Here is a 114,490-nt window from a genome sequence, read left to right as displayed (position 1 = left end):
TCGTCGTCGACCTGCTCAATGCCGAGCCGGCCCGTACCGAGGCCGACGCCGCCCTGGTCTGCGACATGTCGTACTACGCCCCCGGCCGGCCGGCCGTCTACACCGCGCTCCGCGGCTTGTGCTACGCCGAGATCTCGGTTCGCACGCTCGGGCGGGATCTGCACTCCGGCACCTACGGCGGGGTGGCGCCGAACGCCATCGAGACGCTGGTCCGGATCCTGGCGGAGCTCAAGGCCGCCGACGGCGAGATCCAGATCCCCAAGCTCTACAAGTCGGTCGAGCCGCCGGCCAAGTCAGAGCTCAAATCCTGGAAGAAACTGCCCTTCGACAAGGAGGCGTTTCTGCGGGACGAGGTCAGCGGTCGAGCGCTGACCGGTTTGAAGACGCACTCGATCTTCGAGCGGGTCTGGGCGCTGCCGACGTTCGAGATCCACGGCATCCGAGGCGGATTCGTCGGTGAGGGTGCCAAGACGGTGATCCCGGCCCAAGCCACGGCCAAGGTGAGTCTCCGGCTGGTGCCGGATCAGCGACACGAGAAGGTGGGCCATCAGCTGGAACGCGCGGTGGCGGCCCTGGCTCCCCGATGGGCCGACGTGAAGGTCACCTTGCTGCACGGGGGCGACCCGGTGCAGGTCGACGTCGACCACCCGGCGTTCGACCTGCTGGACCAGGCGTTCGAAGCCGTCACCGGCCAGCGCGCGGTGCGGATCCGTGCTGGGGGATCGATCCCCATCATCCCCGAGCTCGGCCGCACCGGTGCCCCGGTCCTGCTGACCGGCATCGGACTCCCGGACGATGGGCTGCACTCGCCCAACGAGAAGCTGGACCTGCAGCAGCTGTGGAGCGGGATCGAGATCTTCGGGCGGTTCTTCGAGCTGTTTGCGGAGCAGGGCGGCGCTGCTGCGCAGCCGCGGGCGAGTGAGGAGGAGGCGGTCGAGGCGGTGGGAGCGGACTGAGGCGGTGGGAGCGGGCTAGAGATCGTCCTCCGGGGAGACCCGCTTGACCGGGCCCGAATACCGGGCCTCGGTCCGGGCATGCAGCTCATCCACCCCGATCAGGGCCCGTACGGACGCGATGATGCCCGCGACCACGTCATCGGCCCAGTAGGGATCGGGCCGCTCGCCCGCCGGCAGCTTGGAGGCACAGCTCTCCAGGTAGCGGATGGCGGTGGTGATCCACTCGCTTTGGGCCGTGTCGACGGTGGACCACGACCCGGTGGACCGGAGCTCGAGCTCCTCCAGTGCCTTGAGGTGCGGCTCCAGCCCGCCGGTGACCTGGGACGAGCGGAGCCGGTCGGCCACCAGGGTGAGCACGGTTCGCCGCTCGGTCTCCTGCGGCTCAGGCAACGGGGCGAGATAATGGCGCTGGTCGGCCACCATCTCCGCCAGCCGGATGCAGACCGCGCGGATGGCCGGCATGAGCGCGCCCGGAGCTTCCCTGGACCAGCTGCCCGCCGCCCTCAGGATCTCGCCGATGCGCTGGTCCGCCTGCGCTTCGGGCGACGGATGTCGGGGCGATTCTACCATGCTAGACAGGAAAACTGGATTGCTCGGCAAAAACAAGAGTGGGCCGGGGAGAGCGGCACCGCGCTACCGCGGACCCCGGCGCATGCGGGCGGGGTCCGGTCTCCCGTAGCGCTCCTCCTGCCACGGATCGCCCCGCATGTGATACCCGTTCTCCTCCCAGAAGCCGGGGACGTCCTCCTCCAGGCACTCGATCCCGCGAACCCACTTGGCGCTCTTCCAGAAGTAGAGATGGGGTACCAGAAGCCGCACCGGACCCCCGTGCTCCGGGTTCAACGGCTCGCCGTCATGGGAGAGCGCCAGCAGGTTCTCGGGGCGGTCCAGGTCGCTCAGGGGCAGGTTGGTGGTAAATTTCTGCTCTGCGTGCACCAGGGCATACCGGGCCTGGGGCTTGACCCCGGCTCGCTGCAGGAGGAGCTGCACCGGCACGCCCTCGAAGACGTTGTCGTAGCGGCTCCAGCGAGTGACGCAATGGATGTCGCACGCCGTCTGCCGCCGGGGCAGCGCCTGGAGCTCGTCCCAGGTGATCGCAAACGGCCGCTCGACGGCGCCACTCAGCGTGAAGCGCCAGTGCGCCAGGTCCACCTTCGGCACGATGCCGGCGTGGAGCACGGGCCATTTCCGAGTGATGATCTGACCCGGCGGCAGGCGCGTTCGGTCCGGCGCACGGGTGTCGATGAGATCGGTCATGGGTGGCTCGGGCTGAGCACCCGCGCCCCGGGAACGGGCTGCAGCTCGAATATCGCCGCAAACGCTTTCACGACCGCCTGGCGCGCCTCCCCATCCAGCGCCTGATCGGTCCGCCCGAGCTCCTGCGCTACGCTGGTCATGACCACGTCGCGGATGCCACACGGCACGATCATCTCGAACGGCTCGAGCCGGGTGGTGACGTTGAGCGCGAAGCCGTGCAGCGTAACCCACTGCTTCACGTGCACTCCGATGCTCACGATCTTGCGGCCCCGGGTCCACACGCCGGTGAGTCCCGGGTTGCGCCCGGCGGGCACGCCGAGCTGGTCGAGGGCCGTGATCAGGACGTCCTCCAGCCGCCGGAGATACCAGTGCAGGTCCTCCCGGTGGCGTGTGAGGTCGAGGATCGGGTACCCCACCAGCTGCCCCGGCCCGTGGAAGGTCACGTCTCCCCCACGCTCCACCTCCGCCACCGCGATGCCCCTGCGCTCCAGCTCCTCTACCGGCAGCGGAAGACTCGCCGGGCGGGTCGATCGGCCCAGCGTCACCACGGGCTCGTGCTCGACCAGCAGCAGAACGTCCTGCGCCAGCTCTCCCGCCAGCCGTTGCCGGCGGAGCTCGCGCTGCAGCTCCAGAACCTCGGCGTAAGGCCGCCGGCCCAGCTCATGAACCACGAGTGGCCCCATCAGGAGTTTCCACTCCCCGCCGTCGGAGTCATCCGCAGCAACAGCACCGCTCCTGCCAGCGCGCCGGCGCCGACACCGAGCAGGGCGCGTTGTCCCAGAAAGTAGTGGAGGGGTGCCGCCAGCACCGACGTGACGAAGGTGGCGAACGCGCATACCAGCGCGAGTCCGCCCCGGCGGTAATAGGAGTCGATCGGGGTCAAGCACGCCCAGGCGGTTGCGGCGCTGGCGAGGAGCGCCAGCAGAGTGCCCCCGAGCAGCAGGAGCAGCGGAGGACCTCCTGTAACCGGCTCCCCGGTGACCGGCCCTCCAGTGGGACCCGCCGCCACGAGGGCCCCTACGCCCCAGAGCACGAACATCACCAGGCCCGTGCCCAGCAGGACGGCCACGGCCATGCCCCGGAATGCCACCAGCACCAGGTCGCGAGACCCGCTCACCGGCTCGCCGGCGAAGTTGGTCACCACGTTCAGATGTGCACTACCCGGCCCATCGAGTCGAGCGCCGCCTCCGCGATGGCTTCGGAGAGCGTCGGGTGGGCGTGGATCGCCAAGTCGACCTCTTCCACCGTATACTCGTTCTCCCGCGCCACCGTGAGCTCGTGGATCAGCTCCGAGGCGTGGCTCCCCACGATGTGCGCTCCGAGAATCTCGCCGTACTTCTTGTCCCGGATGATCTTCACGAACCCTTCGGTCTCGCCGGCGGCGCGCGCGCGCCCGTTGGCGCTGAAGGGGAAGCGCCCCACCTGGTACTCCAGCTTCCGCTCCTTGGCCTGGTCCTCGGTGAGCCCGATGCTCGCCACCTCGGGATGGCAGTAGGTGACGCTGGGAACGTTGTCGTAGCGGATCGGGTGCGGATGCTGCCCGGCAATCCGCTCCGCCACGATCACCCCCTCACGGCTCCCCTTGTGCGCCAGCATCGGCGGGCCGGCGACGTCCCCGATGCAGTAGATCCCGGGCGCCGTGGTCTCCAGCGTCTCGCGGTTGACCTTGACGAAGCCGGCCTCGGTCAGCTGCACGCCGGCCTCCTTGAAGCCCATCCCCTCGGTGTTCACCGCACGCCCGGCCGCCATCAGGACCTTCTCGACCTCGACGCTCTCGGTCTTGCCTCCGGTCTCGACCTGGAGCACGGCCTTGTCCTTGGCCACCGTGGCCTTGGTGACCTTGGCTCCGGCGTACACGGTGATGCCCCGCTTCCGAAAGCTCTTGGCAAGCGCATCCGACGACTCGGCATCTTCCAGGGGCAGCATCCGGGGAAGTGCCTCGATCAGGGTCACCTTGGTGCCGAAGGCGTGGAAGATGTCGGCGAACTCGGTGCCGACCGCGCCGGCGCCGACCACCGCCAGGCTCGCCGGGGCCTTTTCCAGGAAGAGCGCCTCGTCGGAGCTGATGACGGTCGTCTTGTCCAGCTCGAGGCCAATCTGAGGAATCCCCTTGACCCGCGACCCGGTGGCGATGATGACCGCTTTCCGCGCCTGATATTCCTCCGAGCCCACCCGGACGGTGCGGTCCTTTCCCAGAGTGCCGCTGCCCCTCACGACGGTGATCTTGTGCTTCTTCATCAGGAACTCGACGCCCTTGGAGTTCTGGTCGGAGACCTTGCGGGAGCGCCGCATCGCCACGGCGTAGTCGGCCTTGACTCCGCTCACCTCGACCCCCAGCTCCTTGGCATCGTGCGCTACCAGGTTGGCCACGTAGGCGCTCTGCAGCAGCGCCTTGGTCGGAATGCAGCCGATGTTGACGCAGACACCGCCGAGCTTGTCCCGCTCGACCACCGCGGTGGCCAGGCCGAGCTGCGCCGCGCGGATGGCACACACATAGCCCGCGGGCCCGCCGCCGATGATGATCACGTCGAACTGGGTCGCCACGCTCTCTTACCTCTGATTGGGGGTCGGCTCACCACACCAACGCCAGGGGATTCTCCAGCATCGTCTTCAAGGTCTTGAGGAACTGGGCGCCGGTCGCGCCGTCGATGACCCGGTGGTCGCACGACATGGTGAGCCGCATCCGTCGCCGGATCGCCATCTGACCTTCGTGCGCCACCGGCTTCTCCACGATCCGGCCGATCGCCACGATGCCCGCCTCGGGCGGGTTGATGACCGCGGTGAACTCGTCGATATCGAGCATACCGAGGTTGGAAACGGAGAATGTTCCACCGGTGTACTCCTCCGGCGTGAGCCGCCGCTCCCGCGCCCGGGCGGCCAGATCCTGGGACTCCGCCGCGATCTCCCGCAGCGACTTGAGGTCGGTGTGGCGGATGACCGGTGTGATCAGGCCCTCCTCGATGGCCACCGCCATGCTCACGTGCACCTCGTTCCAGTAGCGAATCCGGTCGTCCTGCCACCAGGCGTTGCAGGCCGGGTGCTGCCGCAGCGCGGTGGCCACTGCCTTGAGGATGATGTCGTTGAACGACACCTTGGGCCCTTCCCCCAGTGCCTTGAGCGCCTCGCGCGCATCCCAGGCACGCTCCATGTCCACCTCGGTCGTGAGGTAGAAGGTAGGGATCGGACCGATCGACTGGACCAGCCGTTTGGCGATCGTCTTCCGGATCTGGCTCAGCGGGACGTCGGTGTACGGTGGCCCGCCCGGCGCAGGCATCACCGGGCGTGGCGAAGGCGCGGCGGCTCGAGCAGCCGGAGCGGGCGCTGGCGCAACCGCCGCGCGCTGCGCAGAGGCACCCTCCAGGTCACGGACTACGACCCGTCCCTCCGGCCCCGATCCCCGAATGGCGCCGAGCTCGATGCCCCGCTCCGCGGCAAGCCTCCGTGCGAGGGGCGACGCCTTGACCCTTCCAGTGACCTCGCGAGCGGGTGCGGCCGCGGCCGCCTGCGCCGGCGGCGCCGGCGGCGTCGAGACCGGTCGGTTTCTGTCCGGCGTCGGCTGGGTGGCCTGGGCCTCCTCCTCTTTCGGAGGCGCGGCTCCGTTCTCGACCGCTTCGCCCGCCTCCCCGATCAGCGCCACGAGCTGGGAGACCGGCACCGTGGCTCCGGCTGCCACCACCTGCTTGAGCAGGGTGCCGCCGGCCCGGGCCACCAGCTCCATCACCGCCTTGTCGGTCTCCACCTCGGCCAGTACGTCGCCGACGGCCACCGGCTCGCCTTCGCCCTTCTTCCACTCGACGAGGCGCCCTTCCTCCATGGTGGGGGAGAGCGCCTCCATGACGACCTTGGTAGCCATGCGTCAGTCGCGATAGAGCACCGAGTCGACCGCGGCGATCACCCGGGCGGGATCGACCTTGGCGGCCTTCTCGAGCTGCTTGTTGTAGGGCATCGGGACGTCGGCGCCGGTGACCCGGAGGACCGGAGCGTCCAGTTCGTCGAACGCCTCCCGCTGGATGGTGTCGGCCACCTGGGCGCCGACGCCGGCGAAAGGCCATCCCTCCTCCGCCACCACGCAGCGATGGGTCCGGACCACCGAGCCGAGGACGGCCTCCTGGTCGAGGGGGCGGATGGTGCGGAGGTCGATCACCTCGGCGTCCACGCCGTCGGCGGCGAGCTGCTCGGCCGCCTTGAGGGCCACGGCCACCGTCTTCGAGTGGCAGACGATCGTCACGTCCTTACCGGGCCGCTTCACGTCGGCCTTCCCCAGCGGAATGACGTGCTCGCCCTCGGGCACCTCACCCTTCAGGTTGTAGAGCATCTCGCCCTCGATGAAGACGACCGGATCGTCGTCCCGGATGGCGCTTTTGAGCAGTCCTTTGGCATCGGCCGGCGTGGCGGGCATGACCACCTTGAGGCCGGGGATGTGGGCGTACCAGCTCTCGAACGCCTGCGAGTGCTGCGCGCCGAGCTGGAGGGCCGATCCGCCGGGTCCACGGAACACCGCCGGCACACCGATCTGGCCGCCCGACATGTAGCGCATCTTGGCCGCCGAATTGACCAGCTGGTCGATGGCCAGCAGCGCGAAGTTCCAGGTCATGAACTCGATCACCGGCCGGAGGCCCACCATCGCGGCCCCCACACCAACGCCGGCGAAGCCCAGCTCGGTGATCGGCGTGTCCACCACCCGCATGGGCCCGAACTCGTCCAGCAGGCCGCGGCTCACCTTGTAGGCACCCTGGTAGACGCCCACCTCTTCACCCATCAGGAAGACGTCGGGGTCCCGCTGCATCTCCTCGCGGAGCGCCTGGTTGAGGGCGTCGCGGTAGGTGAGTGTGGGCATCAGGCGGGTCGGGAAGGCCCGGCCGGATCGGCGGGAGAGGAGCCGGCGTACACGTGGGTGTAGAGCTCTTCCGGTGCCGGGTCGGGTGCCTGCTCGGCGAACTGGTAGGCGTCCTCCACCTCGTCTACGACCTCCTTGTTGAGCGCCTTGAGCCCGGGCTCGTCCAACAGGCCCTCCGCGATGAGGCGCTGGGACCAGACGGCGATCGGGTCGCGCTTCCGCTGGTCTTCGACCTCCTCCCGCGTGCGATAGTGGCCGTGGATCGGATCGGACATCGAGTGGCCCATGAACCGGTAGGTCCGGACCTCCAGCAGGGTAGGGTGCTTGTCGTTCCGGGCGCGCTGGACCGCGCGATCCATGGCAGCGTGCATCACCAGCACGTCCTGTCCGTCCACCACCTCGTTGGCCATGTCGTAGGAGCAGGCCCGCTCGGAGATGTCGTAGATGGCGCTGGCCCGCTCCAGCGCGGTGCCCATCCCGTAGCGATTGTTCTCGCAGATGTAGACGGCGGGCAGCTTCCACAGCGCGGCCATGTTGAGCGCCTCGTGAAAGGCGCCGTTATTGACCGCAGCCTCGCCGAAGTAGCAGACGGCGACCTGGTTGGTGTTGCGGTACTTAGCGGCGAAGGCCATGCCGGTGCTGAGCGGGATGTGACCGCCTACGATCGCGTGGCCGCCCAGAAAACCGAGCGAGGCATCGAACAGGTGCATCGAGCCGCCCTTGCCCGCCGAGCAGCCCGCCGCCTTGCCGAAGAGCTCGGCCATGACCGCCCGCGTCGGGATGCCGCGGGCCAGGGCGTGTCCGTGCTCCCGGTAGGAGCAGGTGATGTAGTCGTCCGGCCCCAGCGTGGCCAGGCTCCCGACGGCCACCGCCTCCTGCCCGATGTACAGATGGCAGAAGCCGCCGATCTTGCCCAGGCTATAAGCCTCACCGGCCTTCTCCTCGAAGCGGCGGATCAGGATCATCTGCCTGAGCCAGCCGCGATACTCGTCGGCGCGGGCCGGATCGATGCCTCGGCGTTTGGCTCGGGTGCGCGCCACGGTGGATTCCGCCATCAGTCGACTCGCCGGGAGACGGCGGCCTTGGCCTGGTCCCATGCGTGATACGACGACCGGGTGAGCGGGCTCGCCTCCACGTGGGAGAACCCCATCCGGCGGCCGAGCTCACGCAACTCGGCAAACTCGTCGGGGGTGTAGTAGCGGGCCACCGGGAGGTGTCCGTCCGACGGGCGGAGATACTGCCCCAGGGTCAGGATGTTGACGTCGCTCCGTCTCAAGTCGCGCATCGCCACCAGGATCTCGTCCCACTCCTCGCCCATGCCCAGGATCATGCCCGACTTGGTGAGCCCGTCCGGGTCCATCGCCCTGGCGTTGGCCAGGAGCCGGAGGGCACGATCGTAGCGCCCGCCTGGACGCGCCAGCCGGTAGAGTCGCTCGGCCGTCTCGAGGTTGTGGTTGAGGATGTCGGGCCGGGCGTCCATGACCAGCCGGAGCGCGCGCTCGGAGCCCTTGAAGTCGGGAATGAGGACCTCGACCGAGGTGTCCGGGAGGCGTTGGCGGATGGCCGTGATGCACCCGGCGAAGGCCTCGGCCCCACCGTTGGGCAGATCGTCCCGGTCCACCGAGGTGATCACGACGTGCTCGAGCCCCATCCGCTCGACTGCCTCGGCCAGGCGCACCGGCTCCAACGGGTCGTAGGCCAACGGGGTGCCGTGGGCCACCGCACAGTAGGCGCAGTTGCGGGTGCACACGTCGCCCAGGATCATGAAGGTGGCGGCCTTGTGCTCCCAGCACTCCCCGATGTTGGGGCAGCGCGCCTCCTCGCAGACCGTGTGCAGCCCCAGCTCGCGCATGGTGCTCTTGATATGCGCGTAGCTGGGCCCGCCGGGAGCCCGCACCTTGAGCCAGGCAGGCTTCCGCGCCGGTACGCCGTGCGCCCGCGGGTCAGCGGCGGGCGAGCGCGTCAGTTGTACGAGTGGGACCGCCACCGCGATGCTCCCGAGGCATATGATTCGAGTTCATGCATCGGGAAAGCTAGTCGCCTCCGGAAGGCGAAGCCACCGCCGCTCAGGACTTCCCGCAAGCGTCGAGGATGGCTTTCGCGCTCTCCTTCACGCCGGCGGACGCCCGCTGCTCCTCCTCGGTGGGGCCGCGCTGGGTCTCGAACTCCGCGAAGCTCCGGCCGACGATGCTGAGCGAGGTCTTGCCATCCGCAGTAGGTGCGGCCTGGACCTCCAGCCGGTCGATGTTCCGGCGATACTGCGGGTCGGCCCGGTGGACGCTGTTGTCGATCTTGCGCGCGGTGACCCGGAAGTTGTCCTGGTCGAACGAGGTCTGCTGGTAGTGGATGGGGCGGAGTTGGTCGCGCACGCAGGCGATGGCGTCGGCCGGGCTTGCCGATGGCGACGCCGTCATCGTGGTGGCAAATGCGGCGCCGCAGGCGCTCAGCAGGAAGAGCATACCGAGGATCGGGTGCGAGCGCATCGTGGCGGGTCTCCGCAGGGGTGAGGGTTGAAGGCAATCTAACAGCGCCGATGAACGGGCGCGGCGGATGACAGGGCTGTGGGGGAGAAAAGAGAGCGGCCGTCCCTCGCGGAACGGCCGCTCCAGTGCAACGACGGTTGAATTTAGAAGAACAGCATCATGCCGAGCGAGCCCTGATCCCCCTTGGAGGTCTTCACGCCATCGCCGTAGCCGTCGATGTGGCCGTACTCGGCGACCCACCGCAGCGACTTGCTCCAGTGGTAGGTGATCTGGCCGACGATGGCCCGACGCTTCAGGATCTCCGAGTCGGTGCCGTCAGCAGCCTTGTCGGCGTCGGTCCGCTTCAGGTGGTTCTCGCCGAAACTGCCGCCGATCCCGACCTTGCTGTTGGGCGAGTTATAGACGATCTGGCCGATGTAACCGAACGAATTCCGGCCGTCGCCCGCAACGTCCACCCCGTCGCTATTGGCGCGAGAGGTGCCGGCGAACGCGTCACCCATGAAGAGCGAGCCCATGCCCTTGGCGAAGAAGCCGGAGCCGGTGATCGCGAAGCCGGAGACGTCGATCGTGAGGCCGGCGCCGCCACCCGCAGAGCTGAGGCTCTCGGTGGGACCAGTGGCACCCGACTTGGCCGTTTGCGCGGCTCCATTCAGGAAGAACTTGACGTTGCTGTTCTCGCCGAACTTGGAGTTGTAGGTGAACTCCGCCTCGACCCGGGGCAGCTCGATGGTCTCATACGGGGCGGAGGCGATGCCCTCGAAGAGGCCGATGCTGATCGAGGTCGGCCGACCGCTGGGTGAGCTGTAGGTCAACTGGGGACGGAAGTCGGTGTACAGGTATCCGTAGCCGATCCGGCCCAGGGCGGTGCCGCGGCCACCACCGCTCACGCCCACGCCGAGCAGCGTCATGTCGGTGAGGATGTTGCCGCGCTGGTACAGGCCCAGCTCCTTACCGATGAGCAGCGAGCCCCAGGTGCCGCCGGCGGTCAGGTACACCTGGCGCATGTCGATCTGCGCGCCAGCCGCCTGATTGCCGAAGAAGCTGGCGTAATGGCCACCGGTCTCTATCTGCGGCGCGAAGCCGAAGTGCACGCCGAGATCGAGGTTCTCCTCCTTGCCCTTCGCGTCGAGCACCGCGAAGGCGGGGAGCAGGCCGGTGCCGAAGCTGAAGTCCTTTCCGGTCGTGGTCCCAGCCGCATTCTTGCTGGTCTGGTAAATCATGAACGCGTTCACGTTGCCGGCGAAGGTGAAGCTCCAGCCGTTGCTCATTTGCATCGTGAGCTGGGCTTCGGCGGCATTCGCCGCCCCCAACGCCAGGCCCAAGCACAACAGTGCGACTCGCTTCATAGGTGCTTCTCCCTCAGAGTAAGGATGACCGCCAACGACAGCCAAACTTCGGGACAAATACCTGCACCAGCATTCGGACCGCGCGTTCAGGGCGCGGAATCAGTCGTCTGACGAGTGAGCGATGCGTTCACCTCCCAGAATGCGTACCACAGGGGGAGCACCCGATGGTTCTCCCACCAGTAGTAGTCGTTGAGCCGGCTCCGGTAGACATTGGCGCCGAACGGCAAACGGAAGCGGCCTTGGCGCCGCAGGTCCCGGATGGTTCGGTCGAGCCCCGCGGAATCCGCGGACACTGCCGCCGCCTGACCCAAGGCGGAGCCGGCGAGGAACCCCTCCGTGTAGGCGACCTGGGCCGCCGGTGCCAGCCGCCGCCAATCCTCTCCGTTCCTGGCGATCCAGTGGCCATCCGGCTCCGGCCGGGGCCACGCGTGTCCCGCGACGAACCCGCCGGCCGCCAGAGCCACCCACAACCAGCGTGTCACCATGCCATCCACACGAATCGGCCGGCAGGGCCCGACAAGAGCCCTACCGGCCGGAATCGCTGCCTACTTCTTCATCGCTTTGGCCGGGAGGCCGAAGACCATCAGAGCGTCACCCAGCGGATAGCTGATCTGGAAGTTGCCGCCGCAGGCCACCGCGATGAACTGCTCGCCCGCCTGCGTGAAGCTCATGGGGGCGGAGTTGCAGCCTGCGCCGGCATTGAACTGCCACAGCATCTTGCCGGTCTTGGAATCGTAGGCGTTGAAGTTCCCGTTGCCTTCACCGGTGAAGGTGAGTCCGCCGGCCGTGGCCAGCGAGCCGCCCATCATCGGCTGGGGGACTTTGTTCTGCCAGACGACCTTGCCGGTCTTGAGGTCCACGGCCGAGAAGAGCCCGTACTGCTCCTCGCCCGGGATGGCAACGAAGGCGGAGCCGAGCCAGAGGCGGCCCTTTTCCCACGGAGCGGTGTGCACGATGTAGTTCATCGGCTGGTGCAGCGCGGCCACATACGCATAGCCCAGGGTCGGATTGATCGAGACCGGTGACCACTCCGAGCCGCCATTGGCGCCCGGCAGCATCCGGGCGCCCTTCTCCGTCGGCAGGGCGAACATGTTCTCCTGCGGGACGAAGTTCTGGCTCTTGCGGATGAGCTTGCCGCTGGACGCATCGAGGACGTACACCCAGCCGGTCTTGCCCGCATGGATCACGGCCTTGGTGCCACCGATGGTGACCACGGCCGGTGGCGACGTGGCGTCGAGGTCCCAGACGTCGTGCGGGACCGTCTGGTAGTACCACTTGGTCTTCCCGGACGTTGCATCGATGGCGACGATGCAGTCGGTGTAGAGATTGTCACCCGGCCGCACGCTGCCATCCAGATCGGGCGACGGGTTGCCGACCGACAGGAAGATCGTATTCAGGTCCTTGTCGTACGCCGGCGTGGTCCAGACGCCGCCGCCGCCGGTCTTCCAGGCGTCGGCGAACTTGGAGCTATCGCCCTTCTCCTTCGCGACGTCGCGGTGGAGATCGGCATCCTCGGCCTTCGGGGCCCACGTGCCGAACCAGCCATTGGGGGCCTTGTCGTCGAACGTCGGATCGCCATTGGGGGCCGGGATCGAGTACCAGCGCCACACCTGCTCGCCGGACATGGCGTTGTAGGCCGTGACGTAGCCGCGGATGCCGTATTCGCCGCCGGAGACGCCGACGATGACATTGTCCCCGATGATGAGGGGGGCGTGGGTGATGCTGTATCCAAAGGCGGGATCGCCGACTTCCTTGTCCCACAGCACCTTGCCGTCCTTCGCGTCGAGCGCTACCAGGTGGCCGTCGAGGGTGCCCATGTAGAGGTGCGCCCCGCCGTGCATGCCGAACCCACGATTATTGGGGCCGCAACAGAAGATCGTGGTGCCCAGCTTGTGCTCGTAGCGCCAGACTTCCTTCTTGGTGGTCAGATCGTAGGCGATCGCCGTGTTGTACGGAGTGGTCACGTACATCATGCCCTTGCTGACGATCGGGGTATTCTCGAACGATCCCAGCTTCGTCACTCCGGTCTGGAAGATCATTCGGGGAACCAGCTTGGACACGTTGCTGGTGTTGATCGTCTTCAGGGTCGAGTATCGCTGGTTCCAGTCGTTGCCGCCGTAGGTGGTCCAGTCTCCGCTGCCCTGGGCGGCGGCGGGACCGGCGAGGGCGAGGAGCACCGGGGCCACCAACCAACGCGAGCCGATTGTCATGAACACTCTCCTCGAGCGAGTACGAGTGGGCGGAGCGCGAAGCGATCCGCAGCGGCCCGGTAGAGATACCGAGGGGCCTGCCCGGTCGCCCGAACCCTGGCTGGTGCCGGACTTCGGGCCATGCATAACTTTGCGGTGTGTCCGCCGATCCGAGCTATCCCGCGCGCCTGCCCGCATCGGGCCCGCGCACCTGGGTACAGCAGCGATGTGATCGTTGCGGCCGGCAAGCCGCGGAGGCAACGCCCAGGGGGCGTGTCGGTTCGGCAGCGCTAAGTGATGGACGGGTTACAATCTGCGAGGTCCGATCCTGCCGTCAAGACCCCAAGTTCGCTACAGTGGCCCATTTCCACCGCGTTTCACGACTCCAAGCCCATGATGTGCAAAGAGTTGCGCTCAGCGAAAGAGGGCTGCTGCCTTGAGCAGCGTGTTCCAGACCCCCCAGAGTAACGGGACCCCGACCAGCAGCCATGCCACCGCCACCAGCCCCCATTGTCCCGCCGGCAGCTGAGGGGAAGGGTCAATCTCGGCCATGAATTCCTCCCGGGACTACGAGGGCATCGGCCCGGTCCTGGACCGCAATAATATTCGGGGGTAACAGATTTTATGCAATCGTCAGGCTGTCCCGCGTGCCAGGCCCCGGTCCCGGGCCAGCTCCTCGTCCGTCATGTAGTACCGGGCCGCCACCGGTCGAACGGCCAGATTGCAGAAGAAGCCCACCACCAGCAGCCCGGCCATGAGGTACATGGTGAAGTTGTAGGCCTCGGATGCGGGCACTCCGCGACCGATGCGATACTCCCGGATGTAGTTCACCAGCACCGGGCCCGCCACGCCGGCCGCCGACCAGGCCGTCAAGAGCCGCCCATGGATCGCACCGACGTACTGGGTGCCGAAGATGTCCGAGAGATACGCCGGGATGGTCGCGAACCCGCCGCCGTACATGGTCAGGATCACCGCTGCGCAAGCGACGAACAGCTCCACGCTCCCGATGCGGCCTGCATAGGGTAGCGTCACGTAGAGCAGCGGCCCCAGGGTGAAGAAGATCGCGTAGGTCGCCTTCCGGCCGATATGGTCGGACAGTGAGGACCAGCCGAACCGTCCGCCCATGTTGAACAGGCTGAGCAGCCCCACGAATCCGGCCGCCGCGCTCGCCTTTACCGCCCCCTTGAACATCTCCTGGATCATCGGAGAAGCCTGCTCCAGGATCCCGATACCGGCGGTCACGTTGAGGAAGAGGACCGCCCAGAGGAAGTAGAACGGGGTGGTGCGGATCGCCTGGTCCACGTGGACGTGGTGTTGGGTGATCAGGCGCTGCGCGTCCGGGGCAGGCGGCTCCCACCCGGCCGGCTTCCACCCGACCGGGGGAACCCGGAAGAGAAACGCCCCGGCCAGCATCGCTACGAGATACAGCGTTCCGATGGTGACGAAGGTCTCGGCCACCCCGACTGAGGTGGCTGACTTGTATCGGTCGAGCAGGATCTGCGAGAGCGGGCTCGCGATCATCGCCCCGCCGCCGAACCCCATGATCGCCATGCCGGTGGCCATTCCCCGCCGGTCTGGAAACCACTTGATCAGGGTCGAGACGGGGGTGATGTACCCCAGGCCCAGCCCGCAGCCGCCCAGCACGCCATATCCGAGGTAGAGCAGCCAGATCTGGTGGGTCCGGACGCCCACCGCGGAGATCATGAATCCCAGGCTCCAGCAAAGGGCGGCCACTACGCCGCTCTTGCGGGGGCCGGCATGCTCCAGCCAGCGGCCGAACACCGCGGCCGACAGCCCCAGGAACACGATGGCGATGGTGAAGATCCAGGCGAGCTCGCTCTGCTTCCAGTCCCCCGGGGCAGGCTGGCTCACGCCCAGCACCTTGGTGAGCGGCAGCTTGAAGACGCTGAAGGCGTACGCCTGCCCGATGCTCAGGTGAATGGCCAACGCGGCGGGCGGCACCAGCCATCGATTGAAGCCCGGTTTCGCGACGATCCGTTCCCGCGCCAGTAATCCAGCCATCGCCAGCCTCCTCCATTAGATTCCGGCCGAACTTCGCCAGCCGCGAGCGGAGAGCAGCGGCATCAAGGTACCGTGCGCCAGATCGGGGGGCTAGAGTGACGGGCATGAGCGGCATCCCACGAGTTGGCGCGTTGCTCGCGGCCGCCGCCCTGGCTGCGATCGGGTGCCTGCCGGCGGACGCAGCCGCCCAGGCACCCTCGTCCGAGGCGGTCTGGCTCACCGCCGACAGCGCTACCCGGACCGCCCGGCTCACGCTCCAGGTGACCGCTCCCGCGGGTGCGCCGTCCGCCCTGATCAACGGCCACCGCGCCGGCGAGGTGCAGATCGTCGTGCCGCTCAACTGGACCGTGCAGTGGGACTGGCAGTCGGCGGATTCCACCGCGCCGCACAGCCTGGTGGTCATGGGCGAGCGGGAGAAGCTCCCTACCGAAGGCGGTCGCGCGGCCTTCACCAACGCCATGACCCGGATGGTCACTGCGGGGCTCCGCCCCGGCCAGTCGGACCAGACCACGTTCACCGCCGATCAGGCCGGGTGGTACTGGCTCCTCTGCGGAGTGCCCGGCCACGCCATCCAGGGTGAGTATCTCGGCCTGCGAGTCGACCCCGACGCCCGGACGGCGAGCCTTAAGTCGAAGAGCTGACCCGCCGCCCGGTCAGCGTTCGGACAGCAGCCGTTCGATCTCCCGCTCGAACTCCCGCACCACCCGCCCGTGCTGCGCGCCCGTGCTGGGGCCGTAGAACCCGGCGTGCACCCGCCGCACCTTGCCGTCGCGTCCCAGGAATACTGTCGTAGGGAATGAGGTGAATCCCTGAAGCTGCGGTAGGGTGGCCGCGGCCGCGTCGGTATCGTTGATGCCCGCCAGGAGCAGCGGATACTCGATCCCGAACTTGTCCCGGAAGCGTCGGACCTGTGCCGCGTCGGTGGCCGTGTCGCCAGTCACCTCGTAGGCCAGCCCCACCATCTCCAGGCCTCGCCGGTGGTATCGGCGATAGAGCCGCACCAGGTCGGGTGCCGCGTCGTGGCAGGTGGGGCACCAGGTCCCGAACACATCGATCAGCAGGACCTTGCCCCGGAAGCGTGGATCCCGCTCGGTGACCAGCCGTCCGGCAAGATCGGGAAAGGCGAAGTGAAACGGCCGGCTGGTATCTGCCCTGGTGATCTCCGTCGCCGCCTTGAGGTGAGTGGTCCGGCTGCTCCGGACGGCGATCCATGGAGTCTGGGCGCGGAGGCCTGCATGGAACACTCCGCGCAGCGTGTCGCCCCGGAGCCGGCCGGTGAGGAGGTAGACGAACGAGCCGTCGAAGTGCGCCAGGGCGAAGCTGTCTCCCCTCACGCTGCCCGCGAAGTGCCCGTAGTCGCCGGTGCTGGAGAGCACCGTGCCCTCGAAGCCGGCTGGTCCGTTGCGGAACTCGAAAATGCGTGGGCTGGGGCCCCAGTCCTGGAGAAAGCTCGCGTCCCAGCGCCCGAGCAGCGCGGGCGGGGCGGGCGCGGAGGGCCAGCGACCGCGGGAGGCGTGAAACGGGATCACCCGAGGGCCCCGGTTCCCGACGTTGCGATAGCTCCCCACCAGTGAATCGCCGCGCACTGCCGCCGTGATCGATGCCGCATAGTCCGCGATGGAGAACTCGATGCTGTCGCCTCGCACGCGGACCTCGGAGATCGACTGGCAGACACGGCCGTTGCACAGCCGTCCTCGCCGTTCGCTTCCGCTCGTTTCCACTTCGAGCCCGAACCGGAGCTGCCCGCCGGCAAGGTCGAGTGCCGCGCGCCACGATTCCGCCGGCTTCGTTTCACTGCCGTAGCGCTCGCCGGCCGCCACTGGAGCTGAGATGGTGTTGCCGCGCCACGGCGCGGGGCAGGGGTAGACCGAGCTGTAGGCGCAGAACGGATTGCCCGCGCGGTTCAGGTCCAGCCGGTAGCGATCGCCTCCCGCGGGGAGGAGACGGACGAAGCGACCGGCGGGATAGGTTCCCCGTCCGTTGGTCCCGTCCCTGAAGTAGATCAGGAGCTCGGGCTCACCCCCGGTGTCGCTGGGAAATCGCCGCACCAGAAGCTTCACCCTCGCGCCACCCACCTGGATCTCGACCGTTCCCGCCTCCTGGGCCTTCAGCTCCACGCCATCGGGCGCGAGCAGCCGCAGACCTTCGGGGTGCTCCGGCGGGATCAGCCGGGTGTCGAGCGCGAGGCCGGGATCGTACGAGTAGTACTCCGGCGCGTGGGCGTTCTGGCGAGCACCGAACACGGCCAGCGTAGCCCGGTCCGGCGGCCCCTGAACTCTCACCGCATAGGGTCCGAGGGCCGTGAGGCGTCCGGGCAAGAGCTTCCGCCGGCCATCCGGACCATCCAGCGTCACGGTACCGGATGCCTGCGTCACCCGAGCCTCCGCTAATCCAGTCAAGGGAACGTCAGCGTCGCCGGGACCCAGCCGAAGTCCCGCCCCGACCGGCTGCACCGCTATCACCGCGAAGGGAGATGTGGCCGCCGTCGTGAGCCAGGCAGCATACTCTCTCCGTTCACGGGCGAGGTCTGGCGGGAGCTGGGCGGAGAGGGGGAGGGCCAGCGCGATCAGGAGCGCCAGCCCGGTCACCGGGCCCGCGCTCGGTGGCAGGAAGCTCCGGGTTTGGCGCACGTCGCGGCTCGTCGATAGGATCAGGACTTCTGCTGCAGCGGTCCCACGAGCAGGATGGGCGAGGTCGGCTGGGACGACCCGGACTCGGGCTCGACGGTGATCGCCGCCGCGCTCAGCGTACCGCCGGTGGGGACCGGGATCCGCTCCACCTTGGCCTTGCCGCTCGATTCGGGCTGGAAGGTGATCGAGGGCACCGGCTTGCCGTCCTTGACGAACCAGAGCTGATAGGCCCGGCCTGGCGGCACACTCCTGAGCTGGAATCCGTGCAGGATGGCTACGTTGTGCCGCTGGTCCCAGAAGAGCTGGATCAGCGGCTCCGGATCGCCGCTGGAGGTGAGCTGGAAGAGCTTCACCCCGGGCTCGAGGATCGCATTGAGCGTGGCATCGCGCGCCCGGAGCAGACGCTCGCGCTCGCTCAAGGTCTGCTCTCGCGCCGCAAGCTCGGTCCGCAGCGCATCCACCCGTCCGCGGAGCGAGATCAACCCCGCACCCAGGCCAGCCGCGGCGATGAGGCTCGCCGCGAGAGCGCCCCAGAGCAGCGGGGCCGGCCGGCCGGGGGTCGCGGCCGGCCGGCGGGCAGCCAACGTGGTCGTCTTCTGCTCGCTGACCCGCGCGAGGACCCGGCTCCCCAGATCGGGTGCCGGGCGGGCCTCCGCTTCGGAAAGCGCCAGCAGCGCGCCGATCTCGCGGTACTCGGCGACCTCGCGTTGCGCCTCCGGCGAGGTGGCGAGGTAGGCCTCGAACCGCTGCGCCTCCTCGGCGGAGAGCGCGCCGAGGGCGTAGGCGGGTGCCAGGTCCAGCAGGGCGTCCTGGTCGGGGCGGCTCATGTGCCACGCTCGAAATAAAAGGGCCGCAGGGACTCGCGCAGCTTCTGCATGGCGAGGCGCACTCGCGTCTTGATGGTGCCCAGCGGCTCCTGGAGCCGTTCGGCGATTTCCGACTGCGAGAGGCCTTCGAAGTAGGCCAGCTCGATGGCCTGGCGCTGCGGCGGCGAGAGCGACTCCAGCGCCTCCCTCACCTTGGCCCGACGCTCGGCATGGTCGACCACGCCGGCGGGGTCAGAATGCCACGCGCCCATCGCGGGGGAGAGGCCGGTTCGATCGGCCGCGGCGGAGGCGGTGAGGCGGTCGCGGCGTGATCGGGCGCGTACGGTATCCAGCGCCCGGCTCCGGGCGATCATGGTGAGCCAGCCCGCCACCGATCCCCGCTCCGACGCGAAGCGCGGGGCCTCGCGCCAGGCCTGCGCGAAGGCCTCGATCACGACCTCCTCGGCGTCCGCCCGTTGCCCCACGATGCGGTACGCCACCGCGTAGAGCACGCCGCCGTAGCGTTCGTAGAGCGTCGCGATGGCCCGCTCGTCGCCGCCGGCCACCTGGACGATCAGATCGCCGTCGGCCGACGCGGGCGATGCGGCTGCCTGGCTAAACATGGTCCATCGGGCGAGGAAGCTCCTCAGGCGAGCGGGTCTGTCCGGAACGACGACAGAGAGTCTACACGCCACCGTAGAGCGTCCACAAGAAGCCCCGGCCTCAGTCAAGCGGCTTCGCCGCCTCGCCCCGGGTGAAGAGCAGTGTCCTGGTGCGGCCGCTCCAGCTGACCCGTACGATGTTGACCTGGTCCTCGAACCGCTCGGTGAGCAGCCTGCTGCCCACCGACCCGCCGTCGAGCCCCGCCGGGGCCGCCGCAGTGAGGCGGAGCAGCATGACGTCTCCGGTCTGCTCGGAGCCCTCCCAGCGGAGCGGCAGACGCCTTCCTGTTCCGTCGGTGACGGTCAGGCCGGCCGTCACGTATCGAGCCATCGCCGAATCACCGACGGGCGTACCGGGTGGTCTGCCGACGGCCGTGGTGAGGTCGTCCAGGAACACCCGAACCCGGATGGTCGCCGAGGCGCTGATGGCCTGGTACACGATCTCGGTGACCGCCGTGTGCATCGGGTGACGCGCGGGTGTCGGCAGCAGCCACAGCGCCGTACCCAGGAGCAGTGCCGGCGTACTCATCCGGTTACCACGGTCGGCGAGCGACGGCCATCTGCGCCGCCACCAAGACGACGACGGTCGAGACTGCCACGACCCGCAGCCGGTGCGACGAGGGCCTGTCGCCGGGCAGGCGGAGCCGGGCGATGACTCCGTCGAGTCCGGCGAGCCCGAGGCCCGCGATGGCCAGCACGATGAGTTGGCCCAACTCGATCCCGGCGTTGAACCCGAACAGGGGAATGGCGATCGAGCCGGTGAACAGGCTGCGCAGGTAGTTGGCGAACCCGGCCCCGTGCACCAGCCCGAAGCCCCCCGCGAAGACCGGGCGGTATCGGCCTCGGAGCGGCGCCTGGGCCCGGTGCCGCACCAAAATGTTCTCGACTCCCGTGGCCACGATGGTGAGCGGGATGAGAAACTCGATCAGCGGGGTTGGCAGCCGCAGTGCGCCCGTCACCGCCAGCGCCAGCGTGATGGAGTGACCCAGGGTGAAGGCCGTGATCACCCAGAGGCTGTCCCGCCAGTCGCGGCCGCGATAGATGGCGGCCAGGGCCAGCAGGAAGAGGATGTGGTCCAGCGCCGCCGGATCGGTGATGTGGCGGAAGCCGAGATGGACGAAGACGAAGAGCTCGGACATCGGTTCTCCTAGTGCGCGCGCAGCGAGTCGAGCACCGCCCGAGCCTCGACCGGCTGGTAGGGATGCCAGTAGGGATTGGTCTGGAGCGCTCTCTCCAGGTAGCTCCTGGCTGTTTCGTCGTGACCCAAGGCGCGCTCGATCATCCCGGCATGGAAGAACAGCATCGCGTCCCGGCTCCCGAGCGCCAGCGCGCGCTCGATCGCGGGCGCCGCCTCGGCGTCGCGTCCGGAGTGGTGGAGCGCCCAGGCGACGAGGTCGTATCCGTAGATGTCGCGCCGGGTCTCGAGCTCGGCCGATACCTTGGCGAGCACGTGGGGCACATCCCGCTGGTGGTCGAGCAGGAAGAGACTCCAGGCCCGGTGGAACGGCCCGGGCTGATGCAGCACCGCGACTTCCATCGTGTGGTAGTACTCGCCTGCCTTCGCGCTGTCACCGCGGGCGGCATACGCATCGCCGATCACGCCTAGGGTGGCCGGGTCGAGCGCCTGCCCGATGGCGTCTTCCCCATACCGGATGGCCGATTCCCAGCGGTGCCGCACCGCTTCCAGCCGGGCCATGGTGCCGAGCAGGCGGTAGTCCCCAGGCGAGACCTCGAGTCCCACCCGGAGCTCGTCCTCCGCCTCGCCCAGATGACCGTTCCGAAGGGCCAGATCGCCCAGCCTGAGGTGCAGCCACGCGAGCTGCTCTCGCGGCAGGCCGTGTCGCCGTTCGGCCTCGTCGCGCGCCGTCCGGAGCAGCCGGCGCGCCTCCTCAGGCCGGCCGTGCAGCTCCTCCCACCGGGCAAGCCGGGGCGCGACGCTCAGGTCGGTGCGATACGTCGCCAGAGTACCAAACATCCGACCCGCGTCATCGTAATGGCCGAGCTCCAGCTCGGTCTCGGCAAGCAACCCGCGCGCGCCGACCGACGTGGAGTCCAGCTCCACGAGGCGGCGGGCCGCGCCGAGCGCCTCGACGAACCGATGCTGGGACAGGAGACTGCTGGCGAGCACTCCGATCGCGGCGCCGTTCCGGCTGGTGCGAAGGCGGAGCGAGTGCCGGGCATTCGCCTCCGCGCGCACCAGATCCTCATTGTCGGCGGACTCGCGTGCTCTCTGGAGATAGAGTCCCCCGAGCTGAGCGAAATCCCGGGCGCTGAACCGGTCGCGCTCCACCCGCCTCTGGTAGAACGCGATGTCCATGTCTCGGATCGAGGCCGGGGAGGGTGACGCCGCCCGAGTCGCTCGCGATGAATTGCCCGAATGCGCCACGGAGGCTCCGCCCGCCACCAGTCCAAGAACCGCCAGGGCACCTCCGACGCCTTGCAGCAGCTTGCTCATGCTGATTCTCTCTCCTCGTCAACGCGGGTCTCCGGCCGCCAGGTGCGGCGGCCGGAGCGTCGCGCGGTGTCAGTTGGGCGGCGCGAGATAGGGGAAGCTGGTGGTGACTGCGGGCGAGTCGAAGGCGAGATTGTCGGTGGTGAGCTGCGGCGTGGCGTGGGCCGCATCGCCCAAGGCCGAGCCGAACACCGCGGTGAGCGCCAGATCCACCACATCGTCCTGCAGCTTGCGGCCACCCCAACCGGCCGAGAGCGTGGTGGAGAGCCAGGTGGCCGTGGATGGATCCTTACTGGTATCCACGATCAACATGTCCGGAATCAGCGCCGGAGCGATGGCGTTGATGTATGCTGGATCGCGTCCGGCCACGGTGGTCAGGAAGTCGACGACTTCGGGCGCCACCAGGGTGCCATCTTCGTCGGGACCGATGGTGCCGTGGGTGGCATGGCTGCGCTTCGACAGGAGCACCTCGCTCACCAGCGGGTTGCCGAGGCGTTGGACCTGGTTGAACATGCGCGGTGTGGCCGGCCCGGTATTGCCGTCGTCGCTGCAACCGGCGGCGGCCAGGGTCAATGCCGCGGCAGCCGCGGCGAGCGCCAGACGACGCACGCGGAGGCCGAAAGTGCTGAGCTGCATGGTTCCGTCCCTTTCCATTCGGGTCGCGTGGGTGATCACTGACTGATGGTGCCCCAGATGCCGAGCCTGCCAGGGGTGCCGTTCTCCAGCATCGAGCTCGGCAGCTCGATCACGATCGAGTTGACGTTGAATCCGTCCAGATAATCCACGCCGGGGTTCCGGAAGTAGAACGGAGCCTGGCCGTTGGGCTCGAGGGCGCAGGGCTTGGCGAAATCACCCTCCACCGGCCGGCGGTCCGGGAGAATGCAGAAGAACGCCTCGAGATCGAGGAAGAACGGGTCATCGCGCGGGCCGGCGAAGACCTGAATGCCGCCGGCGTCGCCGAGGGTGCTGCCGAGTGCGCCGGTGACGACCGGAGTCGCGTCGGCAATCTGGTTCTCCATGGCGCCTTGCACGGGCGGAGTCATCGGGCCGCGCACCTCGACTTTCTGGTCGGCTCCTTCCCCGGTGAAGGACACCTGGATGACCTTGTCCTCCTTCGCGTCCCCGTTGTTATCGATCTTGAATTGGTAGAGCAGATTGTGATCGAACGAAGCTTCGGTCGGGTCGGTCGCCTGCGCCGGGGTGAGAAACGCCCGGGTATCCATCGCCAGGACGATCCGCCCCTCCGACCCACCGGGGAACGCGTAGACATCGGTCATGTCGGACTTCGCGTTGAGCTCGGTAAACGGAGTGTCCTGGTGATCGGACGCCATCACGAGTGCCGTCGTGCCGGCGGCGCCGGCGAGCGCCACGAGACTCGCGACGAGCGCCCGACGGCGTGTGGTCGGTCTCCATTGCATGGCCATGCTTCTCCTTAGCCGGGGGATGCAACACGGGCAGGTCGACGCCTGTCCCAGTGACCCGGTGTACGCGGGGGCTGGCCGATTGGATCTATGCGGAGCACCGGCGGGCGAGACACATCCAGTGGCAGGCGGGACGGCGTAGATGGGGACAGGGGGGAGAGGGGCGAGGATCCGGTCGCCGGCCGTCGGGCTCACGAGGGTGCAGGTTCGTTCTACTGCTCTACTGACCTCTGGAGAACGGTGGTCGGCGACTCCTCTTCTTCACCGGTTCTTCACCAGTTCCAGAATCGGGCGGGTGAGAAAGGGCTCAGGTCCTCCACCGCCTGCTCGCCCGCCAGGAGTTGGCGGATGATGAGACCGGTGATTCCGGCGAGCAGGATGCCGTTCCGGCCGTGGCCGGTGCTATACCAGAGCCCGGAGAGGCGCGGCTCCGCTCCGATGATCGGCAGTCCATCGGGCGTCATTGGCCGGAGCCCGGCCCACGTCCGACTTACCTCTGCACGATCCAGCCCGGGATAGAGCGCGGTCACGCCGGCGAACAAGTGGTCCAGGCCAGTGGGAGTGACCTCCGGACGGAATCCGACGTACTCCATGGTCGACCCAGCGATCGCCTCGCTCCCGCGCGTCAGCAGGTAGGTCCCGTGACCATAGATGATCGCGCGGCGGGTGGCCCGCGGCCAGGGAAACGCGGCCATCTGTCCCCGCACCGGAGCCACCGAGAGCGGGCGGGGCAGGCCGGAGATGCCGCCGGACCAGGCGCCCGCCGCGATCACTACGTTGGCTGCGGCATATCGCTCGGCTCTTCCCGTCACGCCGACCACACGATCCCCATGCTGCGCCAGGGCGATGGCCTCGTCCTGGACGATCCGGGCGCCGTGCTGCTCCGCGTCGGCCAACAGAGCCTGCACCAGCTTCACCGGCTCGAGCGCGCCCTCCCTCGGCGCCCAGAGGGCACCCGAGGTGGGTCCCAGCCACTGCCATCGGACACGGACCTCGTCCGCATCGAGCCAGTCGGAGAGGTGTCCCCGCTGGCGCTGTGACGCTACCTTCGATTTGAGCTCGCCGGCCTCGGTCTCGGTGGCGGCCGCCCAGGCGATGCCTTCCTGCCAGAGTCCGATGTCGACACCGGTTGTCTCCTGGAGCGCCGCGGCGAGGCTGGGGTACAGGTCACGACCGGCGAGGCCTAAGGGGAGCAGGGGGTCATCCTCGCCCGTCTCGATCTGCGGCGCGAGCATTCCGGCCGCGGCGTGCCAGGCCTGGCCCCGCTCGCCGCCGGGGTCGAGCAGGAGAACACGGCCGCCGGCCAGGGCCAGCTCCCGGGCGCAGGCCGCGCCGATCGGCCCGGCACCGACCACGATAACATCGGAGGTCGCAGTCACTTATATTCCTATGAATCTTTTTGGAACGTCCGGGCGTAAGGCGCTCTGACCCGCTACCTGAGGAACTTAGTATGATCCGGAAACTGCTTGGGTTCGCGATCTTCGCCGTACTCGCGATCTTTTTGCTGAAGGTGTTCTTCGGCCTCCTGGGGGCGATTCTCTGGTTCGCCTTCGTCGGGTTCCTGATCTACCTCATCCTCAAGATCGTCGCCCCGGACACGGCGGCTCGGGTCCGGGAGATGATCGTGGGGCATCCCTCGATTTGAGTCTGCGGGGTACCGGCGGCAGGTCCAGCGCGACGGGTGCATTCGGCGAGAGCCCGGGTGCACCCGTCGCGTCTGCTGCATGCTGACATCCCGAAGAGCGTCGGCGAGCAATAATTCACTTCACCCCCCCTCCAGCGCCTCCAACACCCCCCAGACGAACATCGGCACCAGGAGCTCGTGGTGGCCGGTGAGCAGGTAGCCCACGCCACCTTCTCGGGTCGGACGCTGCACCACGTTGAGCCGGGGGCGGTAGTGCCGCTGCATGTCGAAGTCCGCCGCCAGGAAATGAGTCGGCCGGCCGCTCTCCAGATTCCTCGCGATGGTCAACGCCTTGAGGAACACCTCGGGCAGCAGGACGGCGCTTCCCCAGTTGAGCACCGCGCCACCCCGATCCAGCGCAGGCAGTGACGCGGCCAGCCGCCGGAAATCCCGGTGGCTGGTGGCCCCCAGGGACGCGCCGTCGGCCGAGGGGTGCTGATGGATGATCTCGGCCCCGATGGCGGTGTGCACCGTGACGGGCACGTCGTAGCGCCGCGCAGCCAGCAGGACGGAGTGGTCCCCGCCAGGCAGAGTGGCTCGCCCGGCGAGCGCTGCCGCCAAACCCTCGCCCATGCCCTGACCGTCCTCTGCCGCGGCCGCCACGGCCGCATTCATCTCGGCGCCGGTCTCCTCGGCCATCCCGAAGCTCCCGTCCGAGAGTCCGCTCTCCACGTCCTCGCTGGTTCCGCCGTAGGCCGCGAGCTCGAAGTCGTGGATGGCAGCGGCGCCGTTCATGGCCAGGTGAGTCACCACCCCCCGGGCCAGCAGGGAATTGATGAGCGGTCCGAGTCCCACCTTGATGACGTGCCCCCCGATCAGGAGTACGACCCCGCGGTCGGCCCGCGCGGCCGAGGCCACGCCGTCGATCACGGCCCGGAGGTCTTTGGCGGCGAGGATGTCGGGCAGGCTGGAGAGGAAAGCCGCGAACGAGCGGTCGCGATCGGGTGGGCTGGCGAGAAGCGAGGCGTCGACCTTGTTCCGGCGGCCCGCGACCGGCACCGTGCTCACCCGGCTGAGGTCAGCCTCGCGATAGGGCACTACTTCCCCGCGGCGGCGGTGGGCATCGGCGGCAGAACCATGTCCTTGAGCCGCAGGGTAATGGTCCCGAACGGGAACTTGCTGCGGATCTGCACCGGCAGGCGGCGCGCGTCGTCCGTCAGCCAGATCCGGGTATCGGAGCGCTTGGAGAACATTCCTTTGGTGTCGATGACCGGATGCAGCACCAGGCAGTCGACCTCCTTGCCGCCGGGCAGCTCCATCTTCTCCCGCTTCACCACCTCAATCGTGACCGGATTCTTCTCTTTCCTGAAGTACCGTTGGAAGACGTACTTCTTTCCCACCTCCAGCGGCGTGATCCGCACGAAATAGAAGAAGGCCGTATCGTCCAGCGGATCTGGCGGGCTCGGCTGAGCCTGATCGCGGCCCCGCTCGCGGAAGAAGCCGGAGTCGGGATAGATCTCGAAGTACCGATGGATGGGCTTGTCGTTCTCCACGAAGTCCTGCACGAAGCGCCGGGAGTTGAAGTCCTGAGTGCCGACCCAGGACTCGAGCACATCGTCCAGGGAATAGAAGACGGTCCTGCCCTGCAGGCGGAACCGAAAGCGGAAGGCCTCCGCACCTCGAATCGAATCGAGCGCCGCCACCTGGAGCGTGCCCGAGCCCAGGGTCAGGAGCCCGAGCTTGGCGCTGTAGGTCAGGGTCTCGCCAACAGCGAACGGGTACGACGGGGCTGGCCGGACCGGGTGCGCATCCTGCTGCAGTGCCAAGGCGAGCATCAGGCTTCGGATCACGAGACCACCTCCGCCTGGGGCTCCTGCCGCCGGTTCGACGGCTCCGGGGCGGACGGCGCCACGGGCGTATCCCGCAGCGCGCGCCGGCAGCTCCAGATGGCCGCGACCGTTTCCCACGGATGCACTCGTGTCGGCCGGCTCCGGAGATCGTGCCGCTCGACCGAGGTCACGGCCTCGATCCGTCTGGCGTACCGTGCCGCGCGCCAGTAGAGCTCGGCGTTGGCCGTCCAGCCGTCCGTCACCAGGAGGCGTCCCGCCTGGCTGCGAATCGCGTTCCGCAGCGTTACCAGCCGGAAGATGGCGAAGCCCGAGACCAGATCGGTTACCCCAGGCACCGAGACGACGCCCCGGAGCAGCGCTGGCGCGTAGCGCCGGAGCCAATGCTGGCTCCGTGCCGGCTCGCCCTCGAGCTTGGCCTGGGCCACGACCAGGTCGGCACCGCTCTCGATCCGCCGAACCAGGTCCGGAATCGTCTGGGTGTTGTGGGCGAAGTCGGCATGCATGAGGATCGCGGCATCCCGCTTGGGCCGATCGGTCAGCTCGACTGCTCTCCGCAGCAGCGCTTCTACGGACGCGGCGTAGCCCAGCCGCTCCGGCTGGCGGATCACGCTGAGCGGGAGGACGCGGGTGTACGGCTCGAGGACCTCGGCCGTCTGATCGCTCGATCCATCGTCCAGAACGAGGAGCTGATATTCGCGTGGGAAGCTGGCGAACACCTGCCGCACCTTCCAGAGCAGAAGCCCCACGGTCGGGGCTTCATTGTAACTCGGTATGCAAACGTAAATCATGAGCCGTCAAGGAAATGGGGCACAGGAACGATACACCGAAGCCATGCCGTCTGCCATGCGCGCCGCGGTGAAACGGTGCACGACCTGGCGGGCTCGTGCGACGCACGCGGCCCGGCACGCGGAGTCCTTCACCAGACACTCGACTGCTGCCGCCAGAGCCTCCGCGTCTCCCGCGGGCACCAGCAGGCCGGCCCCTTCGCCTACCATCTCCGGGAGACCGCCCGCGGAGGTGGATGCAACCGGGATGCCAAGGGCCATGGCATCGAGCACCGAGGTGCCCAGGCCTTCTTCCCGAGAGCTCATGACGAAGAGATCGGCGTCGGCGATGAGTGCTGCAGGTTCCTTCAGGTGGCCGAGGAAGTGCACCCGGTCCACCAGGCCAAGCTCGGAGCGCACGCGCTCGAGCTCCCGTCGCAGCGGTCCGCTGCCCGCGATGATCCAATGGAGATCCGGCAGACGACCGGCCAGCCGGTGAGCGGCCCGGAGCAGCGTGACGTGATCCTTTTCACCGCTCAATGTCGCCACGTTCACGGCAACCGTCGCAGTATCGGGCAGTCCGAGGAACCGCCGCACGCCGAGCGGGGTCACGCCAGCCAGGTCCTCGAGGGCGACTCCCGAGGGCACGATGCTCACCCGGCCGGGATCGATTCCATCGGCAGCGAGCGTGTCAGCCACTGCACGTGAGATCGCGACCACTCGGTCGGCCCGTCGCCACAGGCCAGTGCGCCGCAGGCGGAACACTACCCGCCGAGTCACCACCAGCGGCTGATGGGTCAGTACCGCGCAGATGCCCGCGACCGTGAGCGCGTGGGCGTCGTGCGCGTGGAGAATCACGGGCCGGTGCCGGACCTCGGCCAGCACGGCGGGAAACGCGCGTGGGTCGACTCCGGAGATCCATCGCACCTCCCGCACCCGAATGCCGGCGTCCGCCACCCTGCGGGCGAGCTCGGAGCCGGCGGTGGTGATCACGACTTGCTCCCTCACGCCGGCCCGCGCGAGCTCGCGTGCGAGCAGCCACACCTGCCGTTGTCCGCCCCGCCACTCACGCCCCGAGGCGACGTGCACCAGCCGGCTGATCACGTCCCCGGCGCGGCCTCCACCTGGGGATTGTCCCGCCGGTGCGGCGCCGCGCCCTCCAGGGCGACATCGGCCAGCAACGCCCGGAGCTCACCGAGGCTGAACGGTTTGTGCAGGTAGGGCCGGTCGAGGCTCTCCAGGAACGCGAGGGTGTCGCCCCGGACGGTGTCACCGGTGCTGAAGACCAGGCGGGACGCCAGGGCCGGCTGGCGGCGCACCAGCGCCTCGTAGAACTCTCGGCCATCAACCCGCGGCATCCGGAGATCGGAGATCACCAGGTCGAACTCCTCAGACGCCGTGATGTTCAGAGCCTCCTCGCCGTCCCGGGCCACCACCGGGATGTGGCCCCACGCTTCCAGCGTGGCGCGCATATAGTGGAGGATGTGAGGCTCGTCGTCGACAACCAGCACGCGAAGCCGTTTCGTTGGGGTACCGGTCCCTGCCGCGGGTGCCGGAGCCGGAGGCCGGGTGGCCAGAGGAAGCTGCACGGTGAAGGTGGAGCCTCTTCCCTCTTCGGTGGAGAGCATGATGCGGCCGCCGTGCTCCCGGACGATGCCGTGGCTGATGGAAAGCCCAAGCCCGGTGCCCTCGCCCTCGGGCTTGGTGGTGAAGAACGGCTCGAAGACCTGGGTCGCCAGAGCTTCGGGCATCCCGGGGCCGTCATCGATCACGTCGATGGCGACGCCGTCCAGCCAGCGCCGGGCTCGGACCACGATGGTGCCCAGGCGCCCGGTCGATGCGATGGCCTGGGCGGCGTTGAGAATAAGATTGAAAAAGACCTGCTGGATCTGGTTGGGCTCGATGTCGGGCATCGGGAGATCCGGCTCGATCTCCATTCGGGCCTCGACCCGATGCGCCATGAGTTGGTTACGCAGCAGCACGAAGGTGGCCTCGAGCAGAGGCTGAAGCGCGGTCGGCCGCCGCTGGTGCTCCTGCTTGCGGGCGAAGCTCAGCAGGTTCTTCACTATTCCGGAGGCGCGCTCGGCCTCTTCCTGGATGACGGTGAGCGGCTCGCGCAGCGCCGGCGGAACGTTGGGGACCTCACGCAGGAAATCGGCGAAGCCGACCACCGAGGCCAGGGGATTGTTCAGGTCATGGGCGATGCCGGCAATGAGCTGTCCGATGGCGGACATTTTTTCCGATTGGATCAACTGGTCTTGCAACCGCCGGCGATCGGTCTGATCGTCGAAGAGGAGCACGAGGGTGGATCGATCCCCGCTGCTAATCGGCACCGCGGTAACGGCATACGTCCGATCCCCGGTGCGCAGGTCCACCTCCCGGCCCGCTCCTTGCTGCTCCAGGGCCCGCTGGAGGTCGGCAGTCCACTCCGGCGGAGCGAAGGCCTGCCAAGGCCGGCCGATCAGGCTCGCCGGAGGGACGTTCACCAGATCAGCGAAGGCTCGGTTGGCTCGGCGGATCCGTCCGCCGCGGTCCACGATGCAGAGTGCGGGCGGGATGGCGTCCACCACCTCCTGCCAGGAGCGCCGCCCCTCGTCCTGCAGGTCGACTAGTCGGGCGCTCTCGATCGCGACACTCGCCAGGGCCACCAGTCCTTCCAGCAGCGGCAGCGCGTCCGGACCGTACCGGCCGCGCTCACCACAGAGGGCCACGGCACCGGTGACCCGTCCCTTGGCGGTGAACGGCGCGATGAGCCAGCCGCCGAGACTGTCGGGCTGCCGGGGCAGGACCCCCCGCTCGACCAGCGAGTCGAGACCGTCGGGCAGCGCCAGCGCACCCTGCCTTTCCACCAGCTCGAGAATGGGCCGGCGATCGGGACGGCCGCCGGGCCAGGTCTGCCAGAAGTCCTTGCCTTCGGGCTCCCGCGGGAGCAGGGAGATGGCGATCTCCTTGGGCGCGAGCGTCTCGCGGATGTGGCGAACCAGCAGATCGATCACCGAGGCACGGCGGAGCGTCCCGGCCAGCTCCTGACCGAACGCGGTCACTCGACGCAGTAGCGCCAGGTCGTCGCGGGATTCAGTGGAAGGCGTGATATTTGTCAGAGGAGGATTGGACATGATTCGCGCGAATACCCGAGGCCGCCTGACCGCGGCGGACCTGCAGCTGGTGATCCTGCTACTGAGCCGCGGCTCGGCGCATCGGAGGGTCTACCTCGAACGGCGGCTGGCCACCGAAGGCCCCGACCCGCTGCTCGACGCCCCCGACCTGCTGGAGCGGCTCCTGACGGTGCGGACGATGCTGGTGCCATCGGAGGCGCTCTTCTTCTATGTGCTCACCCGGCAGGCGCTCCGCGGCGCCGGCATCGACGACCGAGATCTCGCCGACTATCTGGCCGCGATGCTGCTCGACTTCGGGCAACGCGACCGGGCCTGGCGAATCGATTGGAACGACGACCAGAGCCACCGCTACCTGGTGGACATCCTGGCGGATCTGGAGGCGAGTGCCGGCGACCGCCGCTTCCGAGTGATGGCCCACCTGGGCAATCATGCCCTCTGGCTTGCCGGCCTCTTTCCCGATTACATCGCCGCGCGGCACCTGCGCAAGGGCGGACCGGACGTCACCTACTATGATGCTCTCGGCCGGCGCGGGTTCGGCATGGCGTCGGATCACGAGCTCGCCGGCGAGTACGGGCTGACGGCGGTCTTCCGTATGGCGGCCGAGCGGTTTCCCTCGGTGCGTGGGGCCCTCAACGGGGTGAGCGATCGGCTGCTGTTTCCCCATCACCGGCCTGCCGACCGGATCCTTCGCGAGCTGGGCTCGCACTAGCGCTTTCCCGCGCCCACCCTCACGGCGCCAGCGCCTCTCGCTCGCCCGCCGCCGCCACCAGCGCCTTGAACAGGCCGCGCTCCGGCGCCCGTCCATCGGCATGCATCTCCTCCGGATGCCATTGTACCGCGAGCAGCCAGGGCGAGGAGCCCGGCGACTCGACCGCTTCGATGACTCCATCCTCGGTTAGCCCGGAGACCACCAGTCCCGCCGCCAGGTCGCGAATGGCCTGATGATGAAAGGAGTTCACGCTCAACCGCGTGGCACCGAGGGCGGCGGCGACCCGGCTGCCCGCCTCGAGCACGACCACGTGAGAGCGGGCGGTGCGCTCGGTGGAAGCGTTGTGGTCGACCGCGCCAGGACGTTCTGATGGGAGGTCCTGGTAGAGCGTGCCGCCGAGACCCACGTTCACCAGCTGGATTCCCCGGCAGATGCCCAGAACGGGCAGCTCCCGTTGCCGAGCGGCGGCGAACGCCGCCAGCTCGAAGAGATCGCGCTCGCGACTCGGCGGATAGAGCTGGGGAGAACGGTCGGCGCCGTACCAGGCCGGATCGATATCCTCGCCCCCGCTCAGGACCAGCCCGTCCAGTCCGTCCAAGGCACGCGCGGCATAGGAGGGCTCGAGCACCGGGGAGAGGATGATCGGGACCCCACCAGCCGCAATGACCGATCGGACGTATGCCGCGTTGACGCCGGTCCGCTCCGCTCCATCCCAGAGCCGGAGCACGCCCGTGACGCCGATGCGGGGCGCGCTCACTGGCGAACCGAATCGGGGAAGAACGGGCAGCGGGGATTCTCGATCTTGGCCGGATCGAGCTGGATACCGATGAGCGGGAGGGAAGCGTTGCCGATGCTCACGTTCCCGATGGTGGGTGCTCCTTCCACCGGGGTTCCCTCATAGAGCATTACACCTCGGGCGGTCTCCTGCTGATCCAGCACCAGGACCCCGTAGCCGGGCTTCACTCCTTTGGGCAACGCCCCCTCTACTCCGATCAGCAGCATGGAGTCGGAGCGGCCCACCACGGAGGAGTAGGCCGGGCCGGCAACGACCCGGGTGACCAGGCGCTCCGGCAAGCGGCGCGGCGCGGTGCTCAGGGTCTGATGGGGCACGCTGAACTGGGTGAGCAAGGCGGTCGGCCCCGCGAGCGAGGCGAGACCGCAGGCTGCGCCGCCAGAGGCCGGTCGTTCGCACGCCCCGAGGAGAGCCAGCAGGGAGAGAAGCAGGGTCGTTCGCATCGCACCCAAGATAACCCCGGGGGCTGGCCCCGGGTCATCCCGAACGGTGCGCGAGCCTGTGAGTGCGATCACATCGTCCTCAGGACTCGCGGTCTATCCATCCACACCGCGACCCGTGTGAGGGGTCGAGGAGGAGGACCGATGGACCGAATTCGATTCCGCGACCGCACCGACGCCGGGCGCCGCCTCGCCGCCGCACTCTCCTCCTATGCCGGGCGCCCGAATCTCCTGGTGCTCGCGCTGCCTCGCGGCGGCGTGCCGATCGGCTATGAAGTCGCCCGCGCCCTGCCCGCACCGCTCGACGTGATTCTGGTTCGGAAGCTGGGCGTGCCGGGACACGAGGAGCTGGCCATGGGGGCGATCGCCTCGGGCGGCGTGCGCATCGTCAGCCAGGACGTCGTCGCATCGCTGGGGATCCCGGACCGGGTGATCGCCGCCGCGGCGGCCAACGAGGAGCACGAGCTGGCGCGCCGCGAGCAAGCCTACCGGGACCAGCTGCCCTCGCCGCCGATCCGCGGACGCACCGTCCTGCTGGTGGACGACGGCCTGGCGACCGGCTCCACGATGCGCGCGGCCGCGGCCGCCGTGCAAAGCCAGCGACCGGAGCGCGTGGTGGTGGCCGTCCCGGTGGCGCCCGCGGAGACCTGCACGACACTCCGCGCCGAAGTGGACGAGGTGGTCTGCCTCTTTTCGCCCAGCCCGTTCATTTCGGTCGGCACGTTCTACGCAGACTTCTCCCAGATCAGCGACGACGGGGTGCGCGCGCTGCTGGAGCGGGCGGCCACCGAGCGCACGAGGTGAGAGCTCCTATGGTTTTGGATCGCGAATCCGCCCGTGAAAGCCGCCCTCCCCCGGGCGAGCCGCCGGAGACCTATCCCACGGCCGGCTGAGGAGGGCCGGACTGGCCGAGTCCGGCGAGCGCGTGCAAGAGGTTCCGCCGCGCGGTCTCCTCGTAGCGGATGCGGAACGGCACGGTCTGGTACAAGGGCTGGCGCTCCACGAATCCGCGGAGGACTCGCGCCCGAGCGGCCCGATACTCCGGCTCGGGAACCCAGCCATACTCTGTGCGAATGGCGCGCTCGAACCGCTCGAATTCGGCGGCCTCCCGACCCAGGATCGACAGGTCGACGTCGCAGAGGAGTCGGCCGGCGGAGTCGCTGGTCGGCTCCAGATGGCGGGTGAGCAGCACCAGTGCCGAGACCCGCTGGACCAGGTGCGCTTCCACTCCCGCTCCACCGAGCGCCCGTGCCGCCCATTCGGCGCTTCGCGCCTCGTTCTCCGAGCTGCGCGGGTCATACACCGCGTCGTGAAACCAGAGGGCCGCCTCCACCAGATCGCGCTCGGCCACGGGCTCGGGGAACTGGTCGAGCTGGTCCAGACAGTCGGTCAGGTGCGCCGTCGTGTGATAGGCCCGGGCGGGCTCGCGGTAGGCGGCATCGAGAGCCGCGTAGATCTCGGCGCCGTCTCCGTCCGCTCCCAGCCGGTGCCAGAGGTCCGCGAACCTGGACCTCATTGAGCCGAGTGACGGTGCATCGCTCACCCGGTGAGAAACCAGTTCGCCATGGCGCCTCGAGCGGCGCGCTGGCGGGCAACTCTCGCCAACGCCGGCAAGAGGATCCGCCGCACGCTGGCGCGGCCCAACAGCCGAGCCACCCGGTCGTGCCGGCGCTTGACGGCAAGCCAGCGCCGAATCTTCGGAGCCGGATAGCGCGGCTCCAGGATCGTGCGGGCCACCTCCTCTCCGCTCACCAGCGCCCCGTAGATTCCCTCGGCGGTCAGCGAGGACGGGATTCCCGCGGCATCGCCGACGAGATGCACGCCGTTCGCGAAGTGCAGTCCCCGAAACTGCACCTCGAGGGTGGCCGCTTCCAACGGGATCCCATCCCGGGAAACGCCCAGCGCCGCCAGTCGCGCGTCGAGGTAGCGGCAGAGGGCGGGCGGCCGCACAAGCCGCTTGGCCGCGACCGCGCCGATCGACGTGTAGCCGGCATGGGGAAAGACCCAGAAGTAGCCGTTCATCAGCTGGTCAGGGTCGCACTCGACCCGCAACGGCTCCAGGCGAGGCCCGGGAATGTTGTACTCGGCCGCGAAGTATTCTCTGGGAGAGGGAAGCCCGAGCGTTCGGCGGACCGACGAGTCGGCACCGTCCGCCCCAATCAGATGCCGCCAGCGGAGCCGCCGGCTGCCTGACAGGAGGCTTCGGTCGGCGAGATCGATGGACCGTGCCGCCGTGCCGGCACATACCTCGGCCCCGGCGGCGCGGGTCCAGCGGAGCATCCACTGCCCCAGCTGGCTGCGCGGAATGGTGTGAATCACACACCGGTCCGGGTCGAGGGTCTCCGACGGTCCGCCCGTGAAGGCGATGTGCCCGACGGTGCGGTGGGACGTCCCCGGCGGGAGCCCGAGCCGCTCGAGCTCCCGGAACGCCTTGAGCGTGAGGCCGCCCGCGCAGGTCTTGGGCCCGATCTCCGGCTGCTTCTCCAGTACCAGGACTTCGCGTCCGGCCTCGGCGAGCACCTGTGCCGCGCGAAGGCCGGCGGGTCCGGCCCCGATGATCAGATGCTCGACCGTTTCCACAGATTGGACTCCCGGATCCGGTCCGCCGCCTGGGCGCGGGCCTCGGCCGAAGGGTTGCGCACCAGCCCCCAGGATCGGAGCAGCGTACGAGCCCGGCGATAGACGTCCGAAACGATATGGCCGGCGGGCAGGGCGGTGGTACGAGGGAGGAGGAAGAAGTGCAGGTGACGCACCCGTTCGCCGTAGGATGCCACGTACACCCGCTCAGGCCGGACCACCTGCTCGATGGCGCCAACCGCCGACCGGAGCACCGGGCCCATAGCGCGAGCTTCGGCCTCGGTCAGCTGGGACAAAGATTCGCAATGCCGGCGGAGCTTGACGATGAGCTCTCCGGGATCGGTGTAGGCGCCGGTGTGATGCGCCACGGTCCACAGGCCGTCGTCGTAGATCACGCCGCCGGGCGAGGCAATCCGTCCGGCGACCTCTTCGCAGACGCTGCAGGGTGGGTCGGTCATGTCACCAGTCCTCGGAGAGGCGGGTCCAACGGTAGCCTAGCCACGACCTGGCCACGCGGGAAGACCGGGAGACGTCCGCCCGCCAAACTCGCTTGACGGCCTCCGCCGCCGGTCCTACCATTCGATCTCTCTATGAGCATCGGCCGCCTCCCGGCGACCGGCCGCCTCCCCCGAGGTATCACTCCATGACAGGTGCTCGCCGGACGTGTTCGACGGGCTGAAGGCGCGACTGGACCAGCTGCTGCGCGAGCGCGAGCGCACCGATCCCCAGGCCTACGCCGCGCGGCTGCGCGAGGCGCTGCTCGAGGCCAAGCTGGGCGTCGGGACCATGCGCGATGCGCTGGCCGCGAGCGAGCGCGAGCTCGCGGCGGAGCGGCAGCAGCTGGAGAACGCCGAGCGCCGCGGCCGTCTGGCTGCTGCCGTGCCCGATCCGGAGACGGTAGCGGTCGCCGAGCGCTTCGCCGCCCGCCACCGGGAGCGCGTGGCGGTGGTCGAGCGCAGGATCGCGGTCCAGCGGGAGGAGCTCGCGCTGGCGGAGCGCGAGGTGACGGAGATGACGACGCAGGCCCGTTCCGCCGGGGGCACCGCGGCTTCCGAGTCGGTGGCTGCCGCGTGGCGCGATCTCGAATCGGCGGGCGCCGCCCGGCCCGACGAGCAGGAGCAGCAGCACGCCGATGCCGAGCGGCAGCGGCGGAACCAGGCGATCGAGGCCCAGCTCGCCTATCTCAAACGCAAGCTGGGCAAGGATCGGTGAGCGTGATTCCCCCACAGCACAACGGATCGGAGCAGCTCAGGTGACCACTGCCGCCGCTCGGCCAAGCGAGCCCGTGACCCTGCCGCGTGATACCCGCTTCTTCGGCCATCCGCGGGGACTCTCCACGCTGTTCCTCACCGAACTGTGGGAGCGCTTCAGCTACTACGGGATGCGGGCGCTGCTCATCCTCTTCATGACGGCGCCGATCGCCGCCGGAGGCCTCCAGTTCGACGCGGCCAAGGCCGGGGTGATCTACGGCTCCTATACCGCGCTGGTCTACATGATGACTCTGCCCGGCGGGTGGCTGGCGGACCGATTTCTGGGCCAGCGCCGGGCCACCCTCTATGGCGGTGTCATCATCATGCTGGGGCACATCAGCCTGGCCATTCCGTCGATCGCCACCTTCTATCTCGGACTGGGGCTGGTGATCATCGGCACTGGTCTGCTCAAGGCCAATGTGGCCACCATGGTCGGCCAGATCTACGCTCCGGATGACGAGCGCCGCGACGCCGGATTCTCGATCTTCTACATGGGAATCAACCTCGGCGCCCTGACGGCGCCGCTGCTCTGCGGCTGGCTGGCGCAGAGCGAACAGTTCCGGGGAATTCTCTCGTCGGCGGGGATCTCGCCCGAGCTCTCCTGGCACTTCGGCTTCGGGATGGCCGCCGTCGGGATGTTCCTCGGCATCGTGCAGTACCTGGGCGGCTGGAAGCACCTGGGGACCGCCGGGATGGAGCCCGTCGCGCCGGCGAACGAGACCGAGCGCGCCCGCCAGCGACGCCAGCTGCAGCTGGGGATCGTGGCGGTGCTCGCGGCAGCCGGGCTGCTGGTGGGGCTTTCGCTCTCGGGCATCCTGCGGATCACGGCTCAGGGCCTGGGAAACGCCTTCGGCCTCCTGCTGCTGCTGATCACGGTAGGGTTCTTCCTCTGGCTGTTCCTTTCGGCCCAGTGGACGCCGGCCGAGCGGAAGCGGTTGACCGTAGTGCTGGTGCTGTTCCTCGGCGCCACGGTTTTCTGGTCGGTGTTCGAGCAGCAGGGCTCGTCGCTCAACCTGTTCGCGCAGCGCAATACCGACACCAGAATCATGGGACATCCGTTCCCCCCGAGCTGGTTCCAGTCGGTGGAATCGGTGTTCCTGGTGCTGCTGGCGCCGGTCTTCGCATGGGTGTGGATCCGGATGGGCAAGCGCGACCCGTCCAGCCCGACCAAATTCGCCATCGGTCTGTTCTTCGTCGCGGCGGGATTCGGCGTCATGTTCCTCGCCGCTCGGCTGGCTCAGAACGGCGTCCGGGTGAGCCCGCTCTGGCTGGTTGCCACGTTCTTCCTGCACGCCATCGGTGAGCTCCTGCTCAGCCCGGTCGGCATGAGCGCGATCAGCAAGCTGGCGCCGGCGCGGATCGTCGGGCTCACCATGGGGGTCTGGTATCTCGCGCTGTCGGTAGGCAGCTACCTGGGGGGGCGGGTGGCGAGCCTCTACGAAACGTTTACGCTGCCCCAGCTGTTCGGGACGGTGGGCCTGTACGCGTTGACGGCCGCGGTACTGATGGCGTTCATGATCAGGCCGATCCGACGGATGCTGGAGCGCTGACGGCGTAGACCAGCACCTCGCCGATATCGTCGTCCTCGTCGGCGGCCACCGGCCGCATCCCGACGTTCTCTGCCACCCGGAGGGCAGGCGTATTCCACACCGGCGCCAGCGCGCGCACCAGCTTGACCTCCGGATGGTGGAACGCCCAGCCGATCATCGCCCGGACGGCCTCGGTGGCGTAGCCGAGACCCTCGAAGGCCGGGTACATCGCGTAGCCGATCAGCACCGACCCATTCGCCTCCGGCCTGCCTCCGAAGGCCACCGAGCCGATCGCCCGCCTGGTGGCGCGCTCGGCGATGACCCAGTTCCACCACGGGGCCTCGTCCGGTTGGGCCCGCAACCGGTCCCGGACCACCGGAAGCGCCTCGGCCATGTACGGTGGGGGGGCGACGGGACGGGGGAAAGTGGCGCCGGTCAGCTCGCGCAGGCGCGCGGCATCACCCTGCAGAAGCGCTTCGATCGCCTCGAGGCCCAGGGGCGAGAGCTCCAGGCGCTCGGTGCGCACTGACATGTCGACCATCTGCCTATCCTCCCCCCGGCAACCCATGCGACGGATCTGCCGAAGCTATGTTCGCGGCCAGCTTCGTACCAGATAGGGATACCGCGCCGCCGCGGCTCCGCAAGAGCATCCGACCGGCAGGATCACCCGAGCGCCAGTACCTCGTCTCCCGCGATGACGAACGCCCGGTCCCCTGGTGCCGGCGACAGCAGGGAGAGGCCGGTGAAGCTCCCGAATGCCGGGAGAATCGCGACTTCAGGGCCCAACAGAAAGCAGGGAAGCCGCTCCACCTGCAGCGCGGGCCCGGCCAGCGCCAGGCCCGGATGCAGGTGTCCGGCGAGCGTGTACCCTTCGTTCGAGGTCGCCGGCTGGTGCCGAAGCACAAACGGCGGCACGAACGCCGGCGCGTTGAGGCAGTTGATCCGGAGGTCGTCGGGCGGATCGCCGGCGTGGCGGTCGTGGTTGCCCCGGATCAGCAGCATCTCGACCTCGCATCCCCGCCGCCACTCCCGGAGCTCGGCGAGCGTGCGGGTCGCGATCCGGCCTGCCCGGGCGTGAAACAGGTCGCCCAGCACGATCAGCCGCTCGGCCCCGGTGCGGACCAGTGCCGAGTCGAGACGGGTGAGATCGTCGTGGGTGGAGCCTTCCGGCACCGGGATGCCGGCCGCGCGAAAGGTCGCGGCCTTGCCCCAATGTAGATCCGCGGCGACCAGGGTTCGGGTGCGAGGCCAGAAGAGCGCCCGCTCCGGCAACAGCGCGACCTCTTCGCCCGCGAGCCGGAGACAGACTTCGCTCATGCTCCGCTCCGGAATCCGCGGCGGCTGCCCCGCGCGAAGTGGACTCTCTCGGCCGCGCGCTCCAGCGGAGCCATCATCCGGCGGATTCGGTCGGGCAGCTTCTCCGAGCTCACCTGCTCCCGCGCTCGGTCCACCAGCAGCGGGAACGCGAGTGGCGTGGGGCGCTCCACGTCGACCACGGTGACTCGACCGCTCCCGATCCGATCCAGCGCCCGGGCCAGCCGGCTCTGCTCCAGCTGGCGCTCGAGGACCTCGCGATGCGCCTGGAAGAGCAGCAGGTTTTCTGGGTCGTATCGCGCGAACACGTCATAGAGCAGCTCGCTCGACGCCTGCACCTGCTTCACACTCTTGCTGACTCCGGGGTACCCTTGGAAAATGAGGCCCGCGATTCGGGCGATCTCGCGGAATTGCCGCCGCGCGAGCTCCGCGGCGTTGAGGCTCGCCGGAATGTCATGCAGCAGGTGTGAGCTGGAGAGGAGGCCGGCCTCCAGGGCCTCATCGAGCGGCGCCCGCTCGGCCGACAGCAGCTCGAGCCCGTAGTCGTTGGCCGCGAGAGTGAAGGAGATGGGGCCGAGCTGAGCGATCCGGTAGGCGAAGAGCGCGGCAAGCCCTTCGTGCACCAGCCGGCCCTCGACTGGATAGAAGAAAAGATGGTGACCCTCGCGGGTGCGTACCCGCTCGACCAGCAGCTCGTCGGGCGCAGGCAGGCGCGACCAGCTGGCCTGCAGCTCGAGGATGGGGCGCACTGCTTCCATCTCGGCGCCGCGGTAGATCCCCCTCCGGGCCTGGTCCAGCTTGTCGCGAACCGCGGCGGCCAGCTCGGGCGAGATCGGCATGCGGGCGCCGGACCAATGGGGGACGCCGGAGCTCGACCGGCTGGTCTTCCGGACGTACGCCACCATCCCGCGCACCCGCACGAACTCAAGCACGCGGCCGGCAAAGGTGAACCGATCCCCCGGGCGGAGTCGGGCGATGAACGACTCCTCTACGGTGCCCAGCGCTCGGCCTCGTAGGTACTGGACCTTCATCGCGCTCTCGCTCACGATGGTCCCGATGGACAGCCGGTGCCGCAAGGCTACCGCGCGGCTCTCGACCACCAGGCGGCCCTCGCGCTCGACCACCTTGCTGTACTCCGGATAGGCGCCGAGCGCCTGGCCGCCGCGGGAGATGAAGTCGAGCACCCAGGCCCACTCCGGCCGGGTCAGGTCACGATAGGAGCGGGTGGTGCGCACTTCGTGGTACAGCTCATCCGGCAGGAAGCCGCCGCCCAACGCCACCGTCACCGCGTGCTGGGCAAGCAAGTCGAGCGGGCGTTCCACCGGCCGGCGTGCCTCGATCGAGCCGGCGTCGAGCGCGTCCCGAGCCGCCGCCACGTCGACCAGCTCGAGGGCGTTGGTCGGGACGCAGGTGAGCCGGCTGACCGAGCCTGGCTGATGGCCGCTCCGTCCGGCCCGTTGAATCAGCCGGCCGACCGCCTTGGGGCTCCCGACCTGCAGCACCCGGTCGACGGGAGTGAAATCCACGCCGAGGTCCAGCGTGGAGGTACACACGACGCAACGGAGCCGGCCGTCCCGGAGGCCATCCTCCACCCACTCGCGGGTGTCGCGGTCCAGCGAGCCGTGGTGCAGCGCCATGACGCCGGCCCAGTCGGGACGCTCGGCCAGCAGCGCCTGATACCAGAGCTCCGCAGTGGCGCGAGTGTTGGTGAACACCAGCGAGGTTTCCCCCTCCTCGATCGCGCGCACCACGTCGGGCAGCAGGCGAAGGCCAATCTGACCCGACCAGGGGAACCGCTCCATCGCCTCGGGGATCAGCGCATCGACCAGCAGCGCCTTGGGCACGAGCCCGGGGATGATCCGTCCCTGCCTCGGCGCGCCCTCGGCGTCGACGCCCAGGAGCGTGTCGCGCGCGACCTCCAGGTTACCCAGCGTGGCGGAGAGCCCCAGAGTGCGGAGTTCCGGTCGAAACTGCCGCAGCCGGGCGAGGTCGAGCTCGGTCTGAACTCCGCGCTTGGAGGCCATCAGCTCGTGCCACTCGTCGACCACCACGAGCTCCAGGTGGTCGAAGAGCTGGGCCGCGTCCTCCCGGGTAAGCAGGAGCGACAGGCTCTCGGGCGTGGTGATGAGCGCTGTCGGCAGCCGCTGCTGCTGGCGTGTGCGAATTCTCGCGGGGGTGTCGCCGGTGCGGGTCTCGACCGTCCAGGGAAGACCGAGGTCTTCGACCGGTGCGCGGAGCGCGGCCTCAGTATCGACCGCGAGTGCCCGGAGCGGCGTGATCCAGAGCACTCGGAGGGGCGGAGCGGCCGGCTTCCGCCGGCCAGGCGCGGGGTAGTCCCGCAGCCACTCCATCACGGACCCGAGCCATGCCGCGTAGGTCTTGCCGGTGCCGGTCGCAGCGTGCACCAGGCCGCTCTCACCATTGAGGTAGGCTTGCCAGACAGTCTCCTGAAAGGGGAACGGCGTCCAGTCGTGCAGGTCGAACCACTCGCGGACGCACTCGAGCGGCTCTCGCCCGCCGCATTCGACGGGACAAGCCCGTGGCCGTGGCGCGGGGGCGGCGGGAGGCGTCAATGCACGCTCCGCCCGGCGCCGTGCGGCACGGGCCCGCCGCAGATCGACCGCCAGCGCGGAGCCGCCGCCTCTATTGGATGTCACGCGGGGAAATGGCGTGAAGGTAGCGGCGCACCGAGTAGCGGACGGCCTGCTTCCCCGCGCTCAGGATGTTGCGCCCGAACCAGGCGCCATAGATCTGCTCGAACTCGAACGGCTCGACCGCGTCCCCGATGCGGCGCACCGCCGCCGCGTTCAGCGGGATGTAATTCGGGTAGCTGTACATGAAGCTCACAGTGCGGCGGTCCTGGGCCACCATGATGATGTCGCCGGTGAGCAGCGCACCCTCACCGTCCGCGCCCTGGGCCCAATGGAGGACCGTGCCGCCGGCGAAATGACCGCCGCAGTGGATCAAGGTGACCCCGGGCGCGAGCTCCCGCGCCGGACCATCCCAGAAGACGACGGGCCGCTCCGGCCGGACCACCCACGGCGCATCCGCAGCGTGCAAGTAGATGGGGATGTCGCCCAGCGCGCGACTCCACTCGATCATCGAGGAGTAGTAGTGCGGGTGGGAGATGGCGATGGCGCGGACCCCGCCGAGCGTCTGAATCGCGGCGACGCTGGCGTCGTCCACCAGGCTGATGCAGTCCCACAGCACCCCGCCTTCCGCTGTCCGCAGGTGGAGCGCCCGTTGGCCGATGGCGAAGGCCGGCTCGGTGCCGATCCCTACCAGTCCCGGGCCTTCGACTTCGACCTTGTTTCGGTGATCCCGTCGGAGCTCGTCGAGGGTAGTCCAGAGCTGGCCCTTCCAGCCGACGTACTGCCGCTCCTCGGTGCAGATGACGCACTGCTCGGGCGGAAGCGGCGAGTCGGGGTACTGGGTACCGCAGGTGGAGCAGATGAAATTCGCCATGGGAGAAGAGTAATGCGCAGTCGCTTGGCGATTGTCCGGCCCCAGCGCTGACCGACGCTCGCGACCGTTCGCGCCTCAGGCCATCCGCGCCGCCAGTTGGCCCACCGTCGCCACCGCTCTCCCCAGCGCCTCGGGCGAGGCGCTCGCGTAGCTCATCCGAAGGAACGATCCCGTCGCCTCCGCCGGGAACCAGTGTCGGCCCGGGCTCACCAGGATTCTGGCAGCGGCGGCTCGGCGGGCGAGCTCCACGTCGTCCACTTTATCCGGCAGCCGAACCCACATGTGGATTCCTCCGGCCGGCACCAGCGCCAGGCTGGCCTCCCCGAAATGCTGGCGGACCCCGGCGGCCATTCGATCCCGGCGCTCGGCCAACGCCGCCCGAAGCGCCCGCAGGTGACGGGGCCACGCCGGGGAAGTCACCACCTCGAGGGCGGCTTCCTGAATGGGACCGGGCACGAAGAAATCACTGATGGCGCGGCTTGCGCCGAGCCGGGTGAGCGCGGCGCCGCGGGCGCAGATGGCACCGATCCGGAGCCCGGGTGCTGCCGATTTGGTGAGCGATCGAAGATAGACGCAGTGCCCGTGGGGATCGTTCCTGATCAGCGGCCGAGGTGGGTTGGGCTCCAGGCTCAAATCGCGGCACCAGTCGTCCTCGATCAGGAGCGCGCCGGCCGACGCAACCACGTCCAGCACCTGCCGACGCCGCTCCACCGAGAGCGACGCGCCGGTGGGATTCGCGAACGTGGGCTGGGCATAGAAGAGCCGGGCGCCCGTACGGGCGAAGGCTCGTGCGAGGAGGTCGGGGATGACCCCGTCGCGATCGGTCGGGACGGGCACGAGCTCGAGCCCCGCGGCCCGGGCCGACACCATGGCGCCCAGGTAGGTCGGTGATTCGACCAGCACGGGCGCTCCGGGATTGGCGAGCGCGCCGAAGGCGGTCGTGATCGCGGCCTGTGACCCGGGACAGATCAGGACCTCGCGCGGGGTGATCGGGTCGCCAATCTGTTGGGCGAACCAGGCCCGGAGCGGCTCGATGCCTTCGAGCGGCATCCGGCCCCAGACGCCGGGCCGGCGGGCGGCGCGGGCCATCGCGGTGGCCACGAGCGACAGCGCCTGCAGATCCTCCGAGGGATAGCCGCCGGCCAGGTTGACCGATCCCGCACTCGGCGGAGTCAGGATCGCTTCGATGGCGTCGACTGCGACGCGGGCCGGACCGAGGGCCAGCGCCTGCCACCCGAAGTCCACGGCCGCCGGTGCCACAGAACGCTCGGCGATGAAGGTCCCATGGCCAGGCCGCGCGTCGATGAGTCCCTCGTTGACCAGCGTGGCGACCGCGTGGCGCACGGTGACCGGGCTGACCTGGTGCCGGGCCATCAGCGTCCGGACCGAGGGCAGCCGCTTGCCCGGCTCCAGCCGGGCGATGTCGCGCCGGAGCAGTTGCACCAACCGGGACATACTGCTACTCTGTTTCATGAGAGCCAACGATAGCGCTACTGCGGCGGTTAGGAAAGCGCTTCCCCATCCGGTGCCGCTCCGGGACCTCCTGCTGGACGCCGCACAGCGCGGCATCCGCTACCGCGAATCGCTCGAGACCCGCCCGGTCGCGCCGAGCCCGGCCGCGCTCGCCGGGCTCGACCGCCTGCGACACCCACTCCCGGCCACCGGCACCGATCCCCGGCAGGTGCTGGCGCTGCTCGACGAGGTGGCCTCGCCGGCCACGATCGCCACGGCCGGTGGCCGATACTTCGGCTTCGTGAACGGCAGCTCGTTGCCGGTCACGATCGCCTCCAACTGGCTCGCCACGGCGTGGGACCAGAACTGCGCCCTCCACAGCATGTCGCCCGCCACCGCGGTCATCGAAGAGATCGCGCTGCAATGGACGGTGGAGCTGCTCCGCCTCCCGCCCGAGTGCGGGGGCGCCCTCGTCACCGGCGCCACCATGGCGAACTTCACGGCTCTCGCCGCCGCACGGCACGCCATCTTGCGCCGGGCCGGATGGGACGCCGACAACGATGGCCTGTTCGGCGCGCCTCCGATCACGGCGGTGGTCGGCGGTGAGGTGCACTCCACGGTTGTTCGGGTGCTCGGCCTCCTGGGCCTCGGCCGGAATCGCGTCGTCCGGCTCCCGGTCGACGGCCAGGGCCGGATCCGGCCCGGGGCCTTCCCCCCGCTCGATAGTCCCGCGATCGTCTGCATCCAGGCGGGCAACGTCAACACCGGGGCGTTCGATCCGGCACGGGAGATCTGCGCCTGGGCCCATGAGGCGGGCGCCTGGGTGCACGTCGACGGTGCGTTTGGGCTCTGGGCCCGGGCGGTGCCGTCGCTCGATCGCCTGGTCGACGGCCTCGACCATGCCGATTCCTGGGCCACCGACGGTCACAAGTGGCTCAACGTTCCCTACGACTGCGGCATCGCGCTGGTGCGAGACCAGTCGTCGCTCCGCGCGGCCATGGCGATGAGCGCGGCCTATCTTCCGCCCTCGGGCATTCGCGATCCGATGCACTACTCCCCAGACGGCTCCCGGCGGGCCCGCGGCGTCGACGTGTGGGCCGCGTATCAGCAGCTCGGCCGCCAGGGCGTGGCCGACCTGGTGGAGCGGTGCTGCCGGCACGCCGCCCGAATCGCCCAGCTGCTGCGTGAGGCCGGTCAGGAGGTGCTGAACGAGGTGGAGCTGAATCAGGTGCTGGTGGCCTTCGGCGACGAAGCCGAGACCCGGCGGGTCATCGCCCGGCTGCAGAGCGACGGCGTCTGCTGGTGTGGCGGCACCCGATGGCAGGGGCGGGAAGCGATGCGCATCAGCGTGTCGTCGTGGGCTACCACCGACGCCGACGTCGAACAGTCGGTTGCGGCGATCCTGCGAGCCGCCGGCTGATGGGCGCGCGACTGTTGGCACCGATGCAGCTTCGCGTGCCGGAGCCGGGATTTCGCATCGTGCCGGCCGCCGAGCTGCGGGGGCTCATTGGTCCGGAAGCGCTGGCCGATTGGGCTGGGTTCGCCAGGAGCTGGAACGAGCTGGACGTCGATCATTTCATGGCGGATGGCGGTCGCTATCGCCGGCGGCGGTTCGGCTGCTTCTCGGTCACGGCCTCGACCATCGTCCGCAAGCCGCACCAGCCCCACTATCAGGAGCGGGCCTACAATTCGTTGAACGGCGGCATCGAGCGGTGGTTCGAGCCGGTCACCGACCTGATTGCTGCGCATCCGATCACCCAGCGGATCCTGGCGATCTGCCGCAGCGCGTTCGCCGCCTCGACCCAGGGCCCGGTGCCCGACCGCTGGCACGTCGAGATGCACCAGTTCCGGATCGAGCCCGACGGGGCGCACGAAGGGAAGCCGACGCCCGAGGGAATGCATCGCGACGGCGTCGACTGGGTGCTGGTGACGCTGGTGGCGCGCCGCAACGTCGCCGGCGGTGTCACCGCGATCGGCGACGAGCAGCAACGGCCGCTCGGCACGTTCGAGCTGCGGGAGCCGCTCGACGCGGTGCTCCTCGATGACCGGCGGGTCTGGCATGGGGTCACCCCGCTGAAGGTGAGCATCGCCGGGCAGCCCGCCTACCGAGACGCCCTGGTGGTCACGTTCCGCGCGGAGCCCCCGGCCACGCCGTAAGCCAGACTACTGTCCGCCGCCCGGCCCCAGCAGCGCCCGCACCGTTTCGATCGTGTCCGCCTGCTCCGGCCGCTTGTCGTCACGCCAGCGAGCCATCCGGGGAAACCGGACCGCGACGCCCGACTTGTGCCGGCTGGAGCGCTGAATGCCCTCGAACGCGAGCTCGAACACCAGCTCGGGCTTGACCGTACGCACGGGGCCGAATTTCTCCAGCGTATTCCGCCGGACGAAGGCGTCCACCCGGCGGATCTCCTCGTCGCTGAGCCCGGTGTAGGCTTTGGCGAACGGCACCAGCCGGTCTCCATCCCAGATGCCGAAGGTGTAGTCGGTGAAGAGGCCGGCCCGCCGGCCGCTCCCCGGCTGGGCGTAGATCAGCACGGCGTCCACGCTGAGCGCCTCGACCTTCCATTTCCACCAATCGCCCCGGCGGCGGCCGACGCCGTAGGCGCTCTCCAGGCGCTTGAGCATCAACCCCTCCGCTCCCACCTCCCGGGCGCGTCTCCGCGCCCCCGCCAACTCGGCCCAGGTCTCCGCCGGGATGACTGGTGACAACATCAGTCGCCCCGCGGAGGGAATGTGCTCCAGGAGCCTGGCGAGACGGCGGCGGCGCTCCCGAAACCCAAGCGCCCGGAGATCCTCGCCCGACTCCTCCAGCAGGTCGTAGGCGACCAGTGCCACCGGCACCTCCGCCAGAATCTTGGCGCCGAGCGTGGTCCGCCCGATCCGGCGCTGCAGCTGTGCGAAGGGGAGCGGCCCGCCCTCTGCCCAGGGGAGGAGCTCGCCGTCGAGCACCGTCCCGTCCGGCAGCAGCGCGGCCGCTTGCTCCACCTCGGGAAAGCGGCCGCTCAGAAGCTCCTCGCCCCGGGACCAAAGGAATGTGCGGCCCGTGCGGCGGACGAGCTGGGCACGGATGCCGTCCCATTTCCACTCCGCCATCCATTCCGCGGGATCACCCAGGAGGGCCGGATCGTCCTCCAGTGGGTACGCGAGATAGAAGGGATAGGGCCGGCTCACGTCGGCGTCGCGGGTGTCGGTGGCCACCAGCCGCTGGAAGAACTCTGGGGTCGGATGCCATGCTCCCATCAGCCGGTGGGCGATCACGCCCTCTTCCACCCCGCTCACCTCCGCCAGGGCTCGGACCACCAGCCCCGAAGACACCCCCACGCGGAAGCTGCCGGTGATCAGCTTGTTCCACACGTAGCGCTCCCAGCGGTCGAGCTCTCGCCAGGCCCGCAGCATCATCTCGCGCTGCACCGATTCGTCCTGATCGCGCAGCGTCATCAACCGCTCCTCGACCCACCATGCGAGCGGCTGGTCGGCGGAGCTCTCCCGATCGGGCAGCAGCAGGGTCACGGTCTCCGCCAGATCGCCCACGGCGTGGTAGCTCTCCTCGAAGAGCCAGTCGGGAATTCCCGCCTCTGCCGCGGCCCAGGTCCGGAGGCGGGGAGACCCGACCAGCCGCTTGGGGCGGCGGCCGATCAGAAAATGGATCGCCCAGGCCGCGTCGCCCGGCGGCGAGCTACGAAAGAACTCGGCGAGCGCCGCCACCTTGCCGCTGGTCGCGCTGGTCTCGTCGAGCGCCGTGTAGAGCCGGGCGAAGGCTTTCATGGGTACTCCGGCGAGGCCACGGCCGCGTCGGCGTCGCGCTCCTCGTCGTCCCGTTCGCCTTCGAAGCGAGTCTGGACCAGGTGAGCTTCGAGGCCCCGCTCACGCAGCCAGCGGACCACCACGCTGGAGTAACCGTGGGTGACCCAGATCCGCGAGGCGCCGGTCGCGTCGATCGCGGCCATTAGACCGGGCCAATCCACGTGGTCGGACAAGGCGAATCCGCGATCGAGCGCGCCCCGCCGGCGGGCGCCGCGAACCAGCATCCAGCCCGAGGCAAAGCCCGTCGCCTGGTTTCCGAATCGCCGGGTCCAAGGAGAGCCGTCAGCGGACGGTGGGGCGAGCACGAGCGCCTGGCTCCAATCGGCGCCGCGCTCCACCGTGGCCGCGTGGGTAGTGAGAGGAAGCTGGACCCCGGCGGCCAAGTACGCCTGGGTCATCCGCTCGACCGCTCCATGGGTGAAGATCGGCCCCAGCGACGGATCGAGACCGGCGAGCAGCCGCTGCGCCTTCCCCAGCGCGTACGCGAAGAGCAGCGTGGCCTTGCCCGCGCGCTGGTTGGCGCGCCACCAGGCGTTGATCTCGGCGAATACCTCCTGCTGCGGCGGCCAGCGGTAGATTGGCAGGCCGAAGGTCGACTCGGTGACGAAGGTGTGGCAGCGCACCGGCTCGAACGCGGCGCAGGTCGGGTCGGGGTCGATCTTGTAGTCTCCCGAGACGACCCAGACCTCGCCCTGGTATTCCATCCGGACCTGGGCCGATCCGAGAATGTGCCCCGCGGGATGCAGCGACACGCGGACGCCATTGATCACGATGGCTTCGCCGTAGGCGAGTGCGCGGATCCGAGCATCCCGGTCGAGCCGGGCGCGGAGCGGCGGCAGGCCGGAGGTGGTGGTCAGATAGGAGCCACATCCCCAGGCCACGTGGTCGCCGTGCGCGTGCGTCACCACGGCGCGAGGCACCGCGCCCCACGGGTCGACGTGAAAGTCGCCGGCCTCGCAATAGAGGCCGTGATCGGTCAGGCGGAGCAGCGTGGCCACGTCAGTCGGGCTCGATCGTACCGCAGGCGATCCGGTCGCCCGAGCCGTCGCTCGGTTCACTGGATTGATCACCCGCCTCGGCGTGCACCACGATCGCGGTGCCCTCCGGTCGCAGCAGCGAGGACGGGCCCGGCCGGAGGAGCGCCGGGTCGAGCGGAAAGGTGGTGTCCGCCGAGCCGTCCGCCTGGACCAGGAGGTCGGGCAGATCGCGCAGGCGGGGGCCGGCAGAGCTGAAATCAGGTGGTGCGCACTGGCCGGTCGCGTGGACCTGGAGCCCGTGAAGTCCGGGCGCGAGACCGCCGACGCTGAGGCCCACACTGGTGCCGGTGTCCGTGGCCGTGAAGATCGCGAGGCCTACCTGTTTACCGCTCGAATCGGTGAGCTTCGCAGTGGCGGTCGGCTTGGGCAGGGGTCGTCCGCCCGGGCCGGGCGGCCGGCCGGCGCAGGCGGTGAGCCCGCAGACCGAGAGAAGGAGTGAGCCGAGCAGTGTGGCGCGGCCGGGCTCGATCCAAGCGTTGCGCATCCGAGGACTGTGGCGGCTCAACGCGTGCGGCGCTGGTACGTTCCCATGAGACTGACGTCGCCCAGGATGTGGCCGGACATCGCCTCCTCCAGATCCGCCCGGCTCGCACCCGGAGCGAGATTGAGCAGCGCATCGAGCGCATAGAGCCGGAAGAAGTAGCGGTGGGGGTTGCCCGGCGGAGGACAGGGGCCGTTGTATCCAAGGTGGCTGCTGTCGTTGGTGCCCTGACGTGCGCCCGAAGGGAGCTGAGGCAGCGCGGGCACGCCCTCCTCCAGCTCGACCGCGTCCGCCGGCAGGTTGAAGATCACCCAGTGGACCCAGATGCCCCGGGGCGCGTCGGGATCTTCGCAGAGGAGCGCCAGGCTCCGGGTCTCCCCGGGCGCGCCGCTCCACGCGAGGGTGGGTGAGCGGTCATCCCCGTCGCAGGTGAAGGCAGCCGGGATCGGCTGCCCCTGGCGGAATGCCGGACTGCTCAGTTCCATGTCATCCTCCCGCGTGAATCCACAGACGCACGGCCATGGCGACGAGGAACACGGCGAAGAGCCGCTGCAAGGTGATCACCGGCAGCACCTCGGCGATCCGGGCGCCGACGCCGGCGCCGAGAAAGAGCCCCAGAGCAATGAGCAGCGAGGCAGAGACGTTCACCTGACCGTTCTGATAGTAGGTGTAGGCGCCGAGGAGCCCGACCGGCAGCAGCAGCGATGCGAGAGAGGTGCCCAGCGCGGTCTTCGTCGAAAAGTTGGTCAGGGTCACGAGGGTGGGCACGATGAGCAGGCCCCCGCCGATTCCGAACAGTCCCGAAAGCACGCCCGCGGCAAGTCCGATCGCCAGAAAGATGAGCCCCATGTACGCCTTGCACTCCCTTCGGTGTGGGTGGATGCAGACCCGTGAAAGGTAAGGGCGGACGAGGAGCACGTCGATGCGCCGCACCAGAGCATCGCGCACCGCTCAGGTGAGCGCCTCGTGTGAACGCCTCGTGTGAGCGCCTCGTGTGAGGGCGATCACAGCCTCAGCACGCCGAACAGGCAGGTTTGAGCGTATGGGAGCCAAGGATTTCTTGAGTGGCGCGGCACTCGGCGCCGGATTGGTCTACTTCCTGGATCCGGAGCGTGGGGAAGCGAGAAGAACTCGCGCGCGCGTGCGCATCACCCGGATGACTGTCCGATCCGGCGCGCCCGCCGCCGAGCCGATGGCGGTGCGTCGATACGGAAGCCGGGCAGGAGACATCGGCGGGTTGGAGGCCGCGAATCTGACCCGTAGCGGCCCGGCATCCCGCTCACTCGTGGAGCTGATACTGGCGCTGGCCGGCGGCGTCCTCTCCCTCTACGGCCTCTCCCGCCGGGGTGTTGTCGGCTCCGCCACGCGCACCGTGGGCGTCGGTCTGCTGGCCGCCAACCTCCGGACCGGCGTGGCCGGCCGGGGTCCGCGCCGGGGCGAGCGGCGCCGGACGATCGATATCCAGAAGACGCTGCACATCGCAGCGCCGGTCGAACGGGTGTACGCCTTCTGGACCAACTACGAGAACTTCCCGCTCTTCATGTCGAACGTGCGGTCGGTGACCGACCTCGGCGCCGGACGCTCCCATTGGGTGGTGAGCGGACCCGCGGGCGTTCCGGTCGAATGGGACGCGGTGATGACGCAGGATACACTCAACGAAGCGATCGCCTGGCGCAGCGAGCCCGGCTCCACGCTGGAAAACGCGGGCGTCATCCGCTTCCGGACGGAGGGGGTCGGAACCGGAATCGACTTCCGACTCTGCTACAACCCTCCGGGCGGCGGTGCCGGCGCGGCCGTGGCCGAGCTCTTCGGGGCGGATCCCCGCGCCAAATTGAACGAGGACCTCGGGCGGATGAAGGCCTTGCTCGAGAGTACCGTGAGGAGTGAGACGCATGGCCAAGAATCTGGGTCGTGACTTCGCCACCATGTCGGAGGATGAGCGGCGCCGCTTCGCACTGGAGCAGCCGGATGCGGGCGAGACTGCGCCGGAGGAGCTCGATCTGGAAGACCCGCGCGACGAGGACCGGATTGGTCGCCACTACGCCTCCCCGGCCGACGAAGTGGCGGATCCGGACCACCGGGATGGGCTGAGCGCCACCCTCGACGACAAACAGCACGACCGGGAGGTCGCCAAAGGCGCCCGGCCCGCCAACTCGCGCCGCCGGTCCGGCAAGCGATGACCAAACCGCGCAAGGCCCGGAGTCGCCGCGGGCGGCTCGTGGCGGCGGCAGTAGTGTGCGTGGCCCTCGCGTGGCGCCTGCGTCGGCCCCGGGCCGCCTACGACCTCGCCGGACGGACGGTGCTGATCACCGGTGGCTCCCGCGGCCTGGGGCTCGCCCTCGCCCAAGCCGCGTCAGCGATGGGGGCACGGGTAGCCATCTGCGGCCGGGACGCCGGCTCCCTGGAGCGCGCGCGCTCGCTTCTTCAGAGACGAGGGGGAGAGGTCGTCGCGATCCCGTGCGACGTCCGGCACCAAGCCTCGGTGCGCCAGCTGATCGAATCGGTTCGGGTGCGGCTGGGACCGGTGGACGTGCTGATCAACAACGCGGGCGTAATCGAGGTCGGCCCAGCCGGGGCGATGTCACTGGCGGACTATCAGGAGGCGATGGACACCAACTTCTGGGGTGTGCTGCACGCCACTGCCGCCGTGTTGCCCGACATGCAGGCCCGCGGCAGTGGCAGGATCGTGAACATCACGTCGGTCGGGGCCAAGATCGGGGTGCCTCATCTGATCCCCTACAGCGCGAGCAAGTTTGCGGCGCTGGGCTTGACTCAGGCGCTCCGGGCCGAGCTCGCCGCCGAGGGGATCGCGGTGGTGGCGGTGGTGCCCGGGTTGATGCGTACGGGCAGCCCACGCAATGCCATCTTCCGCGGCAGGCACCGCGCCGAATACGCCTGGTTCAGCATCGCGGATTCTCTGCCGGGTCTCTCGATCTCGGTCAAGCGTGCCGCCCGCCTCATTCTGGCGGGCTGCGCCCGGGGAGACGCCGAAGTCCGTTTCCCCCTCTCCACTTGGCTCGCGGCGGCCGCCAACGGACTCGCGCCCGAGCTCACCAGCAAGGCCCTGGGCGTCGCCGCGCGCCTGCTCCCGCGAATGGACCCGACCACGGGCATGCGCCTCAGCGGGCGGGAAAGCCAGTCGCCGGTCTCGCCATCATGGCTCACCTGGCTCGGCGATCGTGCCGCGCGCCGGTACAACCAGATCGCGCCTCAGGAGCCGGCCCGCGGCTGACTCACTTACCACGCACACGAAAGGACGGCGATGACTTCGACGTATGACGGCGTACGCTCCGGCGGATGGGAGCATCTGGATCCCCGGGACGTCCGACGAGAGGTGAATGTGGGCCGGACCGAGCGGTGGATCTCCGGCCTCGCGGGTCTGACCCTCGTAGGCTACAGCCTCCGACAGAAGCGTCTTCGCGGAGTATTGCTGCCGCTCGGGGGAGAGCTCATTCGCCGCGGGGTCACCGGCCGCTGTCCCGTCAACCGGGCGCTGGGCCGCAACTCCGCGCAGGGTGAGGGCCGAACCAGCCGGGTGGCCAGCCTCCGGCATGGCGACGGGACTCGGGTGGAGCAGTCGGTCACGATCAACCGGGCGCGAGAAGACCTGTTCCGATTCTGGCGGAACTTCGAGAACCTGCCGCGCTTCATGGACAACCTCGAGTCGGTCACTCGGCTGGATGACCGGCGCTCTCACTGGGTGGCCAAGGGCCCGGCGGGCACCAGGGTCGAGTGGGATGCGGAGATCCATAACGAGATCGAGAACGAGTTGATCGCCTGGCGCTCGCTCCCGGACTCCGATGTGGACCACGCGGGCTCGGTCCATTTCACGCCCCGGGGCGACGGCACCGAGGTTCGGGTGATTCTGCGGTATTCCCCCCCGGCCGGGAAGCTCGGGACCGCGGCGGCCAGGCTCGCGGGAGAGGATCCCGCTCGGCAGGTGGCCGACGATCTCCGCCGCTTCAGACAGGTGATGGAGGCGGGTGAAGTCTCGCCGGCCTGACGATCCCGCCTGGGACTGCATCGTCGTGGGCGGCGGCCCCGCGGGCTTGAGCGCCGCACTCATGCTCGGCCGCTGCCGCCGGCGGGTGCTGGTCTGCGACCTCGGCGCGCCGCGCAACTGGTGGTCCCGAGAGATCCACGGATTTCTCACCCGAGACGGCACGCCTCCCTCCGAGCTCCTGCGGCTCGCCCGCGACGAGCTCCGGCGATACCAGAGCATCGAGCTGCGCCACGCGAACGTGGTGGATGCCGCGCCCGAGGCCGACGGGTTCGCCGTGCGCTGCGCCGACGGGACGCTGCTCCGGAGCCGGAAGCTGTTGCTGGCCACCGGGGTGGTCGACGAGATCCCGGAGATCGAGGGCCTCGCGCCGCTGTACGGCCTGAGCGTGCATCACTGTCCCTACTGCGATGCCTGGGAATGGCGCGATCAGCCGATTGCCGTCTACGGCCAAGGGGAAGCTGGCGCCGGCCTCGCGCTGGCCCTCACGGTCTGGACCGATGATCTGGTGCTCTGCACCGACGGGCCGGCGGAGCTGCCCGAGCACCTGCGCGAGAGGCTGGACGCTGTCGGCGTGCCCCTGCGGGAGGAGCGGGTACTTCGGCTCGACGGCGCCGACGGCCAGCTGGAGCGGGTGGTCTTCCTCGATGGAAGCAGCGTGGACCGCCGGGCGCTCTTCCTGGCCGCCGGCCACCACCAGCGCTCCGACCTGCCGGGCCGCTTGGGATGCGCGTTCACCGAGGCCGGGGCGGTGGACACCGGAAAGTGCGAGTCCACTAACCTGCCGGGCCTTTACGTTTGCGGCGACGCGTCGCGGGAGGCGCAGTTCGTGGTGGTGGCCGCGGCCGAAGGGGCGGAGGCCGGCATGGCCGTGAATCAGGCGCTGCTCCGGGAGGATCTCGCCCGGATCAGGCCTCAGAAGAGCAGCTCGAAACCCAGTCGGGCCAGCCTGGGCACGCCGTAGCAGACCGGCTGGCGCAGCCGCGCCGCCACAGCAGCAGCTCCCCACGATGAGCAGGACCCTTCTCAATCCGAACCTTGTCGACGCTCGCGGCATCCAACGCAGTTGGACGCTGTGTTCGGATGTGGGATTTGTCGATCCCATGACCGAACGCTCGAACTGGATCCCAACCCCAGGGCCGACTGGCAACCCTTTGTACGACCGTGCTTTGCGGGTTCGCCTCAGGTGGCACGCACCTTTCATAGGGCAGGGCGTGCGATTCATCATGCGACGAGTGAGGCAGCAGCGTGGACATTCCGAGGGAACCAGCCAAACGCGGACGCAAGCGGCTCATGTATGGGGGCCTGGGGCTCCTGGCCATCGTGCTGGCGACGGTCGGCCTGCGCAACCTGAAGCCGGCCGCCCCCAAGGTCGACCGCGCGGCCGTCTGGGTGGATTCCGTAGTGCGTGGGCCCCTGGTGATCGAAGTGCGCGGCCCGGGTACCCTGGTGCCGGAGAGGATCCGCTACATCTCCGCCGTGACGGCCGGCCGGGTCGAGCAGCGGCTGGCCCAGCCCGGCCAGGAAGTGACGGCCGAGACGGTCCTGCTGGAGATGAGCAACCCCGACGTCCAGCTCCAGGCACTCGAGTCCGAGCGCCAGCTCAGCGTGGCCCAAGCTGATCGGGTGAACCTCCGCGCCACGCTCGCCACCCAGCGGCTCAACCAGGAGGCGACGGTCGCGGCGGCGAAGGCCGCGTTCCTCGATGCCAAGCGGACGGCGGACGCCTCCGACTCGCTCGCGGCCAAGCAGCTCATCTCGACCAGCGAGGCCAGCCGGGCGCAGGATCGGCTGGAGGAGCTGAGCACCCGGTTCAAGGTCGAGCAGGAACGGCTGCAGGTGATGACCCAGGCCGCCGACTCGCAGCTCGCGCTGCAGCAGGCCCAGGTGAACCGGCTGCGGGACGTGACCGAGTTCCAGCGCGGCCGGATCCGCTCCATGGTGGTGAAGGCCGGCGCGAACGGCACGCTGCAGGAGCTCTCCCTCGAGGTGGGGCAGTGGGCCCAGTCGGGCGCGTCGCTCGCCCGGATCGTGGAGCCGGGCCGGCTCAAGGCGGTGCTTCGCATTCCGGAGACGCAGGCCAAGGACGTCACTCTGGGTCAACCCGCCGCGATCGACACCCGCAACGGAATCGCCCGCGGGAAGGTGTCGCGGATGGACCCGGCGGTGCTCAACGGCACCGTCACGGTGGACGTATCGCTGGAAGGCGAGCTGCCCCGCGGCGCCCGGCCGGACCTGTCGGTCGATGGCACCATCCAGGTCGAGCGGCTGGACAACGTGCTCCACGTCGGGCGGCCCGCGTATGGGCAGGCCGGGAGCACGGTAGGCCTGTTCAAGCTGATCGAGGACGGCACCACCGCGGTACGGGTGAACGTCCGGCTGGGCCGCACGTCGGTCAACACCGTCGAGGTGCTGGGCGGCCTCCAGCCGGGTGACAAGGTGATCATCTCCGACATGTCCCGCTGGGATGGGTTCGACCGCGTGAGAGTCGAATGACCGCAACGATGGGCATGGGCCATGGCTCGTGCTGGCTAACCGACGTGACCGCGCAGGACCCGGGAGTCGTGGCTCATCGCCCATCCCTCATTGATTCACCGCCAATCGCCAAGGCCCGAGACTCCCATGACTGAGCCCCTGATCTCGCTGACAGGCATCAAGAAGGTCTTCTACACCGACGAGGTCGAGACCCACGCGCTGTCCGACATTCACTTGGAGATCCAGCGAGGCGAGTACCTGGCGATCGCGGGGCCGTCGGGCTGCGGCAAGACGACCCTGCTATCGATCCTCGGCCTGCTCGACTCACCCACCGACGGGACCTACGTGCTGGACGGCCAGCCGGTGGCCAAGCTCTCCGCCGCCGACCGGGCCCGGGTCAGGAACCGGCAGATCGGATTCATCTTCCAGGCGTTCAACCTGATCGGTGACCTCACCGTGTACGAGAACGTGGAGCTGCCGCTCACCTATCGCGGTATGGCGGCGGAGGAGCGCCGCCGCCGGGTGCAGGCGGCGCTGGAGCGGGTGGGCATGTCGCACCGGATGAAGCACTTCCCGGCCCAGCTCTCGGGCGGCCAGCAGCAGCGCGTGGCGGTTGCGCGCGCCGTGGCCGGCGACCCGGCCATCCTCCTCGCCGACGAACCCACCGGCAATCTCGACTCCACCAACGGCGAAGCGGTGATGGAGCTGCTGCGCGAGCTGCACCAGGGCGGCGCCACCATCTGCATGGTGACCCATGATTCCCGCTACGCTCGCCACGCCGGCCGCTCGGTCCACCTGTTCGACGGCAAGGTGGTCGAGGAGCGCCAGCTGACCGCGGTCAGTTAGCCCATTTCCATCAGGACCGTTTGCCATGGATTCGATTCTCCAGGATATCCGCTACGCGCTCCGGCAGCTTCGCCGTACGCCGGCGTCCACCGCCGCGGCCGTCGCCTGTCTCGCCCTCGGGATCGGGGCGAACACCGCGATCTTCTCGGTGATCAATGCGGTGCTGGTGCGGCCGTTGCCGTATCCGGCCCCCGACCGCCTGGTGATGGTCTTCGCGGCCAACGAGTCCCGGCACCGCGACCGCAATGTGGTGTCTCCGGGAGATTTCCTGGACTGGAAGGCGCAGAACCAGGTCTTCGAGCGGATGGCCGGAGTGTACGAGGTGCGGATGAACCTGACCGGCGGAGGCGAGCCGATCGAGGTTCCGGTCCAGCTCGCGACCTCCGATCTCTTCCCCCTGCTGGGCCTCCGCCCGATTGTTGGCCGGGCCTACACCGCCGAGGAGGACGCGCCCGGCGGACCGCCGGTTGTGGTCCTGAGCCACGGGCTTTGGCAGCGGCGCTTCGGCGGATCGAGGAACGTGGTCGGCCAGACGCTCTCGCTGGACGGCAAGCCCCACACGATCATCGGGGTGCTCCCACCGGGCGCAGGGATCGTGGGTCTTCCGCACGCACCCGAGCTCTGGGTTCCGTTCGCCCTCGATCCCGCCACTGACTATCGCGCGAGCTCAGGGCGGTTCATGCTGGCTCTCGCACGGCTCAAGCCCACGGTCAGCCGCGCCCAGGCCCAGGCGGCGATGGGCACGATCGCCCGTCGGCTGGCGGACGTGCATCCCGACTTCAACAGCGGCTGGTCGGTGAATCTGGTGCCGATGCGCGACATGGCCACGGGCCAGGTACGGCGCACGCTACTGGTGCTGGCGGGTGTGGTAGTCCTGGTGCTGCTGATCGCCTGCGCCAACGCGGCCAATCTTCAGCTCGCCCGGGCGACGGCGCGCCGGCGGGAAATCGCCGTCCGGGCGGCGCTCGGAGCGAGCCGCTCGCGGGTGGTACGCCAGTTCCTGGCGGAGAGTCTCCTGCTCGCGCTCGTTGCGGGGATGGCCGGCGTGCTGCTTGCCGTCTGGCTGACGGACGCGCTGGTGGCGCGGGCCGCCGTGGAAATTCCTCGATTGGGTGAGGTCCACGTCGATCTCGCCACCCTGGGGTTCACCCTCGTCATCTCCTCGGCCGCCGGCATCCTCTTCGGGTTGGTCCCGGCCGTCCACGCGGGCCGGGCCGACCTGCACGAATCTCTGAAGGAAGGCGGACGCGCCTCCTCAGGCGGAGGGGCCAGGACGCAGGCCGTGCTGGTCGCGGCTCAGGTCGCACTGTCTCTGGTGCTCCTGGTCGGTGCCGGGCTGCTGCTCAAGAGCTTCGCGCGTCTGCAGCAGGTCGATCTCGGCTTCGACCCCGAGCACGTGCTCACCGCCCGGGTCACGCTGCCCGAGCTGCGGTACCCGAAACCCGAGCAGCAGGTTGCCTTCTTTGACGCGGCGCTGAGCCGGCTGCGCGCGCTTCCTGGCGTGAGCGCCGCGGGCGGGATCAACTGGCTTCCGCTCTCCGGCCTCCGCTCCGCCACGAGCTTCTGGTTCGAGAACCGCCCGGCACCGCGTCCCGGCGAGAAGCTGGGCACCGACGTCCGCGCGGTAGATCCGGATTACTTCCGGACCATGCGGATCGCGTTGCTCCAGGGGCGGGCGCTCACGCCGGCCGACGGGCCACTGCAGCCCCGATCCGTGGTGGTGAGCGAAAGCTTCGTGCAGCGGTACCTGCCCGGAGAGAAGCCACTGGGGCAGCGAATCGTCATGCCCTGGGGCGATACGCTCACGGCAACCATCGTGGGCGTCGTCGCCGACGTGAAGCACACCGGCGTCGATTCAGCCGCCAGCCCGACGACGTATTGGCCGCTGGAGCAGTTCCCGTCGAACTTCATGAACCTGGTCCTCCGCACAAGCGGCGATCCCGCAGAACTCGCGCTCACGGTAACCGCGCAGATCCACGCCCTCGATCCCGAGCTCGCCGTGGCGGAAATCCGGCCACTCGAGGCGTACCTGGGCGACGCGCTCGCGCGCCGGCGCTTCAGCATGGCCCTGTTGGCCGGCTTCGCGGCCCTCGCGCTGGTGCTCACGGGCGTGGGGCTCTACGGGGTCATGGCGTACACCGTGGTGCAGCGCACCCGGGAGCTGGGCATCCGGCTCGCGCTGGGTGCGACTCGCAATGCGGTGCTGGGTGGCGTGCTGAAGCGGGGACTCGGGCTGGTCGGTGCCGGTTTGGTGGTGGGGATCGCCGGCGCCGCTGCCTTCTCCAGGGTCTTGGGGGCCCTGCTGTATGGTGTCAGCGCAACCGATCCCGCGGTCTTCGCCGGGATCATCGTCCTCCTGATCGCCGTCGGGGTGGTCGCATGCTATGCGCCGGCGCGCCGTGCCACTCGGGTCGACCCGATGGTCGCCCTGCGCTCGGAGTAACCCGATGGACACACTGCGCCAAGATCTCCGCTACGCGCTCCGCGCGCTGCGACAGAGCCCGGCCTTCTCTCTCGCCGCCATTCTCACGCTGGCGCTCGGGCTCGGCGCCAACACGGCGATCTTCAGCCTGGTGAACGCGGTACTGCTCCGGCCACTGCCGTATGCGAACGCCGACCGGCTGGTGCTGGCCTGGGGACACCACCCAGCCATCGGCCGGGAGACCGCCTCGCTTCCCGACTTCCTCGACTGGCGTTCGGGCAGCAGAGCATTCGAGCGCCTGGCCGCCCTCGCGAAGAGCCGATACATCGTGGCAGGGGGGGGTGAGCCCGAGCTGGTGCCTGGGGCAGTGGCCACGACCAACCTGTTCCGCACCCTCGGCGTCGCGCCGGCTTTGGGCAGGGATTTCCGAGACGAGGAGGGCACCCGGGCGGGAGCCCGAGTAGTCATGCTGGGCTACGGCTATTGGCAACGGCGGTTCGGCGGCCGGCCCGAGGTGATCGGAAGCCAGGTGAGTCTCGGGCGGGAGGCGCCGTATACCGTCATCGGAGTGGCGCCGCGCGGCCTCGACTGGGATGGGCCCGTCGACCTGTGGGTCCCTCTCATCACCGATACGACGCAGGCCCGCCGGGGCGACTACCTGACGGTTGTGGGCCGGCTTCGGCCCGATGTTCCGCTCCTCCGGGCGCAGCAGGATCTGGTCACGGTCGCGCGACACCTGGAAGAGCGCTATCCCGACAGCAACGCGGGATGGAGCGTGGAACTGGAGCCGCTGCGCGAGAGCGTGATCGGCGCGGTCCGGCCGGCACTCCTGCTGTTCATGGCGGCGGTCGGCCTGGTGCTGCTCATCGCCTGCGCCAACGTCGCCAACCTGCTGCTGGCCCGGCTGGCTGCCCGGCAGCGCGAGATCGCGGTGCGCGCCGCGCTCGGCGCCTCCCGATGCCGCCTCCTCCGCCAGGTTCTGACCGAAAGCGTGGTCCTGGCGGTGCTCGGCGGCGGACTGGGCGTCGTGCTCGCGATCTGGGGCGTTCAAGCCTTCCGCCTGGCCGATCCCGGCGTGGTTCCCCGGGTGAAGGAGGTCGGGGTCGATCTCCACGTGCTCGGTTTTGCGGCGGTGCTCTCGCTCCTGACCGGTCTCGCATTCGGTCTCCTGCCGGCGCTCCGGATCTTCCGCCAGGGGCTGCAGGACGGGCTGCGTGAGGGGAGTCGCGGCGTCGTCGGTGGCACCGGCGTGCGCGGGCTGCGAGGGATCCTCGTGCTCGGCCAGGTGACCCTCGCGTTCCTGCTGCTGGTCGGTGCCGGTCTCCTGGCCCGCAGCTTCGAGCGTCTGCTCGCGGTGGATCCCGGCTTCCAACCCCAGGGGGTGCTCACCGCGCGGATCTCGTTGCCCGCCTCGCGTTATCCGGAGGAGTCGAGGCGCCTCGACTTGTACCGGCGTCTCATGGAGCGGATGGAAGCTCAGCCGGGCGTGCGCAGTGCGGGTTACGTGAGCCGGGCGCCGCTGGGCGATGGGGCGCCCTACGAGGGGTTCAGCCTGGAGCACCAACCGGCGCTGCCGCCCGACGCGGTGCAGGACGCCCAGCTCTTCACCGCCTCGCCCGGCTACTTCGGCGCGCTCGCCATCCCCCTGCTGCGGGGGCGGCGGTTCACCGCGGCCGATGGTCCCGACGCGCCGCCGGTCGCGCTGGTCAATCAGGCCGCGGTGCGACGCTACTGGCAGGGGCGCGATCCGATCGGCAGCCGCATCACCTTCGGCGATCCGAACGATACCGCGGCGGTCTGGCGGTCGGTGATCGGCGTGGTCGGGAATACCCGGCACGCCAGACTGAGCGACGACCCGTATCCCCAGATCTACCTGCCGCTGGCGCAATCGGCGGGCGGGTCGATGGTGTTCACCGCAAGGGTAACCGGTGATCCGATGGGGTTCGCCACCGTGCTCCGTCGGTCGCTGGCCGAGCTCGATCCTGGCGTGCCGCTCTCCGATCTGCGCACCCTTACCGACCGGATGGCCGGCTCGCTGGCCCGACCCCGGCTGAGCGCGGCCGTGCTGGGGATCTTCGCTGCGACGGCGCTGCTGCTCGCCGGGATCGGGATCTACGGCGTCATCTCCTACGGTGTCACCCAACGGATTCGCGAGCTGGGCATCCGCATGGCGCTGGGCGCGGGTGCCGATCGAGTGCAGCGCATGGTCCTGGCGCAGGGGATGGTTCCGGTCCTCCTGGGCATCGGGCTGGGCTTCCTCGCCGCGCTGGGACTCACCCGGCTCCTCCGGGGCCTCCTTTTCGGCATCGTTCCCACCGACGTGCCGACCTTCCTCGCGGTCACCGGGTTCCTCCTGGCCGTGGCCGTCGTGGCGGGCCTGGTGCCCGCGCGGCGGGCCGCGCGGTGCGATCCGGTGACGGCGCTTCGAGCCGACTGACATGGACGCCTTCCTCCAGAATCTCCGCTTCGCCGTCCGCTCTCTCCGGAAGAGCCCGACGCTCACCGGGGCCGTGGTCCTGACGCTCGCGCTCTGCATCGGCGCCACCACCGCGATCTTCAGCGTGGTCTACGCGGTGCTGTTCCGCCCGCTCCCCTGGGCCGACCCGGGGAACGTGCTGCTGGTCAGTGAGGCCTGGCGCGGAATGCGCGGCGACTTCTCGGTCGGCAACTGGGCGGATACCAGGCGAGAGGATCATCTGCTCCAGTATCTGGTGCCGGCCCAGGGCGCGAGCCTCAATCTCTCCGAAGGCGATCTGCCCGAGAATGTCCCCAGCGCCCGGGTCGGGGCGGACTACTTCCGGCTCCTCGGCGTGCGGCCGGCGCTGGGCCGGGACTTTGCGGCCGAAGAGAATCAGCCGGGCCACGACGGCGTGGTAATCCTGAGCGACCGGCTCTGGCGCCGCCGGTTCGGGGGCGACCGGGCCATCGTCGGCCGGGAGGTGCGGCTGGAGGGGCAACCGTACACCGTGATCGGGGTCATGCCGGCGTCGCTCGACTACGCCGTGCACGACGAGGAGCTCTGGGTCCCGTTCGAGCTGACCCCCGAGCGCCTGGCGATGCACGACGAGCACTACCTCACGGTGCTCGGCCGGCTCAAGCCCGGCGCCACGCTGCAGCAGCTCACCGCCGAGCTGAACGCCATCGCGGCGGACCTGCAGCGGCGGTTTCCCAAGGACAACGCCGAGCGCGGGCTGGCGGCAAAGCCGTTCCAGGAGGAGCTGATCCGCGAGTACCGGCCCCGGCTGTATGTCCTGCTCGGCGCCGTGGGATTCGTCCTGCTCATCGCCTGCGCCAACATCGCCAACCTGCTGCTGGCCCGCGCTGCCGCCCGCTCGCACGAGACGGCCATCCGCGCCGCGGTGGGCGCGGGGCGCGGCCACATCCTGCGGCAGGCTCTGACGGAGTGCTTGGTGCTCGCGGCCGCTGGCGGTGTGCTCGGCGCCTTCGCCGCATACTGGGGAGTGACGGCTCTGGTCGCGATCGGACCGGCCGACGTGCCCCGGCTATCCCAGGCGCGAGTGGATGGCATGGCGCTCGGGTTCGCGCTGCTGGTTACCCTGGCGAGCGGTCTCATCTTCGGCATCGCCCCGGCGCTCCGGATGGCCGCGAGCTTCCCGCAGCAGGCGCTCAAGGAAGGTGGGCGTGCTCTGGGAGCGGCCGGACGCCGCGATCGCCTCCGGAGCACGCTGGTGGTGGCGGAGATCGCGCTCGCACTGGTGCTCCTCACCGGCGCCGGGCTGCTGATCCGGACCGGCATCGCGCTCGACGGGGTAGATCCAGGGTTCGATCCCCGGAACGTGCTGGCCGCCCGGGTGAGCCTGCCGGCGGCGGGGTACCAGGCGCCGGAGCAGACGCAGCGGGCCTTCGCCCGTTTCGCCGAGCAGCTGGAGCACGCGCCGGGCGTGGTGGCGGCGGGTCTGGTGTCCTCGGCCCCGCTGGAGGGAGGTGGCACCAACGGGTTGGTACCCGAGGGGCGCCCGCTGGGCATCGAGTCGGCCATCAACTCGTCGCTCCGGCTGGTGACGCCGGATTACTTCAAAACCATGCGCATCGCGCTCCGCCGCGGCCGGACCTTCACCGCCGAAGATCGTGCCGGCGCGCCGCTGGCGATGGTGATCAACGAGGAGCTTGCCCGCCAGGCCTGGCCGGGCGAGGACCCGATCGGCAAACGGGTCGCCTGCTGTGACGAGAATCCTGACGGCGGACCGGCGTGGAAGACCGTGATCGGTGTCGTGGCCAATACCCGGGCGAGGGGACTGGCCGAGGATCCCGATCCCGAGTTCTACCTGCCGGTGGCGCAGGCGCCCGGGGTGGCGTGGGGCTGGCTCGACCGCACCATGACGCTGGCGGTGCGCACCTCGGGCGAGCCGATCGCCGCGGCGGGGACCATTCGTGACGCGGTCCGCGCGGTGGACCCGACGGTCCCGGTCTACAACATCGGCACCATGGATCAGCGGATCACAGCATCACTCTCGCAGACCCGCTTCAGCACCATGCTCCTCACCGCGTTCGGCGGCATCGCGCTGCTGCTCGCCGCCATTGGCGTGTACGGCATCATCTCCTATGGGGTGACCCAGCGGGTGCAGGAGATCGGCATCCGCATCGCGCTCGGCGCCCAGAGCCGGGACGTGCTCACCATGGTGGTGCGGCATGGCGCGATGCTCGCGGGATGGGGCCTTGCCCTGGGCCTGGTCGGGGCGCTGGTGCTCACCCGGCTACTCTCCGGCCTGCTCTTCCGGGTGAGCCCGACCGATCCACCGACATTCGCGACCGGCCTCGTGGTCCTCAGCTTCGTCGCCGTGCTGGCCGCGGCGCTGCCCGCGCGCCGGGCGGCGCTGGTGGATCCGGTCACGGCGCTCCGGTCGGAATAGCCATGCCGCTTCCCATCGATCCCCTGATCCGGCTCGTCGGAGTCTCCAAGATCTTCCACACGGAAGAGGTGGAGACCCACGCGCTCTCCAACATCGATCTGGAGATCCGGGCCGGTGAGTACGTGGCCATCGGTGGTCCCTCGGGCTGCGGCAAGACCACCCTGCTCTCCATCCTCGGCCTGCTCGATTCGCCCAGCGAGGGGAGCTACATCCTCGCGGGCGAGCCCGTGGCCACGCTCTCACGCGAGCGCCGGGCCCGGGTCCGCTGTCGCGCGGTCGGTTTCATCTTCCAGGCGTTCAACCTGATCGGCGACCTCACCGTGTTCCAGAATATCGAGCTGCCCCTCAAGTACCGGGGGATGTCGCCCAAGGAGCGGCGCGATGCGGTGTACGAGTCGCTCGACCGGGTCGGGATGCTGCACCGGATCGGCCACTACCCGGCCCAGCTTTCCGGCGGGCAGCAACAGCGGGTGGCGGTGGCCCGGGCGATCGCGGGCCGGCCGCTGGTGCTCCTGGCCGACGAGCCGACGGGCAGCCTCGACTCCAAGAGCGGCCAGCAGGTCATGGAGCTCCTGGCCGAGCTGCACCAGGGTGGGGCGACGATCTGTATGGTGACCCACGATCCCCGGTATCTCCGGCATGCCCAGCGCACGATCTATCTGTTCGACGGTCGGCTCGATGGGCGCGGCCCGTTTCATCAGGAGGTGGCGTGATGGACACGCTCTGGCGGGACTTTCGCTTCGCGCTCCGCGGGTTGATCCGGAGTCCGGGGTTCACCGCGATCGCCGTGCTCACGCTGGCGCTGGGGATCGGCGCCAACACCGCGATCTTCAGCGTGGTCAACGCGGTGCTGCTCAAGCCACTGTCCTACGCCGAGCCCGACCAGCTGGTCTCGATCCGCGCCCGGCTCACCGGGCGGGACCGGAACAACGTGCCGATGTCGCAGCCGGAGTACCACGATCTGCTCAGCGGCGTGCCCGCCTTGCGCGAGATCTCGGCGATCTGGCCGATCAACATCAATCTCACCGGCCTGGGCGAGCCTCAGCGGATCCAGGCGGCGGTCGTAAGCACCAACTACTTCTCGGTGCTGGGCACGGCTCCGGTGCTCGGGCGCGACTTCACCAAGGCCGACGACATCGGGCACATCGGCTTCGTCGCCCTCATCTCCTACGATCTCTGGCAATCGCACTTCGGCGGGGACCGTGGGGTCATCGGCAAGACGGTCAGGCTGGACGACGATCCGATCACCATCATCGGCGTCATGCCGAAGGGCTTCCGCCATCCGGTGGAGAGCGGCGCCTCCCCGATGGAGCTGTGGGCCCCGGTCTCGCTGGACAATCCCGACACCACCTTCCTGAACGTTCGGGGCGCGCGGGTGTTCGATCTCATCGGCCGGCTCAAGCCCGGGGCGACACCGGATGAGCTCCACTCTCAGCTCGCCATCCTGACGCACCGGCTGGCCGAAGCGTATCCCAACTCCTACCCTCCCGCGGTCGGCTGGCAGGTGGACGCGATCCCGCTGGCGGCGCGGGTGGTGGGGAATGTGCGGCCCGCCTTGCTGGTGCTGCTCGGCGCCGTGGGATTCGTGCTGCTCATCGGCTGCGCCAACGTCGCCAACCTGCTGCTCGCGCGCGCCACCACCCGGGATCGCGAGATCGCCATCCGCACCGCGCTCGGCGGGAGCCGGATGCGCCTGGTGCGGCAGCTCCTCACCGAGAGCCTCTTGCTCGCGGCGCTGGGCGGAGTGCTGGGGCTGTTCATCGCCATGTGGGGCACCAGCGCACTGGAGCACCTCGCCGCACTCTACCTTCCCCGCGCCCGCGAGATCGGGATCGATCGCGCGGTGCTGGGCTTCAGTGCCTTCCTTATCCTGTTCACCGGCCTGGGCTTCGGAATGATCCCGGCGATTCAGGCGTCCCGCCCCGATCTGCAGAGCGTACTCAAGGATTCGGCCCGCGGCGCCACCAGCGGCGTGCCGCGGGCGCGGGTCCGGAGCACCCTGGTGGTGACCGAGGTGGCGGTGGCGCTCATGCTGCTGGCTGGCGCCGGGCTGCTACTCCGGAGCTTCCAGCGGCTGATCGCGGTGGAACCGGGCTTCAACCCCGAACACCTGCTGACTCTTCAGGTGTGGCTCCCGGTCCGCAACGAGCCGGAGAAGGGGAAGTATTTCACCGACGCGCAGCGCCGGGGCTTCTACAGCGCGGCACTCGCGGCGGTGCAGCGCGTGCCGGGTGTGCGCGCGGTCGCGCTCACCTCCCGGCTGCCGTTCCGCGGCAGCAACGACGCCCGCTTCGAGATTGAAGGCCGGCCGACGCCGCCCGACCAGCCGTCGCCCAGCGCCGAATTCCGGCTGGTGACGCCGAACTATTTCGAGACCATGCAGATCCCCCTGCTGCGCGGGCAGCAGCTCTCATCCGTGGCCGACTCGGCTTCGCGAGGCGAGGTCCTGGTGAACCGGACGCTGGCCGAGAAGTACTGGCCCGGTGAGAGCCCGATCGGACGCCGGATTCAGCTCTTCGGATCCACGGGACCGTGGGTCAGCGTGGTGGGCGTGGTCGGAGACGTACGTCAGCAGGCGCCCGACCAGCCGGCGCGCGAGGAGTTCTACCTCTCCAGTCTGTACCGGCCGGGTCAGGAGATGTCCTTTATCGTCCGCACCGACGGGCCGCCCGAGCGGCTGGGCACGGCAGTGACCCGAGCGATCCGCGAGGCGGAGCCGGACCAGCCGGTCTTCGGCATCATGCCGATGGAGCGTGTGCTCACCAACGCCAGCGCGGAACGGCGGTTCTCGCTGCTCCTGCTCACCCTGTTCGCGGGCATCGCGCTCCTGCTCTCGGCCATCGGCATCTACGGGGTCATGGCCTACACCACCACCCAGCGTCGACACGAGATCGGCATCCGGGTGGCGCTCGGGGCGGGATCCTCCGATGTGCTGGGATTGGTGGTGGGTCAAGGCATGCGGCTGGTGCTCATCGGACTGGGCCTCGGGCTGGTTGGCGCCTGGGCGTTGAGCCGGGTGCTCTCGAGTCAGCTCTACGACGTGTCCTCGCGGGATCCGGTCACCTATGCCGCTGTCGCGGCCCTGCTTGGGATCGTAGCGCTCGCGGCGACGTACCTGCCGGCCCGGCGGGCGCTGCGGGTGGATCCGATGATCTCGCTCAGGTCGGAATGATCGACGCCGTCGCCTCCGACCTGCGCTACGCCTTCCGGGGGATGCGGCAGCGGCCCGGCTTCGCCGCCGTCGCGGTCCTCACCCTGGCACTCGGCATCGGCGCCACCACCGCGATCTTCAGCGTGGTGAACGGCGTGCTGCTCCGCCCGCTGCCGTACCAGCGGCCGGAGCAGCTGGTCATGATCTGGGGCTGGCGAGAGCAGAAGGCCCAGGCCGAGCTCAGCGTCCCGGAATACTGCGAGATGCGGGAGCAGGCTCACTCCTTCCAGGGAGTCGCGGCCTTCGCCGGCGGCTCGGTCAATCTGACCGGCAGCGGCACCCCGGAGCGGCTGCAGATGGGGTATGTCACTGCCGAGGCCCTCCCGCTCCTCGGGGTCGCGCCCGCGATCGGGCGGGGCCTCACGACCGACGATGATCTGCCGGGCCATTCCCCCGTGGTGCTCCTGAGCGACGGCGTATGGCGGCGCCGGTTCGGTGCCGACCGGTCCGTCATCGGCCGGACGGTGATCCTGGATGACGCGACCACGACCATCGTCGGCGTCATGCCTCCCGGCTTTCAGCTTCCACTCCACTTCGCCGGCTCGGAGATGGAGCTGTGGGGACCCCTGCAGCTCGATCCGGCCACCGATCGCAGCGTGCGGGGCTGGCACTTCCTTCAGATGATCGGGCGGCTCCGCCCCGGCGTCGACGCCGCGGCGGCGGAACGCGAGGTGGCCGGGCTGGCGCATCGCATGCGCGACGCCTATCCCAACGACTACCTGCCCGGGTTCACCGCGTCGGTGCGGCCGGTGGATGATCAGGTGGTCGGTGCCGCCCGCCCCGCGATCCTGCTGCTGCTCGGCGCCGTCGGCCTGCTCCTGCTCATCGCCTGCGCCAACGTGGCGAGCCTGCTGCTGGCCCGCGCCGAGTCCCGGCAACGGGAGATGGCCCTGCGGTCGGCGCTCGGTGCCGGGCGCGGCCGGATCGTGCGCCAGCTGATCACCGAGAGCGTCGCCCTGGCGACGATCGGCGGACTGGTCGGGTTGCTGCTCGCGGCGTGGGGCGTTCGCGGGCTGATACTCGCCGCGCCTTCCAGCGTCCCGCGCCTCGGCGCGATCGAGGTCGACGGGTGGGTCCTGACGTTCGCGGCGGCGGCGTCGCTGTCGGCCGCGCTGCTGTTCGGCCTGGTGCCGGTCCTGCATGCCGGGCGGGTCGATCTGGCCACCACGCTGGCGGAAGGGGGTCGCTGGGGCAGCTCGGGCGCGGCGGGCCAGCGCTTCCGCCGCGGCCTCGTCGTGGGACAGATCGCCCTCGCGCTGGTGCTTTTGATCGGCGCCGGACTGCTGGTGCAGAGCTTCCTTCGGGTCCGTGGGGTCGATCCCGGGTTCGATCCGGAACACCTGCTGACCGCGCGGATCGAGCTCACCTCGGTGAGGTATCCGCACAGCCCGGAGATTCGCGCGCTGTACGACAACTTGCTTCGAAGGGTCCGCGCCATTCCCGGCGTCACCTCCGCGGCGGCGGTCCGGGCGCTCCCGATGACCGGGCAGACCGACATCGGGGATTGGTCCTTCGTGATCGAAGGCGCATTCTCCACCCCGCCCGCTCCGGGGGACTGGCACCCGGCGGACTGGGAGGTGGTCACCCCGGACTACTTCCGCACCATGCGCATCCCGGTGCTGCAAGGCAGGGGAGTCGAGCCGGAGGACCGCCTCGACGCGCCGGGCGCGGTGGTGATCAACCAGACCCTGGCGCGCAAGGTGTGGCCGGGAGGAAACGCGCTCGGCCAGCGGGTGCTCCTGGGTGGCGGGGCGGTCGACTCGGTGTGGCGCACCGTGGTGGGGATCGTGGGCGACGTCCGGCGTCGTGGGCTCAGCGACGAGCCGCGTCCGGAGATGTTTCTGCCCCATGCGCAGTTTCCCGCCGGGACCGGAACCGCCGCGCGGTCGCTCTACCTCGCGGTCCGGGCCAGCGGCAGCCCCGCCCGGCTGGCCCCCGCACTGCGGGCGGCGCTGGACGAGGTCGATCCCAACATCCCGCTCTCCGAGGTGCAGACCATGGAGCAGGCGCTCGGGTCCTGGACCGCCGAGCGCCGCCTCACGATGCTGCTGGTCACCGGCTTCGCGCTGGTCGCGCTCACCCTGGGCGCGGTCGGGATCTACGGCGTGATGGCGCACCAGGTGGTGCGACGGAGCCGCGAGATCGGGATCCGCATGGCACTCGGCGCCGTGCCGCGGGAGATCCTGCTGCTGGTGCTGTCGCAAGGCGGGTGGCTCGCCTCGGTGGGGATCGCCGCGGGGCTCGCGGGTGCGCTCGTCGCGACCCGCCTCATCGAAGCCCTGCTCTTTCAGGTGCGGCCTACCGATCCCATGACTTTCCTCGCCACCGCGCTGGTGCTGGCCGTGGTGACGGTGCTCGCCTCGCTGGTGCCGGCGGTACGTGCCACTCGGGTCAATCCGATTGAGACGCTGAGGAGCGACTGATGGACACTCTGTGGCAGGACCTGCGCTACGCGCTGCGCTCGCTGGCCAAGGCACCGGGATTCACCCTGGTGACGCTCCTCACGCTGGCCCTCGGCATCGGCGCCAACACCGCCATCTTCAGCGTGGTCGACGCGGTGCTGCTGCGGGCGCTGCCGTACCGCAATCCGGGCGAGCTGGTGGTGGTGCGGGAAACCTACGGCGAGGGCGAGGAAGGCAGTGTGAGCGGGCCCAACTTCCTCGACTGGAAGTCGCGCAACCATTCCTTCGCGGGGGTCACCGCCTGGCGGGGAACCAATCCCGCACTGGTCGGCGCGGGAGAGCCGGAGGAGCTCAGCGGAGCGGTGGTCGATGCCGACTACTTCAAGGTGCTCGGGGTGACCCCGATCCTCGGCCGCGGATTCGCGCCTGGTGAGGATCGCGGCCAGGGGTCGGTGGTGGTGCTGGACGAGACGCTGTGGCGGAGCCGGTTCGGCGCCGACCCCGGCATCGTCGGACGGACCATCTCGCTCAGCGGACAACCGTACAGCGTGATCGGAGTGGTGCCCCCGAGTAGGGCCTACCCGGGCTCGATTCAGGTGTGGCTCCCGCTGGGCTACGGCCAGGGGCGCTCCGCCATGCGCGACAGCCATTCGTACGATGTGGTGGCGCGACTCAAGCCTGGGGTGACGCCCGCCCAGGCGCAGAAGGATCTCGCGGCGCTGGCCCGTCGGCTGGAGAAGGAGTTTCCGGAGAGCAACACCGGACGGGGCGTGCACGTCGTTCCGCTGAACGAGGCATCGGTGGGCGCCGTGCGCACGGCGCTCCTCCTGCTCACGGGAGCGGTGGCGCTGGTGCTGCTCATTGCCTGCGCTAACGTGGCCAATCTGTTCCTCGCGCGGGCCGGCACTCGGCAGCGGGAGCTCGCCGTCCGGCTGGCTCTCGGTGCCAGCCGCTGGCGGCTCACCCGCCAGGTCCTGGTCGAGGCGGTGACGCTCTCGCTCGCGGGCGGACTCCTCGGTCTACTCCTGGCCTCCTGGGCAATCGACCTGTTGCTCGCGCTCCAGCCGCGGGGGATTCCGCGCCTCAAGGAGGTCGGGATCGACGGGCCGGTCCTCGGGTTCACCCTGCTGGTGTCGCTCGGCGTAGGGGTCGCGTTCGGACTGTTTCCGGCGTTGTCGATGTCGAAGCAGGACCCCGCCGAGTCGTTCCGAGGCGAGGGCCGGGGCACCAGCACCGGACGCCACCGGACTCGGTTTCGCTCTGCACTCGTCGTGGCGCAGGTCTCACTCGCGCTGGTGCTCCTGGTGGGCGCCTCGCTGCTCATCGTAAGCGTCCGCCAGCTGGGCGACGTCGTCCTTGGCTTCCAGCCGAGGGGCGCCATGACCTTCCAACTCAACATTCCGGCCGCGAAGTACGCGGACGCGAACGCGCAGCGGACGTACATCGACCGGCTCGCCGAGCGGCTGCGTGCGATCCCCGGGGTGCGCGAGACCGGTGCCGTGTTCTTCCTTCCTCTGGGCAACGGATTTACCAGCGGGGACATCTCGGTCGAGGGCCGGCCCGCGGCCGCTCCTGGCCGGGAGCAGTACGCGGGCTATCGCATCGTGGCGGGCAATTTCCTGAACGCGCTCGGGGTCACCCTTCGCCGGGGACGGCTCTTGACGCCGGAGGACCGGGCCGGCGCCCCCCTGGTGACCGTGGTGAACGAAGCGCTCGCCCGGAAGCTCTTCCCCGGGCAAGATCCGATCGGCCAACGGCTCACGTTCGGCACGCCCGACTCGGCGGAGTGGCGTCAGATCGTGGGTGTGATCGCGGACGTGCGCCAGAACGGGCTCACCACGAACCCGGGGCCGGAGCTCTACGTTCCGGTGTGGCAGTTGACCCCGGACTTCTGGATCATTTTCAGCACCATCCCCATCTCCTTCGTGGTCCGAAGCGACGTCGCGGCCGAGACCCTGGGACCTGCCATCAAGACCGCCGTCCGTGATGTGAATCCGGACCAGCCCATCTCCCAGCTCCGGGAGGCGGGCGAGCTGCTGCAGGACGCCACGGCGCGACAACGGTTCAACATGTCGTTGCTCACCCTGTTCGGCCTGCTGGCGATGATTCTGGCCGCGGTCGGCGTGTACGGGGTGATGGCCTACGGCGTGAGCCAGCGGACCCGCGAGCTCGGGATCCGCCTGGCGCTCGGTGCCCGATCGTCGTCGGTCCAGGCGCTGGTCCTTCGCGACGGGCTGGTGATGACGCTGAGCGGGCTGGGGCTGGGCGTGCTGGGCGCCCTCGGGCTCAGTCGGTTGCTGACCACTCTCCTCTACGGAGTGAGCCCCAGCGATCCCCGGGTCCTCGGTGCTGCGGTGCTGGTCCTCGCGGTGGTGTCCACCATCGCGTGCCTGGTTCCTGCCATCCGGGCGACCCGGGTGAACCCGATCGACGCGCTGCGGGCCGAATGATGGACAACGTGAAACGGGACCTGCGGCACGCCTGGCGCGGGCTCTGGCGGACGCCGGGCTTCACCCTCGCGGCCGTGCTCACATTGGGGCTCGGGATCGGGGCCACGACCACCATCTTCACTGTGGTCAATGGCGTGCTGCTGCGACCCCTGCCGTACCAGGATTCGGGACGGCTCGCCAACATCTGGGTCGATCTTGGCCAGGGAGCGCAGTCGCTCCCGGCGGTCGCGCCGGCCGACTTCCGGGACTACCAGCGGCGGAGCCGCAGCTTCGCCGGGTTTGCCGCCGGCACCGGCGCCGAAGAGATCGATCTCCGGGGGAACCTGACCGGCGACGGGGCGCCCGAGCGGGTCGGGCTCTCGCCGGTGACCGCGAACTTCTTCCCGCTCCTCGGCATCGCCCCCGCGCTGGGCCGGGGCTTTACCGCGGAGGAGGAAGCGCTGAACGGCCCGCACGTGGTCATGCTGAGCGACCGCCTCTGGCGGCGCCGCTACGGTGGCGATCGCTCCATCCTCGGCCGGACGATCCCGCTGGATGGAATCGGCTACAGCGTCATCGGCGTGCTGCCCCGCGACTTCCGTCTCCTGCTGCCGGCGGAGGCGTTCGAGATCGTGGATGCCGACCTGTGGGTTCCCCTGCAGTTCGACTACAGCGTGCCGCTGCCGCGCAATCTGACCTTGTTCACCGTGATCGGGCGGCTCAAGTCGGGCGTCTCGTTCGCCCAGGCCCAGGCCGACATGAACGGGATCGCCGAGCAGTTCCGCCAGGAGTTCCCCGAGCACAAGTCCGCCAACACCCGCATCCGGGTGGTGCCGCTGCACGAGGACATCGTGAAGCATGCCCGGCCCTCGCTGCTCCCTCTCATGGGCGCGGTCGGGCTGGTGCTGCTCATCGCGTGCGGCAACGTGGCCCACCTGCTGCTGGCGCGCGGCACGGCGCGGAGCGGCGAGTTCGCCCTCCGGGCCGCGCTGGGGGCGAGCCGCTGGGCGATGGTGCGTCAACTGCTCCTGGAAAGCGGCCTGCTCGCGCTGGGCGGCGGTGGGTTGGGACTGGTCGTCACGGTGCTCGCCCTCGCGGTGCTCCGCGCGCTCCATCCGGCCAGCCTGCCTCGGCTGGCCGAGATCGATATCGACCGGGCGGTGCTCGGCTTCACCGTTCTGGTCTCCGTGCTGACCACGCTGTTGTTCGGCCTGGTGCCGGCGCTCCGGGCGTCCGGGGTCGATCCCCAGAGCCAGCTCCAGAGCGGCAGCCGGGGCGGACTGGGGCCCGAGCGCCGGCGGATCCGAGGCATGCTGATCGTGGGTGAGGTGGCCCTCTCGGTGGTGCTGCTGGTGGGCGCCGGGCTGCTGGTGCGGAGCTTCCTCGCGCTGCAGCAGGTCCGGCCGGGCTACGACGCGAGCGACGTGCTTACCTTCCAGCTCTCTATGCCATCGAGCCGCTACGCCAAAGGCAAGGATCGGCGCGCCTTCCTGCGCCTGCTGGACGAACGCCTGCGCGCCCTGCCCGGCGTACGCGAGGTCGGCGCTGTCTCTCAGCTCCCACTCACCGGAAGCGGCCCGCTCTATCCCTTCGCCTATAACGAGGAGACGGCCAAGAACTTCGAGAGCGTGACCGCCGACGGGCGCAATGTGTCTCCTACGTATTTCCGGGCGATGGACACCCGCCTCCTGGCGGGCCGGACCTTCTCCGGCCTCGACTCCGTAGGCGGGCCCCCGGTGATCCTCATCGACGAGACCCTCGCCCGGCTGGCCTGGCCCGGCCAGAGCGCGGTGGGCAAGCGCCTCCAGCTCGCGCCGACCGGCTCGCCCAATGCCTTCGCCGAGGTGGTGGGAGTGGTCGAGCACATGCGTATGCACGATCTCGCGCGGGACGGGCTGCCCCAGATCTACAGCTCGGTGGGTCAGGCCACACCTAGCACGATGGCCTTCGTGGTGGAAACCTCACTGGATCCCTCGAGTCTGAGCCGGTCGGTGCGGCAGGCCGTGGCCGCACTGGACAAGGATCTGGCCGTGGATCATCTGGCGCCGATGGAGAGCTATCTCGGCGAAGGCCGGGCCCAGGCCCGGTTCAGCCTGGTGCTGATGGGCGCGCTGGGGGCCATTGCCCTCCTGCTCGCGGCCATCGGAATCTTCGGGGTCATCTCCTACTCCGTCACCCAGCGAAGCCGGGAGTTCGGAATCCGCCTGGCCCTGGGAGAGGACCCGGGGCACACCCGCCGGTCGGTCATTCTCGGCGGCATGCGGCTGGTCCTGTTCAGTCTCGCGCTCGGCCTGGCCGCCTCCTTTCTGACCAGCAGGCTCATTGCCGGCCTGCTCTATGGCGTGGGACCGGCGGATCCGCTCACCTTCGCCGGCATCGCGACGCTGCTGGGACTGGTGGCACTCCTGGCCTGCTACCTGCCCGCGCGCCGCGCCACCCGGATCGACCCGGCAAGCGCGCTTCGGAGCGAGTGATGCCGTTCCCCCTCAACCCCATGCACCCGTGATCAGACTCTCGAACGTCGACCGCTTCTTTCAGGCCGGCCCCACCCGCACGTACGTCCTTCGCCGGATCGATCTGGAGATCCGGGAAGGCGAGTTCGTCACCATCATGGGCCCGTCCGGGGCGGGGAAGTCCACCCTGCTCAGCATGCTGGGGATGCTCGACAGCGCCTGGACCGGGGAGTATCACTTTCTGGGCGAGGCGGTGCACCAGCTGCCACCCAAGAAGCGGATCGAGCTCAACAAGCGCTACATCGGCTTCGTGTTCCAGAAGTATCATCTGATCGACGACCTGACCGTCTACGAGAACCTGGAGATCCCGCTCTCCTACCGTGACATCAGGCCAAAGGAGCGCGCGGCGATCGTGGCCGAGTCGCTCGACCGGTTTCAGATGGTGGGCAAGAAGGATCTCTACCCGAGCCAGCTCTCGGGCGGACAGCAGCAGCTGGTCGGAGTGGCGCGGGCCGTCATCGCCGGCCCCAAGCTGCTGCTGGCCGACGAGCCGACGGGCAACCTGCACAGCGCCCAGGGCGAAGAGATCATGGAGCTCTTCAGCCGGCTCAACCGGCAGGGGACCACGATTGTGCAGGTAACTCACTCGGAGAAGAATGCCTCCTACGGGCATCGGACCATCCATCTGCGGGACGGGTGGATCGTGGATCCTGCCCCGGCGGATGTGGCGAGCAGCTCGGGCTGAAGGGCGGGAAGGACGGGAAGGGCGGGAAGGACGGGAAGGACGGGAAAGACGGGAAAGACGGGAAAGACGGGAAAGTTGTCTCGGGAAGCGTCGTGTGCTGTCAAGTCCTTCGCTCGGGCGACAGGTTCCCTTTGTCCTTCCCGTCTTTCCCGCCCTCCCCTGCGCATCCGGCACGCCAGCTCCGTTCGGGAGTCGAGGTGGGCGATGACGGCAGGGTATTCCAGGCGGTCCCTTTCGGAGAAGCTCGGGATCGCGCCGGGAACGAAGGTGGTGGCGCTCGGTGCACCGCCGGATTACGGGGCGCTCATCGCCCCGCTGCCCGAGGGCAGCACCGTCCAGACCCGCCTCAGGCCCGGCGCCCGCTTCATCCACCAGTTCGCCCGCAGCCGCGCCGAGCTGGAGACGGCGTTTCCCCGGCTGGCCGCGGCGTTGGCCGACGACGGCACCCTCTGGATCTCCTGGCCCAAGAAGGCCTCCGGCGTCGAGACCGACCTGACCGAGAACGTCCTCCGCGAGCTCGGCCTCCCCCTCGGCCTGGTGGACGTCAAGGTCTGCGCGGTGGATGAGGTCTGGTCCGGCCTCAAGTTCGTTCGCCGAAAGGAGAACCGGAGGTAGATTGATCTCCGTGCCCTCCAGCCAGGAACCGTCGCCGACCCCGTCCGCGCCCCCGCAGATCCTCGTTGCGGACGATCAGCCCGATATCCGGGAGGCTCTCCGGCTCCTGCTCAAGGCGGAGGGCTACGCCATCGCCACCGCGGCGTCGCCGGCCGCGGTGCTCGCCGCCGTCCAGCGCACCGATTTCGACGCCGTCCTGCTCGATCTCAATTACGCCCGCGACACCACCACTGGCCGTGAGGGCCTGGAGCTCGTCTCCGAGCTGCAGGCCCTCGACGCCACCCTGCCGACGGTGGTCATGACCGCCTGGGGGAGCGTGGAGAAGGCGGTAGAAGCGATGCGCCGAGGCGCCCGCGACTTCATCGAGAAGCCATGGGACAACCCCCGCCTGCTCGCCACGCTGCGCACTCAGGTCGAGCTCGGCCGGGCCCTTCGCCGGAGCCGGCGCCTCGAAGGGGAGAACCGCCTGCTCCGTCGAGATGGAGCGCCGGACCTCATCGCCGCCTCCCCCGCAATGCGTCCGGTGCTCCAGCTCATGGAGCGGGTGGCGCCGTCCGATGCCAACGTGCTGATCACCGGCGAGCACGGCACCGGGAAGGAGGTCGTCGCTCAGTGGATCCACGCCTCCTCCGCTCGCGCGGCCCGGCCACTGGTGGCGGTCAATCTTGGCGGGCTCTCCGAGCACCTGTTCGAGAGCGAGATGTTCGGGCACGTGAAGGGAGCGTTCACCGACGCCCGGACCGACCGCATCGGCCGCATCGAGCTGGCGGAAGGCGGCACGCTGCTGCTGGACGAGATCGGCACCCTGGCGCTGCGGCAGCAGGCCAAGCTGCTCCGGGTGATCGAGACCGGCGAGGTCGAGCGGGTCGGCGCGTCGCGATCCCGCCGGATCGACGTGCGCCTGCTCTCCGCCACCAACGCCGACTTGGGGGTAGAGGTGGCGGAGGGGCGCTTCCGGGAGGACCTCCTCTTCCGGCTCAACACCATCGAGATCCACCTCCCGGCGTTACGCGAGCGGCCGGAGGACATCGCGGTGCTGGCGGAGCACTTCCTCCAGCGCTACGCCAGCCGCTACCGCAAGCCGCTTTCCGGGTTCGAGCCCGAGGCCCTGGTCACCCTGGAGACCCACGCCTGGCCCGGGAACGTGCGCGAGCTGGATCACACCCTCGAGCGTGCCGTGCTGCTGGCCCAGGGCAACTCGATCCGCAACGCGGATCTGGGGCTCAGGAGTGCCGGGTCGCCGGCCCGGCTGGACGAGCTGCCGCTGGAGGAGGTCGAGCGGATGCTCATCCGGAAGGCGCTCGAGCGCCACGGCGGCAATGTGAGTCAGGCCGCCAAGGTGCTCGGCCTGAGCCGGAGCGCCCTGTACCGCCGTCTCCAGCACCATGGGCTCTGACCGGGAGCGGCGCCCTCCAAGCCACGAGCGACGGGTCTTCCACCTCGGGCTGCTCGCCGGGCTCCCGGCCGTCGCGGCCGCGAGCTGGATGCTCTGGACCGGCGATCACCCGCTCCGGGTCCGCCTCACCATCACCCTCCTGGTGGTCGGCGCCTGGCTCATCGGCGCCGCCCTCTTGCGGGAGCGGGTCATCCGCCCGCTGCAGACCATCTCCAATCTGCTGGCCGCCCTGCGCGAGGGTGATTATTCCATCCGCGCTCGAGGCGCCAGCACCGACGACGGACTGGGCCTCGCACTGTTCGAGGTCAACGCGCTGAGCGAGACGCTCCGGTCGCAGCGCCTGCGCGCCCTCGAGGCTACCACGCTGTTGCGCCGGGTGATCGAGGAGATCGACGTCGCGGTGTTCGCTTTCGATGGCACCCGCCGGCTGCGCCTGGTCAACCGCGGCGGCGAGCGACTCCTGGGCCAGCCCGCCGAACGAGTGATGGGCCGCTTGGCAGATTCGCTCGGATTGGCCGGCTGCCTGGAGGGCGAGTCGCCCCGGACCCTGGAGGCGGCATTTCCCGGCGGCGCGGGGCGCTGGGAGGTGCGGAGCAGTAGTTTTCGCCAGGACGGGCTGCCCCATCAGCTGCTGGTGCTGTCCGACTTGAGCCGGGTGCTGCGGGCGGAGGAGCGCTCCGCGTGGCAGCGGATCGTGCGGGTGCTGGGTCACGAGATCAACAACTCGCTCGCGCCGATCAAATCGATCGCCGGCAGCCTCGGCAGCCTCACCCGGCGACAGGAACGCCCGGCGGATTGGGAGGAGGACCTGCGGTCGGGGCTCCAGGTCATCGAGAGCCGCTCGGAGTCCCTGGGCCGGTTCATGGGCGCCTACGCCCGGCTGGCCCGGCTGCCCCGCCCGACTGTCGGACCGGTCACCGTGGCGGATTGGGTGCATCGGGTGGCGGCGCTGGAGACCCGCCTCGAGGTGCGGGTGCTGGACGGTCCCGCCCTCATCGTCACGGCCGATGGAGACCAGCTCGATCAACTGCTCATCAACCTGGTGCACAACGCGGTCGATGCCGCGCTGGAGACGGGCGGCAGCGTGCAGGTGACCTGGACCAGCCGGGCGGGTGTGGTCGAGGTGGTGGTCGACGACGAAGGACCCGGGCTGCCGGATCCGGGCAACCTCTTCGTCCCGTTCTTCACGACCAAAGCCAATGGCTCCGGCATCGGCCTGGTGCTGAGTCGTCAGATCGCGGAAGCCCACGGCGGCGCGCTGGTGCTGGAGCCGCGGCAGGACACCCGGGGGGCGCGGGCCCACCTGCGCCTGCCCCTCGGCCCACTCATGGTCAACGGGGAGGGGTGACCCTCGGATGTTCTTTCGACATTTCTACGACGCCCAGCTCGCCCAGGCCAGCTATCTGGTCGGTTGCCCCACCACCGGCGAGGCCCTGGTCGTCGATCCCAACCGAGACATCGATCCCTATCTGCGCGCCGCCGAATCCGAGGGGTTCCGCGTCACCCACGTGACCGAGACCCACATTCACGCGGACTTCGTCTCCGGCGCGCGCGAGCTGGCGCACCGCGCCGACGCCCGCCTCTACCTCTCCGGCACGGGCGGGCCCGACTGGTGCTACGCCTACGCGGCGGAGGCGGGCGCGTCCCTGCTGGCCGAAGGATCCAGTTTCCGGGTCGGGCACGTCCGCATCGACGTGATGCACACGCCGGGACACACGCCGGAGCATCTCACTTTTCTGGTCACCGATACGGCCACGGCCGATCAACCGATGGGCGCGCTCACCGGCGACTTCGTCTTCGTCGGTGATGTGGGCCGCCCCGATCTACTCGAGCGTGCCGCCCACATCGCCGGGACCATGGAGCTCGGCGCCCGGCAGCTCTTCCGCTCGCTGCAGCGCTTCCGGCAGCTGCCGGACTTCCTGCAGATCTGGCCCGGCCACGGTGCGGGTTCCGCCTGCGGCAAGTCGCTCGGCGCCGTACCCCAGTCCACCCTTGGGTACGAGAAGCGATTCAACTGGGCGTTCGCCGTGAACGAGGAGGATGCCTTCCTGGATGCCGTGCTGGCCGGACAGCCCGATCCGCCTCGCTACTTCGGCCAGATGAAGCGCATCAATCGCGACGGCCCGCGGCTGCTCGGTGCCCCGCGCAGGCCCGACCGGTTGCCGTTCGAGCGGTTGGCCGCGCTGCTGGCGGCGGGCGCCGTCGTGGTGGACGCACGTCCCGCCCGTGAGTTCGCCCTCGGGGCGGTGCCGGGGACCATCAACATCCCGCTCAACCGCGCCTTCACCACCTGGTCGGGCTCATTGCTGCCGTATGACCAGGAGCTCTATCTGCTGCTCGACCACCGGGACCCATCGATGGTGGATGACGTCGTCCGCCGGCTCGCCGGGATCGGATTGGACCGGATCGCGGGATACTTCGGGACCGACGTGCTGGAGGCATGGCGTGAGTCCCGGAGCGCGCTGCAGACGATTCCCCAGATGGACGCCTCCCAGGTGCGGGCCGGCGTCGACGCCGGGCAGCTCACGCTGCTCGACGTGCGCAACGGGTCCGAATGGGATGCCGGACACGTGCCAGGCGCGAGTAACATTCCCGTCGCCGATCTGGACGCCCGGCTTGCGGAGGTGCCGCAGGATCGGCCCGTCGTGGTGCACTGCCAGTCGGGCTCCCGCGCGGCCATCGCGGCGAGCCTGCTCCGGGCGCGTGGCGTGGGCGAGGTGCGAGTCTTCTCCCGCGGCTTCGCCGAGTGGAGCGCGGCAGGATATCCGGTGGAACGGCGGGGACCGTAGCACTCGGTGACCAGGGTCTCGGGCGGCGTGCTCCTGGTGGCCGGGCTCGGAATGGTCCTGCTCGCGCACCGGTTCGGGGCGCCGGTGCTCGCCGGGCTTCCCGCCCGTGTGGCACGCCTCGGCGGGTGGGCACCGGCGGCATTCGTGCTGGCGTACGTCCTCGCGACCGTCGCCTTCGTTCCTGGATCCCTCCTCACCCTGGCCGCCGGCGCGCTGTTCGGGCTATGGAAGGGGACCGCGCTCGCGTTCACGGCGGCCACCCTGGGCGCAGCGGCATCGTTTCTGGTGAGCCGATACGTAGCACGCGGCCTGGTCCAGCGCCGCCTGACGGGCGATCAGCGTGCCGTGGCCGTCGACCGCGCCATCGGCGACCACGGCAGGAAGGTCGTATTCCTCCTCCGGCTCTCTCCCGTCTTTCCCTTCAACCTGCTGAACTACGCGCTTGGCCTCACCAGCGTCCGGTTCACCGACTACCTGGTCGCGTCGCTGGGGATGCTGCCCGGCACCCTCGTGTACGTCTACTGCGGCAAGCTGATCGGCGACGTCGCGCGCCTGGCGGGACCCAACACGGTCCGGGGCACGAGGGGATACTACGCCCTGCTCCTGGTCGGCCTCGCGGCCGCCATCGCGGCGACAGCCATCGTGACCCGGGCCGCCCGCCGCACGCTCGGGACCCTGAACGTCGGCCAACGTGCCTCTCCCTAGCGATCAGTACGACCGTCAGCTGGCCGCGAACGTGCGCCCGGCCGACTGGACCAATCCCGATCCACGGCAGCGCTATCACCTGGTCGTGATCGGCGCCGGACCGGGCGGCCTGATGGTGGCCGCCATCGCCGCGGGACTGGGCGCCCGGGTGGCCCTGATCGAACGGCACCGCCTCGGCGGCGACTGCCTCAACGCCGGCTGCGTTCCCTCGAAGGCGCTGATCGCCGCCGCCCGATCGTGGCGTGTCGCCGCGGATTCCAGTCGAGACTTCGGTGGACCGCGGACCGTGGGGACCGGCGACTTCGCCACCGCGATGCAGCGGATGCGACGTCTGCGTGCCGAGCTCAGCCGGGCCGACTCGGCGGCACGGTACCGCGACCTCGGCGTGGACGTCTTCCTGGGCGAAGGCGCGTTCACCGGGCGGGACGCCGTGTCGGTGGCCGGCCGCGTTCTCCGCTTTCGCCGAGCCGTCATCGCATCCGGCTCACGGGCGGCCATCCCGCGAGTCCCGGGGCTCGAGGGCACCGGGTACCTGACCAACGAGACCGTCCTCGACCTTGCCCAGCTGCCGCGGCACCTCGTCGTCCTCGGCGCCGGACCCAACGGCTGCGAGATGGGCCAGGCGTTCGCCCGTTTCGGCAGCCGTGTGACGCTGGTCGAGGAGCAGGCGCACATCCTTCCGGGCGAGGACCCGGACGCGGCGCGGGTCGTCGGGCGGGCGCTGGAAGGCGATGGCGTCCGCCTCCTCGTTGAGGCGCGGGTGCTCCGCGCCGATCCGCGCGGGAGCACCCGGGTGCTGCAGGTACAACGCGACGGGCGCACCGAGGAGATCGCGGCCGACCAGGTGCTGCTGGCCGCCGGCCGAGTGCCCAACGTGGAGGGACTCGGCCTCGAGGCCGCGGGCGTTGCCTTCGGGCCTCGCGGCATCAGGGTGGACGACCGGCTTCGCACCAGCAACCGCCGCATCTTCGCCATCGGCGACGTCTGTTCCCAGGAGCGCTTCACCCACGTGGCCGACGCCCAGGCCCGGCTGGTGGTGGGTAATGCCCTGTTCTTCGGCCTCGGGGGAGGGGACGCGAGCCGCTTGATCGTGCCCCGGGTGACCTACACCTCGCCCGAGGTGGCCCACGTCGGCCGGTCGCTCGGCGAAGCGGCCGGGGCGGGCTACCGGGTGGACACCATCACGGTGCCCTTCGAGGCGGTCGACCGCGCGGTGCTCGACGGTCAGAACGGCGGCTTCCTCCGGGTGCACCTTCAACGGGGCCGCGGCCGGATTCTGGGAGCCACGCTGGTCGCAGAGCATGCGGGAGAGATGATCGGCGAGCTCGCCCTCGCCGTCACGGCCGGCGTCGGACTCGGCGCAATCGGGTCGACCATCCGCCCGTATCCCACCCAGGGTGAGGCCATCCGCAAGGTGGCCGACGCGTGGCGCCGGGCGCGACTCACGCCGAGGGCAAAGCGCGGCTTCGAGCGCTTCTTCCGCATCCTCCGCTGAGCCGAAATCCGCCCACCGCATCGAGTGCTGGAACCGATTCTACCAGAGTGGCGCTACCCCCGCACTACGAGCTCCTCCGCTGTCCATGTCACCGGCTGCCCGAGGCCACCGGCTCCGATGCGCGTCCTGATGTTCGGCTGGGATTTTCCCCCGTTCCAGGCTGGGGGTCTCGCGACCGCCACCCTCGGCCTGGTAAAAGGACTGCTCGGCCGGGGCGTCGAGGTCACTCTGGTGGTTCCCTTCGCAGCGCCGACGGCTCCGGTCATCCCTAACCTCCGCCCCGGGTGGACCGAACCGTCAGGAGCGAGCGCCCCGCCCACACTACCACCCCGGCGGGGTTTGCTGTATATCCCCGTTTCGCTCCCTCTTCACCCCAACAGGCGGCGCTCATGCTGAAAGAGTTCAAGGCATTCGCGATGCGCGGCAACGTTCTCGATCTCGCCGTCGGTATCATCATCGGTGGGGCCTTCGGCACCATCGTCAAGTCGTTGGTCGACGACGTCATCATGCCCCCGGTCGGTCTGGCGCTCGGCAACGTCGATTTCTCGAACCTCTTCTTCCAGCTCAAGGCCGGCGACAAGGCGCCGCCGCCCTATTCGACGCTCGCCGAGGCCCATTCCGCGGGTGCGGTGACCGTGAACTACGGAGTCTTCATCAACAGCATCATCACCTTCCTGATCATCGCCTTCGCCGTTTTCCTCATCGTGCGCGCGGCCAACCGGCTGCAACCGAAGGAAGCGGCCGCGGCGCCGAGCACCAAGGATTGTCCGTACTGCAAGATGCCGATCCCGCTGACCGCTACCCGCTGCCCGGAATGCACGTCCGATCTCAGGGCGGCCTGAGCTATGGATCACCGGTTGACGACCACCGCGTTCACTCTCGATGGCTATCGCGTGGTCGAGACCCTGGGTGTGGTGCGGGGGATCACGGTCCGCTCGCGCTCGATCTTCGGCACCATCGGCGGCTCGCTCCAGACCCTCCTGGGCGGCAACATCACGCTCTTCTCCGAGCTCTGCGAGCACACTCGGGCGGAGGCGTTTCAACTGATGGTGACGCACGCCGAGGCGGTCGGTGCGAACGCGATCATCGGCGTGCGGTACGATGCCACCGAGGTCATGCAGGGGGTGACGGAGGTTCTCTGCTACGGAACGGCGGTGGTGGTCGAAGGGGGCTGACGGGCTGCCCCGCTGCCGCGCCCGGGGGCGGGGTGAGTGGGCTGCACTTTATGTCACAAAGTACTTGCCGGCAATAAAACCACGTGGTACCTTGAGCCATGGCCCTCCCTCAGCGGCTCCATCCGCCCGGTCCCGAGTCTCCCGCGCTCCACGCGCGGGCCATGGACAACCTCTCCTTCATCCGCCAGACCATGGAGCGGGCCACCGCCTTCACGGCGGTACCCGGCTGGGGCGGGGTAGGGATGGGGATCCTGGCGCTCGGGGCCGCCGCGGTGGCCCATACCCGGATCACCCCGCACGAATGGCTCTTCGCCTGGCTGGGCTCCGCGGTCGCGGCGCTCACCCTCGGCGGCTGGACCATGGCGAGTAAGGCGCGCCGGGCCGGCACCGTGGTCTTCTCCTACTCGGGGCGGCGCTTCGTGCTGAGCTACGTGCCGCCCCTCCTGGTGGGCGCGCTGCTCACCGGCGTGCTGGTCCGTGCCGGCCTCTACCAGGCGCTGCCCGGAACCTGGCTCCTGCTCTACGGGACCGGCGTCGTCACCGGCGGCGCCTTCTCGGTCCGGGTCGTGCCGCTCATGGGCCTCTGCTTCATGGCCCTCGGTGCGGTGGCCCTGTTCGGACCCGCCGCCTGGGGCAACCCGCTCATGGCGGCCGGGTTCGGCGGCCTGCACATCGTGTTCGGTCTGCTCATCGCTCGGAGGTATGGTGGCTAAGTCCAATCTCGCGCCCAAGAAGCCCGACAGCCGGGCGGCGCCGGAGCCGCTGCAGGGCATCCGCGGCGGCGCGGCGCACGCGCCGCTGGAGCTCGATCGCCTGATTCACGAGCGCATGCGCCTCGCCATCGTGAGCGCGCTTGCCGTCAACCATTCCTTGAGCTTCAACGAGCTCAAACGGCTGCTGGAGACCACCGACGGCAACCTCAGCGTGCACGCCCGGAAGCTGGAAGAGGCCGACTACATCGTCTGCACCAAGTCCTTCGAAGGCCGGGTGCCCCGCACCGAATACCGGCTGAGCGCCGCCGGCCGCAAGGCGCTGGAGCGCTACCTCGAGCACATGGAAGCGCTGATCCGCAGCACCCGTGAGCGTTGATCCCCGCCCCTTTTTTTTGAGGACTGACTTTATGAAGCAAAGCGCTTCGCCCTCGTCGGACCCGGCCGGCCTCCACGTGGGGATCATCATGGACGGGAACGGTCGCTGGGCTACCCGGCAGGGACGCTCGCGGTCGGCGGGCCATCGCGAGGGGGCCGCGATGGTGCGCCGGATCGTGGAAGCGGCCCCCGGGGCCGGCATCGGCGTGCTCACGCTCTTCGCCTTTTCCGCCGACAACTGGCGCCGTCCGCCGGCCGAAGTGAGCTGGCTCATGCGGCTCTTCCGGGAGTACCTCCGGGGGGAGACGGCCCGGTGCCAGGAGAATGGCGTGCGGCTGGAAATCATCGGTCGCCGGGACCGGCTGGCCGAGCCCCTCCGGCGCACCATGGAGACTGCCGAGCGCGCGACGGCCGGAGGCGAGCGGCTGCACCTGCGGATCGCCCTGGACTACTCCGCGCGCGACGCCATTCTTCGAGCCGCGCAGTGCCTCCGGCCTGAGACCGTGCCCTCGCGCGAGTCGTTCGGGCGCCTGCTCGCCATCGTGGATCACGGGACGCCGGTGCGCGAGCTCGACCTGCTCATCCGCACCGGCGGCGAGCGCCGCCTGAGCGACTTTCTCCTCTGGGAGGCCGCCTACGCTGAGCTGTTCTTCACTCCCCTGATGTGGCCCGAGTTCGGCCCCGAGCAGCTGAGCTCCGCGGTGCGCGAGTTCACCCGGCGGGAGCGGCGGTTCGGCGGCCTCCCGGATGCGGCAGCTGGGTGAGCGTGCCACCACGGACCCGCGACGGACTGGCCCTGCTCGCCGCGGGGCTCGGCGTCGGCGTGGCCGCCGACGTGCTGGCCCACACCGTCCCCGAGCGACTCGACGCAGCGCTCGGCCTCGGCGTGCTGGCCCAGGCCTTCGGCGCCCTGGCGTTGGCCGGCGTCGTGCCCCGGCCGGAGCGGGTGGCGCCGCTGGGCCTCCCACTCGGACTGCTGGGGCTCGCGCTGATCTGGCGCGACTCACCGATCCTCTTCGCGCTCAACCTGCTGGGCATCGGGCTCGTGGCCGTGCTCGCCACGCCCTGGGTAAGGGCTGCGGGGTGGGTGGGGGCCGGACTCACCGACTACGCACTCGGCGCGGGCCGGCTGGCCGGGGGAGCGGCTGGAGGCGCGGCGGTGCTGGTGCTGACGGATATCGACTGGGGCGCGCTGCCGGCCGAGAGCCGGACCCGAACCGTCCGCGGCACGGCGATAGGTCTGGTGGCGGCGGTGCCGGTGGCTGCCGTGTTCGGCGGCCTCCTGATGCAGGCCGATCCGGTGTTCGATCGGCTGATGACGCGGACATTCGCCGTCGATCTCTATCGGCTGGTGTCCCACCTGTCCATGGTCCTGCTCTGGGGCTGGATTGCGGCCGGCCTGCTCCGCGCCTTGTCCAATCGGGACGCCGGCGCGGAGCGAGGCGCGCTGCGTGGCGGTCGGCTGGGACTGGGGGAGGTCGGGACGGTGCTGGCGGTGGTCGACCTGCTGTTCCTGGCCTTCGTCGCCGTGCAGTTCCGCTACCTCTTCGGCGGCGCCGCGCTGGTGCAGGGTCTCACCGGCATGAGTTACGCCGAGTACGCGCGGCGGGGCTTTTTCGAGCTGGTGACCATCGCGGCGCTCTCGCTTCCGCTCCTCCTGCTCGCCGACTGGTCGCTGGACCAGGGGGACCGGCGGCGGGTGCGACGGTTTCGCCTGCTCGCCGGTCTCATGCTCCTGCTGCTGGACGTCATGCTGGCCTCGGCGCTGTTCAGGATGCGACTCTATACGGCCGAGTACGGCCTTACCGAGCAGCGCTTCTACACCACGGCGTTCATGGGATGGCTGGTGCTGGTGTTCGGCTGGTTCGCGGCCACGGTGCTCCGGGGACGTCGCGGCCGCTTCACGCCGGGCGCGCTGGCCGGTGGGCTGCTCGTGCTGCTGGCGCTCAACCTGGTGAACCCGGACGGGCTCATGGCGCGGACCAACCTGGCCCGCGCGTGGGAGGGCCGCCGATTCGACGCGAAGTATGCCGCCCGCTTGAGTGCCGACGCGCTGCCCACGATACTTCCGCTGCTGCCCGCGCTTCCGCCGGCGGATCGCTGCGCAGTATCGGCGGCGCTACGCACACGGTGGAGCTCGGAGCTTTCGCGCAGCAACAGGTGGAATATCAGTATCTCTCGGGCATCGCGATTGCTGGCGGCCCAACCCGCCGTGCTCGGTCCTAATGGCGATCGCTGCTCCTGAATAGCCAAATCAAGCCAGAACGTTGGACGTTAGATCAAGCGGTGGTTCCGCTCAAGGGAGCGCCCCGTCCTGCCGCGCCACGGTGTCGAGGTGGAGTGGATAAGACTGGAATTCGGCGCCGACCGCGCCGTTGCGTGCTGAGGGCGGCTACTGTCGAGTCGTGACGGTGCTGTTGGACAGCTGCGGCGTAACCTCGAAGTCGAACACCGATCCGGGAGCCACGAGAAGCTCTTCGGAGCGGAACGGTTGTTCGGCCCCGTTGGTACGGGCCTCGAACTGGATCGAGCCGTGGCCGATCAGGTTCTGGGGGACAACGAAGTGGCCAGCCATCCCGGGGTTCACGGTTCCCAGGCGGTGGGTGATCCCCCACCCGATGGCGTAGACCTCGATGGGAAGGGCATACTGGCTGGTAACCTCGACAGCGACCGGAGGGCCAGTCGGCCGGATATCGCCGCCGCGGGAGTGGGCGCATGCGGAGGCCGTCAGCAACAGGGCAGGAACGAAGACCCTCAATCCGCGAAGCACGCGCCCTCCCTTCGCTCGACCTCTCCACCCGGCGCGATCCAGCTGAAAGGCGAGGTCTTAGTCGCACCAAAGTATGCCACCGGTCGTCTCGCGCGCCAGTCGGCCGGCCTTCCCTGGGGCCCCGGCATCAATGAAATTGCCCGAGGCCCTTACAGAAACTCTCCATGCGCCGATCCGCCGGCTCACGCGCCCTCGCACTGGCCTTGGCTGCCCTCGCGGCGGCCGCTGCTCCTCTGTGGAGCCAGGTCAGCGTCACCTCTCCCGACGGCCGCAACCAGGTGACGCCCTCCCTGCGCGCCATCACGGACGAGGAGCGCCTCGCCTTCGATGTCCCGCTCTCGTTCCTTACGCCGGGCAAGCGGTACGTGGCATCACCCGCCGGCCGGTGACGTCCGCCACCCGACTCTACATCGTGCTGGCGCCGGGAGGTGGCCAGGCCGTCCGCATTCGGGCCGCCCCATGACGGCGAGCATGGACGTGCTCGGCGCCATCGGCACCACCTCGATGGTGCAACTACGCAAGCTCGCTCCGCAGGGGGGTGCGGCCATTTTCCTCAAGCTCGAGTGGGAGAACCCTACCGGCAGCCTCAAGGATCGAATGGCGCGGGCCGTGATCTCGCAGGCGGAGGAGACGGGCAGGCTCAAGTCCGGCGATACCGTCGTGGAGTACACCGGCGGCAGTACCGGGACGTCCCTGGCACTGGTCTGTGCCGCCACGGGCTACCGCATCCATATCGTCAGCTCGGACGCGTTCAGCCGGGAGAAGTTGGATCACATGGCAGCGTTGGGTGCCGAGCTGACGCTGGTGCCGAGCGAGGGCGGCCTCACGACCAGGAAGCTGATCCTGGAGATGATCGAGACCGCGCGTGGCTTGAGCCAGCAGCCGCACACATACTGGACCGACCAGCTCAACAACCAGGACAGCATCGCCGGCTACTACTCGTTGGGAGAGGAGATCTGGAGTCAAACGAAAGGACAGATCGATGTCTTCGTGCATTGCGCGGGCACGGCGGCTTCCTCGCGTGGAGTAGCGACCGTTCTGAAGCGATACAAGCCCGGCGTCAAGATCGTCGTGGTCGAGCCCGCGGAATCCTCGGTCTTGCTGGGAGGTCGACCCGGGCCGCATAAGATCGAAGGCTTCGGGATCGGCTATACCCCACCCCTGTGGGAACCGAGCGTGGTGGACGAGATCCTGTCGGTCGGAACGGAGGAGGCCAAGGACATGGCGAGACGTCTTGCGCGGGAGGAGGCCCTCTTCGGCGGGACCTCGTCCGGAGCGAACGTCGTGGCCGCCATTCGAGTCGCGGAGCGGCTGGGACCTGATGCCAGAGTGGTGACGCTGATGGCGGACTCCGGGTTGAAATATCTGAGCACTGATGTGTACAGGAGCCAGGGAATCGGTGCGAATTAGGCGCCAGAACGCCGCCGCCGTCGCCGAGGGGTGCGGGCTCCGAGCGATGCGGACTGCCGGCGCACCATGAAGGTCTTGATCTTCGGGGCGACCGGGATGGTGGGCCAGGGCGTCCTCCGGGAGTGCCTCGCGGCGCCCGATGTGAGCCAGGTGACAGTGGTGGGCCGGACCAGGGTCCCACAGCACCACACACGTCTCCAGCAGCTCGTTCGCGCCGACCTCATGGATCTCGGCCCGATCGAGGAGCAGCTTCGAGGATTCGATGCCTGTTTCTTCTGTCTCGGCGTGTCCTCCTCGGGCATGACCGAAGGGGCCTACAAGCGGGCGACGTACGAACTCACCTTGGCTGTCGCATCCACGTTGTCGCGCCTGAACCCGGGCATGATCTTCACCTACGTCTCCGGCGCGGGGACGGATAGCACCGAACGGGGACGCACCATGTGGGCGCGGGTCAAAGGCAAGACGGAGAACGACCTCCAAGCACTGCCGTTGGCCGGCGTGTACCTGTTTCGGCCAGGTGTGATCCAACCGCTCCATGGCGTCAAGTCCAGGACGCCCGCCTATCGGCTCTTCTACACCTTTGCCAAGCCGCTGTTGCCGGTGGCGAGAGCACTCTTCCCCGACCTCGTGCTGACGACCGAAGACATGGGCCGGGCCATGCTCAATGCCGCGCGCCTCGGTCCTGGGCGAGCCGTGCTTGAGACCAGAGACATCGCACGGCTCGCCCGGGGGCCCGGGACGTTTGCGTCTGGCGCGGGCTGAGGAGATGGCGAAGCGGTTCCGTAATCCCTGGCCGGACAGCGAGCCGCAGAATTGGCGGAACGTCCTCCGATTTCTGGTCCAGGGGCGCGCGGCTGCCCGGGCAAAGACGCCGCCGCGAGGCACCTTTCCGGTCTCGACGCCGGCCGTCTCCTATCCCCGGGCGGATCGTGGCGATCTCACGGCCACTTGGATCGGCCATTCTACCGTGCTCCTGCAGCTTGGCGGCATCAATGTGCTGACCGACCCGGTGTTCAGCCAGCGCGCCTTTCCGGTCCAATGGCTGGGGCCGCGACGGGTCATGGATCCGGGGCTGCCGATCGATGCGCTCCCGCCGATCGACCTGGTGGCCCTCTCGCACAACCACTACGATCACCTCGACCGGCCCGCCATGCGGCGGATCGCGAGGCGTCACCCCCGGGCCGTGTGGATCGTGCCGCTCGGGCTCGGCGCGTACATCCGGCGCTGGGGACCTCGCGACATCGTGGAGTTGGACTGGTGGCAGCAGACCGCCGTCGAGGGCCTCCGGATCACGGCGACGCCGGCACGGCATTTCAGCGGCCGCGGGCTCCGGGATCGGAACCGGTCGCTCTGGTGCGGGTTCGCGTTCGAGGCAGAGGGAAAGCGCGCACTCTTTGTCGGTGACACGGCCTATCATCCCGAGTTTGAGGCGATCGGCTCGCGATGCGGTCCCTTCGATTTCGTGATGATCCCGATCGGCGCGTACGATCCTCGCTGGTTCATGCACGTCGTCCACGTGGACCCGGAGGAAGCGGTGCGAATCTACCACGACCTGGTGGCGTCCCAGCGCGACAAGCCACCTCCGGTGATGCTCGGTATCCACTGGGGGTGCTTTCGCCTGACGGACGAGCCGATGGACGAGCCACCCCGGCGAACCGCCGAGAGCTGGCGTGTCGCCGGGCTGGAGGAGGACCGGCTCTGGATCGCGCGGGTCGGAGAGACCCGGCGTCTCACGACGCTCGGGACTTCCTGACCTCCGCGCCCGGGCCGGCTTACCCTCCCCCGACCGCCTACGCTACCGAAGCAGGCGACAATCGCGCCTTCAGGGCCGCTCGTATCCGGGCCAGATGATGATAGCTGTGCCGGACGGCGTGGTCCTCGAGGAAGAACTGGCAGGTGAGCGGGGCGTCGGCATTGAGGGAGATCGGCGCCGCCCGATCCAGCTCCCCGTCGCTCAGCGCCCGAATCGCGGCGGCGGCCGCCGTGCTGTTGCGCTCCAGCAGCTCCAAGGCCACCTCCTTCGTCACGGCGTCCTGCTCCTTGGCGTGCGCGGCATTCATCTGGTGGACATCATCCCACGTCACGCCCGCGACCGGCTTTCCCGCGGCCAAGGTCTGAGCCAGCTGGATCTCCAGCGGGTACATGGTCGCGACATGGTGCACGATGACGCCGATCTTGCGCCCGTCCTTGGGGACGCGGGTGTGCCACTCGGCGCTGGTCAGGGCACTGGCGGAGCTTGCCAGGGCGCGCGCCCCCTGCTCGAGGCGCTCGGCGAGGGCGGCGGAACGTTGGCTCATGGTTGACCTCGTGCTGAAGGTGATCCGATATGGAAGCGAGCCGTCAGGGAGTCGGGAGGCAAGTATAGCGGGGGCGGCGTGCCTGGTATATCGGCGGGAGACTCACGGTGATGTCGGCATTTGACCTACAGCCGACTACCGATATGGCGGCATCCACCTACTTGGCCTCGATCCAGGCGGCCTTGTGATACGTCTCCGTATCATACAGATCCGGCTGCAGCTTCGCGTCCGCCCGGATGTTCCGGTACTCCTCCCGCTGCACTTCCTTCCCGTTCAGCTTAATCACGCATCGTGGCGCGACCCACGCCTTCGCCAGCGGCTGGTAGTTTTCGAAGGTGATGTCGAGCAGGTCGGGTGGGGCCCCCGGGTTCTTCTGGCTCTGGTGCGCCTCGATCAACCGAACGAACAGCATTCGCTTCTGTTCGATCCAGAACTGGTTGGTGGTAGTGTCGCCCTTGTCGGCCCCGACCACCCAGATCCTGGTGCCGTTCCAGTTGTCCTCCCGGATCTTGCTCAGATCCATCGACTGCGCCTTGAGCTGCGCGATGGTGGTCTCCGGCGGCTGCCCGTACACGTCGAAGCCCAGGGTCATCAGCAGGTTGCGGTCCTGGTGGGCGGCCACCCGCTTGCCACCCCGGAAGATGATGGACGAATCGCCCACGTACATGAACGCGTTCATGCTGTCCAGTGGCGCGATGTCGATCCGGAGCTTCCCCGGAATGGTCCCCGCCTCGTACCAGGTCTCCGGCGGTCCTTCCGGATGGGTGGTCGTCTGCTCGAAGGTGAGATTGTGATACCACTTGCCCGCGTATTTGGCGTGCATCTGACGCACGAGGTCTTCGCCTGACTTGGGCGCGGTATGAGTACCGAGCAGGGCGAGCGGGACCAGCAGGAAAAAGGGACGCACGCAACCTCCAGGGTTGGGTCGGATTGGGCGAATGATAGCCTTACGCCGCCCCAGGCTCGATGTTTCCCCCGGGCCCTCCGATTCTGGCAGTCGCTGCCGAATCGGTGGAACTCCAGGCTGGCCCATCGCATTAGACCCAACGCGGGCGTCCCGAAGCCTCCTGGCTGGCGGCAGCCGCGCGTCATGCCGCCCGACGGAGGGCGGGAAACCTGAAGGAGCGTGGTGACCCAGCCCCGGCATTTGACCTGCGAAGAGGTCTTCCGCAGACTCGACGACTATCTCGATCGCGAGCTCGATCCGGGGGAAGTGCCCCAGGTGGAGCGACATCTGGCCGAGTGCGAGTCGTGTGCCCGGGAATACCGCTTCGAGGCATCCGCGCTGGCGGGAATCCGGAGCAGGCTCCGGCGGATCCGGCTTCCGCCGGATCTCATGACCCGGGTCAGGCAGAGACTGTCGGCCGAGGGGGGTTAGGAAATCACGTCTCCGCCCATGGAACCCTTCCAGTTCAGGTGGCGTTCTATCCGGGAGCCTGATCCCCAATCAACAGAGGAAGACGCCGGCCGTCGGGCCGGGTCAGGAGGCATCCCGTGGCCGGAGCGGAAGCCGAGCGCCTCGCGCAGGACAGCAGTCGCGCTCGGAACTGGAAGCGCTGGGGCCCCTACCTGTCCGAGCGCCAGTGGGGCACGGTCAGAGAGGACTACTCTCCCGACGGCAATGTGTGGGACTACTTCTCCCACGATCAGGCACGGAGCCGGGCCTACCGCTGGGGCGAAGACGGTCTCCTCGGTATCACCGACCGCCAGGGTCGGCTCTGCTTCGGCCTGGCGCTCTGGAACGGGCGCGATCCGATCTTGAAGGAGCGGCTATTCGGGCTCACCGGTCCCGAGGGCAACCACGGCGAGGACGTAAAAGAGGTCTACTTCTACCTCGATTCCACTCCTACCCATTCGTACTTCAAGGGGCTCTACAAGTACCCTCAGACCGAGTTTCCCTACGAGCAGCTGGTTCGAGTCAACCGCGAGCGGAGCAAGACGGAGCCCGAGTTCGAGCTGGCCGACACCGGCGTGTTCGACGAGCACCGGTACTTCGACGTCTTCGCCGAGTACGCCAAGGCCGACACCGACGATATCCTGGTCCGCATCACGGTCGCGAATCGCGGCCCCGACGCCGCCACCCTGCATGTACTCCCCACCCTCTGGTTTCGCAACACCTGGAGCTGGGGACGCGACGGCGAAGGCTACTGGCCCAGGCCGAGCATCCGGCGGAGCGGGCCGGCCAGCATGCTCGCCGAGCACATGGGACTGGGGAGCTATACCCTGAACGCGGACCTTTCGAGGACCGGAGCCGCTCCGGAGCAGCTCTTCACCGACAACGAGACCAACCTCACCCGCCTCTTCGGCTCGCCCAACCCGCAGCCCTACGTGAAGGACGCTTTCCATCGGGCCATCGTAGAGGGAGATCGCTCGGCGGTGAATCCGGCAGAGGAGGGGACCAAGGCCGCCTTCCATTACGCTCTCACCGTTCCGCCCGGCGGCGAACAGGTGCTGCACCTGCGGCTCCGGAAGGCGGGCACGACCAGTGGCGCATCGTTCGGGAAGGCGTTCGACCGCACCTTCCAGGACCGGGTGGCCGAAGCCGACGAATTCTATGCCGCACACCTGCCCGCGGGCGCCACGCCTGAGGAGCAGCGAGTCCTGCGGCAGGGGTACGCCGGCCTGCTCTGGAGCAAGCAGTTCTATCACTACGTCGCCCCGCACTGGCTGGAGGGCGACCCGAGCCAGCCGGCGCCACCCCCGGACCGGAAACAGGGGCGGAACGCCGACTGGCACCATGTCTACAACCGCGACATCATCTCGATGCCGGACAAGTGGGAGTACCCCTGGTTCGCGGCGTGGGATCTGGCCTTCCACATGATTCCGTTCGCGCGAATCGATCCCCATTTCGCCAAGGAGCAGCTCCTGCTGCTGCTGCGCGAGTGGTACATGCACCCGAACGGCCAGATTCCGGCCTATGAGTTCGCCTTCGGCGACGTGAATCCGCCGGTGCACGCGTGGGCCTGCTGGCGGGTATACAAGATGACCGGCGCCAAGGGTCAGCGTGACCGGCTCTTCCTCGAGCGTGCCTTCCAGAAGCTGCTGCTCAACTTCACCTGGTGGGTCAACCGGAAGGATCCTCAGGGGCGGAACCTCTTCTCCGGCGGCTTCCTCGGCCTCGACAACATCGGGGTGTTCGATCGCTCCCGCCCGCTGCCGACCGGCGGCCACCTGGAGCAGGCCGACGGCACGGCCTGGATGGCGTTCTACTGCAACACGATGCTGTCGATGGCGCTGGAGCTCGCGAGCGAGAATCCCGCCTACGAGGACCTGGCGTCCAAGTTCTTCGAGCACTTCATCGCCATCGCGGACGCGATCAATAATCTCGGTGGCTCAGGGCTCTGGTGCGACGACGACGGCTTCTACTACGACCAGCTCCACGTCGAGGACAGCCAGCGGGCGCTCAGAGTCCGCTCCCTGGTGGGGCTGATGCCGCTCATCGCCGCCGAGGTGCTGGACGAGCGGAGCTTCGACCAGCTCCAGGGTTTCCGGAAGCGCATGAACTGGTTCCTGGAGAATCGCAAGGACGTGACCGGCCAGATCGCCTGCATGTATCCCCGGCAGGCCGGGGACCACGTCCAGCGTCTCCTGGCCATTCCGACCCGCGCCCGGCTTGAGCGGGTGCTGCGCTACATGCTGGACGAGAGCGAATTTCTCTCGCCCCATGGGATCCGCTCGGTCTCCCGGGTGCACCACGAGCGTCCCTACGAGCTCGATGTGAGTGGTGAGACCTATCGGGTGGACTATGTGCCCGCGGAGGGAAACAGCGGCCTGTTCGGCGGGAACTCCAACTGGCGGGGACCGGTGTGGTTCCCGATCAATTACCTGCTGGTCGAGGCGTTAGAGCGATACCATCACTTCTACGGGAACGACGTCACGGTGGAATGTCCGGTGGGATCCGGCCGGATGCTCAATCTCAAGGAAGTCGCTTCGGAGCTGGAGGCGCGCCTCGCCCGGCTCTTCCTGCCGGATGCGTCGGGGCGGCGGCCCTGTCACGGGGACGACCCTCGCTTCGCCGCCGATCCGCACTGGAAGGACCTGGTGCTGTTTCACGAGTACTTCCATGGTGACACCGGCCGGGGCGTGGGCGCCAGCCACCAGACCGGATGGACCGCGCTCGTGCTCCGCTGCATCGAGGGCCAGGCGCGCCAGCGCGGGGCTGCGGCGCCGGCCAAGCCCAAGTCGTCCGGCCGGCTCGCGGCGAGCCGGCGATGAGCGGGCCGATCGCGCTCGACGACCGCACCGAGTGGCTGGAAGCCGACGGCCTGGGCGGCTTCGCCTCGGGCACCACGCTGGGGGTGCGCACCCGGCGGTATCACGCCCTGCTTCAGGCCGCGACGACCCCGCCGACCGGCCGGATGGTCCTGGTGAACGGACTGGATGCCTGGGTCGAGACCGGAGGTCCCGAGTTCCTCACCCGCCAGCGCTATGGGCCCGGCGTGCTCGCCCCGGAGCACGGCGCCGGGCTGGAGTCCTTCACCGACGAGCCCTGGCCTACCTGGACCTACCGCCTGGCTGACGGCACCCGAATCGAGCACGAGCTGTTCGTGCCCCAGGGGCGCGCGGTGGTAGCGCTCCGCTGGCGGGTGGTGGGACGGCGCGCCGAGGCGCTGCCGTTCGCGGTGCGCCCCTTCCTGTCGGGGCGCGACTCGCACGCGCTGCACCACGAGAACCCGGCGTTCCGCTTCATGGAAGTGACCGCCGCTGAGCGGGTGGAGTGGCATCCGTACGATGGCGTGCCGGCCGTGCACGCGCTCTTCAACGCCGCCTACCAGCCGGAGCCGCAGTGGTATCGCGGGTTCCTCTACTCAGAGGAGCGGGCGCGGGGGCTGGACGACACGGAGGATCTGGCCGCGCCCGGCGTCTTCCGCTGGGACCTCTCGAGGAGCGATGCCGTGCTCCTGCTGGGCGCCGACGCGGCCCTCCCCGACGATCTCACCGCCGCCGAAGCCTTCAGCCGCTTCCGCCGCTCCGAGCGGGCCCGTCGGGCCCGATTCGCGAGCCGCCTGGAGCGCGCGGGCGACGCATACCTGGTGCGGCGGGATCCGGGGAAGACGATCGTGGCCGGCTATCCCTGGTTCACCGATTGGGGCCGGGACACGTTCATCTCCCTCCGGGGCCTCTGCCTCGCCACCGGACGTCTGGCCGACGCCCGCTCGATCCTGCTGGAGTGGGCCGGCCTGGTCTCGGAGGGCATGCTGCCCAATCGTTTCGTCGATCAGGGGGATGCTCCCGAGTACAACACGGTCGACGCGTCGCTCTGGTACGTGGTGGCCGCGCACGAATACCTCGACGCAGCGGAAGCTGCCGGCCGCCCGGCGCCCGCGCGGGACCGCAAGGCCCTCGGTCAGGCTGTGCAGGCGATCCTGGCAGGACACCTGCGCGGCACCCGCTACGGCATCAGGGCGGGCGACGACGGCCTGCTCGCCGCCGGGGAGCCGGGCGTTCAGCTCACCTGGATGGATGCGAAAGTGGGCGACTGGGTGGTCACCCCGCGGATCGGGAAACCGGTCGAGATCCAGGCGCTCTGGCTCAACGCCCTCCGTATCGCCGAGCGATTCACCCAGGATTACGCGGCGATCTACGCCCGCGGAGCAGCGAGCTTCGCCACCCGCTTCTGGAACGCCGATGCCGGATGGCTCTACGACGTGGTCGATGCCGATCACGTGCCCGGCCGGCTCGATCCGGCCATGCGTCCCAATCAGATCCTGGCAGTCGGTGGGCTGCCGTTCCCTCTGCTGGAGGGCGAGCGAGCCCGCCAGGTGGTGGATGCCGTGGAGCGCCGGCTGTGGACGCCGCTCGGGCTCCGCACGCTGGCGCCGGGCTCGGACGGGTACACCCCCTACTACCAAGGCGGCATTCGCGAGCGCGACGGCGCGTACCACCAGGGCACCGTCTGGCCCTGGCTCCTGGGGCCGTTCGTGGAGGCCTGGGTCAGAGTGCGGGGCGGCGGCGCGAGCGTGCGAGCGGAGGCGCGGCGGCGGTTCTTCCAGCCGCTGCTCGATCATCTGCCGGAGGCCGGGGTGGGCCACATCTCGGAGATCGCCGACGCGGAGCCGCCCCACACGCCGCGCGGCTGCCCCTTCCAGGCCTGGTCAGTGGCCGAGGCGCTCCGGCTCGACCGGCTGGTGCTCGGGGCGTCGGAGCAATCTCAACCGAGGAGAGCACGCCGTGCACAGCCGGTCGCCCGCTGAACACCACCTGCGGGAATACCTGATCGAAGGCGCGCTACTCGGGCTGTTCATGATCTCCGCCTGCGCCTTCACGGTGCTGCTGGAGCACCCGGCCTCCCCGCTTCACCGGGCATTGCCCGATGCCTTCATGCGACGGCTGTTGATCGGGCTGGCGATGGGAGGCACCGCGGTGGCCCTGATCTATTCGCCCTGGGGCAAGCAGTCGGGCGCCCACATGAATCCGGCGATCACCCTCACCTTCACCCGGCTCGGCAAGGTGGCTCCGCACGACGCGGCGGCCTATGTGGCCGCCCAGTTTGCCGGCGGGCTTAGCGGCGTGCTGCTGGCGCGGCTGGCGCTCCGCACCCTGCTGGCCCACCCGAGTGTCGGCTACGCGGCCACGTTGCCGGGTCACTGGGGGGTAACCGCGGCCTTCGTCGCCGAGGCCGCCATCTCCTGTCTGCTCGTGCTGATCGTGCTGACGGTCTCCAACCACCCGCGCTGGGCCGGGTACACCGGACTCTGCGCCGGTCTGCTGGTCGCGACCTACATCACGTTGGAGGCGCCGCTGTCGGGCATGAGCATGAACCCGGCGCGGACCTTCGCCTCCGCATTCTTCGGCCGGAACTGGACGGCCATCTGGCTCTATTTCGTCGCGCCGCCGCTGGGAATGCTGGTGGGAGCGGAGCTCTACCTCTGGCGCCGGGGGCGTCAGGCGGTGGCCTGCGCCAAGCTGCATCACCAGAACTCGAAGCGCTGCATCTTCTGCGAGTACCAGGCGAGCCGGGCCACAGCGTCCTTGCCCCAGGGAACCAATCCGAGCTCCTCGACATTATAGCCCGCGTCATCGGATCACATTCGGTTCGGCCACTGCTCAAGGAGAGGGAAGGATGAAACGGCGCGCCTGGATTCTGGGTCTGGTCGTTCTCGGTGGGATAGGCTGGTACCTGTTCCGCCCGGAGCTGCTGTTCGTGAACACCAAGGTCAACGAGGGCCTGGTCACCGCTTCGGCCTCTACCGCGCCGGCCAGTATTCTGGTCGGGCAGTTCCATTCGGTGGCCCACAAGACCGAGGGCACGGCCTCGGTGCACGACCTGGGCGAGGGCCGCCGGGTCCTGCGCTTCACCGATTTCGCAACCTCCAACGGGCCCGATGTGCGGGTCTACCTGATCGCCGCGCCGGACGCCTCTGACAACGCAACCGTTACCAAGGCCGGCTATATCGAGCTCGGGGCGCTCAAGGGGAACGAGGGCGACCAGAACTACGAGATCCCCGCCGGCACTGATCTCACCAAGTATCGCGCGGTCACGATCTGGTGTCATCGCTTCGCCGTCAACTTCGCCACGGCGCCACTCACCCCCGCTTCCTGACCAGGAGATCGTCATGTCGCTCGCTCGCGCAGTGTCCCTGTCGGTCGCGGTCCTGGCGCTCGCTCACGGGGCATCAGCCCAAGAGGCGCCGGCCGCGACCAAGTTCACGATCAAAGTCGACAACATCTCGAAGGGCGAAGTGCTCAGGCTGTCCACCGGCAAGACCGCGCCATTCGTATCCGCCCCCGTACTCTGGGCGGTCCACACCGGGAGCATGAATCCGATCTTCGTCGCCGGGCAGCCGGACGCCGGGAAGGGGCTGGAGACTCTGGCGGAGACCGGGAATCCCGCGCCCTTGGCCAGGTCGCTGAACGGCGCATCGGGAGTGGTCACTGTCGGCGCGGACGACCGGCCCGTCGGCGCCGACGCGGGCGGCCCTATCCCGCCGGGCAAAGGCTACCAGTTCGAGGTCACCGCTGCGCCGGGGCAGGCCCTCTCGCTCGCGTGGATGTTCGGCCAGTCCAACGATCTGTTCTACTCCAACGACCGTCCGATCGCCTTGTTCGATGCCGCCGGCAAACCGGTCACCGGCGACATGAGCAGCCAGCTCGCGCTGTTCGACGCCGGCACCGAGGTGAATGAGGAGCCCGGGCTGGGTCCCAATCAGGGTCCCCGGCAGAAGACGCCGGACGCGGGGATCCGGGAGCACCAGGGCATCGCCCATGTGAGAGACAAGTTCAGCTATCCTAGGACCACCGACGTGCTGCGGATCACCATCACGCCAGCCGCCGACGCCATGAGCAGCAAATAGATCGCCCACAGCTCCGGGAGCGCGGGGATGCGCTCCCGGAGAGTTCACCATCGGCTTCGGGATCTTCTTCATGGCTTCCTCACACTACGACGTCATCATCATCGGCTCCGGCGCGGGTGGCGGCACCCTGTTCCACCGGCTGGCTCCCTCCGGCAAGCGGGTCCTGCTGCTCGAGCGGGGAGACTACGTGCCAAGGGAGACGGACAACTGGAATACCCGAGCGGTGAACGTGGACGGGAAGTATCAGACCAGGGAGCACTGGCGGGACAAGGACGGAAAGGACCTGCACCCGCACACCAACTATTGGGTCGGCGGGAACACCAAGTTCTACGGCGCCGCGCTGTTCCGGCTCAGGCGGGAGGACTTCGGCGAGCTCCGACACCATGGTGGGATCTCGCCTGCCTGGCCGATCGGCTACGAGGAGCTGGAGCCTTACTACACCGAGGCCGAGCACCTCTACCAGGTGCACGGTGAGCGCGGGGTGGATCCCACCGACCCGCCGGCCAGCGGGCCATACGCCTACCCGGCGGTGAGTCACGAGCCCCGGATCCAGCAGTTGAGCGACGACTTCGCCCGCCTGGGCCTGCATCCGTTTCCGGTGCCGCTCGGTATCATGCTCGACGAGTCGAACCGGCGCGGGAGCCGCTGTATCCGGTGCGGCACCTGCGACGGCCATCCCTGCCTGGTGCAGGCCAAGTCGGACGCGCAGGTGGTCTGCGTGGATCCGGCGCTGGAGCATCCCAACGTGACGCTGCTGACCGGCGCGTACGTCTCCCGGCTGGAGACCAGCGCATCCGGCCGCGAGGTGACCCGGGTGCTGGTGGAGCGCAACGGAGCCCGCGAGAACTACTCGGCCGATCTGGTGGTGGTCTCCGCCGGGGCGATCAACTCCGCCGCGCTGCTGCTCCGCTCGGTCAGCGACCAGCATCCTCGCGGGCTTGCCAACGGATCCGACGTGGTGGGCCGCCATTACATGGGCCACATCAACTCGGTCCTGATGGCGCTCTCGAAGTGTCCCAATCCCACCGTCTTTCAGAAGACACTCGGGGTGAACGACTTCTACTTCGGCTCGCCGGAGTGGGAGTTCCCCATGGGTCACATCTCTTTCGTCGGCAAGCTCGATGGGGTCACCCTCTCGGCCGGTGCCCCTGCCATCGCGCCGGGCTGGACGCTGGACCTCATGGGCAGACACTCGCTCGACTTCTGGCTCACGTCCGAGGATCTGCCCGATCCCGACAACCGGGTGACGCTGGATCGGGACGGCAGGATCGTGCTGAGCTACACGCCGAACAACGGCGAGGGCCACCGGCGGCTGATCCAGAAGCTGGAGAGCCTGATGCAGCGGCAGACCAAATGCCCGGAGCACGGGCACGAGTGCCACCAGGGACTGTTCGCCCGCAACCTGTTCCTGGGTCAGCGTATTCCGCTGGCGGGGGTGGCCCACCAGAACGGCACCATCCGCTTCGGCCAGGACCCCAGCACCTCCGCGCTGAACGCCGACTGCCGAGCCCACGAGGTGGAGAACCTGTACGTGGTCGATGGCAGCTTCTTCCCCTCCAGCGGGGCGGTGAATCCGGCGCTCACCATCATGGCCAACGCGCTGAGGGTGGGCGACCGCATCCTCGACCGGCTGAGCGCGCGCCGGAGTCAGGCGGCTTCGGGACAGACCGCGGGCGCTCCGGCATGAGCGCGCTCGCGCTCCGCTGGGCGGTGCTCAGCGCCTTGCTCGCCGCACCTTCCCTCGCGGCGCAGACGCCCCAGCCTTGGTCCGGGCGCGGCGCCGTGCCGCGCCAGCCGGCCGTGGAACGGGGCCAGCCTTCTGCGGATGCCGGCGCCCAGGCGCAGGCGGTCGCAATGGTGGGACTCACCGTGGGGAGCATGGATCGGTCGATCGCCTTCTACACCTCGGTCCTCGACTTCGAGAAAGTGTCCGACGACGAGGTGGCCGGGACCGCCTACGAGGAGCTGGAAGGCGTCTTCGGCGTGCGCATGCGGGTGGTGCGCCTGCGGCTGGGCGACGAGTACCTCCAGCTCACCGAGTATGTGGCGCCGCGCGGGCGTCCGGCGCCGGTGGATGCCCGGAGCAACGACCGCTGGTTCCAGCACGTCGCCATCATCGTGCGGGACATGGATAGCGCCTATGCCCGGCTGCGCCGGGCCAACGTGCAGTACGCCTCGACCGGGCCGCAGCTTCTGCCCAAGACGATCCCGGGCGCGGCGGGCATCCGGGCATTTTACTTTCGCGACCCCGATGGCCACCCGCTGGAGGTGCTGCAGTTTCCGCCTGACAAAGGGAGCCCGAAGTGGCACAGCGCCACCCGCAGGCTGTTTCTGGGGATCGACCACACCGCCATCGTGGTGAACGACACCAGGGCGAGCCTGGCATTCTATCGCGACGTGCTGGGGTTTCGGGTGGCCGGGGAAAGTATGAACTTCGGCACCGAGCAGGAGCATCTGAACAACGTCCAGGGCGCTCGGCTGCACATCACCGGGCTGCGTGCCCCGGCTGGTCCGGGAATCGAGTTTCTCGAGTACCTGAGCCCACGGGACGGCCGCCCCTATCCCCCCGATGAGCGGCCCAACGATCTGGTCCACTGGCAGACCACGGTCTGGGTACCCGATGCCGAGGCCGCGGCGGCCGCGGTCCGGCGGGGCAAGTTCCGCCTGGTGACTCCGGCGCCCGTAGAGCTGCCGGATACTCTTCTCGGCTTTCAGCGCGGCATCCTGGTGCGCGACCCCGACGGTCACGCCGTCCAACTCGTAGAGCACGAAGGAGAAGTCCATGCCCACCACTGACCGCGACGGAGGGGCCGCGGTGTCGACCTCCAAGCGCACCTCCACCGCCGGTTCCAAGCCCGAGGCCGCCATGATGAAGGCCATCGCCGTCCGGCCCGGCATCCCCAATTCCATGTACCTGGCACAGCTGCCCAAGCCCTCGGTGGATGATGTCCCCGAAGGTCGTGGCGTGCTCGTGAAGGTGTTGCGAGTGGGCGTGGACGGCACCGACAAGGAGATCAACGCGGCCGAGTACGGGGCCGCCCCTCCGGGATACGATTTCCTGGTGACAGGGCACGAGGGCTTCGGTCGGGTGGAGGCGGTCGGTCCCGAAGTCACCGAGTTCGTGCCCGGCGACTACGTCGTGGCCACCGTGCGCCGGCCCGGCTCCAGCATCTACGACCGGATCGGCACCTATGACATGACGACCGACGACGTGTACTACGAGCGGGGGATCAACCTGCGTCACGGATTCCTCACCGAGTACTACGTCGACGATCCCGAGTACATTGTAAAGATCCCCTGCGAGCTGAGGGATGTCGGGGTCCTGCTCGAGCCGACGACCGTGGTGGAGAAGGGCATCGCGCAGGCGTATGAAATCCAGCGCCGGCTCCGCGTCTGGCGCCCCCGCAAGGCCGCCGTGATGGGGGCGGGAACCATCGGCCTCCTTGCGGCCATGGCGCTCCGGCTCCGCGGACTGGAGGTGACCGTGTTCGGCCGGACCGCGGCGCCCTATCTCAACTCCGAGCTGATCGAGGCTCTGGGGGCGCGCTACGAGTCCACCGCCACGCTTCCCATCCTCGAAGGCGCCAAGAGGTACGGACCCTTCGACCTGATCTTCGAGGCCACCGGCGCGTCTCCCGTGGTGTTCGAGAGCATGCAGGCGCTGGCCAAGAACGGGGTGCTGGTGCTGTCGAGCGTGACCGGAGGAGACAAGATGATCACGGTGCCCGCGGACCGGATCAATCTCGAGTTTGTGCTAGGCAACAAGGTGATGGTTGGCACGGTGAACGCGAATCGTGAATATTTTGAGATGGGCGTGAAGGACCTGGCCCACGCCGACGCGCAATACCCGGGATGGCTCAAACGGCTCCTCACCCATCCGGTGAAGGGGCTGGAGAATTGGCAGCAGCTGCTGGACACTCTGACCAACGCCAAGGGTGCGATCAAAGTGTACTGCGAAGTGGCAGAAGTCTGAGAGGACACATGTTTCCAGCGTCCGAGGTCGAGGGAACCGTCATCGCCGCGCAGGGGCAGGCACCCCGCGAGGCACGGCTCCGGCCGGATCATGCGCACCGGTATCCCGGGATCAGGCCCGAGAAATGGGAGACGGCTGCCGTCGTCGCCGATCGCGTGCTCGCGAGCTGGCTGCTCCGGGGAAACGACCTCGCCATCCGTGGCCGAGTTCTCCTGGAGGCGCACTTCGAGTTCCGGGGCGGCCGCGAGCGCGGCGGAGAGCGCGAGGGCGCTCGACCGCGGCGCGAGGACCGATGAGGCGGCTCGGGCTGGTCGCGAGGGCCCCGTCATGATCCGCGTCCGGCACCGGGAGACCGGTGAGCCGCTGCTCGAAGTCGCCGGGGATAGCCTCGCCGGGGCCGAGCTGCCGCAGGCCGTGCTGCTCTATGCGGACCTCCGCGGCGCCGACCTCCGGGGAGCCAACCTCCGGGGGGCCGACCTGTGCCAGGCGGATCTCCGGGAGGCAATGCTGGACAGCGCCAACCTGGCCGGCGCTGACATTACGCTGGCCAACCTGGCGGGCGCGAGCTTCCGAAACGCGATCCTGGCGGACGCCCGCCTGCAGGCTGTTACCCTGGACCTGGCCGGCCCTGCCCGGACCGACTTTCGCGGCGCCGAGCTCACCCGGGTCAATCTCAAGAACTCGAACCTGTCCGCCTCGAGCTTCGCCGACGCCGAGATGCGGCGGATCGACCTCACCCACGTCAATCTCTCCGGATCCGACCTCGGCGGGGCCAACCTGACCGAGGCGAACCTGAGCTTCTCCAACCTGCGCGGTGCCGATCTCCGGTATGCCATGTTGGTGGGCGCGTTGTTCAACCGGGTCGACCTGGAGAACGCCGTGCTGCGCCACGCCGACCTCACGTTCGCGGTGCTGAACGGGGCCACTCTGGCGGGCGCGGACCTTTCCTCCGCGCTGCTGTCGCAGACGGTGATCGCGCGCTGCCCCGACTTTGCCCGCGTTCGCGGGCTGGAGACGCTGGAGCTGCTCAACCAGTGCTCGATCGATCTTGCCACCGTTCGTCCCGGCCTCGACACTCTGTCGGACGAACTGCTGGAGGGGATGGGGCTGGAGCCGGGAGAGATTGCGGCGCTTCGCGCGGGGGACCAGGCGGTGAGTGGGTGATAAGAGCGGGAGGATCGCTGCTATCCCGAGACGATCTGTCATCCCTAGCCCATTCACTGCGCTCAGGGTAAACCCCGCGCCTGCCCGGCTCACTGACCCTCGTCAGCTCGCGTCCCTCTCGCCCGCCGCGCGGATCGCCTCGGCGATCCGCGCCAGCAGATCGGGCGGCACGCTCAACTGGCGCAGCTTCCGTCGCACGCCCGTCAGCACGCTCTCCTCGAAGGTGAACTCCCGGGTGCAGGCCGCGCAGATCTCGAGATGCTCCTCGATCAGGCGCATCTCCGTGTCGCTCAGCCGGCGATCGAGGAAGTCGTCCAACCGGCGGAATGCCTCTTCACAGGTGGTTCGATGCAGCGGATCGCTCATGCGCCGGCCCCGGTTGGCTGGTGACTGATGATGCCGTCTTCTTCCGCGACCTGCCACAGCGCCTTCTGCAGCATTTTCCGACCCCGGTGCAGCCGGGACCGGACCGTTCCGATGGGGCAGCCGAGCACCTGGGCGATCTCCTCGTAGCTCAGGTCCTCCATAAAATAGAGGGTGGAAACCACTCGGTACTCTTCGGGGAGGCGGTCGATGGCGGCGACCACCCGCTCGGTTCCCAGCTTCTCCAGGAGCTGACCGGCCGGATCCGGCCCCTGGGTGGGGAAGCCCGCTTCGGCCGAGCGGGCGTAGAGGTAGAGGTCCGGGGTGTCGTCGAGGTCGGACGTTACCGGCCGGCTCTTCTCCCGCCGGCGCTTCGAGAAGTAGCAGTTGGTCAGGATCTTGAAAAACCAGGCGCGAAAGTTGGTGCCCGGCTCGAAGGAGGCGAACGCCCGAAAGGCGAGCAACGCCGCCTCCTGGACCAGATCTTCCGCATCCGCCTGGTTGCGGGTGAGTCGGACCGCGACGCCGAAGGCAGTGGAGGTCACCGCCCCGAAGAGGACCTCGAACTCCGCGGGTGAGTGGGCTGGCTTCAACCCGGCTGCGGACCGGGCGGGTGCGGCCTGCGACTCCTCGAGCACGCTGTCTCGGCGGTAGGGTATTTGGGCCAATCTAATGAGGCTCAGAGAGTCCTGGTAACACGATTCAGCACGAAAAAGCGGAGCAGTCTCCGGGAGGCCCGGTCTCGTCAGTCGCGGGGAATCGCGCGCCCGATGAAATGCCCGATGGTGCCCCCCACGGCCGCGCCGAGCAAGCCCACGCCGATGGTGATCCCCGTGCAGTCCCGGGGACCATGCTCGGAGTTGCCGCAGGCGGCCGCGGCCGTGATCGCCGCCGCGATGCCGAGGCCGGTCCCCGCCACCGCCGTACCGACCCAGCGGTAGTCGCCTCGGCGCTCACTCGGCCGGAGGGCGAATCGGAGCGCGAACGGCGGCGGCTCCCAGCTGGCAGCCCGGAAGGACCAGACGGGCTCCTCGGCACAGGCCGGCGCGACGCCGCCGGCGAGCACCAGGACCAGCAGCAGGATCGGCAAGGACCGCATCAGCCGGCTTGCCGGGACGTGACGTAGCCGCAGCGGGGACAGGCGTGCATCTCCTCCACCACGCCTCCCAGCGCGGCGTCCACTCCGGCCGCTGTCGCGTCCCCGGTGTAGACCACCTTCTCGGCGTGCTGGTTCATGGTGGCCCCGCACATGGGACAGATCATCGGGCGTTCGGGCATCTGGCGCATCTCCGCTGGGGTGGGCTACAGGGCGATCGACTCGCGCCCGTAGCGCAGGGTCCTGGCCATCCAGATCAGCTCGCCGATGAACTTGTCCGTGCGCCGAACGAGCGCCGGGTCGAGCAGCGTGCCGTTCTGATCGAAGACCTTGGCCACGCTGCCTACGTTCACGTCCCAGAAGATGGTCACCAGGCCGAGCTCGCGAAGGACGGGAAGCGACGTCTCGATTACCCGGGTGCCGCCGAAGGGGCCGGCGGAGACCGCGACTATCCCCGCGGCCTTGTGGATATACTCTTTGAGGCAGCTGTCGAGCACGTGCTTCAGCAGCCCCGGCATGGCGTGGTTGTATTCCGGGGCCACCAGCACGATCGCATCCGCCCGGTTCATGCTGGCCGCGAAGCCAGGATCGGCGGTGCCCTCGCCGTTGTCGTCGAGCTGGACCGGGAGCGCACCGACGTCGATCAGCTCGGTGAAGACACCGTCTCGCTTCTTCAGCTCCCCGAGGACGAAACGCGCGGCATGCGCGCTCATCCGGCCCTTGCGGGCAGTACCGAGAATCACGGGAATGCTGAGCGGACGGGAGTCTGCCATGGAGCCCTCGGGATCTAACGGTCGGGTGGTGCCTCGGGGAGTGTAATGCCGAGCCGGGCCGCAAGGTTCCCGCCGGGCCTCGACCGGCCCTTCGAAGTTACACTTCCCGAGGAGATCGATCCCGCGGGCAGGAGGCTATGCCAGGAGGTTTGGTATGTCGGCAGAGGAGAAGGGTCCGACCGGACCGGACTTGAGGCAGGGGATTCCAACCGGCGACGTGGCGGACGGCGCCATGCTGGCGGGCCATGTGAACGGGGAAGGGGTGCTCCTCGCGCGCCGGGGCCTGGAATGGTTCGCCGTCGGCAGCGCGTGCACCCACTATAGCGGACCCCTGGCGGAGGGATTGATGGTCGGGGACACCGTTCACTGTCCCTGGCACCACGCCTGCTTCAGCCTCCGCACGGGACACCCGATTCGGCCACCGGCACTGCACCCCCTGAGCCGATGGACCGTCGAGGAGCGCGATGGTCGAGTCTACGTCATTGGGAAAGCGGAGGCTCCGGTGCCGCCCGCCGCGCGGAGAAGCCGGGAGCCCGCGGCCGTCGTGATCGTCGGGGGTGGCGCGGCAGGAGACAGCGCCGTCGCCGCGCTCCGGGTCGAGGGGTACGACGGCCCGATCACGGTCGTGGATCCCGATCCAGACGCGCCGTACGACCGCCCGAACTGCTCCAAGGATTATCTCGCGGGAACCGCCCAGGAAGAGTGGATGCCGCTGCGGGCGCCCGACTTCGACCGAGATTGCAGGGTCCAGCGCCTGCGCGGCCGCCGGGTGAGGGAGCTGCACCCGGGAGCTCGAGAAGTGGTGACGGACGACGGCGGGCGACTGCGGTACGGTGCTCTGCTCCTCGCGACCGGGGCCACTCCCGTCGCCCTGCCGTCGGGGATAGATCGCGGCGGGGTACCGGTCTACTACCTCCGGAGCCTGGCCGACAGTCGCACCATCATCGCTGCCGCCAAGACGGGGCGGCGTGCGGTGGTCTTCGGGGCCAGCTTCATCGGTCTCGAGGTGGCCGCGTCGCTGCGAGGCCGGGACCTGGAGGTGCATGTGGTCGCGCCCGACCCCCGCCCCCTCGAGCGCGTGATCGGTCCCCAGCTCGGCGACTTCGTGCGCACGCTGCATGAGGAGCACGGCGTCCACTTCCACCTCGGCCAGAAGGCGCGGGAGATCGCCGGGGCCGGGGTCGTGCTGGAGAACGGCGACCGCCTCGCGGCCGATTTCGTGGTCGCCGGCATCGGGGTCAAGCCCAATCTCGAGCTGGCGGAGGCGGCGGGCCTCACGCTCGATCGGGGCGTCGCGGTGAACGAGTTTCTCGAGACCAGCGCGCCCGGCATCTTCGCAGCGGGCGACATCGCCCGCTGGCCCGACCCGCACACCGGTGAGCGGATCAGAGTGGAGCACTGGGTGGTGGCGCAGCGTCAGGGCCGGGCGGTGGCGCGCAACATGCTGGGCATGCGCGAGCGGTTCGACGCGGTGCCGTTCTTCTGGAGCCAGCACTACGATGTGAGCATCAACTACGTGGGGCACGCGGAGCGGTGGGACTCCGTCGCCGTCGACGGCGATATCCAGGGACGCGACTGTGCCGTCCGCTTCAGCCGGGGCGGACGCGTGTTGGCGGTAGCTACGATCTTTCGGGATCGGGAGAGCCTCGAGGCGGAGGTGCGTATGGAAGCAGGGCAAGCACACTGAGGGCTGCGACGCCGCGGCGCGACCCATGGCGAGAAATAACTTCAAGTGCAGCTCCCAAAAGCATGTATTATAGTACGTTAGCTCTGCAGCATAATAACATGCATGAAGAGCGATGCCATGCTATCCCGAGGAGGATCAGCACCGAGGGATTTTGCTCACGCTGCCCCGCGCATCGGTCTCCGATACCTTTCACTTCATCTCCCCCGCTGTGCCTCGTGGCGCTCGAAGCCGGCGCCCAACGTCGAGAGTCGCACCCGGTAGACCGCCGCATTTGCTGCGATGAAGAGCGTGGATCCGTCCTCCCCCCAGGCAACGTTGCCGACGTTCCCGCCGAAATCGAACCAACCCAGCAGCAACCCATCCGGCGAGAAGACATAGACTCCACCGGGTCCCACCCCGAAGAGGTTGCCACGGGCGTCGACCTTCATGCCGTCGGCGGTACCATGCCGACCGGCAAACGATGCGGTGCCATCATAGAACACCCGCCCGGGGCCGAGGGTACCGTCCTCCTGTACGCTGAACGCGAGCCAGACCAGCCGGCCGGCATCCGCGTTCGACACATACAGCGTGCGCTCGTCCGGCGAGAATGCGATCCCATTGGGTCCGCTGAGCTCGGTGGTGAGCAAGGTGAGTGTGCCGTCGCGCGCCAGCCGGTACACACCCTGGAACGGCAGCTCCTTCCCCGGGTCGCGATAGCTCTGCGGCAGGCCGAACGGCGGGTCGGTAAAGTAGAGATCGCCGTTCGATTTGAAGACGAGATCGTTGGGGCTGTTGAGCCGTTTTCCCCGATAGCGCTCCACGAGCACCGTGAGGCGCCCGCTCGGCTCGCGCCGCACGATGCGGCGGTCGCCGTGCTGGCAGAACACGATCCGACCTTCCCGGTCGACGACGATGCCGTTCGAGCCGGGCTCCGCGCCGGCAAACGGCGTGCGCCCGGTGTAGCCGCTCGCCTGTAGGAAGAGGCGCTCGCCCTCGCCCTCACGCCAGCGGTAGATCGCGTTCTTCACCACGTCGGAAAAGAGCAGGTAGCCGCCAGCCGACACCCAAGCGGGTCCCTCGGCCCAGCCGTGGTCGTCCGCGATCCTCTCCAGACGGGCGCCGGCGGGGACGAGGCGGTCGAACCGCGAGTTGAGGCGGGTGATGATCGGCTCGCGAGCGGGCCGGGGGTGGAGCTGGGCCGCGAGCGGAGCGGTGATGGCGGTCAGGAACGAGATAAGGACCACCCAGAGCGCAGCGAATGGGCGCTGGACGACAGCTCCGCCCCTCATCTCGCCGCCGCCTGCTGCATGGCACCGGGGCGGATGCCCGGCACGCTCACCCGCACCCGATACAGACCGGTGCTCGCCGTGAGGTAAAGCGATTTCCCGTCTGCGTCCCCGAAGGTGAAGTTGGCATCGTGCTCCGGCGGAACGATCCGTCCTAACGCCTTGCCAGCAGGCGAGAAGATCCACAGCCCCCCCGGCGCCGAGACGTAGACATTGCCCTGCTCGTCCACCTTGATGCCATCCAGCGCCACCGGCTCCGGGTCGCCGGTGAAGTCGTGGAACACCGTTCCGTTGGCGATCGTCCCGTCGGTCTTCACCTCGTAGCGCATCAGCACCTTGCGCTTGAGGTCCCAGTTGTCGACGTACAGGTAGCGCTCGTCCGGCGAGAAGGCGATGCCGTTCGGTCCGCTCAGCTCCTTCGTCAGCAGCGTCACCTGGCTGTCCTTCACCATGTAGACCCCGCTGAATCCCAGCTCCTTCCTCGGATCGTCGAACGCCTTAGGCAGGCCGAACGGCGGATCGGTGAAGTAGAGCGTGCCGTCGGAGCGGTACACCAGGTCGTTGGGGCTGTTGAGCCGCTTCCCGTCGTACCGGTCCGCGAGCACCGTGATCTTGCCAGTCCGCTCCAAACGGGTCACCCGCCTGTTGCCGTGCTCGTTGATCGTGAGCAGGCCTTTCCGGTCTAAGGTGAGCCCGTTGGAGCCGGGCTGGTGGTACTCGCCGATGTCGACACCGGTGTAACCGCTGTGGGTGCGGAAGACCGAGACCGAGCCTTCCGGCGTCCAGCGGTAGATCGTGTTGGCGTTCGGGTCGCTGAACAGCAGGTAGCCGTCGGGATGCCACACCGGCCCCTCGATGAACTGGAATCCGCCCGCGAGCTTCTCGATGGTCGCGCCCCGAGGAACGATGCGGTCCAACGCGGGGTCGAGCCGGACCACCTTGGCCGGTGCCGCCGCCGGCGCGCCCACCTGGCCGGGACGGTAGAAATCGAGCGTCGCCGAGCGGACCCAGATGAAGTTCTCCGGCGGTCTGGACACCGGTCCGTTGATGCCGAAGACGGCGAGGTGGATCTGCTGCCCCGGTCGCGCGTCGCGGGTGAGCACGACGCGGTTGGGCGCGTTGAAGCCCTTGATCAGCTGGCCGCCGGTCTGGCCCAGCACCAGCGGAAGCTGCCCGTCCACCCAGATCTCGGCGTAGTCGTCCACGACCAGCTCGAAGACGACGGTCGAGCCGGTGACGTCAAAGCCGCCGACGGTCCGCGGCAGGCTGATCTTGGTCCGATACCAGTTGAAGGCGAGCCGCCCGTTCGACCGGCGGGTCTCGAGCGCTTCGGGCTCGATCACTTCCCACGCGGTATCGTCGAAGCCCACCGCTTCCGCGTGGGGACTGATGTCATTGGTCCGATTGGGAGGGCCGGACGGCCGGAGATCGGGCCCGGCGGCGTGGTGGTCGGTCTCGATCACCTTGACATCGCTGTACCGCCACCGCACCTGCACCAACGCCGCGCCCTCGGCGGTGCGGAGATCCACCACCGCGGCCGGAAGGACGACCGGCAGGTCCACCGTGGCCTGCGCCGTCGCGAGCGCGGGCCACGCGAGGAGGGCGAATGCCGCGCCGGCCAGCACGGAGGAGGGCCGCCGCATCACATCGCCCCTGCGGTCGCGACCCGCTCCGCCTGCCGCACCTTGACCACGTAGTAGAGGAACGGCGCCTTCACTTCCTTGAACCAGTGCGGCGTGCCGTTAGGGATGACCACGACATCACCCGGCTCGAGCTGGCGAGTCTCCCCGCCCTCGATGGCGCTGCCACGCAGCTCCTCCGCGCCGATCTCCTTGAGGCCGACGGCCGCGCCGCCGGTCACCAGCGTGGCCGATCCCTGCAGGACGTAGGCGATGTCGGTGTCACGGGTATGGACCTCGACCAGGCCCGGACCTTCGCGCCGGCTCGCGTGGATCTTGTAGTCGCGCACTTCGATCATCGGCGTGCCCTTGGCGAAGGCGGCCGCGACTTCATCGTGCCCGAGATATCTGACGGCCGCATCGCCGGACTGCGCGTTCGCCACGCCGCACGGCGAGGCAGCCAGGGCCGCCACCGCGGCCAGTGTCCAGGGTCTCATCGCGATCTCCCTCACCGGCTCGCGCTGGTCTTGGTGCCGACCGCGGCGGCGCCGGCGATGGCGATTGCCGCATCCCTCGCGGCGCTCGAGGCGCCGCTCACGCCCACCGCGCCCACGACCTGGCCATCCACCACGATCGGCTCGCCCCCGTTGAGCGGGGCGGACCAGACGTTGAGCAATGGCGTCCGGCCGCCCACGATCGCGTCCTCCAGGAGCTTGCTCGGCTTCTGGAAGAGCGCCGCGGTGCGGGCCTTCTCGGTGGAGATCGTCGCGCCCATCGGAAACGTCGGCTGCAGGCGCTCGAGGTACATCAGGTTCCCGCCATCATCGACCACGGCGATCGAGGCGCCTTCGTGGCCCTTTGTCGCCTCGGCGACTGCGGCGGCGGCAACCGCCTTGGCCCCTTCGAGCGTGAGCGTCTTCTTGCTGACGGTGGTCTGGGCCTGGGCCAGGCTGGTCGTGGCCGACAGGGCGAGAGCAACCAGGAACGATGCTCGGAACCTCATGGGCGAGCTCTCCTCTGCGGGGGAATCGATCGGTGGTGACATGCCCTCTAATGCAGGCATTCCGCCGATGGTTCCCATCCGAGCGGGCCGGACGACCGCAAGCGCCCGATACTCTCCCGTGGTCGGCAGGGAACTACCCGACCCGGCGACACGTTCTTGCCGGCACCGGGCCATAGGCTCCGCACGTCACCCGCAGGGCTGAAAGCAGGCAGCGTGAACGACAGCGAGACCCAGGCAGCGTGCGAGGCGATCCTCCGGCGGCTGGACGACTACATCGATCGCGAGCTCTCCCCGAGCGACATGCAGATGGTCGAGCGGCACATCGAGGAGTGCCTTCGCTGCGGCGGCCGGTACCGGTTCGAGATCAGCCTGATCCGGGAGGTGCGGAGCCGCCTACGGCGGATCTGCCCGCCGGATGACCTGGTTGCCAGAATCAGGCTGCGGCTCGACGCGGAGGCGGCGGGATGAGTCAGTGGCCGGGTCGGACGGAACCCTTTCCAGATTCGTGGCGTTGTATCGGGCAGCACGCCCCACTTCAATAGATCGAGACGCGAGCTGGAGCATTGCGTCGGGAGGCACCTCGTGGCCGGAGCGGAAGCCGAGCGTCTCGCGGAGGACACGCGTCGCGAGCGGAACTGGAAGCGGTGGGGTCCCTACCTGGCCGAGCGCCAGTGGGGCACGGTGCGAGAGGACTACTCGGCGGACGGCAACGTGTGGGACTACTTCTCCCACGACCAGGCACGGAGCCGGGCGTACCGCTGGGGTGAGGATGGGCTGCTCGGCATCACCGACCGGCAGGGGCGTCTCTGCTTCGCGGTGGCACTGTGGAACGGGCGCGATCCCATCCTCAAGGAGCGACTGTTCGGCGTCACCGGCCCCGAGGGGAACCATGGCGAGGACGTGAAGGAGGCCTACTTCTACCTCGACTCCACCCCGACCCATTCCTACCTCAACGCGCTCTACAAGTATCCCCAGGCCGAGTTTCCCTACGAGCGGCTGGTCCAGGTCAACCGTGAGCGCGGCAAGGCGGAGCCCGAGTTCGAGCTGGCCGACACGGGTGTATTCGACGATCAGCGGTATTTCGACGTCTTCGCCGAGTACGCCAAGGCCGATACCGACGACATCCTGATCCGCATCACCGTGGCCAATCGCGGCCCCGAGGCCGCGACGGTCCACCTCCTGCCGACGCTCTGGTTCCGGAATACCTGGAGCTGGGGACGCGAGGGGGAGGGCTACTGGCCCAAGCCCCGCATCCGGCGGAGTGGACCCGCCGGCATGGTCGCGGAACACACGGGCCTTGGGCGCTACACCCTCGACGCCGACGCTCCGGAGGCAGGTCCCCCCGCGGAGCGGCTCTTCACTGACAACGAGACCAACCTCACCCGGCTCTTCGCGTCACCCAATCCGCAACCGTACGTCAAGGACGCCTTCCATCGGGCGATCGTCGAGGGCGACGGCTCGGCCGTGAACCCGGCCGGCGAAGGAACCAAGGCGGCGTTCCACTACGTCCTCACCGTCCCCGCGGGCGGGCAGCGGGTCGTGCGGCTCCGGCTGCGGCAGGCGACGGGGAATCCGAGCCCGTCATTCGACGAGCGGTTCGACCGGGTGTTCCGTGACCGGATCGCCGAGGCGGACGAGTTCTACGCCGAACGCACTCCCGAAGGCGCCACGGCCGAGGAGCGGCGGATTCTCAGGCAGGGATATGCCGGGCTCCTGTGGAGCAAGCAGTTCTACCACTACGTGACGCCGCACTGGCTCGACGGCGATCCCAGCCAACCGGCGCCACCCGCCGGGCGCGAGGAAGGGCGCAACGCCGACTGGCCGCACGTGTACAGCCGCGACATCATCTCGATGCCGGACAAGTGGGAATATCCGTGGTTCGCGGCCTGGGACCTCGCCTTCCACATGATTCCGTTCGCGCGCATCGATCCCCACTTCGCGAAGGAGCAGCTTCTCCTGCTGCTGCGGGAGTGGTACATGCATCCGAACGGCCAGATTCCGGCCTACGAATTCGCCTTCGGCGACGTGAACCCTCCGGTCCATGCGTGGGCCTGCTGGCGAGTGTACAAGATGACCGGCGCCAAGGGTCAGCGGGACCGGCTGTTCCTCGAGCGCGCGTTCCAGAAGCTGCTGCTCAACTTCACCTGGTGGGTCAACCGGAAGGATCCGGAGGGGAGAAACCTCTTCGCCGGCGGCTTCCTCGGACTCGACAACATCGGCGTCTTCGACCGCTCGCGCCCTTTGCCGACCGGCGGGCACCTGGAGCAGGCCGACGGCACCGCCTGGATGGCGTTCTACTGCAACACCATGCTCTCCATGGCGCTGGAGCTCGCGAGCGAGGACCCCGCGTACGAGGACCTCGCCTCCAAGTTCTTCGAGCACTTCATCGCCAT

General features: G+C 69.0%; 111 protein-coding genes (1 of these 111 cut by a window edge). 55 read left to right on the top strand and 56 right to left on the bottom strand.

Translation table 11 applies throughout. The annotated features are described in order from the left end of the window. Positions 1–956, top strand: partial view of a dipeptidase gene (locus tag VHR41_19955; GenBank protein ID HEX3236476.1) — the 3' portion only. The gene continues 487 nt to the left of window position 1, outside the view; the window shows 956 of its 1,443 coding nt (coding positions 488–1,443); the start codon falls outside the window, past its left edge; its stop codon occupies positions 954–956. Between the two features lie 15 nt (positions 957–971). Here the strand turns inward: VHR41_19955 and VHR41_19950 are convergent, their stop codons facing one another. The 15 genes from VHR41_19950 to VHR41_19880 form a co-directional block, all read right to left on the bottom strand. Further along, a complete protein-coding gene (locus VHR41_19950) occupies positions 972–1,526 on the bottom strand; it encodes a hypothetical protein (protein ID HEX3236475.1) in 555 nt (184 codons plus the stop codon). A 63-nt stretch (positions 1,527–1,589) separates the two neighbouring features. Further along, a complete protein-coding gene (locus VHR41_19945) occupies positions 1,590–2,213 on the bottom strand; it encodes a sulfite oxidase-like oxidoreductase (protein HEX3236474.1) in 624 nt (207 codons plus the stop codon). After that, on the bottom strand, positions 2,210–2,896 hold the full coding sequence (gene lipB, locus VHR41_19940; protein ID HEX3236473.1) for a lipoyl(octanoyl) transferase LipB: 687 nt from the start codon (positions 2,894–2,896) through the stop codon (positions 2,210–2,212). The genes VHR41_19945 and lipB overlap by 4 nt, the downstream gene beginning before the upstream one ends. Continuing rightward, positions 2,896–3,354 (bottom strand): hypothetical protein, encoded by a 459-nt coding sequence (locus tag VHR41_19935; protein ID HEX3236472.1) that lies wholly within the window; start codon positions 3,352–3,354, stop codon positions 2,896–2,898. The genes lipB and VHR41_19935 overlap by 1 nt, the downstream gene beginning before the upstream one ends. A gap of 5 nt (positions 3,355–3,359) precedes the next feature. Further along, complete coding sequence (gene lpdA / locus VHR41_19930) at positions 3,360–4,757, bottom strand: dihydrolipoyl dehydrogenase (protein HEX3236471.1); 1,398 nt, start codon at positions 4,755–4,757, stop codon at positions 3,360–3,362. A 28-nt stretch (positions 4,758–4,785) separates the two neighbouring features. Beyond that, a complete protein-coding gene (locus VHR41_19925; protein HEX3236470.1) occupies positions 4,786–6,066 on the bottom strand; it encodes a dihydrolipoamide acetyltransferase family protein in 1,281 nt (426 codons plus the stop codon). A 3-nt stretch (positions 6,067–6,069) separates the two neighbouring features. Next, entirely contained in the window at positions 6,070–7,050 is a 981-nt protein-coding gene (locus VHR41_19920; GenBank protein HEX3236469.1) for a pyruvate dehydrogenase complex E1 component subunit beta, read from the bottom strand. Next, positions 7,050–8,105 carry a pyruvate dehydrogenase (acetyl-transferring) E1 component subunit alpha gene (pdhA, locus tag VHR41_19915; protein HEX3236468.1) on the bottom strand — a complete coding sequence of 352 codons (1,056 nt, stop codon included), beginning with the start codon at positions 8,103–8,105 and terminating at the stop codon, positions 7,050–7,052. The genes VHR41_19920 and pdhA overlap by 1 nt, the downstream gene beginning before the upstream one ends. Then, complete coding sequence (gene lipA / locus VHR41_19910) at positions 8,105–9,016, bottom strand: lipoyl synthase (protein HEX3236467.1); 912 nt, start codon at positions 9,014–9,016, stop codon at positions 8,105–8,107. Before lipA ends, pdhA begins: the two co-directional genes overlap by 1 nt. A gap of 100 nt (positions 9,017–9,116) precedes the next feature. Continuing rightward, on the bottom strand, positions 9,117–9,533 hold the full coding sequence (locus tag VHR41_19905; protein HEX3236466.1) for a hypothetical protein: 417 nt from the start codon (positions 9,531–9,533) through the stop codon (positions 9,117–9,119). Positions 9,534–9,676: 143 nt separating this feature from the next. Continuing rightward, on the bottom strand, positions 9,677–10,879 hold the full coding sequence (locus VHR41_19900) for a hypothetical protein (protein ID HEX3236465.1): 1,203 nt from the start codon (positions 10,877–10,879) through the stop codon (positions 9,677–9,679). Between the two features lie 86 nt (positions 10,880–10,965). Next, positions 10,966–11,364 carry a hypothetical protein gene (locus tag VHR41_19895; GenBank protein ID HEX3236464.1) on the bottom strand — a complete coding sequence of 133 codons (399 nt, stop codon included), beginning with the start codon at positions 11,362–11,364 and terminating at the stop codon, positions 10,966–10,968. A gap of 60 nt (positions 11,365–11,424) precedes the next feature. Continuing rightward, positions 11,425–13,089 (bottom strand): PQQ-binding-like beta-propeller repeat protein, encoded by a 1,665-nt coding sequence (locus VHR41_19890; GenBank protein HEX3236463.1) that lies wholly within the window; start codon positions 13,087–13,089, stop codon positions 11,425–11,427. Between the two features lie 393 nt (positions 13,090–13,482). Beyond that, positions 13,483–13,620, bottom strand: a complete 138-nt coding sequence (locus VHR41_19885; protein HEX3236462.1) for a hypothetical protein — start codon at positions 13,618–13,620, stop codon at positions 13,483–13,485. 81 nt (positions 13,621–13,701) lie between these two features. After that, positions 13,702–15,090 (bottom strand): OFA family MFS transporter, encoded by a 1,389-nt coding sequence (locus tag VHR41_19880; GenBank protein HEX3236461.1) that lies wholly within the window; start codon positions 15,088–15,090, stop codon positions 13,702–13,704. Between the two features lie 104 nt (positions 15,091–15,194). Between VHR41_19880 and VHR41_19875 the strand changes: the two genes are divergently transcribed. Next, the gene (locus VHR41_19875; GenBank protein ID HEX3236460.1) at positions 15,195–15,731 is read left to right on the top strand and encodes a sulfocyanin-like copper-binding protein; all 537 of its coding nucleotides are present in this window, start codon (positions 15,195–15,197) and stop codon (positions 15,729–15,731) included. A gap of 12 nt (positions 15,732–15,743) precedes the next feature. On the opposite strand, the gene VHR41_19870 is transcribed toward VHR41_19875, so the two are convergent. The 9 genes from VHR41_19870 to thiO all read right to left on the bottom strand — a co-directional run bounded on the left by VHR41_19870 (position 15,744) and on the right by thiO (position 24,440). After that, positions 15,744–17,720 carry a DUF1684 domain-containing protein gene (locus VHR41_19870; GenBank protein ID HEX3236459.1) on the bottom strand — a complete coding sequence of 659 codons (1,977 nt, stop codon included), beginning with the start codon at positions 17,718–17,720 and terminating at the stop codon, positions 15,744–15,746. A gap of 20 nt (positions 17,721–17,740) precedes the next feature. Further along, entirely contained in the window at positions 17,741–18,547 is an 807-nt protein-coding gene (locus tag VHR41_19865; protein ID HEX3236458.1) for an anti-sigma factor, read from the bottom strand. Beyond that, on the bottom strand, positions 18,544–19,149 hold the full coding sequence (locus VHR41_19860) for a sigma-70 family RNA polymerase sigma factor (GenBank protein HEX3236457.1): 606 nt from the start codon (positions 19,147–19,149) through the stop codon (positions 18,544–18,546). The genes VHR41_19865 and VHR41_19860 overlap by 4 nt, the downstream gene beginning before the upstream one ends. Before the next feature lie 100 nt (positions 19,150–19,249). Next, entirely contained in the window at positions 19,250–19,717 is a 468-nt protein-coding gene (locus tag VHR41_19855; protein ID HEX3236456.1) for a DUF6702 family protein, read from the bottom strand. A gap of 4 nt (positions 19,718–19,721) precedes the next feature. Beyond that, positions 19,722–20,327 carry a HupE/UreJ family protein gene (locus tag VHR41_19850; GenBank protein HEX3236455.1) on the bottom strand — a complete coding sequence of 202 codons (606 nt, stop codon included), beginning with the start codon at positions 20,325–20,327 and terminating at the stop codon, positions 19,722–19,724. 8 nt (positions 20,328–20,335) lie between these two features. Next, on the bottom strand, positions 20,336–21,643 hold the full coding sequence (locus VHR41_19845; GenBank protein ID HEX3236454.1) for a hypothetical protein: 1,308 nt from the start codon (positions 21,641–21,643) through the stop codon (positions 20,336–20,338). A gap of 69 nt (positions 21,644–21,712) precedes the next feature. Further along, the gene (locus VHR41_19840; GenBank protein HEX3236453.1) at positions 21,713–22,276 is read right to left on the bottom strand and encodes a DUF4331 family protein; all 564 of its coding nucleotides are present in this window, start codon (positions 22,274–22,276) and stop codon (positions 21,713–21,715) included. Positions 22,277–22,311: 35 nt separating this feature from the next. Continuing rightward, positions 22,312–23,058 (bottom strand): DUF4331 family protein, encoded by a 747-nt coding sequence (locus VHR41_19835; GenBank protein ID HEX3236452.1) that lies wholly within the window; start codon positions 23,056–23,058, stop codon positions 22,312–22,314. A gap of 275 nt (positions 23,059–23,333) precedes the next feature. Continuing rightward, positions 23,334–24,440: a glycine oxidase ThiO gene (thiO, locus tag VHR41_19830; protein HEX3236451.1), complete on the bottom strand. Its 1,107-nt coding sequence runs from the start codon at positions 24,438–24,440 to the stop codon at positions 23,334–23,336. A gap of 71 nt (positions 24,441–24,511) precedes the next feature. Here thiO and VHR41_19825 point away from each other — a divergent pair, with 71 nt between their 5' ends. Then, positions 24,512–24,706, top strand: coding sequence for a hypothetical protein (locus VHR41_19825; protein ID HEX3236450.1), 195 nt, complete (start codon positions 24,512–24,514; stop codon positions 24,704–24,706). Positions 24,707–24,826: 120 nt separating this feature from the next. Here VHR41_19825 and VHR41_19820 read toward each other — a convergent pair whose 3' ends face one another. Genes VHR41_19820 through VHR41_19800 form a run of 5 tightly spaced genes read right to left on the bottom strand, consistent with a single transcriptional unit; the run spans position 24,827 to position 30,415 of the window. Then, entirely contained in the window at positions 24,827–25,783 is a 957-nt protein-coding gene (locus tag VHR41_19820) for a hypothetical protein (GenBank protein HEX3236449.1), read from the bottom strand. Then, positions 25,783–26,535, bottom strand: a complete 753-nt coding sequence (locus VHR41_19815) for a DUF3108 domain-containing protein (GenBank protein HEX3236448.1) — start codon at positions 26,533–26,535, stop codon at positions 25,783–25,785. The genes VHR41_19820 and VHR41_19815 overlap by 1 nt, the downstream gene beginning before the upstream one ends. Next, a complete protein-coding gene (locus VHR41_19810; GenBank protein ID HEX3236447.1) occupies positions 26,532–27,323 on the bottom strand; it encodes a glycosyltransferase family 2 protein in 792 nt (263 codons plus the stop codon). The genes VHR41_19815 and VHR41_19810 overlap by 4 nt, the downstream gene beginning before the upstream one ends. A gap of 6 nt (positions 27,324–27,329) precedes the next feature. Continuing rightward, on the bottom strand, positions 27,330–28,403 hold the full coding sequence (locus VHR41_19805) for a glycosyltransferase (protein ID HEX3236446.1): 1,074 nt from the start codon (positions 28,401–28,403) through the stop codon (positions 27,330–27,332). Next, positions 28,400–30,415 (bottom strand): ATP-binding protein, encoded by a 2,016-nt coding sequence (locus VHR41_19800; GenBank protein HEX3236445.1) that lies wholly within the window; start codon positions 30,413–30,415, stop codon positions 28,400–28,402. The genes VHR41_19805 and VHR41_19800 overlap by 4 nt, the downstream gene beginning before the upstream one ends. On the opposite strand from VHR41_19800, the gene VHR41_19795 reads away from it, so the two are divergent. Continuing rightward, complete coding sequence (locus VHR41_19795; protein HEX3236444.1) at positions 30,414–31,124, top strand: hypothetical protein; 711 nt, start codon at positions 30,414–30,416, stop codon at positions 31,122–31,124. The two genes, VHR41_19800 and VHR41_19795, sit on opposite strands and share 2 nt — an antisense overlap. A 19-nt stretch (positions 31,125–31,143) precedes the next feature. On the opposite strand, the gene VHR41_19790 is transcribed toward VHR41_19795, so the two are convergent. Both VHR41_19790 and VHR41_19785 read right to left on the bottom strand, forming a co-directional pair. Then, positions 31,144–31,881: a gamma-glutamyl-gamma-aminobutyrate hydrolase family protein gene (locus VHR41_19790; protein HEX3236443.1), complete on the bottom strand. Its 738-nt coding sequence runs from the start codon at positions 31,879–31,881 to the stop codon at positions 31,144–31,146. Then, the gene (locus tag VHR41_19785; protein ID HEX3236442.1) at positions 31,878–32,360 is read right to left on the bottom strand and encodes a hypothetical protein; all 483 of its coding nucleotides are present in this window, start codon (positions 32,358–32,360) and stop codon (positions 31,878–31,880) included. The genes VHR41_19790 and VHR41_19785 overlap by 4 nt, the downstream gene beginning before the upstream one ends. A 141-nt stretch (positions 32,361–32,501) precedes the next feature. Here VHR41_19785 and VHR41_19780 point away from each other — a divergent pair, with 141 nt between their 5' ends. Then, the gene (locus VHR41_19780; GenBank protein HEX3236441.1) at positions 32,502–33,161 is read left to right on the top strand and encodes a phosphoribosyltransferase; all 660 of its coding nucleotides are present in this window, start codon (positions 32,502–32,504) and stop codon (positions 33,159–33,161) included. A 70-nt stretch (positions 33,162–33,231) separates the two neighbouring features. On the opposite strand, the gene VHR41_19775 is transcribed toward VHR41_19780, so the two are convergent. The 3 genes from VHR41_19775 to VHR41_19765 are packed head-to-tail and all read right to left on the bottom strand — an operon-like array spanning position 33,232 to position 35,392. Further along, positions 33,232–33,873 carry a hypothetical protein gene (locus tag VHR41_19775; GenBank protein ID HEX3236440.1) on the bottom strand — a complete coding sequence of 214 codons (642 nt, stop codon included), beginning with the start codon at positions 33,871–33,873 and terminating at the stop codon, positions 33,232–33,234. 23 nt (positions 33,874–33,896) lie between these two features. Beyond that, the gene (locus tag VHR41_19770; protein ID HEX3236439.1) at positions 33,897–34,937 is read right to left on the bottom strand and encodes an NAD(P)/FAD-dependent oxidoreductase; all 1,041 of its coding nucleotides are present in this window, start codon (positions 34,935–34,937) and stop codon (positions 33,897–33,899) included. After that, complete coding sequence (locus tag VHR41_19765; GenBank protein HEX3236438.1) at positions 34,916–35,392, bottom strand: hypothetical protein; 477 nt, start codon at positions 35,390–35,392, stop codon at positions 34,916–34,918. Before VHR41_19765 ends, VHR41_19770 begins: the two co-directional genes overlap by 22 nt. A gap of 205 nt (positions 35,393–35,597) precedes the next feature. On the opposite strand from VHR41_19765, the gene VHR41_19760 reads away from it, so the two are divergent. Further along, entirely contained in the window at positions 35,598–36,146 is a 549-nt protein-coding gene (locus VHR41_19760) for a hypothetical protein (GenBank protein HEX3236437.1), read from the top strand. Positions 36,147–36,186: 40 nt separating this feature from the next. Then, positions 36,187–37,734: a peptide MFS transporter gene (locus tag VHR41_19755; protein ID HEX3236436.1), complete on the top strand. Its 1,548-nt coding sequence runs from the start codon at positions 36,187–36,189 to the stop codon at positions 37,732–37,734. Here VHR41_19755 and VHR41_19750 read toward each other — a convergent pair. The 5 genes from VHR41_19750 to VHR41_19730 all read right to left on the bottom strand — a co-directional run bounded on the left by VHR41_19750 (position 37,703) and on the right by VHR41_19730 (position 43,947). Continuing rightward, complete coding sequence (locus tag VHR41_19750; protein ID HEX3236435.1) at positions 37,703–38,254, bottom strand: GNAT family N-acetyltransferase; 552 nt, start codon at positions 38,252–38,254, stop codon at positions 37,703–37,705. The genes VHR41_19755 and VHR41_19750 overlap by 32 nt on opposite strands. Before the next feature lie 122 nt (positions 38,255–38,376). Beyond that, positions 38,377–39,030: a ligase-associated DNA damage response endonuclease PdeM gene (gene pdeM, locus VHR41_19745; GenBank protein HEX3236434.1), complete on the bottom strand. Its 654-nt coding sequence runs from the start codon at positions 39,028–39,030 to the stop codon at positions 38,377–38,379. Continuing rightward, on the bottom strand, positions 39,027–41,684 hold the full coding sequence (locus VHR41_19740; GenBank protein ID HEX3236433.1) for a ligase-associated DNA damage response DEXH box helicase: 2,658 nt from the start codon (positions 41,682–41,684) through the stop codon (positions 39,027–39,029). Before VHR41_19740 ends, pdeM begins: the two co-directional genes overlap by 4 nt. Further along, positions 41,671–42,492 carry a hypothetical protein gene (locus tag VHR41_19735; protein ID HEX3236432.1) on the bottom strand — a complete coding sequence of 274 codons (822 nt, stop codon included), beginning with the start codon at positions 42,490–42,492 and terminating at the stop codon, positions 41,671–41,673. Before VHR41_19735 ends, VHR41_19740 begins: the two co-directional genes overlap by 14 nt. A gap of 75 nt (positions 42,493–42,567) precedes the next feature. Next, positions 42,568–43,947, bottom strand: coding sequence for a PLP-dependent aminotransferase family protein (locus tag VHR41_19730; protein ID HEX3236431.1), 1,380 nt, complete (start codon positions 43,945–43,947; stop codon positions 42,568–42,570). 16 nt (positions 43,948–43,963) lie between these two features. Here VHR41_19730 and VHR41_19725 point away from each other — a divergent pair, with 16 nt between their 5' ends. Further along, entirely contained in the window at positions 43,964–45,364 is a 1,401-nt protein-coding gene (locus tag VHR41_19725; GenBank protein ID HEX3236430.1) for an aminotransferase class V-fold PLP-dependent enzyme, read from the top strand. Then, positions 45,364–46,101 carry a 2OG-Fe dioxygenase family protein gene (locus tag VHR41_19720; protein ID HEX3236429.1) on the top strand — a complete coding sequence of 246 codons (738 nt, stop codon included), beginning with the start codon at positions 45,364–45,366 and terminating at the stop codon, positions 46,099–46,101. The genes VHR41_19725 and VHR41_19720 overlap by 1 nt, the downstream gene beginning before the upstream one ends. Before the next feature lie 6 nt (positions 46,102–46,107). On the opposite strand, the gene VHR41_19715 is transcribed toward VHR41_19720, so the two are convergent. From VHR41_19715 to VHR41_19695, 5 genes are read right to left on the bottom strand one after another with little or no spacing between them, the layout of a single operon-like run. Then, positions 46,108–47,709, bottom strand: coding sequence for an ATP-dependent DNA ligase (locus tag VHR41_19715; GenBank protein ID HEX3236428.1), 1,602 nt, complete (start codon positions 47,707–47,709; stop codon positions 46,108–46,110). Next, positions 47,706–48,746: a ligase-associated DNA damage response exonuclease gene (locus VHR41_19710; GenBank protein HEX3236427.1), complete on the bottom strand. Its 1,041-nt coding sequence runs from the start codon at positions 48,744–48,746 to the stop codon at positions 47,706–47,708. The genes VHR41_19715 and VHR41_19710 overlap by 4 nt, the downstream gene beginning before the upstream one ends. Before the next feature lies 1 nt (position 48,747). Further along, a complete protein-coding gene (locus VHR41_19705) occupies positions 48,748–49,269 on the bottom strand; it encodes a superoxide dismutase family protein (GenBank protein ID HEX3236426.1) in 522 nt (173 codons plus the stop codon). Positions 49,270–49,286: 17 nt separating this feature from the next. Continuing rightward, a complete protein-coding gene (locus VHR41_19700) occupies positions 49,287–49,751 on the bottom strand; it encodes a YbhB/YbcL family Raf kinase inhibitor-like protein (GenBank protein HEX3236425.1) in 465 nt (154 codons plus the stop codon). A gap of 1 nt (position 49,752) precedes the next feature. Then, entirely contained in the window at positions 49,753–50,214 is a 462-nt protein-coding gene (locus VHR41_19695; protein ID HEX3236424.1) for a sulfite exporter TauE/SafE family protein, read from the bottom strand. A 94-nt stretch (positions 50,215–50,308) separates the two neighbouring features. On the opposite strand from VHR41_19695, the gene VHR41_19690 reads away from it, so the two are divergent. From VHR41_19690 to VHR41_19555, 28 genes are all read left to right on the top strand, one after another. Then, entirely contained in the window at positions 50,309–51,181 is an 873-nt protein-coding gene (locus VHR41_19690; GenBank protein HEX3236423.1) for an SRPBCC family protein, read from the top strand. Continuing rightward, positions 51,159–51,446 (top strand): hypothetical protein, encoded by a 288-nt coding sequence (locus VHR41_19685; GenBank protein ID HEX3236422.1) that lies wholly within the window; start codon positions 51,159–51,161, stop codon positions 51,444–51,446. The genes VHR41_19690 and VHR41_19685 overlap by 23 nt, the downstream gene beginning before the upstream one ends. Continuing rightward, positions 51,443–52,498 carry an SDR family oxidoreductase gene (locus VHR41_19680; GenBank protein ID HEX3236421.1) on the top strand — a complete coding sequence of 352 codons (1,056 nt, stop codon included), beginning with the start codon at positions 51,443–51,445 and terminating at the stop codon, positions 52,496–52,498. Before VHR41_19685 ends, VHR41_19680 begins: the two co-directional genes overlap by 4 nt. 30 nt (positions 52,499–52,528) lie before the next feature. Continuing rightward, complete coding sequence (locus tag VHR41_19675) at positions 52,529–53,269, top strand: SRPBCC family protein (protein HEX3236420.1); 741 nt, start codon at positions 52,529–52,531, stop codon at positions 53,267–53,269. Next, positions 53,250–54,230 carry an NAD(P)/FAD-dependent oxidoreductase gene (locus VHR41_19670; GenBank protein ID HEX3236419.1) on the top strand — a complete coding sequence of 327 codons (981 nt, stop codon included), beginning with the start codon at positions 53,250–53,252 and terminating at the stop codon, positions 54,228–54,230. Before VHR41_19675 ends, VHR41_19670 begins: the two co-directional genes overlap by 20 nt. A 284-nt stretch (positions 54,231–54,514) precedes the next feature. Then, positions 54,515–55,762, top strand: coding sequence for an HlyD family efflux transporter periplasmic adaptor subunit (locus VHR41_19665; protein ID HEX3236418.1), 1,248 nt, complete (start codon positions 54,515–54,517; stop codon positions 55,760–55,762). Between the two features lie 126 nt (positions 55,763–55,888). Next, complete coding sequence (locus tag VHR41_19660) at positions 55,889–56,587, top strand: ABC transporter ATP-binding protein (protein ID HEX3236417.1); 699 nt, start codon at positions 55,889–55,891, stop codon at positions 56,585–56,587. A 25-nt stretch (positions 56,588–56,612) separates the two neighbouring features. Beyond that, complete coding sequence (locus VHR41_19655) at positions 56,613–59,030, top strand: ABC transporter permease (GenBank protein HEX3236416.1); 2,418 nt, start codon at positions 56,613–56,615, stop codon at positions 59,028–59,030. A 4-nt stretch (positions 59,031–59,034) separates the two neighbouring features. Beyond that, on the top strand, positions 59,035–61,446 hold the full coding sequence (locus tag VHR41_19650) for an ABC transporter permease (GenBank protein HEX3236415.1): 2,412 nt from the start codon (positions 59,035–59,037) through the stop codon (positions 61,444–61,446). A gap of 1 nt (position 61,447) precedes the next feature. Beyond that, positions 61,448–63,880, top strand: a complete 2,433-nt coding sequence (locus tag VHR41_19645; GenBank protein HEX3236414.1) for an ABC transporter permease — start codon at positions 61,448–61,450, stop codon at positions 63,878–63,880. 2 nt (positions 63,881–63,882) lie between these two features. Continuing rightward, complete coding sequence (locus VHR41_19640; GenBank protein ID HEX3236413.1) at positions 63,883–64,593, top strand: ABC transporter ATP-binding protein; 711 nt, start codon at positions 63,883–63,885, stop codon at positions 64,591–64,593. Next, positions 64,593–67,052: an ABC transporter permease gene (locus VHR41_19635; protein ID HEX3236412.1), complete on the top strand. Its 2,460-nt coding sequence runs from the start codon at positions 64,593–64,595 to the stop codon at positions 67,050–67,052. Before VHR41_19640 ends, VHR41_19635 begins: the two co-directional genes overlap by 1 nt. Further along, positions 67,049–69,514 (top strand): ABC transporter permease, encoded by a 2,466-nt coding sequence (locus tag VHR41_19630; GenBank protein ID HEX3236411.1) that lies wholly within the window; start codon positions 67,049–67,051, stop codon positions 69,512–69,514. The genes VHR41_19635 and VHR41_19630 overlap by 4 nt, the downstream gene beginning before the upstream one ends. After that, positions 69,514–71,943 (top strand): ABC transporter permease, encoded by a 2,430-nt coding sequence (locus VHR41_19625; GenBank protein ID HEX3236410.1) that lies wholly within the window; start codon positions 69,514–69,516, stop codon positions 71,941–71,943. Before VHR41_19630 ends, VHR41_19625 begins: the two co-directional genes overlap by 1 nt. Positions 71,944–71,951: 8 nt before the next feature. Continuing rightward, positions 71,952–74,396 (top strand): ABC transporter permease, encoded by a 2,445-nt coding sequence (locus VHR41_19620; GenBank protein ID HEX3236409.1) that lies wholly within the window; start codon positions 71,952–71,954, stop codon positions 74,394–74,396. Positions 74,397–74,424: 28 nt separating this feature from the next. After that, the gene (locus tag VHR41_19615) at positions 74,425–75,120 is read left to right on the top strand and encodes an ABC transporter ATP-binding protein (protein ID HEX3236408.1); all 696 of its coding nucleotides are present in this window, start codon (positions 74,425–74,427) and stop codon (positions 75,118–75,120) included. 204 nt (positions 75,121–75,324) lie between these two features. Next, the gene (locus VHR41_19610) at positions 75,325–75,735 is read left to right on the top strand and encodes a DUF3052 domain-containing protein (GenBank protein HEX3236407.1); all 411 of its coding nucleotides are present in this window, start codon (positions 75,325–75,327) and stop codon (positions 75,733–75,735) included. Between the two features lie 10 nt (positions 75,736–75,745). Beyond that, positions 75,746–77,131, top strand: a complete 1,386-nt coding sequence (locus VHR41_19605) for a sigma-54 dependent transcriptional regulator (GenBank protein ID HEX3236406.1) — start codon at positions 75,746–75,748, stop codon at positions 77,129–77,131. Continuing rightward, positions 77,121–78,479, top strand: coding sequence for an ATP-binding protein (locus VHR41_19600; protein ID HEX3236405.1), 1,359 nt, complete (start codon positions 77,121–77,123; stop codon positions 78,477–78,479). Before VHR41_19605 ends, VHR41_19600 begins: the two co-directional genes overlap by 11 nt. Before the next feature lie 7 nt (positions 78,480–78,486). Next, entirely contained in the window at positions 78,487–79,920 is a 1,434-nt protein-coding gene (locus VHR41_19595) for an MBL fold metallo-hydrolase (GenBank protein ID HEX3236404.1), read from the top strand. Positions 79,921–79,926: 6 nt separating this feature from the next. Next, positions 79,927–80,625, top strand: coding sequence for a TVP38/TMEM64 family protein (locus tag VHR41_19590; protein HEX3236403.1), 699 nt, complete (start codon positions 79,927–79,929; stop codon positions 80,623–80,625). Further along, entirely contained in the window at positions 80,612–82,120 is a 1,509-nt protein-coding gene (locus VHR41_19585) for a mercuric reductase (GenBank protein ID HEX3236402.1), read from the top strand. Before VHR41_19590 ends, VHR41_19585 begins: the two co-directional genes overlap by 14 nt. A gap of 389 nt (positions 82,121–82,509) precedes the next feature. Next, on the top strand, positions 82,510–82,962 hold the full coding sequence (gene mscL, locus VHR41_19580) for a large-conductance mechanosensitive channel protein MscL (GenBank protein ID HEX3236401.1): 453 nt from the start codon (positions 82,510–82,512) through the stop codon (positions 82,960–82,962). A gap of 15 nt (positions 82,963–82,977) precedes the next feature. Beyond that, complete coding sequence (locus VHR41_19575) at positions 82,978–83,295, top strand: YbjQ family protein (protein ID HEX3236400.1); 318 nt, start codon at positions 82,978–82,980, stop codon at positions 83,293–83,295. A 98-nt stretch (positions 83,296–83,393) separates the two neighbouring features. Continuing rightward, complete coding sequence (locus VHR41_19570) at positions 83,394–84,008, top strand: hypothetical protein (protein HEX3236399.1); 615 nt, start codon at positions 83,394–83,396, stop codon at positions 84,006–84,008. Next, positions 84,001–84,384: a transcriptional regulator gene (locus tag VHR41_19565; protein HEX3236398.1), complete on the top strand. Its 384-nt coding sequence runs from the start codon at positions 84,001–84,003 to the stop codon at positions 84,382–84,384. Before VHR41_19570 ends, VHR41_19565 begins: the two co-directional genes overlap by 8 nt. A gap of 31 nt (positions 84,385–84,415) precedes the next feature. Then, positions 84,416–85,147 carry a di-trans,poly-cis-decaprenylcistransferase gene (locus tag VHR41_19560; protein ID HEX3236397.1) on the top strand — a complete coding sequence of 244 codons (732 nt, stop codon included), beginning with the start codon at positions 84,416–84,418 and terminating at the stop codon, positions 85,145–85,147. After that, the gene (locus VHR41_19555) at positions 85,144–86,628 is read left to right on the top strand and encodes a DUF4173 domain-containing protein (GenBank protein ID HEX3236396.1); all 1,485 of its coding nucleotides are present in this window, start codon (positions 85,144–85,146) and stop codon (positions 86,626–86,628) included. The genes VHR41_19560 and VHR41_19555 overlap by 4 nt, the downstream gene beginning before the upstream one ends. Positions 86,629–86,775: 147 nt before the next feature. Here the strand turns inward: VHR41_19555 and VHR41_19550 are convergent, their stop codons facing one another. Beyond that, positions 86,776–87,153, bottom strand: a complete 378-nt coding sequence (locus tag VHR41_19550) for a hypothetical protein (GenBank protein ID HEX3236395.1) — start codon at positions 87,151–87,153, stop codon at positions 86,776–86,778. Between the two features lie 164 nt (positions 87,154–87,317). Between VHR41_19550 and VHR41_19545 the strand changes: the two genes are divergently transcribed. The 4 genes from VHR41_19545 to VHR41_19530 all read left to right on the top strand — a co-directional run bounded on the left by VHR41_19545 (position 87,318) and on the right by VHR41_19530 (position 90,316). Further along, positions 87,318–87,542, top strand: coding sequence for a hypothetical protein (locus tag VHR41_19545; GenBank protein ID HEX3236394.1), 225 nt, complete (start codon positions 87,318–87,320; stop codon positions 87,540–87,542). A gap of 70 nt (positions 87,543–87,612) precedes the next feature. Further along, entirely contained in the window at positions 87,613–88,563 is a 951-nt protein-coding gene (locus tag VHR41_19540) for a cysteine synthase family protein (protein HEX3236393.1), read from the top strand. Positions 88,564–88,629: 66 nt separating this feature from the next. After that, positions 88,630–89,325 carry an NAD-dependent epimerase/dehydratase family protein gene (locus tag VHR41_19535; GenBank protein ID HEX3236392.1) on the top strand — a complete coding sequence of 232 codons (696 nt, stop codon included), beginning with the start codon at positions 88,630–88,632 and terminating at the stop codon, positions 89,323–89,325. A gap of 4 nt (positions 89,326–89,329) precedes the next feature. Further along, on the top strand, positions 89,330–90,316 hold the full coding sequence (locus tag VHR41_19530; GenBank protein ID HEX3236391.1) for an MBL fold metallo-hydrolase: 987 nt from the start codon (positions 89,330–89,332) through the stop codon (positions 90,314–90,316). Positions 90,317–90,353: 37 nt separating this feature from the next. Here VHR41_19530 and VHR41_19525 read toward each other — a convergent pair whose 3' ends face one another. Then, a complete protein-coding gene (locus VHR41_19525; GenBank protein HEX3236390.1) occupies positions 90,354–90,860 on the bottom strand; it encodes a DinB family protein in 507 nt (168 codons plus the stop codon). A gap of 157 nt (positions 90,861–91,017) precedes the next feature. After that, positions 91,018–91,767 carry a hypothetical protein gene (locus VHR41_19520; protein ID HEX3236389.1) on the bottom strand — a complete coding sequence of 250 codons (750 nt, stop codon included), beginning with the start codon at positions 91,765–91,767 and terminating at the stop codon, positions 91,018–91,020. Positions 91,768–91,989: 222 nt separating this feature from the next. Here VHR41_19520 and VHR41_19515 point away from each other — a divergent pair, with 222 nt between their 5' ends. The 11 genes from VHR41_19515 (at position 91,990) to VHR41_19465 (ending at position 104,291) form a co-directional block, all read left to right on the top strand. Next, positions 91,990–92,238 (top strand): zf-HC2 domain-containing protein, encoded by a 249-nt coding sequence (locus tag VHR41_19515; GenBank protein HEX3236388.1) that lies wholly within the window; start codon positions 91,990–91,992, stop codon positions 92,236–92,238. A 116-nt stretch (positions 92,239–92,354) separates the two neighbouring features. After that, positions 92,355–95,075, top strand: coding sequence for a hypothetical protein (locus tag VHR41_19510; protein HEX3236387.1), 2,721 nt, complete (start codon positions 92,355–92,357; stop codon positions 95,073–95,075). Further along, on the top strand, positions 95,072–97,054 hold the full coding sequence (locus VHR41_19505; protein ID HEX3236386.1) for an amylo-alpha-1,6-glucosidase: 1,983 nt from the start codon (positions 95,072–95,074) through the stop codon (positions 97,052–97,054). The genes VHR41_19510 and VHR41_19505 overlap by 4 nt, the downstream gene beginning before the upstream one ends. Further along, the gene (locus VHR41_19500; protein HEX3236385.1) at positions 97,032–97,871 is read left to right on the top strand and encodes an aquaporin; all 840 of its coding nucleotides are present in this window, start codon (positions 97,032–97,034) and stop codon (positions 97,869–97,871) included. The genes VHR41_19505 and VHR41_19500 overlap by 23 nt, the downstream gene beginning before the upstream one ends. 52 nt (positions 97,872–97,923) lie before the next feature. Continuing rightward, positions 97,924–98,403 carry a DM13 domain-containing protein gene (locus VHR41_19495; GenBank protein ID HEX3236384.1) on the top strand — a complete coding sequence of 160 codons (480 nt, stop codon included), beginning with the start codon at positions 97,924–97,926 and terminating at the stop codon, positions 98,401–98,403. Positions 98,404–98,416: 13 nt separating this feature from the next. After that, positions 98,417–99,154 (top strand): spondin domain-containing protein, encoded by a 738-nt coding sequence (locus VHR41_19490; GenBank protein HEX3236383.1) that lies wholly within the window; start codon positions 98,417–98,419, stop codon positions 99,152–99,154. A gap of 70 nt (positions 99,155–99,224) precedes the next feature. Next, positions 99,225–100,841 (top strand): GMC family oxidoreductase, encoded by a 1,617-nt coding sequence (locus VHR41_19485; protein HEX3236382.1) that lies wholly within the window; start codon positions 99,225–99,227, stop codon positions 100,839–100,841. Then, positions 100,838–101,950, top strand: a complete 1,113-nt coding sequence (locus tag VHR41_19480; GenBank protein HEX3236381.1) for a VOC family protein — start codon at positions 100,838–100,840, stop codon at positions 101,948–101,950. The genes VHR41_19485 and VHR41_19480 overlap by 4 nt, the downstream gene beginning before the upstream one ends. Beyond that, positions 101,937–103,127 (top strand): glucose 1-dehydrogenase, encoded by a 1,191-nt coding sequence (locus VHR41_19475; protein HEX3236380.1) that lies wholly within the window; start codon positions 101,937–101,939, stop codon positions 103,125–103,127. The genes VHR41_19480 and VHR41_19475 overlap by 14 nt, the downstream gene beginning before the upstream one ends. A gap of 8 nt (positions 103,128–103,135) precedes the next feature. Then, complete coding sequence (locus tag VHR41_19470; protein ID HEX3236379.1) at positions 103,136–103,423, top strand: hypothetical protein; 288 nt, start codon at positions 103,136–103,138, stop codon at positions 103,421–103,423. Between the two features lie 31 nt (positions 103,424–103,454). Then, complete coding sequence (locus tag VHR41_19465) at positions 103,455–104,291, top strand: pentapeptide repeat-containing protein (protein HEX3236378.1); 837 nt, start codon at positions 103,455–103,457, stop codon at positions 104,289–104,291. Positions 104,292–104,393: 102 nt separating this feature from the next. On the opposite strand, the gene VHR41_19460 is transcribed toward VHR41_19465, so the two are convergent. The 5 genes from VHR41_19460 to VHR41_19440 all read right to left on the bottom strand — a co-directional run bounded on the left by VHR41_19460 (position 104,394) and on the right by VHR41_19440 (position 106,523). Next, the gene (locus VHR41_19460; protein ID HEX3236377.1) at positions 104,394–104,657 is read right to left on the bottom strand and encodes a zf-HC2 domain-containing protein; all 264 of its coding nucleotides are present in this window, start codon (positions 104,655–104,657) and stop codon (positions 104,394–104,396) included. Then, entirely contained in the window at positions 104,654–105,292 is a 639-nt protein-coding gene (locus tag VHR41_19455) for a sigma-70 family RNA polymerase sigma factor (GenBank protein ID HEX3236376.1), read from the bottom strand. Before VHR41_19455 ends, VHR41_19460 begins: the two co-directional genes overlap by 4 nt. A 107-nt stretch (positions 105,293–105,399) precedes the next feature. Then, positions 105,400–105,753 carry a hypothetical protein gene (locus VHR41_19450; GenBank protein HEX3236375.1) on the bottom strand — a complete coding sequence of 118 codons (354 nt, stop codon included), beginning with the start codon at positions 105,751–105,753 and terminating at the stop codon, positions 105,400–105,402. Next, a complete protein-coding gene (locus VHR41_19445) occupies positions 105,753–105,932 on the bottom strand; it encodes a hypothetical protein (protein ID HEX3236374.1) in 180 nt (59 codons plus the stop codon). Before VHR41_19445 ends, VHR41_19450 begins: the two co-directional genes overlap by 1 nt. A gap of 24 nt (positions 105,933–105,956) precedes the next feature. Continuing rightward, positions 105,957–106,523, bottom strand: coding sequence for an NAD(P)H-dependent oxidoreductase (locus VHR41_19440; GenBank protein HEX3236373.1), 567 nt, complete (start codon positions 106,521–106,523; stop codon positions 105,957–105,959). Between the two features lie 154 nt (positions 106,524–106,677). On the opposite strand from VHR41_19440, the gene VHR41_19435 reads away from it, so the two are divergent. Continuing rightward, positions 106,678–108,210: an FAD-dependent oxidoreductase gene (locus VHR41_19435; protein HEX3236372.1), complete on the top strand. Its 1,533-nt coding sequence runs from the start codon at positions 106,678–106,680 to the stop codon at positions 108,208–108,210. A gap of 194 nt (positions 108,211–108,404) precedes the next feature. Here the strand turns inward: VHR41_19435 and VHR41_19430 are convergent, their stop codons facing one another. From VHR41_19430 to VHR41_19415, 4 genes are read right to left on the bottom strand one after another with little or no spacing between them, the layout of a single operon-like run. Next, complete coding sequence (locus VHR41_19430) at positions 108,405–109,478, bottom strand: SMP-30/gluconolactonase/LRE family protein (GenBank protein ID HEX3236371.1); 1,074 nt, start codon at positions 109,476–109,478, stop codon at positions 108,405–108,407. Next, positions 109,475–111,118 carry an SMP-30/gluconolactonase/LRE family protein gene (locus tag VHR41_19425; protein HEX3236370.1) on the bottom strand — a complete coding sequence of 548 codons (1,644 nt, stop codon included), beginning with the start codon at positions 111,116–111,118 and terminating at the stop codon, positions 109,475–109,477. The genes VHR41_19430 and VHR41_19425 overlap by 4 nt, the downstream gene beginning before the upstream one ends. After that, positions 111,118–111,591: a cupin domain-containing protein gene (locus VHR41_19420; GenBank protein ID HEX3236369.1), complete on the bottom strand. Its 474-nt coding sequence runs from the start codon at positions 111,589–111,591 to the stop codon at positions 111,118–111,120. The genes VHR41_19425 and VHR41_19420 overlap by 1 nt, the downstream gene beginning before the upstream one ends. 11 nt (positions 111,592–111,602) lie before the next feature. Continuing rightward, entirely contained in the window at positions 111,603–112,097 is a 495-nt protein-coding gene (locus tag VHR41_19415) for a heme-binding protein (GenBank protein ID HEX3236368.1), read from the bottom strand. A gap of 213 nt (positions 112,098–112,310) precedes the next feature. On the opposite strand from VHR41_19415, the gene VHR41_19410 reads away from it, so the two are divergent. Next, positions 112,311–112,565 (top strand): zf-HC2 domain-containing protein, encoded by a 255-nt coding sequence (locus VHR41_19410; protein ID HEX3236367.1) that lies wholly within the window; start codon positions 112,311–112,313, stop codon positions 112,563–112,565. Between the two features lie 114 nt (positions 112,566–112,679). Beyond that, positions 112,680–114,490 (top strand): hypothetical protein (locus VHR41_19405; protein ID HEX3236366.1); only part of this gene is annotated, 1,811 nt, incomplete at its 3' end.

It is taken from the genome of Gemmatimonadales bacterium, assembly GCA_036265815.1.
Classification (GTDB): domain Bacteria; phylum Gemmatimonadota; class Gemmatimonadetes; order Gemmatimonadales; family GWC2-71-9; genus CAVVWJ01.
The sequence above is the reverse complement of the archived record's forward strand: the minus strand, read 5'-3'. Positions and strand labels throughout refer to the sequence as shown.

Coding starts and splice junctions, on each gene's coding strand:
- VHR41_19845 (HEX3236454.1), bottom strand. CDS start 21,643: ATGAGCAAGCTGCTGCAAGGCGTCGGAGGTGCCCTGGCGGTTCTTGGA.
- VHR41_19920 (HEX3236469.1), bottom strand. CDS start 7,050: ATGCCCACACTCACCTACCGCGACGCCCTCAACCAGGCGCTCCGCGAG.
- VHR41_19445 (HEX3236374.1), bottom strand. CDS start 105,932: ATGCCCGAACGCCCGATGATCTGTCCCATGTGCGGGGCCACCATGAAC.
- VHR41_19595 (HEX3236404.1), top strand. CDS start 78,487: ATGTTCTTTCGACATTTCTACGACGCCCAGCTCGCCCAGGCCAGCTAT.
- VHR41_19600 (HEX3236405.1), top strand. CDS start 77,121: ATGGGCTCTGACCGGGAGCGGCGCCCTCCAAGCCACGAGCGACGGGTC.
- VHR41_19650 (HEX3236415.1), top strand. CDS start 59,035: ATGGACACACTGCGCCAAGATCTCCGCTACGCGCTCCGCGCGCTGCGA.
- VHR41_19425 (HEX3236370.1), bottom strand. CDS start 111,118: ATGCGGCGGCCCTCCTCCGTGCTGGCCGGCGCGGCATTCGCCCTCCTC.
- VHR41_19525 (HEX3236390.1), bottom strand. CDS start 90,860: ATGAGCCAACGTTCCGCCGCCCTCGCCGAGCGCCTCGAGCAGGGGGCG.
- VHR41_19635 (HEX3236412.1), top strand. CDS start 64,593: ATGGACACGCTCTGGCGGGACTTTCGCTTCGCGCTCCGCGGGTTGATC.
- VHR41_19880 (HEX3236461.1), bottom strand. CDS start 15,090: ATGGCTGGATTACTGGCGCGGGAACGGATCGTCGCGAAACCGGGCTTC.
- VHR41_19775 (HEX3236440.1), bottom strand. CDS start 33,873: ATGAGGTCCAGGTTCGCGGACCTCTGGCACCGGCTGGGAGCGGACGGA.
- VHR41_19655 (HEX3236416.1), top strand. CDS start 56,613: ATGGATTCGATTCTCCAGGATATCCGCTACGCGCTCCGGCAGCTTCGC.
- VHR41_19625 (HEX3236410.1), top strand. CDS start 69,514: ATGGACACTCTGTGGCAGGACCTGCGCTACGCGCTGCGCTCGCTGGCC.
- VHR41_19640 (HEX3236413.1), top strand. CDS start 63,883: ATGCCGCTTCCCATCGATCCCCTGATCCGGCTCGTCGGAGTCTCCAAG.
- VHR41_19645 (HEX3236414.1), top strand. CDS start 61,448: ATGGACGCCTTCCTCCAGAATCTCCGCTTCGCCGTCCGCTCTCTCCGG.
- VHR41_19440 (HEX3236373.1), bottom strand. CDS start 106,523: ATGGCAGACTCCCGTCCGCTCAGCATTCCCGTGATTCTCGGTACTGCC.
- VHR41_19435 (HEX3236372.1), top strand. CDS start 106,678: ATGTCGGCAGAGGAGAAGGGTCCGACCGGACCGGACTTGAGGCAGGGG.
- VHR41_19895 (HEX3236464.1), bottom strand. CDS start 11,364: ATGGTGACACGCTGGTTGTGGGTGGCTCTGGCGGCCGGCGGGTTCGTC.
- VHR41_19945 (HEX3236474.1), bottom strand. CDS start 2,213: ATGACCGATCTCATCGACACCCGTGCGCCGGACCGAACGCGCCTGCCG.
- VHR41_19810 (HEX3236447.1), bottom strand. CDS start 27,323: ATGATTTACGTTTGCATACCGAGTTACAATGAAGCCCCGACCGTGGGG.
- VHR41_19465 (HEX3236378.1), top strand. CDS start 103,455: ATGATCCGCGTCCGGCACCGGGAGACCGGTGAGCCGCTGCTCGAAGTC.
- VHR41_19675 (HEX3236420.1), top strand. CDS start 52,529: ATGACTTCGACGTATGACGGCGTACGCTCCGGCGGATGGGAGCATCTG.
- VHR41_19950 (HEX3236475.1), bottom strand. CDS start 1,526: ATGGTAGAATCGCCCCGACATCCGTCGCCCGAAGCGCAGGCGGACCAG.
- VHR41_19890 (HEX3236463.1), bottom strand. CDS start 13,089: ATGACAATCGGCTCGCGTTGGTTGGTGGCCCCGGTGCTCCTCGCCCTC.
- VHR41_19475 (HEX3236380.1), top strand. CDS start 101,937: ATGCCCACCACTGACCGCGACGGAGGGGCCGCGGTGTCGACCTCCAAG.
- VHR41_19715 (HEX3236428.1), bottom strand. CDS start 47,709: ATGAAAGCCTTCGCCCGGCTCTACACGGCGCTCGACGAGACCAGCGCG.
- pdeM (HEX3236434.1), bottom strand. CDS start 39,030: ATGAGCGAAGTCTGTCTCCGGCTCGCGGGCGAAGAGGTCGCGCTGTTG.
- VHR41_19450 (HEX3236375.1), bottom strand. CDS start 105,753: ATGCGGTCCTTGCCGATCCTGCTGCTGGTCCTGGTGCTCGCCGGCGGC.
- VHR41_19560 (HEX3236397.1), top strand. CDS start 84,416: ATGAAGCAAAGCGCTTCGCCCTCGTCGGACCCGGCCGGCCTCCACGTG.
- lipB (HEX3236473.1), bottom strand. CDS start 2,896: ATGGGGCCACTCGTGGTTCATGAGCTGGGCCGGCGGCCTTACGCCGAG.
- VHR41_19545 (HEX3236394.1), top strand. CDS start 87,318: ATGCGCCGATCCGCCGGCTCACGCGCCCTCGCACTGGCCTTGGCTGCC.
- VHR41_19690 (HEX3236423.1), top strand. CDS start 50,309: ATGGGAGCCAAGGATTTCTTGAGTGGCGCGGCACTCGGCGCCGGATTG.
- VHR41_19660 (HEX3236417.1), top strand. CDS start 55,889: ATGACTGAGCCCCTGATCTCGCTGACAGGCATCAAGAAGGTCTTCTAC.
- VHR41_19750 (HEX3236435.1), bottom strand. CDS start 38,254: ATGGTCGACATGTCAGTGCGCACCGAGCGCCTGGAGCTCTCGCCCCTG.
- VHR41_19885 (HEX3236462.1), bottom strand. CDS start 13,620: ATGGCCGAGATTGACCCTTCCCCTCAGCTGCCGGCGGGACAATGGGGG.
- VHR41_19415 (HEX3236368.1), bottom strand. CDS start 112,097: ATGAGGTTCCGAGCATCGTTCCTGGTTGCTCTCGCCCTGTCGGCCACG.
- VHR41_19505 (HEX3236386.1), top strand. CDS start 95,072: ATGAGCGGGCCGATCGCGCTCGACGACCGCACCGAGTGGCTGGAAGCC.
- VHR41_19900 (HEX3236465.1), bottom strand. CDS start 10,879: ATGAAGCGAGTCGCACTGTTGTGCTTGGGCCTGGCGTTGGGGGCGGCG.
- VHR41_19535 (HEX3236392.1), top strand. CDS start 88,630: ATGAAGGTCTTGATCTTCGGGGCGACCGGGATGGTGGGCCAGGGCGTC.
- VHR41_19765 (HEX3236438.1), bottom strand. CDS start 35,392: ATGACCGACCCACCCTGCAGCGTCTGCGAAGAGGTCGCCGGACGGATT.
- VHR41_19430 (HEX3236371.1), bottom strand. CDS start 109,478: ATGAGGGGCGGAGCTGTCGTCCAGCGCCCATTCGCTGCGCTCTGGGTG.
- VHR41_19490 (HEX3236383.1), top strand. CDS start 98,417: ATGTCGCTCGCTCGCGCAGTGTCCCTGTCGGTCGCGGTCCTGGCGCTC.
- VHR41_19825 (HEX3236450.1), top strand. CDS start 24,512: ATGATCCGGAAACTGCTTGGGTTCGCGATCTTCGCCGTACTCGCGATC.
- VHR41_19725 (HEX3236430.1), top strand. CDS start 43,964: ATGAGAGCCAACGATAGCGCTACTGCGGCGGTTAGGAAAGCGCTTCCC.
- mscL (HEX3236401.1), top strand. CDS start 82,510: ATGCTGAAAGAGTTCAAGGCATTCGCGATGCGCGGCAACGTTCTCGAT.
- VHR41_19905 (HEX3236466.1), bottom strand. CDS start 9,533: ATGCGCTCGCACCCGATCCTCGGTATGCTCTTCCTGCTGAGCGCCTGC.
- VHR41_19630 (HEX3236411.1), top strand. CDS start 67,049: ATGATCGACGCCGTCGCCTCCGACCTGCGCTACGCCTTCCGGGGGATG.
- VHR41_19735 (HEX3236432.1), bottom strand. CDS start 42,492: ATGGCGAATTTCATCTGCTCCACCTGCGGTACCCAGTACCCCGACTCG.
- VHR41_19680 (HEX3236421.1), top strand. CDS start 51,443: ATGACCAAACCGCGCAAGGCCCGGAGTCGCCGCGGGCGGCTCGTGGCG.
- VHR41_19420 (HEX3236369.1), bottom strand. CDS start 111,591: ATGAGACCCTGGACACTGGCCGCGGTGGCGGCCCTGGCTGCCTCGCCG.
- VHR41_19705 (HEX3236426.1), bottom strand. CDS start 49,269: ATGCGCAACGCTTGGATCGAGCCCGGCCGCGCCACACTGCTCGGCTCA.
- VHR41_19480 (HEX3236381.1), top strand. CDS start 100,838: ATGAGCGCGCTCGCGCTCCGCTGGGCGGTGCTCAGCGCCTTGCTCGCC.
- VHR41_19495 (HEX3236384.1), top strand. CDS start 97,924: ATGAAACGGCGCGCCTGGATTCTGGGTCTGGTCGTTCTCGGTGGGATA.
- VHR41_19780 (HEX3236441.1), top strand. CDS start 32,502: ATGGACCGAATTCGATTCCGCGACCGCACCGACGCCGGGCGCCGCCTC.
- VHR41_19685 (HEX3236422.1), top strand. CDS start 51,159: ATGGCCAAGAATCTGGGTCGTGACTTCGCCACCATGTCGGAGGATGAG.
- VHR41_19540 (HEX3236393.1), top strand. CDS start 87,613: ATGACGGCGAGCATGGACGTGCTCGGCGCCATCGGCACCACCTCGATG.
- VHR41_19530 (HEX3236391.1), top strand. CDS start 89,330: ATGGCGAAGCGGTTCCGTAATCCCTGGCCGGACAGCGAGCCGCAGAAT.
- VHR41_19860 (HEX3236457.1), bottom strand. CDS start 19,149: ATGTTTAGCCAGGCAGCCGCATCGCCCGCGTCGGCCGACGGCGATCTG.
- VHR41_19610 (HEX3236407.1), top strand. CDS start 75,325: ATGACGGCAGGGTATTCCAGGCGGTCCCTTTCGGAGAAGCTCGGGATC.
- VHR41_19570 (HEX3236399.1), top strand. CDS start 83,394: ATGGCCCTCCCTCAGCGGCTCCATCCGCCCGGTCCCGAGTCTCCCGCG.
- VHR41_19800 (HEX3236445.1), bottom strand. CDS start 30,415: ATGTCCAATCCTCCTCTGACAAATATCACGCCTTCCACTGAATCCCGC.
- VHR41_19865 (HEX3236458.1), bottom strand. CDS start 18,547: ATGAGCCGCCCCGACCAGGACGCCCTGCTGGACCTGGCACCCGCCTAC.
- VHR41_19720 (HEX3236429.1), top strand. CDS start 45,364: ATGGGCGCGCGACTGTTGGCACCGATGCAGCTTCGCGTGCCGGAGCCG.
- VHR41_19875 (HEX3236460.1), top strand. CDS start 15,195: ATGAGCGGCATCCCACGAGTTGGCGCGTTGCTCGCGGCCGCCGCCCTG.
- VHR41_19485 (HEX3236382.1), top strand. CDS start 99,225: ATGGCTTCCTCACACTACGACGTCATCATCATCGGCTCCGGCGCGGGT.
- VHR41_19470 (HEX3236379.1), top strand. CDS start 103,136: ATGTTTCCAGCGTCCGAGGTCGAGGGAACCGTCATCGCCGCGCAGGGG.
- VHR41_19850 (HEX3236455.1), bottom strand. CDS start 20,327: ATGTCCGAGCTCTTCGTCTTCGTCCATCTCGGCTTCCGCCACATCACC.
- VHR41_19460 (HEX3236377.1), bottom strand. CDS start 104,657: ATGAGCGATCCGCTGCATCGAACCACCTGTGAAGAGGCATTCCGCCGG.
- VHR41_19835 (HEX3236452.1), bottom strand. CDS start 23,058: ATGCAATGGAGACCGACCACACGCCGTCGGGCGCTCGTCGCGAGTCTC.
- VHR41_19795 (HEX3236444.1), top strand. CDS start 30,414: ATGATTCGCGCGAATACCCGAGGCCGCCTGACCGCGGCGGACCTGCAG.
- pdhA (HEX3236468.1), bottom strand. CDS start 8,105: ATGGCGGAATCCACCGTGGCGCGCACCCGAGCCAAACGCCGAGGCATC.
- VHR41_19730 (HEX3236431.1), bottom strand. CDS start 43,947: ATGTCCCGGTTGGTGCAACTGCTCCGGCGCGACATCGCCCGGCTGGAG.
- VHR41_19855 (HEX3236456.1), bottom strand. CDS start 19,717: ATGAGTACGCCGGCACTGCTCCTGGGTACGGCGCTGTGGCTGCTGCCG.
- VHR41_19925 (HEX3236470.1), bottom strand. CDS start 6,066: ATGGCTACCAAGGTCGTCATGGAGGCGCTCTCCCCCACCATGGAGGAA.
- VHR41_19840 (HEX3236453.1), bottom strand. CDS start 22,276: ATGCAGCTCAGCACTTTCGGCCTCCGCGTGCGTCGTCTGGCGCTCGCC.
- VHR41_19700 (HEX3236425.1), bottom strand. CDS start 49,751: ATGGAACTGAGCAGTCCGGCATTCCGCCAGGGGCAGCCGATCCCGGCT.
- VHR41_19785 (HEX3236442.1), bottom strand. CDS start 32,360: ATGCGAACGACCCTGCTTCTCTCCCTGCTGGCTCTCCTCGGGGCGTGC.